The sequence below is a fragment of the Halomonas sp. A11-A genome (assembly GCF_003182195.1).
GTDB lineage: Bacteria > Pseudomonadota > Gammaproteobacteria > Pseudomonadales > Halomonadaceae > Halomonas > Halomonas alkalicola.
In genome coordinates this window covers 1-86,206 of the sequence record NZ_QGTM01000011.1, presented here as the reverse complement: position 1 = coordinate 86,206, position 86,206 = coordinate 1, and the positions used below count along the sequence as shown (strand labels likewise).

Sequence of the window (86,206 nt, the reverse complement as noted above, 5' to 3'; positions counted from 1 at the left end):
CCAGGTAGCTGCCATCGGAGAGCGTGGCGAACCGCGCCACGCCCATGTCGATGCCCACAGCCCCGCCAATCGGCGCCGGCACCGCGACCTCACGCTCAGTCTGGATCGAGACGAACCATCGCCCCGCCGACTGGCTGACGGTGACGTTCTTGACCGCTCCCAGTACCTCGCGGCTCTTGCGGAAACGTAGCCAACCCAACTTGGGTAGGTAGAGCCGCCGATTGCCCTGGTCGAGCCGGATCTGCTTGGGATCGGGGTAGCGGAAGCTGTCACGCTGACCCTTCCTCTTGAAGCGCGGGAAGTCCGCCCGCTTGGCGAAGAAGTTGGCATAGGCGCGATCGAGATCCTTCAACGACTGCTGGAGCGGGTGGGTCGGCCCATCCTTGAGCCATGGCGTGTCGTCGCTGTTACGCCAGCCGGTAAGTTGCTTGCACAAGGCCGCATACCCCAACTTCTTCTCACCGGCTGCATACCGCTCCTTTTGCAACGCCAGCCCTCGGTTGAACACGTACCGTGCCATGCCGGCAAACTGGCGCATTTTCCGCACCTGCTCGCCGTTGGGCATCAGTTCGTATTTGAAGGCTTGGAGGCGTTGCATAGTGACCCGAAGCTGTATTTATATCCAGTAGTATAGGGCGCCTGAGGCGCCCGCGCTATCCTTCCTCGGCCTGAAGTGCCGAGGCTTGTCGCGCTTTTTGGTCAAGGCCGAGCCGAATGGGGGGGGCTGCCCCCCGTTGCCTCAGCGCCGGGTCGCGTCGTAGCCCAGGTCGGCGCCGCGGCTCTCGTCGCTGCGGCGGCGCACGCTGCCACGCTTGCGGTTCTCCTCCTCACACACCTCGTCCTTGCCGCCGCACACCTCGCAGCCCTCCTTGAGGCCGAGCTGGTTGAGGCCGCCGCAGGAGCCGGCGATGGGCTTGCGGCCGAGGATCACCCCCACGGCCATGGCGGCCATGATCAGCAGCATGAAGGCAAAGGCAATAATCCAGACGGTCATGACATTCTCCTTTCTCAACGCCCGGGCTCAGCGGTCGAGCAGCGGCTCGAGGGCAGATCCGGTATGGATTTCGATTCCCTGTGGGGTGAGGACCACAAGGCGCGCCGGGTGTTCCAGGGTGTCGTCCTGGGCGGCGGCGAGCAGCTCCCACGCCAGGCGATGGGCGGCCTCGGCGCTGGGCGCCACCGCGCTGACCGCGAGCACGCGACCCGCGGCCGAGGCCTCGATGGCGGCGGGCTCCGGCACGGCGCGGTGCACCAGGGCGGCATCCTGCAGGCGCAGGACGTGCGTCTCCGCCTCGCCGGCCCCGCTGCGCGGCAGACGCACACGCCAGGGATGACGCCCGGCCATGCCGCGGGCCCGCAGCACGCCGCCAAGCTCCACCATGGCATTGGCGATGCCGAACTCGTCGAGCACCCGGAACAGGCGATCCACGGCCAGGACCCGAAGCTGCTCGCGCAGCGTCTCGCCCACGGCGTCGGGCACCTGCGCACCGGGAAGCGGCGGTAACGATGGTGTCACAACCCCTTGTAGAAACGCCAACTCACTGTCGAGGCTGACCAGTTCACCCTGGATGGCGGCCTCGACCAGGGCGGACTCGCCCTCGCCCAGGTCGCCATTCAGCGTGATGTGATAGCCGGTGCCGAGGGCCACCCCCTCGAGCTGAAACCACTCCCCCTGCTGACGACAGCCCACCAGCAGAGCCAGTGGCATCAGCAGGGCGAATAGAATGAGGGCTGGCCGCATGGCCAGCCCCGGGTATCGCCTCGCGGCGAGGGAGATCATCCGCCGAAGTCGTCCAGCAGGATGTTCTCCTCCTCCACCCCGAGATCGAGCAGCATCTTGATCACCGAGGCGTTCATCATGGGCGGCCCGCACATGTAGTACTCGCAGTCCTCCGGTGCCGGATGGTCCTTGAGGTACATGTCGTAGAGGACGTTGTGGATGAAGCCGGTGGGGCCATCCCAGTTGTCCTCGGGCTGCGGGTCGGAGAGCGCCAGGTGCCACTCGAAGTTGTCGTACTCCTCCGCCAGCTTGTCGAACTCCTCGTTGTAGAAGGTCTCGCGCCAGGAGCGCGCGCCGTACCAGAACGAGATCTTGCGCTTGGTCTTGAGGCGCTTGAGCTGGTCGAAGATGTGGCTGCGCATCGGCGCCATGCCCGCACCGCCGCCGATGAAGACCATCTCGGCATCGGTGTCCTTGGCGAAGAACTCGCCGAAGGGCCCCATCACGGTGACCTTGTCACCCGGCTTCAGGCTGAAGACGTAGGTGGACATCACGCCCGGCGGATGGTTGGTGTTGGGCGGCGGCGTGGCGATACGGATGTTGAACTTGAGGATGCCCTTCTCTTCCGGGTAGTTCGCCATAGAGTAGGCGCGGATGACTTCCTCGTTGTTCTTGTGGCGGATCTTGAAGAGGTCGAACTTCTCCCAGTCGCTCCGGTACTCCTCCTCGATGTCGAAGTCGGAGAAGGAGATATCGTAGGGGGGGGCCACCAGCTGCACGTAGCCGCCGGCGCGGAAGTCGACGTTCTCACCCTCGGGGAGCCTGAGGTTGAGCTCCTTGATGAAGGTGGCGACGTTGGGGTTGGAGATGACCTCGCACTCCCACTTCTTGACGCCGAAGACCTCCTCGGGCACCTCGATCTTCATGTCCTGCTTCACCGGCACCTGGCAGGAGAGGCGCCACCCCTCCTTCTTCTCGCGCATGGTGAAGTGGGACTCCTCGGTGGGCAGGATGGCGCCGCCACCCTCTATCACGCGGCACTTGCACTGGGCGCAGGAGCCGCCGCCGCCGCAGGCGGAGGAGAGGAAGATGCCGTTGGCCGCCAGGGTGTTGAGCAGCTTGCCGCCGGCCTGGGTGGTCAGGGTATGCTCGGGGTCGCCGTTGACCTCGATGGTCACGTCCCCGGTGCTGACGAGCTTGCTGCGAGCGGCCAGGATCACCAGTACCAGGCCGATGACGACCACGGTGAACATGACCACGCCGAGCAAGATGACGGATGTATCAACCATGTCGGTTTCCTATTGCTTCACGTTGTCTGGACCCCGGCGGCACAGCCGGCCGCCGGGAGAGCACGACCTGCCTCAGAGCTGGATGCCGGAGAAGGACATGAAGCCCAGCGACATCAGACCCACGGTGATGAAGGTGATGCCCAGGCCCTGCAGGGCGCCGGGAACGTCGCTGTACTTCAGCTTCTCGCGGATACCGGCCAGGGCGGTGATGGCCAGCGCCCAGCCAACGCCGGAGCCGAGGCCATAGACCACGGACTCGCCAAAGTTGTAGTTACGCTCGACCATGAACAGCACGCCACCGAGGATGGCGCAGTTCACGGTGATCAGCGGCAGGAACACGCCCAGCGCGTTGTAGAGCGCGGGCACGTACTTGTCGAGGAACATCTCGAGGATCTGCACCAGCGCGGCGATGACGCCGATGTAGCTGAGCAGGCCCAGGAAGGAGAGGTCGATGTTCTCGGCGCCGCTGATGCCGGTCCAGGTCAGGGCCCCTTCCGCCAGCAGCAGGTTGAAGACCAGGTTGTTGACCGGCACGGCGATGGTCAGCACCACGATCACGGCGATACCGAGGCCGAAGGCCGCGGAGATCTTCTTGGACACCGCCAGGAAGGTACACATGCCCAGGAAGAACGCCAGGGCCAGGTTCTCGACGAAGACCGAGGCAACGAACAGGCTCAGATAGTGTTCCATGTTACACCGCCTCCTTCGGTTCGGTGTTGTGCTTCATCTTGAACTCGTTCTCCTCGATCTGCTCCGGGTTCACGGCACGCAGCACCCAGATGATCAGACCGATGATGAAGAACGCGGAGGGCGGCAGCAGCAGCAGGCCATTGGGGACGTACCAGCCACCGTTCTGCACGGTCTCGAGCACGGTGAAGCCGAACACGCTGCCGGAGCCGAACAGCTCACGGAAGAAGCCCACGGTCATCAGGATGAAGCCGTAACCAATGCCATTGCCGATGCCGTCGAGGAACGACAGCCCCGGACTGTTCTGCATGGCGAAGCCTTCCGCACGCCCCATGACGATGCAGTTGGTGATGATCAGGCCGACGAACACCGAGAGCTGCTTGGACATCTCGTAGGCGTACGCCTTGAGCACCTGATCCACCACGATCACCAGCGAGGCGATGATGGTCATCTGCACGATGATGCGGATGGACGAGGGAATATGGTGACGGATCAGCGACACGAACAGGTTCGAGAAGGCCGTCACGAAGATCACTGCAAGGGTCATGACCAGCGACACGCTCATGCTGGTCGTTACCGCCAGCGCGGAGCAGATGCCGAGCACCTGCAGCGCGATGGGGTTGTTCTTGAAGACCGGCGCCGTGAGGACGCTCTTGGTTGATGCATCCGCCATGATCAGGCTCCTTCCGCTTCGAGTTCGACGTCGGCGTCCTGGGCGTCTTCCTGATCGACGCCGCTGCGGAACTTGGCCAGGTAGTTGCCGAAGCCTTCCGGACCCAGCCAGAACTGCAGCATGTTGTTGACGCCATTGGCGGTCAGGGTGGCACCGGAGAGGCCGTCGACCTCGTGGTCACCGCTGCCGCTGCCCTTGGCCACGCGGATGGCAGGGGTCAGGTCGCCTTCGCTGTCGAAGACCTGCTTGCCTTTCCACTGAGCCTGCCAGCGCGGGTTGTTGACCTCGGCGCCGAGACCGGGGGTCTCGCTGTGCTCGAAGTAGGTGATGCCGACGATGGTGTTGCCGTCACCTTCCACCGAGAGGAAGCCGCGCATCAGACCCCACAGGCCCTGGCCACGGATGGGCAGGATGATCTGCTCGGGCTGGTCGGGATCGCCCACCAGGTAGACGGTGGCGAAGTTCTCGACGCGGCCCAGGCCGGCCGGATCGCGCTCGCCGGACAGGGTCCGCGACGCCGCCGGATCACGCCGCGCCTCGAAGCCATCGAAGGTCTCCGGGTCGTGCTGGTCGGAGTACTCGCCGGTGCGCAGGTCGACGACCCGCGGGGTGATCTCGCGGAAGGCCGCTTCCACGTCCATGCCGGGCTCATAGAGATTGGCGACGCGCAGGATATTGGTCTTGCGGTCCAGCTCCTGGTTGAGCTGCTGCATGGGACGCAGCGCCACCGCGGCGGTGGAGACGATGACCGAACACACGATGCAAAGTGCGAACGCCACCGTCAGGATCTTCTTGATGGAGTTGTTGCTCTGTGCCATCAGGCAGTCTCCTCGGCCGGTGCACCGGTACGCAGCTTGCGGCGCTTGATGTTGGCCTGAACAAAGAAGTGATCGATGAGCGGCGCAAACAGGTTGGCGAACAGGATCGCCAGCATGATCCCCTCGGGGAACGCCGGGTTCACCACGCGGATCAGCACGGTCATCACACCGATCAGCACGCCGAACAGCAGGCGGCCCTGGTTGGTCATGGAGGCGGACACCGGGTCGGTGGCCATGAACACCATGCCGAAGGCGAAGCCGCCCACCACCAGGTGCCAGTACCAGGGCATGGCGAACATCGGGTTGGTGTCGGAGCCGATCAGGTTGAACAGCGCACTGGTCGCCACCATGCCGAGGAAGACCCCGAGCATGATTCGCCAGGAGGCGATCTTCGTCCACAGCAGCACCGCCGCGCCGATCAGGATCGCCAGGGTCGACACCTCACCCACGGAGCCGGGCATGAAGCCGAGGAAGGCGTCCCACCAGCTGTAGGTGCTGGTCAGGGCGGCCATGCCATCCTGGAAGGCGATGGAGAGCGCGGTCGCCCCGGTGAAGCCGTCGGCCGCCACCCATACCGCATCCCCGGAGATCTGCGCCGGGTAGGCGAAGTAGAGGAAGGCACGGCCGGTCAGCGCCGGGTTGAGGAAGTTCTTGCCGGTACCGCCGAAGATCTCCTTGCCGATCACCACGCCGAAGGTGATGCCGAGCGCCACCTGCCACAGCGGAATGGTGGCCGGCAGGATCAGGGCATAGAGCACGGAGGTGACGAAGAAGCCCTCGTTGACCTCGTGGCCGCGCTTGACCGCGAACAGCACCTCCCAGAAACCACCGACGGCGAAGGTCACCAGGTAGATCGGCAGGAAGTAGGTCGCGCCGAGCACGAAGTTGGCCCACAGGCTGTCCGGGTTGTGGCCGGAGGCCAGCACCATCATGATCGCCTCGCGCCAGCCGCCCATGGAGGCGTAGCCGTCGGCGATGGCCAGGTTGGCCTGCCAGCCCGCCGCCCACATGCCGAAGAACATCGCCGGGAAGGTGCACAGCCACACCGTGATCATGATGCGCTTCAGGTCGACGCCGTCACGCACGTGGGCGGTGGTCTTGGTCACGCTGGGGGGGGAGTAGAAGATGGTGTCCACCGCCTCGTAGAGGGGGTAGAACTTCTCGTACTTGCCACCCTTGTGGAAGTGCGGCTCGAGATTATCGAGTGTCTGTCGAATCGACATGATCAGGCCTCTTTCTCGATCAGGGTGAGGTTATCACGCAGGATGGGACCGTATTCGTACTTGCCCGGGCACACGTAGGTGCAAAGGGCGAGGTCCTCTTCATCCAGCTCCAGACACCCGAGCTGCATGGCAGTCTCGATGTCGCCGACGATCAGCGAGCGCAGCAGCTGCGTGGGCAGGATATCCAGCGGCATCACCTCCTCGTAGACGCCCACCGGCACCATGGCCCGCTCGGAGCCATTGGTGGAGGTGGTCGGCGCGTAATCCTTGAGGCCGGTGAACTTGGACAGGTAGATGCCCAGCACCGAGTGGCGGTTGACACCCGGCGACAACCAGCCCATGAAGACGCGCTTGTTGCCTTCCTCGAGCAAGCTGAACTGGTTATGGAAGCGGCCCAGGTAGCGCAGGCGGCCCTCGCAGGCGAAGCCAGAGAAGACCGAACCGGAGATCACGCGAGTATCATCCGGCTCGACCACCTCGCCGGCCAGCAGCTCCTCGGTGCTGGCCCCGATGCGGGTACGCAGCAGGCGCGGCTTCTCGGCGCGCGGGCCGCCCACACCAACGATGCGGCTGACATCCAGCTTGCCCTCGGCGAACAGCTTGCCGAACGCGATCACGTCCTGGTAGCCGATGTGCCACACGCGCTTGTGCAGGCCCACGGGCGAGAGGTAGTGGATATGGGTGCCGACGAGACCGGCCGGGTGCGGGCCACCGAACTCCTCGACCTGGACACCCTTGACGTCGCCACCGGGAATCCGGGCGCCCGGCGCCGTGCACAGGTAGACCTTGCCGTCGGTCAGGCGAGCCAGCACCTTGAGGCCATCCTCGAACGCCTGGGGCTGCTCATTGATGATCTTGGCGGGATCGGGGCACAGCGGGTGGGTATCGACGGCGGTGACGAAGATGTCGGACGGCTTGCTGTCGATGGCGGGGGTGCGCGAGTAGGGACGGGTGCGCAGCGCGGTCCACAGGCCAGACTCGACCAGCTGGTCGACCACCGCCTGACGCTCCAGGCCTTCCAGGCCATCACGCCCGTGGGCCTTGAATTCGACGGCCTCCTCGGTCTCATCGACCTTGATCACCACCGAGAGCAGGCGACGCTTCTCGCCCCGGTTGATGGCGATCACCTCGCCGCCAGCCGGCGCGGTGAAGCGCACACCATCAATCTTCTTGTCGGTAAAGAGAAGTTGGCCCAGCTTTACCTTGTCTCCCTCCCGGACCTCCATGGTCGGCTTCATGCCGACGTAGTCGGTGCCCAGGACCGCCACGTGACGCACCGGGCGCGCATCCTCGATGCGCTGCTCGGGCGCCCCCGCGATGGGGAGATCCAGGCCTTTCTTGACTTCGATCATAGTCTCGCCCAGTTGATGGATCGGATATACGAAGGAAAGGGGTTCGAATGGATTCGAATTCTTGTCGTGTCAGTACGTTACCAGTCGGGCCCGAGCCAGGCTCGGACCACCCCGAAAAATCCCCGGTATTATAAAGACAAGGCCGGGCGTTGACCACCTGAGCGAAGGTCGCAAGGCGTGACCCGAGGCAAGGGAAAAAATGCCGCAGCCTGGCAGGCCGCCACCCCCACCAGAAACAGACCCCCCCGCCGGAGCGTCTCCGGCGGGGGGGGTCGGTCGAGCGGTGGACTCGCCTCAGGCGCCGGCGCGCGGCAGCTTGAGGAAGTGCACGTTGGACATGTACTGCAGGATGCGCACCACCTGGCAGCTGTAGCCGAACTCGTTGTCGTACCAGACGTAGAGCACGACATTCTTGCCATTGGCGATGGTCGCCTTGGCGTCGACGATGCCGGCGTGACGGTTGCCGACGAAGTCGGTGGAGACCACCTCGGGGGAGTCGACGTAGTCGATCTGCTTCTGGAACGGGGAGTCCAGGGACATGCGACGCAGGAAGTCGTTCAGCGCCTCGGCGTCGGTCTCCTTCTCCAGGCGCAGGTTGAGGATCGCCATGGAGACGTTCGGGGTCGGCACGCGGATGGCGTTGCCGGTCAGCTTGCCGGCCAACTCCGGCAGCGCCTTGGCCACCGCCTTGGCAGCGCCGGTCTCGGTCAGCACCATGTTGAGCGGTGCGCTGCGGCCGCGACGGTCGCCCTTGTGGTAGTTATCGATCAGGTTCTGGTCGTTGGTGTAGGCGTGCACCGTCTCGACGTGGCCATGCTCGACGCCGAACTCGTCGTTGAGCACCTTGAGCACCGGCACGATAGCGTTGGTGGTGCACGACGCCGCGGAGATGATGCGGTCATCAGCGCTCAGGTCATCGTGGTTGATGCCGTAGACGATGTTCTTGATATCGCCCTTGCCCGGCGCGGTGAGCAGCGCCTTGGAGGCGCCCTTGCACGCCAGGTGCTGACCGAGGCCAGCCTCGTCGCGCCAGATGCCGGTGTTATCGACCACTACGGCGTTATCGATGCCGTAGGCGGTGTAGTCGACCTCCTGGGGCGAATCGGCGTAGATCACCTGGATGACGTTGCCGTTGGCGGTGATGGTGCGCGCCTCGGTGTCGACGCTGATGGTGCCGTCGAAGGGGCCGTGGACGGAGTCGCGGCGCAAGAGGCTGGCGCGCTTCTCGAGATCCTTGGCGATGTCGCCGCGACCGCGCACGACGATGGCGCGCAGGCGCAGCAGGTTGCCGCCACCGGCCTTCTCCACCAGCACCCGAGCCAGGATGCGACCGATGCGGCCGAAGCCGTAGAGCACGACATCCTTGGGCTCGCCGTTGTTGCCGGCGGGGTCGTGCTTGTCGACGATCTCGGCCAGCTCCTTGCGCAGGAAGGCCACGGCATCGCCGCCGCCCTGCTTCTTGAAGGCCACGCCCAGCTTGCCGACATCGACGTGGGCCGGGCCCAGGTTGAGCTCGCCCATGGCCTGGACCAGCGGGAAGGTGTCGCCTACGGAGAGCTCGGTACCCTCGACCTTACGCACGAAGCGGTGGTCCTTCAGGATGCGAATCACGCTGCGGTTGAAGAGCGACCGCCCGTAAAGGGTGGTGACCACGTTGTTGTGACGGTAGAGCCTACCGATCATCGGGATCATCTGCTCGGCAAGCGCCTGGTTGTCGTGCCATTCCTGAAAGACGGTATCGGAGGGTTGCTGACTCACGTGCGGCCTCACTGTGGAGTTAAAGGGTCGCCGCCATTATCCGGAGCCCGCTCCCGGGGTCAATCGCAGGATGGTCGCAGCCCCTGTAGCGGCATTACAGGAAGGCCCCGCTCGACTACAAACCGGCGGCCGGCCGGGATCTGCTATCATGCGCCTTTTCCAAGCCCGTCCATCAGCCGACCGACGTGACCATGCCCAACTTCTCGCCGCTGGACCCGCCGCGCCCTGAGGGTGTGCGCGACACCCTCTACTGGCAGGCCCCCCAGGGCAGCGCCGCCGCCCTGGCCCTGGCGCGCCTGGCCGAGGATGCCCCGCTGTTGGTGATCACCACCGACACGGCCCAGGCGCTACGCCTGGAGAACGAACTGGCCTTCTACAGCCGGGTGCCGGTACTGCCCTTCCCCGACTGGGAGACGCTGCCCTACGACAGCTTCTCGCCCCACCAGGACATCGTCTCGGCGCGGCTGCGCACCCTGCGTCGGCTGCAGGACGGCGAGCACGGCATCGTGCTGGTGCCGATCAATACGCTGATGCAGCGGCTGCCGCCGGTTGAGTACATTGCCGGGCGGGTGCTCACCCTGGAGGTGGGCCAGCGACTCGACCGCGAGCGCTTCCGGGAAGCGCTCTCCCGGGCCGGCTACCGGGCGGTGGAGACCGTCTTTGAACCCGGCGAGTACGCCCTGCGCGGCGCCATCATCGACCTCTTCCCCATGGGCACCGAGGCGCCGCTGCGCATCGATCTGTTCGATGATGAGATCGACACCCTGCGCCGCTTCGACCCGGACACCCAGCGCAGCCAGGACAAGGCCGAGCGGGTCGACCTGCTGCCGGCCCACGAATACTCGCTGTCGCGCTCCGCCATCGCCTGCTTCCGCGAGGGGTTCGAGACGCTGTTCGACGTCGATCCGCGCCAGTGTCCGCTCTACGTCGACGCCCTCAAAGGCATCCCCTCCCCGGGCCTCGAGCAGTACCTGCCGCTCTTCTTCGAACAGACCGCGACGCTCTTCGAGCACCTGGCCGAGGGTACCCGGGTCGCCCTGCTGCCGGGTGTGCACGCCGCCGCCGAGCGCCACTGGGCGGCCATCGAGAGCCGCTTCGAGAACCTCGGGGTCGACCCCACTCGTCCCCTGCTCCCCCCCCACCGCGCCTTCGTCCCGGTGGCCGAGGTGTTCGGCGCCATCAAGCGCCACCCTCGGGTGGCGCTCACCGAGGAGGCCGACCATCGCCACGCCCTGGTCCCGGCCAGCCAGGCCCCGCCCGAAGTGGGCATCAACGCCCGGGCCCGGGAGCCCCTGGCGGCGCTGTCGAGCTTCCTGGCCCAGCACGCCAGCAGCCGCGTGCTCTTCGTGGCGGAGTCCCGCGGGCGGCGTGAGGCGCTGGAGGAGGCCCTGGCACCGCTGCACCTCGCCCTGCCCCACGTCGACGACTTTGCCGACTTCCTCGCCGGCGAGGCGGCCATGGCGATCACCGAGGGCCAGCTCGAGGCGGGCCTGTGGCTCACTGAGCCCGATCTCGCGGTGATCAGCGAATCCGAGCTCTATGGCGAGGTGGTCCGCCAGAGCCGGCGCCGCGAGAAGGCCACCGACGCCGACGAGCTGGCCATTCGCCACCTCTCGGAGCTGCGCCCCGGCGCGCCGGTGGTGCACCAGTCCCACGGCGTGGGACGCTACAAGGGGCTCGAGACCCTGGAAGCCGGCGGCCAGGCCGCGGAGTTCGTGACCCTGGAGTACGCCGAGGGGGCGCGGCTCTACGTGCCGGTGGGGAGCCTGCACCTGATATCGCGCTATGCCGGCGCCGACGACGAGTTGGCCCCGCTGCATCGCCTCGGCTCCGACCAGTGGGAGAAGGCCAGGAAGAAGGCCGCCGAGAAGATCCGCGACACCGCCGCCGAGCTGCTCGACATCTACGCCCGCCGCGAGGCCCGGGAGGGCTTCGCCTGCGCTGCCCCCGACACCGAGTACGCCCGCTTCGCCGCCGCCTTCCCCTTCGAGGAGACCCCGGACCAGCGCGCCGCCATCGCCGCGGTGATCGACGACATGACCGCCCCACGCCCCATGGACCGCGTGGTGTGCGGCGACGTCGGCTTCGGCAAGACCGAGGTGGCCATGCGCGCCGCCTTCCTGGCGGTCCACTCCGGCCGCCAGGTGGTGGTGCTGGTACCCACCACCCTGCTCGCCCGCCAGCACTTCGAGAACTTCCGCGACCGCTTCGCCGATACCGCGGTCAACATCGAGCTGGTGTCGCGCTTCACCGCCGGCAAGGGGCAGTCGGCCTCCCTCAAGCGCATCGAGGAGGGCCAGGCGGACATCGTCATCGGCACCCACAAGCTGCTCTCGAAGTCCATGAAGCTGCCGAAGATGGGGCTTTTGATCATCGACGAGGAGCACCGCTTCGGGGTGGCCCAGAAGGAGCGCCTCAAGAGCCTGCGCGCCGAGGTGGACATCCTCACCATGACCGCCACGCCCATCCCGCGCACCCTGAACATGGCGATGAGCGGCATCCGCGACCTCTCCATCATCGCCACCCCGCCGGCGCGGAGGCTGTCGGTGAAGACCTTCGTGCAGCGCCGCGAGGAGCCGCTCATCAAGGAGGCGATCCTGCGCGAGATACTGCGCGGCGGGCAGGTCTACTTCCTGCACAACGAGGTCAAGACCATCGAGACCGCCGCCGAGAGGCTGCGGGAGCTGGTGCCCGAGGCGCGGGTCGGGGTGGCCCACGGCCAGCTGCCGGAGCGCGCCCTGGAACGGGTGATGTCGGACTTCTACCACAAGCGCTTCAACGTGCTGGTCTGCTCCACCATCATCGAGACCGGCATCGACGTGCCCAGCGCCAACACCATCCTGATCGAGCGGGCCGACAAGTTCGGCCTGGCCCAGCTGCATCAGCTGCGCGGCCGCGTCGGGCGCAGCCACCACCAGGCCTATGCCTACCTGCTCACGCCGCCGCCCAAGGCGATGACCAAAGACGCCATCAAGCGCCTCGAGGCGATCGGCGCCGCCGAGGACCTTGGCGCCGGCTTCACCCTGGCCAGCCACGACATGGAAATCCGCGGCGCCGGCGAGCTGCTCGGTGAGGAGCAGAGCGGGCAGATGGAGGCGATCGGCTACGGCCTCTACATGCAGATGCTCGACCGCGCCGTGGCCGCCATCCGCGCCGGCAAGACGCCCAACATCGAATCCCCGCTGGATGAAGGGGTCGAGGTCAGCCTCAACCTGCCGGCGCTGATCCCCGACGACTACCTGCACGATGTTCAGCAGCGCCTGGTGATGTACAAGCGCATCAGCAGCGCCACCGACGAGGCCGCGCTCAAGGAGCTGCAGGTGGAGATGATCGACCGCTTCGGCCTGCTGCCGGCGCCGGTCAAGACCCTGCTGCGCCAGACCCGGCTGCGCCAGCGCGCCGAGAGACTGGGCATCGTCAAGCTGGAGGCGGGCCCCGAGCGGGGCCGGGTGATCTTCGGCCCCCATACCGCGGTCGATCCGCTGACCCTGGTGGAGCTGATCCAGCGGGAACCGCAGCGCTACCGCCTCGATGGCGCCGACACCCTGCGCTTCGAGGCGGCCATGGAGCAGGAGGAGGCCCGCTTCCAGGCGGTGGAGCAGCTGCTCGAGACCCTCAACCGCAAGGTCGAGGTGGCCTGAACGCCGCCTCCCAAGCGGCCTCCAAAGCGGCCTCCAAAAGAGTGGCGAACCGCCGCGGCTCAGGGCAATCTATACTGTCGGCAAGGCATCTCATTGCGACCGATAACCGATGGCACCGGGCAGGGAGCGCCCGGCGCCCGTAAAGCGCCCGTAAAAACGGCTGGCCTCGACCCCAGGGTCGGCGCCTCACACGAGAAGAACGACGTTGATGAACACCACGACACTGGCAAGGCGTACCGCCCGCTGCGCCATCACCCTGGGCCTCTCCGCCCTGCTCGCCACCGGCGCCCTGGCCGAGGAGCGCGAGTGGCCGCGAGGCCATTTCCCGCTGCCGGAGGCCGGCAACGTGATCGGTGAGAACTATACGGTCACCGTGCAGGAGGGGGACACCCTGGTCGATCTGGCTCGCACCCACAACGTGGGCTACGAGGCCATCCGCATGGCCAACCCCGACGTCAGCATCTGGGCCCCCTTCGCAGGCACCGAGGTGACGATTCCCAACCAGCACATCCTGCCCGATGCCGAGCGCGAGGGCATCGTCATCAACCTCTCCGAGATGCGGCTCTACTACTACTCCGCCCCGGGGATCGTGGAGACCTACCCGATCAGCGTCGGCCGCGACGGCTTCTCCACCCCGGTGGGCGTGACCCGCACCACCGTCAAGGTGAAGGATCCCCACTGGTCGCCACCCCGCTCCATGCGCGAGGAAGCCGCCGCCCGCGGCGAGCCGCCGCCCGCCGTGGTGCCACCCGGCCCGGACAACCCGCTGGGCCGCCATGCCATCCTGCTGGGCATCCCCAGCTACCTGATCCATGGCACCAACCGTCCCGATGGCGTCGGCATGCGGGCCAGCCGCGGCTGCATCCGCATGTTCCCGGAGGACATCGAGTCGCTCTACGAGCGCGTGCCCAGTGGCACCCGGGTCAACATCATCGACCAGCCCTTCAAGGCCGGCTGGGCGCCGGACGGCACCCTCTACGCCCAGTCATTCCCGCCGCTTGAGGAGAACGAGGCCAGCTTCGAGCCCCTGCTCAACGCCATCGAGACCGTGGCCAGGGCCTTCGGCGACGAGCAGCCGCCGGTGGACTACGCTCGCCTGCGCGAGCTGGTCGAGCAGCCCGACGGCCTGATCGTGTCGCTGCTGCACACCGCGGACGAGGCCCCCACCCCCGCCGCCCCCCCGCTTGAGGTCGATGGCCTCTTCGGCGGCGAGCTCGAGCTCGGCGCGCGGTAATCGCCCGGGACAACCACCCCACCACGAGAAGACCCCGCCGAGGCGGGGTCTTCTCTTGTTGCAGAACCACCGCTGCCCGAGGGCAGCGCCGGCACTCCGGCAGAATTACTTCTGCATGGAGCGCTGGAACATGCGGTTCATTTCGTCGCGGTTCTGCTCGGACATCTGCAGGGCCGCCTGAGCGTCGCGCTGCGCCTGGTTGGCGGTGTTCTGGGCCTGGGTAGCGATGCTGCGAGCTTCGGCAGCGTCGGCCTGTGCGGATTCAGCGGTCTGGCGAACTTCTTCCAGGGCGCTGGTGGAGGCACAGCCAGCCAGAATGGCCAGGGAGGCAGCGGCGGCGGTCAGCTTCAGGGTGGTCTTCAGAGTCATGGTGTTCTCCTTGAGTCTTCCTTGGGTACTGCGTTGGTGATTGCCTGAGATCAGGCTTCCTGCACAAGCAGGCCATCTTGCAGCGACTTGTGCTACTTAGCACAGGAGTCAAACGCTGTTTTATTATAGACAACGGCGCTTGTCCATAGCTTTGATCTTCCCTTACGCAAGTAACAGCCTAGCGGATCACGACGCGGGTGCCAATGCCGATCAGCGAGGCGAGCCGTTCGATCTGCTCATCGGTCACCGCCACACACCCCTGGGTCCAGTGAAACTGCTGGTGAACGTCGGGGTCGCCCTTGCCGATGCCGTGGATGCCGATGAAGCCGCCGAGCGCCGTCTGCTGGGGTGGATAGCCGTGCTGCCGGTAGTAGTCGAAGTAGTGGTCGTAGTCCTGCTGGGTGAAGACCCCCTGCTCCAGCGCCATGCGCGCATGGGTCGGCGTGGGGTAGTCCAGCCCGATGAAGATGTGCCAGTCGCTCTCGTGGTTGAAGCGATTGACCCGGAACTCGCCCAGGGGGGTGACGTTGCTGCCGCGACGGCGCGCCGCGCTGGCACCGCTGCGGCCTAGCGAGATCGGGGCGTAGCGCTCCAGCTGGCGGTTGCCGCGGTAGACGGTCAGGGTCGCCTCACGGTCGTCCACCAGCACCCAGACCTCGTCGTCATGGCGAGGCACATGGGCACGGGAGAGCACGGTCTCGATCAGATTGGCGGAGGCCCCCTGGGTGCCGAGCAGCGCCACGGGCGCGCCCAGGGCCAGCAGGGTGAAGCGGCGACGGGATAGCGGATTCATCGGTAGGACGCTCGAGCCGGAACGGTGAAAGAAACTCTAGGAGTTATAGCGCACCCTCTCCCCTGCTGTCAGGTCCCGACCCTCAACGCGGCCGGCGCCGATCCAGGGCATGGCCACCCTTGCGGCGACACCGCCCCGCGGCCGGCAACACCCTCACCCGAGTCCAGCGTCGGCGAGGGGGCCAAGGCAGCCCTCAACGCCCCATGCCTCAGCCGAAGAGGCCCTGGCTTCTCAGGTAGTCGTCGTAGCTGCCGCTGAAGTCGGTGATGCCCTCCTCGCCCATGTCGAGGATGCGGGTGGCCAGGGAGGAGACGAACTCCCGGTCGTGGCTGACGAAGATCAGGGTGCCTGAGTAGTGCGCAAGGGCCAGGTTGAGCGCCTCGATGGACTCCATGTCCAGGTGGTTGGTGGGCTCGTCCATCAGCAGCACATTGGGGCGGGTCAGGGTCAGCTTGCCGAACAGCATGCGCCCCTGCTCGCCGCCGGAGATCACCTTGACCGACTTGCCGATGTCGTCGCTTCCGAAGAGCATGCGCCCCAACGCCCCGCGGATCACCTGCTCGCCGCCATCGGTCCACTGGGCCATCCACTCGAAGAGGGTGGCGTCATGGGCGAAGTCGTCGGCGTGATCCTGGGCGAAATGACCGAGCTCGGCGCTATCGGTCCACTTCACGCTGCCGGAGAGCGGTGACAGCTCCCCGGCCAGGGTCCTGAGCAGGGTGGTCTTGCCGATGCCGTTGGGACCGATGATGGCGATGCGCTCGCCGGCCTCGACGGTCATGCCGAAGCGCTCGAACAGCGGCGCCTCGCCGGGGTAGCCCTGGGTGACCCCCTCCACATTGACCGCGTTGCGGTGGATCTTGCGCGCCTGCTCGAAGCGGATAAAGGGCTGACCCGGCTCGACGGCTTGATCTCCTCGAGCTTGATCTTGTCGATCTGGCGCGCCCGGGAGGTGGCCTGCTTGGCCTTGGAGGCGTTGGCCGAGAAGCGACTGACGAACTGCTGCAGCTCGGCGATCTGCGCCTTCTTCTTGGCGTTGTCGGCGTGCTGGCGCTCGCGGGCGGCGGTGGCCGCGGTCATGTAGTCGTCGTAGTTGCCCGGGAACAGCTTGATCTCGCCGTAGTCCAGGTCCGCCATATGGGTGCAGACGCTGTTCAGGAAGTGGCGGTCGTGGGAAATGATGATCATGGTGCTGTTGCGCGCGGTCAGCACCCCTTCCAGCCAGCGGATGGTGTTGATGTCCAGGTGGTTGGTGGGCTCGTCGAGGAGCAGCACGTCGGGGTCGGCGAACAGCGCCTGGGCCAGCAGCACGCGCAGCTTCCAGCCCGGCGCCACCTCGCTCATGGGACCGCTGTGCTGCTCGAGCGGGATGCCGAGCCCCAGCAGCAGCTCCCCGGCGCGAGCCTCGGCGGTATAGCCGTCGAGCTCGGCGAAGCGCACCTCCAGGTCGGCCACCGCCATGCCATCTTCCTCGCTCATCTCGGGCAGCGCATAGATGCGCTCCCGCTCGGCGGCTACCTGGGCGAGCTCGGCGTTGCCCATGATCACGGTGTCGATGACCCGCTCGTTCTCGTAGGCGAACTGATCCTGGCGCAGCTTGCCGAGCCGAGCGCCGGATTCGACCATCACCTGGCCCGAGGAGGGCTCCAGGTCGCCACCGAGGATCTTCATGAAGGTGGACTTGCCGCAGCCGTTGGCGCCGATCAGGCCGTAGCGGTGGCCGTTGCCGAACTTGATGGAGACGTTCTCGAACAGGGGCTTGGCCCCGAACTGCATGGTGATGTTGGCGGTGGAGATCAAGGAGAGGGTCCGGTCGGTGCATGGAAGGGGCGCGATTGTACCGGTTCTGGCCGCCCTTCACACCGCCCGCTGAGCCAGGAAGACTATCGACCGCGACACCAAGCTGAGGCTGTTGTGACGGGTGGGAGCCCAGCTCCCACCAGAAAGCCCCAGAGGCAATAAGCCTCCGGGGCGCTGCCTCTCCTCCTCAGTCCTGACGCTCCACGTTGAAGATGCTCTGCAGCTTGTGCTTCTTGCCGTAGATATGCACCGTGGTGTCGTCGAAGGGGAAGCGGTCCAGGTAGGGGCTGTCCGAGTTGAAGCGCGGCTTGTGGGCGTTGATCATCGCCGCGGCCAGGCGCTCGCGGTTGGCGTGGCCGCACAGCCCCACCGCGTACCAGACCTCCTCGTCCGGCTGCGGGAAGGCGAGCCACTTGTCGCGATGGCCGTCATGCTGCAGGCCATGGCGGGCGCTTCTGTGCTCACCCACGTAGAGCAGCTCCTGAACGTCCATCTCCTCGGTCTCGGGGTCCTTCGCCGCCCGGAACACGCAGTAGATGCCGGATTCGTCCGGGACCTCCCGGAGGGTTGCCTCGGTCCAGTAGCCCAGCATCTTGGGGGAAAGCAGTTGTTCGCTCATGGTGGCCTCCTCAGTAGTCCTCGAGCCGCTGGATATCCCGGGCGATGCGCCGCACCTCGGCCTCGTGGCCGGCCGCCAGGGCCTCGAAGAAGGCCTTCTCGTCGCTGCCGCCGGCCCAGTCGACCAGCTCCTTCACCTGATGAAATCGCATGGCGCATCCTCCTCCTTGTTGTCGTCGCGACCGCTGTGCCGGCCTGCTCCTGTCCTCATCCTAGCCAAGGGCGGAGCGGCGTGCTTGACGTGTATCAACGTAAGGCGTTGACTGCTCCCCTCCCTGAAGGGAGGGGATTCCCAATTCACCGAGAACTGGACACGGAGACTTGCTCCATGCCGCTTACATTCTCTCCAGGGGCTAACACCGCCAGCCCGGCGGCTTTAATGTTGACCGCGGCGTTGATGTCGCGGTCGTGTTTCACTGTGCATTCCGGGCATTCCCACTCTCGCACCTTCAGGGGTAGCGAGTCCACGACGTGGCCGCAGCCGGAGCAGCGCTTGCTGGAGGGATACCACTGGTCGATAGCAACCAGTGAGCGCTCGGCCCACTCTGCCTTGTACGCCAGTTGGCGCACGAATTCGCCCCAACCGGCATCGCTGATCGACTTGGCCAGGGTAGGGTTGCGCAGCATGTTCTTCACCTTGAGGGACTCGACGCAGATCACTTGGTTCTCGTTAATCAATCTGCGGGACAATTTGTGCAAATTGTCCTGTCGGCAATCGGAGATTTTGGCGTGAATTTTCGCCACCTTCTGGCGGGCCTTGGCACGGTTCGCGGAGCCGAGCTTCTTCTTACTCAGTCGACGCTGTGCCCTGGCCAGTCTGGCGGCGTATCTCGCGGTATGGCGGGGATTGCCGATTCGATGTCCGTCGCTGGTGACGAACAGGTCTTTCAGGCCGAGGTCGATACCCACCATTTTCGGGGTGACGGGCAGCGTCTCGGGATCAAACTCACACAGGCAGCTCACAAAGTAGCGGCCTGCCGAGTCCTTGGACACGGTGACGGTGCTGGGTTCGCCGGGCAGTTCACGGCTCCAGCGAATGTCCAGCGGGGTTTTGCTCTTGGCCAGATACAGCTTGCCGTCCCGGTATTTGAAGGCCGAGCGGGTGAACTCCGCCGACTGGCGGTGTCGCTTGCTCTTGAAGGTCGGGTACTTGGCGCGGCCCTCGAAAAAGTTCTTGAACGCGGTCTGCTGGTGGCGAAGACACTGCTGAAGCGGGACCGAACTGACCTCATTGAGAAACCCCGTGTCCTCGGCTTTCTTCATTCTCGACAGCTCAGCGTTCGCCGCTACATAGCCAATCTTTTCTCGGCGCTCGTAGAACGCATCGGTTCGGTAGCGAAGTACCGCGTTATAGACGAAACGCACACAGCCGAACGTCCTGGTCAGGAGCTGCTCCTGTTCAGGCGTAGGGTAGAGGCGGTATTTGTAGGCGCGCTTCGTCATACCTCACATAACACACCGAAAACTGTAAGATAGCAACCACCTAACTACCTGAGAAGGAGGCAGCGAGAACAGGGTCGTCCTACGGACGACGCGCTATCCCTCCCCGCACTAGAAGTACGGGGTATCTCGCGCAAAATCTGATGAAGGGCGCCACCCCGACGACGGTCACCCAGATACCGAACCGCTGGCGCAGCCGGTCTATCAGGAGGTCGAAATCGCCGTCCCCGGAAACCAGCACCAGGTGGTCGACAGACACGCTCCATGGGGCTGGCCTCGATGGGGAAAGAGACCCTCAGCCTGACACAGTCGACGCCTCGCCGTCGCGGCGGCGCTCGAAGGGCACCCGCATCAGCAGCGAATAGAGCACCGGCACCACGCAGAGCGTGATCAGCGCCGCGGCCAGCAGGCCGAAGATGATGGTGATCGCCATGGGCGCCCAAAGCAGGCCCCCACCCAGCCACAGCGGCAGCAGGCCACCGCTGGTGGTCAGGGTCGACATCAGCACCGGGCGCAGTCGCCGCCGCCCCGCCTCGAGGATCGCCTCCTGGGGCGAGAGCTTGGCGCGCTCCAGGTCGATGCGATCGATCAGCACGATGGCGTTGTTGATAACGATGCCGGCCAGCGACACCACCCCGAGGAAGGTCATGATCCCGAAGTGGGAGCCGGTGATGGTCAGGCCGAAGATCACCCCGATCAGCGACAATGGGATGGTGGCCAGGATGATCAGCGGCCGGCGCAGGGAGTTGAACTGCACCACCAGCAGCAGCAGGATCGCCATGGCACCGATCGGCAGCTTCTCGGCGATGGAGTCGGTGGCGATGCGCGACGATTCCACCTCGCCGCCGAACTCGTAGAAGACCCCGCTCGGCCACTCGGCCTGGCGCTCCTCGAGCCAGGGGCGCAGCTCGGCCGCCACCCCGGCGGCGGTGACCCCGGGGGCCAGCTCCGCCTCCACCGAGATGGTGCGGAAACGGTCCCGGCGCAGGATGCGCGCCGGTCCCCAGTCGAGCTCGACCTCGGCCACCTGGGCCAGGGGCACCCCTACCCCGCCGCCGACGGGCAGCACGGTAACGCCCTCCAGGTCATCCGGGGTGCGCGCCTCGCCCCGCTCGTTGCGCAGCTGGATCGGCACCAGGGTGTCGCCGTCGCGAAAGGTGCCGACGGTCATCCCGGAGAGCGCCGTCTGCAGGCTCAGCGCCACGTCGCGCTCGGTGACGCCGGCACGCAGCGCCCGGGCCGGATCGACCTCGACGCGCAGCCGCTTGATCCACTCGCCCCAGTCATCGCGCACGTTGCGCGTACCCGACGCCTCGACCACCCGCTGGCGCACCTCCTCGGCGATACGCCTGAGGGTCGCCTCATCGTCGCCGGAGATCCGTACCGAAAGCGGCACCGTCACCGGCGGACCGAAGCTGGTGGCGGCCACGGTGGCCTGCAGATCGGGGAAGCGCTCGGCGAGCCAGCCATCGAGGCGCTCGATCACCCCGTCCACCGCCTGCCAGCGATTGGTCTGCAGCAGCAGGAAGGCGTACTCGGGGCTCGGCGGCTCCGGGGCGTGATTGATGATGTAGCGCTCGCCGCCGAAGCCGATGAAGCTGCCCCAGCGCTCCACCCCGTCACGTATCCACTCGCCCGCCTCGTCGCGCTCGGCGGCGAGCTCCTCGGCCAGGAAGGTCTCGATCTCCTCCACCACCGCCCGGGTGCGCTCGATCGGCGCCGAGAAGGGCAGGCGCAGCTCGGCGGTGACGATGGTGCGCTCCGCCTGGGGAAAGAATATCTTGGGCAGCGGCCCGAAGCCGAGCCAGGCCAGCCCCAGCAGGCCGGCCACCGCAGCCAGGGTCAGGGCGCGGTGGTGCAGCAGGGCCAGCAGCAGCCGACGGTAGCCGGCATAGACCCGCTCGGCGATGCGCGCCAAGAGCGGCGGTCGCGCCCGGTCCGCCGGATCGCTCTCCTCGTCGCGCGCCTCTCCCCCCGCCTGCCCCCGGGGCGAGGCGTCATCGTCCTTCGGCCTGACCTTGATAAAGGCCACGCAGAGCAGCGGGATCATGGTCAGCGAGAGCAGCCAGGAGGAGAGCAGCGTGATGGTGACCACCTGGAACAGCGAGCGGGTGTACTCCCCCACGTCCGAGACCGCCAGGAACTGGGGCAGAAAGGCCGCCGCCGTGGTCAGCGAGGCGGTGAGCAGCGGAAAACGCAGCTGGCGGGCGGAGTCCAGCGCCGCCTGGCGCACGCTCTTGCCCTCCCGGGTGGAGACCTGGATCGACTCCACCATGACGATGGCGTTGTCCACCAGCATGCCCAGCGCGATGATCAGCGCTCCCAGCGAGACCTGGTCGAGGCCGATGTCGAAGAGCCCCATGAAGGCGAGGCAGGCGAGTATCGCCGAGGGCACCAGGCTCGCCACGATCAGCCCGGTGCGCAGCCCCAGGAAGAGCAGCATCACCACGCAGACCAGCGCCACCGCCTGCAGCAGGTTGATCAGGAACTCGTTGATGCGCTCCTCGACCCGGTCGGGCTGGTTGGCCAGCACCTCGAACTCGAGGCCCACCGGCAGGTCGCGCTCGAGGCGCTCGATGGCGCCCTGGACCTGCTCGCCCAGGTCGAGGATATTGCCCCCCTCGCGCATGGCGATGGCAATCGCCAGCCCCTGCACGCCGCCTGCGTGATAGCGGCTCATGGGCGGATCGGCGTAACCGTGGCGCACCTCCATCAGCGAGCCCAGGGGCACCAGGGTGCCGTCGGGCAGCGGCAGCAGCGCCCGGCGGATGTCGTCGATATGCGTGAAGTTGCCGGTGGGCTCGAGGATCAGCCGCTCGTCGCCACTGCGGATCGCCCCACCGGGCAGCACGATGTTGCGCGCGGCCAAGAGCTGGGCGAGCCCTTGGGGGGAGACGCCGAGCTCGGCCAGGCGCGCCTCGCTGTACTCCAGGAAGATGCGCTCCTCGGCATAGCCGTGGATGTTCACCTTGGCCACGTCGTCGAGCATCAGCAGCCGGTCGCGGACGTCGTCGGCGACCTCCTTGAGCTCCGCCTGCTCGTACCCCTCGCCGGTGAGCGAGAGCATGATGCCGAAGACATCGCCGAACTCGTCGTTGATGATGGGCGCCTGGGCCTCGTCGGGCAGCCTGCCCCGGGCGTCGCCCACCTTGCGGCGCAGCTTGTCCCAGCCGGCCTGGACGTCCCGGACGTCGGGACGCAGCTCCACCCGGATGATGGAGACCCCGGCCCGGGAGGTGCTCTCGACGAAGTCGAGCTCCGGCATTTCCATGATGGCGGTCTCCAGCGGGTCGGTGACCAGCTGCTCGACCCGCTCCGGGGTGGCCCCAGGCAGGTAGGTGACCACCTGAGCTACCCGCACCGTCACCGCCGGATCCTCTGCCCGGGAGATGGAGAGGTAGCTGATCACCGCTCCCAGCAGCACCACCAGCAGTCCCGCGATGGTCACCCGGTTGTAGCGCAGCGCCGCCTCGGTCAGGGTCACGGCGAGGCCTCCGCGGCGCCACGCTCATCGAGCAGGCGCACCCGCATACCGTCGTGAAGCCGGCTCATCCCCGCCACGATCAGGTGCTGGCCCGGCTCGAGCCCTGCCAGCACCTCGAGGCGCTCGCCGTGGCGACCGCCCAGGGTCACGGTAAGGCGCACCACCGTCGCCTCGCGGTCCCCGGTGGCATCGCTGCCATCGCGGCTCCCGCTCTCCTCTTCTCTGTCATCCCCAGGCTCGGCCACGTAGACAAAGTGGCCGTCGATGTCCTGCTGCACCGCCACCATGGGCACCCAGATGCCGCTGCCGGGGCCGCCCAGGGGCAGCGTCAGCTCCGCCGCCATGCCCGGCTGGAGCCTCGCGCGCTGCTCCTCCGTCAGGCCCGGGAGCGCCACCCGCACCGGCCAGGTGGCCTGGCGCGGGTCCACCGGCAAGCCGATCTCGGCCACCTCGCCGGCCAGGGTGAGGTCGGCGAGCGGCAGGCGCACCCGCAGCGGCGCCCCGATGACCAGCTCGCCGAGCAGGTCCTCCGAGAGGGCCGCGCGCACCTCCAGGTCGTCGCCGCAGGCGAGCACCAGCACCGGCTGGCCGGCACCGACGTTCTCGCCAGCCTCCGCCAGGCGGCTCGCCACCCGGCAGGCGTCGGGCGCTGCGAGGCGCGTGAAGCCGAGCTGTCGCTCGGCCAGGGCCAGGGCGTCCCGGGCGCCGTCACGCTGGGCCAGGGCGGCGTCGCGCTGGGCCCGGGCGGCGTCGAGGTCTCGGGCCGGGGCGCTGCCCGCCTCATAGAGGCGCCGGGCGCGCTGCCATTCGGCTTCGGCATTGGCCGCCGCCGCCTCGGCACCGGCCAGGGCCGAACGGGCGCGGTCACGCTGCAGGCGCAGGTCGTCGGCCTCGAGCCGGGCCAGGGGCTGGCCGGCCGTCACCCGCTCCCCCACCGCCACCTCCAGGGCCTCGAGCTGGCCCGACACCCGGAAGCTCATCCGGCGGTTGGCGGCCGCCTCCAGGCGCGCCGGCAGCTCGCGCTCGCCGGTCGCCCCATCAGCCTCGAGGACCAGGGTGCGCACCGGGCGCAGCGGCGCCTCCTCCACCGGCTCCTCGGCGCAGCCGGCCAGCAGTACCAGTCCCGCCAGCAGGATTCCCCGCATGCTCATCGCCCCTCTCCTGTCGTGTGCCCTTCCCCCAGCGCGCCGCCGGCACCCGCCAGCAGCCGATCTCGAGCCTCGGCCGCCATGGGGCCCGGGGTGATCCCCAGGGCGCGCTGCAGGTGCACCAGCGCCTGCAGCGCCTGCCAGCGTCCCTCGGCGGCGGCGAGGCCCGCCTGGCGTGCGCTGGTACGGGCATCGAGCAGCGCCACCTGGGAGAGCGCCCCTTCGCGCCAGGCCTCCTCGGCCAGGGCCAGGGCCTCCTCGGCGTGCTCGCGTGCCTCGTCACGCAGGGCGATGCGCCGCCAGGCGGCGGCGAGCTCGACGCTGGCCGCGCGCAGCCGGGCCTCGAGTCCCAGGCGCGCCTCGGCGTCCTCGAGGGCCACCTGCTCCAGGCGCGCCGCACTGCGGTCACGCTCGATGCTGCGCCGCCCCCCGGCATAGAGCGGCAGCCGCGCCGAGACCCCGACGCTCCACTGGTCGCGACCGGTATCGGGCAGCCCCACGCCCGCCCCCTCGAGGGCCCCGACGCCGGCCTGAACGACCGGGTTCGACGACTCCCAGGGGGCCCGCTCGCCCTCACCGGCCCGGGAGAGTTCGCTGGTATAGCGCGCCTCGAGACCCACCTCGGGCAGCCAGAAGGCCCGGCGGCGCGAAGTCAGCTCCCGGTGTGCCGCCTGGCGCAGCTCGCCGATCGCCTCGAGCTCGGCAGAGTCGCGCAGCGCCGCGGTCACCAGCCGCCCCTGCCAGTCGGCGAGGCTCACCGGGGAATCGAGGACCGCCAGGAACTGGTCATCACCGCCCAGCCATTCGGGGCCATCCAGCTCCGGTTCGACCGGCGCGAGTGGGGCGGCCGGGGCCCGACCCAGCCGGCGATTGAGGGCGATCGCCAGCCGCTCGCGGTCCGCCACCGCCTGTTCCAGGCGCTCCCGGGCCTGGGTGAGCTCCGCCTCGAAGCGGGCCACCTCGCCGCGCCCTACGGCGCCGGCGGTCTCGCCGCGCACCGCCTGGTCACGCTGGGCACGGGCCAGCTCCAGGTCGGCCTCGAGCACCTTGCGGCTGGCGTCGAGGCGCAGCAGGTCGAGAAACTCCCGTGATACCGCCAGCGCCAGGTCGAGGCTCTCCACCTCGAGCTCGGCGCGCCGGGCGCGGTCGAGGCTGCCGGCGACGGCGATAGCGGCCAGGGCCGGTTCGGAGAAGAGCAGCTGCTCCAGCACCGCTCCGCCGCTGACCAGGCGCTCCGGCTCCTGGCCCAGGGCGGCTCGAGCGCGGGTCTCGTCAATCATCCGCCCGGTGGCCTCCAGGTAGAGGCTGGGACGGTAGCGGGAAGCGGCCAGGTCACGGTCGAAGGCCTCCACCTCGACGCCCTGACGGGCAGCGGCCAGGGCCGGGCTCGCGGAAAGTGCCAGGGCCACCGCCTGGGAAAGTGCCAGGGGTGCTACCTCCGGGGCGGCGGCCTCGCCCACCAGGCGCGCCTCGCCGAGCAGCGAAAAGCTCGGCGACCAGTCGAGCCGGGCGGCGGTCTCGAGGTTGAGCCAGGGGCGGCCCAGGCCGGGACGGGCGCCCAGGGGTTCGGGGGGACGACCGGCGGCAACGTCATCCAGGCGCAGCGCCAGCCGGCGGCGCCAGGCGTCAGGATCCAGGGCGCCGGGGGAGGAGAGCAGCGCACCGCGCTCGACCTGACGGGCATCGGTCAGCGCCACGCTCGGCACCCCTGCCTCGGCCAGCCGGTCGAAGAGCCGGCGCTGGGCGTCTCCGTCGAGGCCGGGCAGCGCCAGCACCAGGGCGCCATCGGCGCCCTGCAGGTCGGCCGCGGAGGGATAGCGTGAGGGGGCCACGGCCAGGGGCACCAGCGCGATGCCCCGAAGGCGAGCCTGGCCGGCCAGGGCCTCGCCGGCAGCATCCAGCGCCTCGGCAGGGCCGAGCAACAGCACCCGGGCGGCGCCGTCTAGGGGCTCGAGTGCCAGGAGGTCAGTGGTGGTGAGAAACTCGGGGGATTCCAGGACCTCCAACCCCGGCAGGCGAACGCCGGTGCCAGGTGCCGCCGCGGCCAGTTCGGGCGTGTGCCGCCCGGCGGAGAGGCGTTCGAGCTCCTGGCGCAGCGCGGGCAGGTCGCCCTCGCCGCCGGGCAGCAGCCGGGGGTCGAGGGTCAGGTCGGCCGCCGCTGCGGAGGCCACCGCCAGCGGCAGGGCCAGCAGCGGTGCGGCGAGGTACCGGAGAATGAACAGACGCGTCCTTGCGATGGCGTTCATGGGAGCTTGGCCGGTAGGTGGGCGATGGCACCGAGTATAAACGACTGTTTGAAAGTTACCAGGCGCCGCACCGACCTAAGGGCTCGGAGCTGGTCCGTCGACAGGCCTCTCCTCGCCTTGCTGGCTTACTATCGGGGGAGCGCTACCACTCCTGGCTGGTTTCGCGCAGGGCGGCGATCTCGGCCTTGGCGGCCTGCAGGCAGCCGTAGAGCTCGTCGCCCAGGGCGGCGGCGCTGCCCACGGCGATCAGGCCGGCGGCGGCGCCGGTGCGGCGGCGGGCGACACCTTCGCTTGCGTGCAGCGCCTCGAGCCTGCCGATCAGCCAGGCGAGCCAGCTGTCGGGCTGGGCGGCCAGCTCGCGCAGGCGGTGCAGCTCGGCGATCTCGGCCCCCTCGGGGCCGAGCAGCTCACGCCAGGCATGGCGCTCGAGACGCGCATGCTCGGTCACCTCGCGCAGCAGCGACTCGAGGGCCAGCTCGGCAAGCGCCAGGGCACCCTCCTCCGCCGCCATGCGCCGCGCCTCGGCGTGCTCGTCGTCGCCGGCCGGGGTCTCGAGCAGCAGCTCGGCCTGGTAGAGCAGCTGGTTGGTGCGGGCTCGCGGGGTCACTTGCGCTTGTCCTCCACCTGCCAGCGGTTGCCGTCGTAGGTGGCCTTCCAGCCGGTGGCCTTGCCCTCCTCTTCGGTCATCACGAACTGCTCCTTGGCCTTGCGCGAGAAGCGGATCTGGGCCGGGCGGCCATCCGGGTCCTCACTGGGGGCGTCGAGCAGGTAGCGGTACTTCTCCGGCAGCTCCTCGGCGTGTGCCTTGAGCTCACGGACCAGCGGCGGGCGGGTCTCGCGGTTACGGGGGAACTTGCTGGCCGCCAGGAACAGGCCGCTGGCGCCGTCGCGCAGCACGTAGTGGTCGTCGACCTTCTGGCAGGCCAGCTCGGGCATGTCGATGGGGTCCATCTTGGGCGGCGCCACCTCGCCGTTGCGCAGCAGCTTGCGGGTGTTCTTGCACTCGCTGTTGGTGCAGCCGAAGTACTTGCCGAAGCGCCCAGACTTGAGCTGCATCTCGCTGCCGCACTTGTCGCACTCGATGGTCGGGCCGTCGTAGCCCTTGATGCGGAACCTGCCCTGCTCGATCTCGTAGCCGTCGCAGTCCGGGCTGTTGCCGCAGATATGCAGCTTGCGGGTCTCGTCGATCAGGTAGCTGTCCATGGCGGTGCCGCACTTCGGGCAGCGGTGCTTGGCCCGCAGGGCATCGGTCTCGGCCTCCTCGTCGGCGTCGGCGGCCACCGCCTCCTCGCCGGGCAGCAGGTCGATGGTGGTCTTGCAGCGCTCCTTGGGCGGGAGGTTGTAGCCGGAGCAGCCCAGGAAGACCCCGGTAGAGGCGGTGCGGATCTGCATCTTGCGCCCGCAGCTGGGGCAGTCGATGTCGGTGGGCACCGGTTGGTTGGGACGCATCCCCTCCTCGCTCTCGGCCTCCGCGAGCTCCTTTCGGAACTCGGCGTAGAAGGCGTCGAGCAGCTCGCGCCAGTTGCGCTCGCCCTCGGCCACCTCGTCGAGGCTGTCCTCCATGCGCGCGGTGAAGGAGTAGTCCATCAGGTCGGGGAAGGACTCCTTGAGCCGCTCGGTGACGATGTCGCCAAGCTTCTCGGCATAGAAACGCCGGTTCTCCAGCTTGACGTAGCCGCGATCCTGGATGGTGGAGATGATCGAGGCGTAGGTGGAGGGCCGGCCGATGCCGCGCTTCTCTAGCTCCTTGACCAGGCTCGCTTCGGTGTAGCGCGCCGGCGGCTTGGTGAAGTGCTGGCGCGGGTCCAGGGAGGCCAGGGTCATGGGGGTGCCCTCGGCGAGGTCCGGCAGCGACTGATCCTCGTTCTTGCCGGCTGGCTTCATCACCCGGGTGTAACCGTCGAACTTGAGCACGCGCCCCTTGGCCTTGAGCTCGTAGCCGTCGGCGGCCACGGTGAGGGTGCTGGAGAGGTACTCGGCCGGGGTCATCTGACAGGCCACGAACTGGCGCCAGATCAGCTCATAGAGCCGCTCGGCGTCGCGCTCCATGCCGGCAAGGTCGGTGGCACGACGCCCCACGTCGGTGGGGCGGATCGCCTCGTGGGCCTCCTGGGCGCCCTCCTTGCTGGAGTAGCGGTTGGGGGACGCCGGCAGGTAGCGCGCGCCGTACTCGTCGCCGATGAACTCGCGCACGCTCTCCACGGCATCCTTCGAGAGGTTGGTGGAGTCGGTTCGCATGTAGGTGATATAGCCCGCCTCGTAGAGGCGCTGGGCCAGGGTCATGGTCTTCTTCACCGAGAAGCCCAGCCGGCCGCTGGCGGCCTGCTGCAGGGTCGAGGTAATGAAGGGCGCGTTGGGCTTCGACCGCGTGGGCTTGTCTTCCCGCGCGGTAATGGCAAGCGACGCCTTCCTGAGCGCGGCGATGCGCTCCAGGGTCTCGGCCTCGGAGGTGGGCCGGAAGGCCTTGCCGTCCTGGCGCACCAGCTCGAAGCGCACCGGCTCGCCGCCGCCCCCCTCGAGCTGCGGCACCAGATCGGCATGGACGTCCCAGAACTCCTCGGGCACGAAGGCGCGGATCTCGCGCTCGCGCTCGACGATCAGGCGCATAGCCACCGACTGCACCCGCCCGGCCGAGAGGCCGCGGGCGATCTTGGCCCACAGCAGCGGCGAGAGCATGAAGCCGACCACACGGTCCAGGAAGCGCCGCGCCTGCTGGGCCTCGACCCGCGGCATGTTGAGGGTGCCGGGGTCCTTGAACGCCTCCTGGATGGCGTTCTTGGTGATCTCGTTGAAGACCACGCGCTTGTAGCGCGCGTCATCGCCGCCGATGGTCTCGCGAAGGTGCCAGGCGATGGCCTCCCCCTCGCGGTCGAGATCGGTGGCGAGATAGACGGTGTCGGCCTTCTGGGCCAGCTTCTGGAGCTCGGCGACCACCTTCTCCTTGCCCGGGAGGATCTCGTAGTGGGCCTCCCAGCCGTGCTCGGGGTCGATGCCCATGCGCCGGATCAGCTGCTCCTGGGACTTGCGCTTCCGGTACTCGGCCTTCTCCTCCGGCGACATCTTGCGGGTCGCCGCGGCCTGCCGCGCGCGCTCCTTGGGATCCGAGGCCGCCTTGCCCGAGCCGCTGGTCGGCAGATCACGGATGTGACCCACACTCGACTTCACGATGAAGTCGCTGCCGAGATACTTGTTGATCGTCTTGGCCTTGGCCGGCGACTCGACGATGACCAGTGACTTTCCCATAGTGCTCCACTGAAAGTGCATGGCGTGGACGTCGAGTCCTCGCCTGACAATGCCATACCGCCCTGATTCGGCGGGCGAAAAATGCGCCTACCCTAACCCAGCGCCTGGCATCGCGCCAGTGGGCGCCCGCGGTTGGCGCCTTCTGACCCTAGACCGCACCCTCGGGCGAGGGCAAGCCTCCGTCAATGACAGCGCCCCTGCCACCGGGGTGGCAGGGGCGCTGCTGGGGTCGTGCCTGGCCTGGCTCAGCGCTTGTTGCCACCCGGCTTGCGACGGGGTGCCGGGGTCCGGCGACGCGAGGCGGCCGGCTTGGCATCGGGCTCCTCGGCCTTGGCGGCAGGCGCTTCGGCCTTGGCGGCAGGCGCTTCGGCCTTGGCGGCGGGCGCCTCGGCCTTGGCAGCTGGCGCCTCGGCCTTGGCGGCAGGCGCTTCGGCCTTGGCCTTCGCCGCCGGCTGGGACTCCATCAGGCCCTCGAGGTCGCTCAGGGCCAGGCGCTGGGCCTCGGCCTGGCTGCCGACCCACGCCTGGGCCTCGGCACGCGCCTCGGCCTCGAGGATGGGTGCCTGGTCGATGGCCTGCTCGAAGAGCCCCCTGATCCGGGCCAGGCGCTCGCTGGAGCGCTCGGAGAGCTCACCGCTGGCCGCCAGCACGTGCTCGATATGCTCCAGGTGGTCGGCGATCTGCTCCGCCGTCTGCCCCTTGAGCAGCTCGGGCAGCGCCTCGACGGCACTCTCACGATCGAGCTTGAGGATGAAGAACTGCTCGCGCATCAGCTGCTTGAAGTCCGCCACGGTGAGCTGGGGCTCCAGCTCGGCGTGGGAGGCACGCAGGCGCTTGAAGTTGCGCTCGTCGGTGGAGGGGGCGCCCCCCAGCACGTAGATCAGCGCACGGATCACCGCCTCGTGGCTGCCACCTTCCACGACACGCTCGGTGAGCTCTGCCTGGCGGCGCGCGATGAAGCGGCGGTGTTCCGGCTCCGACCCAGGGCGGCGGCGGTGCACATGGGCGTCACCGCCCAGGCCCACCAGCGACTGCAGCAGCGGCTGGCCATAGACATCCAGGAACAGGCGCTCGGTGGCGCCGTCGCGCAGGTCCCGCCAGGCGTTGAGGCTGCCGGTGATCTGGCTGGAGACGATCGACTCCAGCACCCGGAAGAGGTTCTCCTCGTCCACCGGATGGCGCTTGGCACGAATCTTGTCGGCCAGCACCGGCACCGCGTTCATCAGCGGGTTGCGATCGGAGAAGAGGCGGTAGCCCAGCCGGTTGGGGTGCATGCGGCGCATCCAGCGGGCCGATTCGGGCGTGGCCAGGGCACGCACCCAGGGCTGCACGAAGAGCCGGTAGAGCCCGAGGTTGATCTCCGAGATCCGCGCCACGGTGGCGAAGCGGGTATCGTCCTCGGTGGAGTGCTGCACCACCCGGTCGAGCTCCTCGACGCTGCGCGAGGTGAACTCCAGCAGGTAGTCCCGCTCGATCAGCTCGGCATCGTCGCGCTGGGCGGCCTCGGAGACGGTGGTCTCGTAGAGGCCCGGCGGCAGCACGTCGATGTAGTCCATGTTGGCCGTGAACTCGGTATGCTCCTTGCGGGAGACACTGCCGGAGACGAAGATCCCCAGGTGGCCGGTGCTGTCATGGACGCAGTAGACGATGGTCTGCTCGCTGGCCTCGATGTCATCGACTCCCGCGTAGAGGTCGCGGACCCAGCCCAGCGCCTGGGGCGGCGGTGTGATGTCGTCGCCCCAGGAGCAGAACACCACCACCGGCGAGCGCACGTTGCGCAGGTCGATGCGGCGCCCGTCGGAGGTAACCAGCTGAGCGGTGGAGAGGCGGTTCCCCACGAAGAGGTTGTCGACGATGTACTGGATCTCGTCGCCGCCGAGCACCACGTGGCCGCCCCACCAGCGCTCGAACTCCAGGTAGCGCTCGGCCTCGGTGTCGATGTTGGCATAGAGCCGATACTGCTTGGTCCAGTAGGTGTTGGCCGGATTGAGGTTCTCGAAGTTCTGCACCAGCCAGGCGCCATCGAACTGGCCGTCGCCCAGGTCGCTGAGCAGCGAGGTCATCCAGCTGCCGCCGGTCATGCCACCGGTATAGCGCATCGGCGCGTTGCCGCGGGTACCGGCCCAGTAGGAGAGCGGCGAGCCGGCGATCAGGATCGGTCCGAACAGGTCGGGCTCCAGCGACGCCGCCATCATGATCTGCCAGCCGGCCTGGCAGTTGCCGACCACCATGGGCTTCTCGGCACCGCGCTCGCTGTGGCGCTGGTTGACCAGGCGCAGGAAGGCGACCTCCGCCTCCACCACGTCCTCCACGGTCTGGCCGGGCTCCGGGTAGGGCAGAAAGCCGATGAAGTAGCAGGGGTGGCCAGCACGCAGCGCCACGCCGATCTCGCTGTCGGGCTTGAAGCCGCCGATGCCCGGGCCGTGACCGGCGCGGGGGTCGACCACCACGAAGGGACGCATCTGCGGGTCGGTGGGATAGCCCCCGGGGGGCTGGATACGCAGCAGTTCGTAGTTGACCGGCCGCGGCAGGTCACGACCGTCCATCAGCACCTCGGCCTCAAAGCCCAGCACGCTAGGGCGGGTCTGCTCGATGTGTTCGAGGTACTGGTTGCCACGCTGGCGCATCACGTCCATGAAGAGCACACTGCGCTCGAAGGCATCCAGCCAGTAGCGGCCCGCGGCGCGCCCGAACCCGAAGGGGTCGAGCAGCGTTACCACGGGGGCCGGGGGAGTCGGCATCGGAAGATTCATCGCGAGCTCCTGGCAATTCGGTCAGAGGGAGGAGAAACAGAGCGTGGAGATTCCACGCCGTTTGTTGCAGTGCAATATAACGCAATATCGACGCCCCGGCGAGTGAAAACTCCGTGACGGGCACGCCTAATCGACGCCCAGCGGGCGCATCAGCGCGGCGGCCTCCTCCACCCCCAGCAGCTCCTCCAGGCCCCGCCGCCCGCGGCGCAGAGCCTCCTCGGGCGTGCGCCCCCAGGCCGTGAGACGCCCCTCGCCCCCGGTCTCGGGGGCGCGGTCCAGGCGCAGGCCGGGCCCGCCGCTGATCCCGGTGGCCGCTGCGGGAACCAGGCGCCACTGCAGGGCATGGCCGCGGGGGGCCAGGGCCGCCTGGCGGTCCCGTAGCCGGTCGCCGGCTGCCAGGCGCAGCTGAACCACCACCGGATCCAGCCCGGTCAGGGCCTCGTCCATCGCCTCCCGGCCACAGAGCCCGGGGCGCATGTCGCAGAAGCCCAGCCGGTTCTCCTGCAGCGCAAAGCCCAGGGTCACGAGCCCCCGCAGCTCCAGGGCGGCGAGCCCCTGGAGAGCGAGCTGGCCAAGATAGGTGCGCTGCTCAGGCGTCAGCCAGGCCACCGGGGCGCGCACCAGGCCCGGCCCCAGCGCTTCCCGCACCGCCAGCCAGCGCACCCGGCCGAGGCGGTCGCCGAGCACCGCCAGCTCGACCCGGCGTCCCGGCGCGCCCGCCTCCGCCAGGGGGACTCCCGCCTCGCGCAGCAGGGTCCGCACCGCCGCGCCATCCTGCATCGCCTCGATCAGCGCGAGGCGAGGCCCCACGAAGGGGAGCCCGGCGGCCCGACAGGCCCTGGCCAGCGCCAGCTGACGGCGGGTGTCGGCCTCGCCGGGGTGAAGCGCCGTGCAGCCGGCACTCAGGGCGCGCGCCACCAGCGCCTCGGCGGGCTCGTCGGGGGTGATGGCCGCCAGGCAGGCCAGGCCCAGCTCGGCGGCGGCCTGGCGTACCCGCAGGCCGGCGAGCCCGACGGCGGCCAGGGCGAGGCGGGGCGGGCTCCCCGCGGAACCGGAAAGCGTGAAGCTGTTCACGTGGCACTTGCCTCCTTGGCGGTGGCCCCGGCGGGGGCGGCGGTGCTAGCATGGATCACGGACCGACAAGAGGCCGACGGCGTCCATCCGGCAGGCGATCATGACCACTCCCAAGCTGCTCAACAAGTTGACCTTCCGCCAGCTGCAGGTATTCCAGGCGGTTCACGATCAGCACTCCTACTCCCGAGCGGCGGAGCAGCTGGGACTGACGCAGCCCGCGGTCAGCGCCCAGATCCGCCAACTGGAGCAGGCGCTCGGGCAGCCGCTGTTCAAGTATGCCGGCAAGACCCTCCATGTGCTGCCGGCGGCCGACGCCCTGGCGGCCTCGGTGCGGGCCATCTTCGGCCAGGTCTCGCGGCTGCAGATGGCGCTCTCGGACATGTCCGGCACCATCCGCGGCGAGCTCAATCTGGCGGCGGTCTCCACCGCCCAGTACGTGGTGCCCCATCTGCTGGCGCGCTTTCGTGCCCACTACCCCAACATCCAGGTTCGCCTCAAGGTGTGCAACCGCAGCCAGGCCCTGGAGCGCCTGGCCGAGCAGCGCGACGACCTGGTGATTATGGCCCGGGTGCCCGACGACAGCGACCTGGTGATCATGCCGATCCTCGACAACGAGATGATCCCGCTGGTCTGGCCCGGCCATCCGCTGCTCCAGGCCAGCTCGCCCACCCTCGAGGACTTCGCCCGCCACTACGTGCTGATGCGCGAGCCCGGCTCCGGCGTGCGCAGCGCCTTCGAGGAGCTGGCCGCCGCCCAGGACGTGAGCCTGGCCCATCGCATCGAGCTCGGCACCAACGAGGCCGTCAAGCAGGGGGTGATGACCCAACTGGGGGTCGCCGTGCTGCCGCGCCTGGCAGTGCGCCTGGAGCTTGCGGCCGGCCTGCTCGAGGAGCTCGCCCTGCCCGGCTTCCCGCTGCGCCACTCCTGGTGCACCGTCTACCCCCGGGAGCGCTTTCCCACCCCGGTCACCGAGCTGTTCCTGCGCTTCGTGCGCGAGCACCTGGCGGCGTTCCACGCCCACTTCCAGGCGCCGCCCCGCCCGCTGCCCAATCACGACGTGGTCTGCCTGCCGCTGAGCTCCTGATCCACCTCTGATTCCCCCCCTGAGCCAGGTCAAGGCCAGGCGGGACGACGCGCCCGAACGATGCCTGGCTCCTGCGACTATGGTAGATTGTGGGCCCGACACCCAGTAACCATCAGCACGCCCGACGCGGCCTGCCGGCAGCCGATGCCGCCATCGCCCGCACGCCGGGCGGCCGCCGAGCGAAGGGGCTCACACCCGAATGAGCGACAAGACCTCGAAACACGTCCCCAGCGGCGAGAAGTTCCGCACCCAGCACGGCTTTGCCGCCATCAAGGACGGCATCAAGCAGCGCCGAGAGCCGGAAGAGCAGGCCGCCGACCCGGGGCGCAAGCCCAAGTGGCTGCGCGCCCAGATTCCCGGCGGCGAACGCTTCGAGGCCGTCAAGCGCAACGTCAGCGAGCACCGTCTGAGCACCGTGTGCGCCGAGTCCCACTGTCCCAACATGGGCGAGTGCTGGAGCAACGGCACCGCCACCATCATGTTGATGGGCTCGGTCTGCACTCGCGCCTGCCGCTTCTGCGCCGTGGATACCGGCAATCCCGGGGGCTGGCTGGACGCCGAGGAGCCGGCCAACACCGCCAAGTCGGTGGAGCTGATGGGGCTGCGCTACGTGGTGCTCACCTCGGTGGACCGCGACGACCTCGACGACGGCGGCGCCGCCCACTATGCGGCCTGCATCCGCGCCATCAAGGCCAACACCCCCGAGGTGGTGGTGGAGGCGCTGACCCCGGACTTCGACGGCGTCCACGCGGCCATCGAGCAGGTGGTCGACTCCGGCCTCGAGGTGTTCGCCCAGAACGTCGAGACCGTCGAGCGCCTGACCCACAAGGTGCGTGACCCCCGCGCCGGCTATCGCAAGACCCTGGACGTGCTGGCCCACGCCAAGCGCCACAACCCTGCGGTACTCACCAAGACCAGCCTGATGCTGGGCCTGGGCGAGACCGACGAGGAGATCCTGGCCACCTTCGACGACCTGCGCGAGATCGGCGTGGATATCGTCACGCTGGGTCAGTATCTGCGCCCCACCCGCAACCACCTGGCGGTGGAGCGCTGGGTCTCCCCCGAGGAGTTCGAGCGCTATCGCCAGATCGGCCTGGAGAAGGGCTTCATGGAGGTGGCGGCAGGGCCGCTGGTGCGCTCCAGCTACCGCGCCGACCGGGTCTTCGAGAAGAACAACCTGGGCCTCTCCGCGCCGGCCCCGGTGCCGGGCCAGGCGCCCGACCCCGACCGCATCGACGCCATCAACGTCGGCTGATCAGCTCCCTGCCCAGCTCGAGCGCCAGGCACCGGGCCAGGCGCTCGCCTATCTCCTCCACGCCGGGCGTCGCCACGCCGGGCGTCGCCACGCCGGCATCTTCGGCGACCAGATCCGCCAGGCGCGTCATCGCCATGCCGGCATAGCCGCAGGGGTTGATGCGCAGGAAGGGGGTGAGGTCGCCGTCGACGTTGAGCGCCACCCCGTGGAAGCTGCCGCCGCGCCGGATGCGCAGCCCCAGCGAGGCGATCTTGGCCTCGCCCATGCCCGTCGTCACGTAGACGCCCGGCGCATCGGGGCGCGCCCGGGCCGCGATGCCGTACTCCGCCAGCAGCGCGATCACGGCGTTCTCGAGCCCGCTCACCAGGTCACGCACGCCAAGGCGCGAGCGACGCACGTCGATCAGCGGATAGAGCACCACCTGGCCGGGGCCATGGTAGGTCACCTGGCCGCCGCGATCGGTCTGCACCACCGGGATATCCCCGGGCATCAGCAGGTGCTCGGGCTTGCCCGCCTGCCCCTGGGTGAAGACCGGCTCGTGCTCCACCAGCCAGAACTGATCCGGGGTGTCGGCGTCGCGGGTGTCGGTGAGCTCCCGCATCGCCTGCCACACCGGCAGGTAGGGGCGGCGCCCCAGGCGGTGCAGCTCGATGGGTGGCAGCGCCTGAGGCGCCGAGGCCAACTCGGAGGGAGGGGTGGCCATCACACCACCATGTGCACGCGGCCGGTGGCCTTGAGCTCCACGAACAGCGCCTGCAGCTGGGGCTCACCGGTGGCGCGGATGGTCAGGCGCACCGATTGGAAGCGGCCGTTGCGGCTATCCACCACTTCCAGGCGGGTCGCATCGAACTCCGGGTCGTGGCGGCTCACCACCTGGCAGACCATGGCGGCGAAGTCTTCGGCGGCATCACCCACCACCTTGAGGCTGTAGCGGCAGGGAAAGGTGATCGTGGGCGGCTTGCCGGAGGCCGGGCGGCTCGGCTGGCGCAGATCGCGCAGGGAGTTGTCGTTCATGGGAAGTCCAGCGGGTTACGTGTATGGCGTCATTTTACGCAACCCGCCGGAGAGAGACCACTCGAGGGCCTAGCCGAACCAGCCGCCGACCAGGTTGGAGAAGAAGCGCCGCACCTGGTCGAGCAGCTTCTTGACGAAGCCGCCCTCCTCCACCGACTCGAGTGCCACCAGGGGCTGCTCGCCGACCACCTCCTCGCCCAGGCGCACCTCGAGGGTGCCGACGCGCTGGCCTGCCTCGATGGGAGCGGCCAGATCGCCCTGGATATCCAGGCGCGCGGTCAGCTCCTGGTTGCGGGCCCGCGGCACCGTCATCATCACGTCGCGGTCGACGCCCACCGGCAGCTGGTTGCTCTCGCCGCCCCACACCCGCGGGGTGTTGAGCACCGAGCCGGCGTCGTACAGCTTGAGGGTCTCGAAGTAGCGGAAGCCGTAGCTCAGCAGCTTCTGGGTCTCCTGGGCGCGCGACTCCTCGGAGGTGGTGCCCATCACCACGGAGATCAGGCGCATGCCGTCACGTTTGGCGGAGGCCACCAGGCCATAGCCCGCCTCGGTGGTCCAGCCAGTCTTCAGGCCATCCACCGTGGGGTCGCGCCACAGCAGCCGGTTGCGGTTGGGCTGGCGGATATCGTTGTAGGTGAAGTACTTCTCGGCGTACATCGCATAGTGCTGGGGGTAGTCGTTGATGATGTACTGGGAGAGCAGCGCCATGTCACGAGCCGAGGAGTACTGCTCGGGGTGCGGCAGCCCGGTGGCGTTGGCGAAGTTGGTATTGTGCAGCCCCAGGCGGGTGGCGTGCTGGTTCATCAGGTCAGCGAAGGGCGCCTCGCCCCCGGCCAGGTGCTCGGCGACCGCCACGCTGGCATCGTTGCCGGAGGCGATGATGATCCCGTAGAGCAGGTCGCGGATCGACACCTGGGTGTCGACCTCGATAAACATCTTGGAACCCCCGGTGCGCCAGGCGTTCTCGCTCACCCGCACCATGTCGTCCATGGCGATGTTGCCGCGGTCCAGCTCGCGCTCCACCAGGTAGGCGGTCATCAGCTTGGTCAGGCTCGCCGGCGGCAGGCGCTCGTCGGCGTTGTGCTCCACCAGCACCCGGCCGCTGTCGGCATCCATCAGGAACCAGGAGTTGGCGGCCAGCTGGGGCGGCGAGGGAATCATGATCTGCGGCTGGGGCTGGGGGACCGGCACACTCTGGGCCGAAGCCAGCGTCGATACCATCAGCAGGCAGGCCAGCAGCGCCGGGATCAGCCTCAGGCGGCGAAGGAAGAACAACTCTCTCATGGGGACAGCTCTCATGGAACGCTCAGGGGAAAGGGACCCAGCGCCGCTCACTCGGCGCCGTTGACGACAAAGCTCTGCTCGAACCCGGCGCGACGAAGCTCGCCGCGCACGGGCTCCACCTGATCGGCGCTGGCCAGCGGGCCGACCTGCACCCGGTGCACGCCGGTCGAGGTGGCCACCCGCACCGGGCGGGAGAGCTCGGCCTGGAGCCTGGCCTGCAGCGCCTGGGCGCTCTCGGCGGAGCCCAGGGCGGCGATCTGGAGGTAGATGGGGCGGCCATCCGCGGGGCTGCCGGACGCGGCAGCGCCGTTGGCGGGCGCGGCGGCCGACGCCACGGGAGTGGTCTGCGGCGCAGGGGCCAAGGCCACCTGACTCGCCGCCTGCCGGGCCGGCGGGGCGACCGCGGCGGTCGCACTGCGGGAGCCGCCCCCGCCATTCTCGGCGAGCCACTGCTCCACGTCGATTGCCTCCACCTTCACGCGCCCGGTGCCGCGCTCCAGGATGCCCAGCCGCGCGGCGGCGGCATAGGAGAGGTCGATCTCGCGGTCGTTATGGAAGGGCCCCCGGTCGTTGACCCGCACGATTACCGAGCGGCCGTTGTCCAGGCTGGTGACGCGCACGAAGCTGGGCAGCGGCAGCGAGCGGTGGGCGGCGGTCATCTTGTACATGTCGTAGATTTCGCCGTTGGAGGTGGCGTAGCCGTGAAACTTCTCGCCGTACCAGGAGGCCGTGCCCTGGCGAGCGTAGCCGCGGGCATCGGGCAGCACCTGGTAGGTCTTGCCCCACACCTCGTAGGTCGGCCGGTTGCCGCCCCGGGACAGCGGCTCGAGCCGCGGCACCGCATCGGGAATCTGGCTGACGTCGGGGGGATCCATCGGATAGGCGTCCCCAGACATGGCGTAGCGCCCCCCGCTGGTCGGCGCAGCGGACGGCGCCGCCGAGCGCATCTCCGAGGAGCTCGATGGGGCCTGGCCCCCGCTGCCGGCGCAGCCTGCCAGCAGCACGGATGCTGCGACCGCCGCCAGCCACCCCAGCCGCGCGCTCATGGCCGCCCCTCCCCGTTGGCCTGCACCGCCTGCAGCCAGTGGGCATCCAGCGCCCGCGCCGCCTCGATGGCCTCGGCCAGCTCGGTGACCGCCATGGCATAGAGATGGCTGTGGTTGTAGCGGGTGATCACGTAGAAGTTGTGGTCGCCGAGCACGTAGCGCCAATTGTCCTCGCCATCCTCCAGAGAGACCGGCAGCAGCGGACGGTCGGCGTCGATGGCATCGGGCACCCTGATCCCGGCCTCGGCGACGTCGCTCGCCGCCACGGCTGGCGGGCGCGCGGCGCGGTTGAAATCGATCGCCTCCGGCGGGGTCGCGGGCCCCTCGGCATCGTGATAGATCGCCTCGCCGGCTCGCCAGCCATGCTCGGCAAAGTAGTTGCCCACGCTGCCGATGGCATCCACCGGGTTGGTCCAGAGATCGCGGATGCCATCGCCGTCGAAGTCCACCGCATAGGCGCGGTAGCTGGTCGGGATGAATTGCGGGTAGCCCATGGCGCCGGCGTAGGAGCCGGTGAGCTCGCCGGGGTCGACGCCCTGCTCGTGGGTGATCTCGAGGAAGGCGGCCAGCTCGCCGCGGAAGAAGCCGCCCCGGGTCGGGTGGTGGAAGGCCAGGGTGGCCAGGGAGTCGATCACCCGGTGGCGGCCGGTGAAGCGGCCGTAGCTGGTCTCGACGCCGATGATGGCGGCGATCACCTCGGCAGGCACGCCATACTCGGCCTCGGCGCGCTCGAAGGCATCGCGATGCACCTCGAGAAAGGTGACGCCGCGGTGGATGCGCTCGGGCTGCAGGAAGATCTCGCGGTACTCGTCCCAGCGCAGGCGACGCTCGGCGGCACCGGCCATGGCGTCCAGCACGCCCTGCTGGAAGTCGGCGGAGGCCATGGCGGCCTCGAGCCAGTCGCGCTCTATGCCCTTGGCGGCCAGCTCCTCGACCAGCTGACGCGTCTCGGTGTGGCTGCGCGGGTCGAAATCCGCCGCCAGAGGGCTCATCGACACGCCCAGGGCAACCATCGCGGCCAGCGCCCTCACGCCATGGTTTCGAATCCGTAACATGCAGCTCTCTCTCTGATTCGGCAGCCGGATACCCGCAGCGGCACTAGCGCGGAAGCAAGCGGCGGTGCGCGTGAATGGCCATGAGAATACCGAAACCCGCCATCAAGGTCACGCTGGAGGTTCCGCCGTAGCTGACCAGCGGCAGGGGCACGCCGACCACCGGCAGGATGCCGCTGACCATGCCCACGTTGACGAAGACGTAGATGAAAAAGGTAAGGGTGATGCTGCCCGCGACCAGACGCCCGAAGGTGTCCTGAGCGCCGGCGGCGAGCCACAGGCCACGGCTGATGATCAGTAGGTAGAGCAGCAGGATGGCGACGATGCCCACCAGGCCGAATTCCTCGCCGAGCACGGCGACGATGAAGTCGGTATGGCGCTCAGGCAGGAACTCCAGCTGGGACTGGGTGCCCTGCAGCCAGCCCTTACCGAATACCCCGCCGCTGCCGATGGCGGTGGTGGACTGGATGATGTTCCAGCCCGACCCCAGGGGGTCGCTGTTGGGATCAAGGAAGGTCAGCACCCGCTGACGCTGGTAGTTGTGCAGGTTCATCCACAGCAGCGGCAGCGCCGCCGCGGCGATCACCGTCAGGGCAGCGATGAAACGCCAGGAGAGCCCGGCCAGCAGCACCACGAAGACCGCCGCCGAGGTCACCAGCAGCGAGGTGCCGAGGTCGGGCTGCTTGGCGATCAGCACGACCGGCACGGCGATCAGCACGCCGCACACCGCGATGTCGCGCAGCCGCGGGGGAAGCTCCTGGCGGCTCAGGTAGGCGGCCACCATCAGCGGCACCGCCAGCTTCATCATCTCCGAAGGCTGGAAGCGGATGACGCCGGGGATCACCAGCCAGCGCTGGGCCCCCATGCCGACGTCACCGACGAGCTCCACCGCCACCAGCAGCAGCACCCCCAGCAGATAGACCGGCAGCGCCCAGCGCAGCAGGGTGGCCGGGGTGAGCTGGGCGATGGCGAACATCACCACCAGGGCCACCCCGAAGCGCAGGCCCTGGGCGATCACCGCGTCGAGGCGCTGGCCGCTGGCGCTGTAGAGCACCACCAGGCCCGCCGCCATCAGCACCAGCAGCATGCCCAGCAGCCAGGGGTCCAGGTGGAGCCGCTCCCACAGGCTGCGGCGCCGGGAGATCCCGCTGGCCGGCGCCCGCACCGGGTAGGGACGCAGCACCCGGGAGAGGTCGATCATGCCCATGACTCAGTTCCCCGCGATTCGGCCATCGTCTTCCTCGATCGCCTCGCGCAGCTCCTCCACGTCGAGCTCGCGATCCCTGAGCAGCCAGGCATCGGTCATGGCCCGGGCAAGGTGGGCGGCGTGGGTGCTGCCGCCCCCGGCGTTCTCGACGATTACCGACACCGCGATCTGGGGGTCCTCGGTGGGTGCGAAGGCCATGAACAGGGCGTGGTCGCGCAGCCGCTCGGCCAGCTCCTCGGCGTTGTAGCGCTGGTCCTGGCCCAGCGAGAAGACCTGGGCGGTGCCGGACTTGCCGGCCATGCGGTACTCGAGCCCGACCCCGGTGCGCCGCGCCGTGCCCTCGTGACCGGTGAGCACCTTCTCCATGCCGGAGAAGACCCGATCCCACCAGGCGTCGTTGGGGATCTCGATGTCCGCGGGCGTGTCGGCGACCCGGGCCGGCACCTCCCGGTCACCGATATGGCTTGCCAGGCGCGGCTTGACCCACTCGCCGCGGTTGGCCAGCACCGCGGTGGCGGTGGCCAACTGCAGCGGGGTGACCTGCCAGTAGCCCTGGCCGATGCCCACCGAGAGGGTCTCCCCCGGGTACCAGGGCTGGTTGAAGCGCCCGCGCTTCCAGTCCCGGGAGGGCATCAGCGCGGTGCTCTCGCCGAACACGTCGTGGCCCACCCGCTGCCCGAAGCCGAAGGCGCTCATGTTGTCATGGAGCCGGTCGATGCCCATATCGTGGGCCAGCGAGTAGTAGTAGGTGTTGTTGGAGACGGCGATGGAGCGCTCCATGTCGACCCAACCGTGCCCCCAGCGCAGCCAGTTGCGGTAGCGGCGGGAGTCGTTGGGCAGCTGGTAGAAGCCGGGGTCATGGATCGCCCGATCCGGCGTGATGATCCCCTCGGCCAGCCCGGCCAGGGCCAGGAAGGGCTTGATGGTGGAGCCCGGCGGATAATGGCCGCGGATGGCCCGGTTGTAGAGCGGCAGGTCGAGGTTCTCCTGCAGCGCCCGATAGGAGGCGACGTCGATGCCTGTGACGAACTGGTTGCTGTCGAACCCCGGCGCCGAGACCATCGCCAGGATCTCGCCGGTCTTCGGTGCGATGGCGACGATGGAGCCGCGGCGCCCGTCGAGCAGCTCATAGGCCAGCTTCTGCATCTTCTTGTCGAGGGTCAGGGTCAGGTGCTGGCCCGGCACCGGGTCGGTACGCCCCAGTTCGCGCAACACCCGTCCGCGGGCATTGGTCTCCACCTTGCGCAGCCCCGCCTGGCCGTGCAGCTCGTCCTCGTAAAAGCGCTCGACGCCGGTCTTGCCGATGAAGTAGGTGCCGGCGTAGCGACCAGTATCCAGGGTCGCCATCTCCTCGGCGTTGATGCGGCCCACATAGCCCAGGGCGTGGGCCATCACCTCGGCATCCGGGTAGTAGCGCAGCAGCTGCGCCTCCACCTCGACGCCGGGCAGCAGGTGGCGGTTGACCGACACCCGGGCGATCTGCTGTTCATCGAGATCGCTCATCAGCAGCGCCGGCTGGAAGGGCCGCTGGCGCTGGCGGGAGCGCAGCCGGAACGCCTCGGCCTCCTCGTCGGAGAGCTCGAGCAGCTCCACCAGCAGCGCCAGGGTCGCGTCCAGGTCATCGACCCGTTCACGCACCAGGGTGAGGTTGTAGGTGGGCCGGTTCTCGGCCAGCAGCACCCCGTTACGGTCGTAGATCAAGCCGCGGGTGGGGGGAAGCGGCTCCACCCGCACGCGGTTCTTCTCGGAGCGGGTGCTGTAGAGCTCGTGCTGGACCACCTGCAGGTAGGCCAGCCGCCCCATCAGCAGGCCGGTCATGGCGAACACCAGCACGGCGGCGAGCAGCGCACGCACCCGGAAGATGCGCAGCTCCTGCTCGGGGCTCTTGAGGTTGTCGCGATTCTTGCGCATCGCACTCTCGGCCAGGCGGTGGCTCGGTCAGCGGTGGTAGGGGTGACCCACCATCAGGGTCCAGGCACGGTAAAGCTGCTCGGCGAGCAGGATCCGTACCAGCGGGTGAGGCAGGGTCAGCGGCGACAGCGACCAGCGCTGATCGGCGGCGGCGGAGAGCCCCGGCTCGAGTCCGTCGGGGCCGCCCACCAGCAGCGCCACGTCGCGCCCGTCGAGGCGCCAGGCCTCGGCGTGGGTGGCGAGCTGCTCGGTGCTCCACGGCTTGCCCCCCACCTCCAGGGCCACGACATGCTCGTCACCGCGCAGGCGGGCCCGGATGCGTTCGGCCTCCTGGGCGATGGCACGGGGAATGTCGGCATTCTTGCCGCGCTGGCCGGGGGCGATCTCCTCCACCTCGAGGGCGAAGTCCCGGGGGAGTCGCTTGCGGTACTCCTCGACCCCCTCCGTGACCCAGGCGGGCATGCGGGTGCCCACCGCCAGCAGGCGGACCCTCATGCCCCGGAGGCCTCGCCCTCGCTGCGCTCGGCGTCGCTGTGCAGGTCGGCCCACAGGCGCTCGAGGTCGTAGAGCTGGCGAGTTTCCGGCAGCATCACGTGCACCACCACGTCACCCAGGTCGACCAGCACCCAGTCGGCGCCGTTCTCGCCCTCGACGCCCAGCGGCTGGAGGCCGGCCTCCTTGGCCTTCTGGACCACGTTGCCGGCCAGGGCCGCCACGTGACGGGTGGAGGTGCCGCTGGCGATGACCATCAGGTCGGTCACGCTGGTCAGGTGCGAGACATCCAGCAGGGCGATGTCCTTGGCCTTGAGGTCCTCCAGCGCGTCGATCACCAGAGTCTTGAGTGCGTCAGTTTGCATAGGGTCTTCTGTCTGAATGTCGTTGATCGGCCATTGTACCGGGTTGACCGCCCGCTGGCAGCGCCCGTTCCCGGCCTTTCTGCCATCACCACACGGCTCGGCCTGCCCCCGGCACTCCTCAGCGGAGTGCTTCAGGAAGTCAGCTGCGGTAGAGGCCATGCTCGAGCAGGTGGCGCTCCACCGCCTCGGGCAGCAGGTAGCGCACGCTTCTGCCCTGGGCCAGGCGGCGGCGCACCTCGGTGGCCGAGATCGCCATGCGCGAGGGGAGGCTGAGGCGCAGCAGGCTGCCGGCGGGGCTCGCCATCAGCGCCTCCACGCCGGCCACCTCGCGGCCGGCGATCAGCGCGTCCAGGGCCGCCGGCAGCGGCGCCTCGAAGTCGGGGCGGTCGATCACCACCAGGTGGGCCAGGGCAAATAGCCGCTCGGGCTCGTGCCAGTCGGCCAGGCGCAGAAAGGCGTCATGGCCCAGCGCCATCACCAGGCGCGCCCCGGGGCCGACCTCCTCGCGCAGCGAGGCCAGGGTGTCGGCGCTGAAGGAGGGACCCGCCCGGTGCAGCTCCCGGGGGTCGGCGATCAGCCCCGGGGTGTCGCCGATCCCCAGGCGCAGCAGCGCGAGGCGCTGCTCCGGGGAGACCCGAGGCTCGCCGCGCAGGGGCGGCACGCTGGCCGGCACCATGTGGACCCGGTCCAGGGCCAGCGCCTCGCGCAGCTCCACGGCGCTGCGCAGGTGGCCCAGGTGCACCGGGTCGAAGGTGCCGCCGAGCATGGCGATGCGCGGCGCGCGCGGCGGGTCGGCCTCCCCCGCCGGCAGCGGCAGGTGCACGCCCTGGCTCACTGGCGGATCTGGCCGTCGCCCAGCACCACGTACTTGCGGGTGGTCAGCCCCTCGAGGCCCACCGGCCCGCGGGCGTGGAGCTTGTCGGTGGAGATGCCGATCTCGGCGCCCAGGCCATACTCGAAGCCGTCGGCGAAGCGGGTGGAGGCGTTGACCATCACCGAGCTCGAGTCCACCTCGGCCAGGAAGCGCCGCGCCAGGCCGTAGTCGTCGGTGACGATGGCGTCGGTATGGTGGGAGCCGTGGCGCTCGATGTGCTCGATGGCGGCCTCGATGCCCTCCACCACGCGCACCGCCAGCACCGGCGCCAGGTACTCCGTGCCCCAGTCCGCTTCGCTGGCGGCGGCGGCCTCGGACAGGATCGCCCGGGTGCGCTCGCAGCCGCGCAGCTCTACGCCGTGCTCGGCGTAGGCCGCGGCCAGCCGGGGCAGCAGGTGCTCGGCCACCGGCGCGTCCACCAGCAGGGTCTCCATGGTGTTGCAGGTGCCGTAGCGGTGGGTCTTGGCGTTGACGGCGATGGCGAAGGCCTTGTCGAGATCCGCAGTGGCATCCACGTAGACGTGGCAGACGCCGTCCAGGTGCTTGATCACCGGCACCCGGGCCTCGCGGGAGATCCGCTCGATCAGCGACTTGCCGCCGCGGGGAATGATCACGTCGACATACTCGGGCATGGCGATCAGGCGACCCACGGCGGCGCGGTCGGTGGTGGCCACCACCTGCACGGCGCCCTCGGGGAGCCCGGCATCGGCCAGGCCATCGCGGATGCAGGCGGCGATGGCGGCATTGGAGGCGCGCGCCTCGCTGCCGCCGCGCAGGATCGCCGCATTGCCGGACTTGAGGCACAGGCTCGCCGCCTCGACGGTGACGTTGGGCCGCGACTCGTAGATGATGCCGATCACTCCCAGCGGCACGCGCATCTGCCCCACCTGGATCCCGCTCGGCCGGTAGCGCAGGCCGTCGATCTCGCCGACGGGGTCGGGCAGCGCCGCCACCTGGTGGAGCCCCTCGATCATGGCGTCGATGCGCGGCGCCGTGAGCTCCAGGCGGTCGAGCAGCGCGGCGTCGAGCCCGCCGTCCCGGCCGCGGGCCATGTCCTCGGCGTTGGCCGCGGCGATCGCCGTGCGCTGCGCCTCGAGGCGCGCCGCGATGGCCAGCAGGGCGGCGTTCTTGGCGCCGCTGGAGGCGCGACGCATGGCGGCCGCGGCCTGGCGGGCCGCCTGGCCGAGCCCGGCCATGTAGGTCTCGACGTCCCGGATCGCCTCGTCGGTGGAGATGACTTGTGCTGACATGCCGAAAGAGGTCTCCTGTGGGCGTGGCCAGAGGGAGCGGCCACGACGTTATACTGGCGCAGCCTGGCCGCGCGAATTCGGGAAAGGGAGCCATAGTAAGCCACCATGCAGAGCAAGTACAAAGTCGGCCTGCTGCGCCTCAACCTGCTGCTGGCGGCCCTGCTGCCGGCGCTGATGGCCCCGGCTTCGGCGAACCTCACCGAGGCCCTGCTGCTGTGGATGGCCGCCGGCTGGCTGGCCGTCTCGGCCGTGCTGGTGGAGTTCAGCCATCGCCGCCCCCCCCTGGTGCCCTGGCAGCTGCTGCCCAGCCTGCTGCTCACCGCCCTGCTGCTCACCGCCCCCGAACGCTTTCCGATCTGGCTGTGGGCCTGGGCGGCCCTGGTCATGCTGCCCCAGCCGGCCTGGATGTCCATCCTCAACCTGCTGCTGGCCGCACTCTCCTGGGGCTGGCTGGCCCACGCCATGCCGCCGGAGCAGGCGGCCTTCTCCGGCGCGGTGCTGGCGGCGCTGCTGCTGCTCGGGCTCTCCCGCTCCCGCGACCTGGCGCCGCTGCGCGGCATCGCCCGCCGCCGCGCCCACCTGGCGCCCGGCCTGCGCCTCTGGCCGCGCGCCCAGCTGGGCCGCGACCTGCCCCGGGAACGCGCCCGGATCCGCCGCGACGAGGTGCATGGCGAGCTCGTGCTGCTGCGCACGGGGCGCAGACGCTTCTGGCACCAGGCTCAGCGGCTGTGCACCCTGACCCGCAGCTTCGAGCACTGCTATCGGCTCGATGGCCGCGCCCTGGCCGCCCTGCTGCTCTCTCCGGATGCCGAGCAGGCCGAACACCGGCGCGCCGAACTGCTGGCCGCGCTGGGGCCCATCCAGCGGCTGCGCGCCACACCGCTCTCGCGGATCGTCTCGCTGGCCGACGAGTGCCGGGCGCTGGAGCGCCAGACGGAGGCAACGGGCCCGGCGCGCGAGGTGGATCATGGCTGAGCTGCAGCACACCCGGCTTCACGCCGGCCTCTATGCCCTCGCCGCCCTGCTGCTGGTCGTCCAGGCGGCCTGGTTCTACCTGGTCGGCGACTACGACCGCATCCTGCTACCCGCGCTGCTCGCCCCGCTGCTGATCACCGCCGCCCTGATGCGCCTGGGCCAGCCCGAGACCGCGCGGCTCTCGGCCTACCTGGTCCTGGTGGCCGGCTATCTGCTGGTGGCCATGGAGCTGCCGGGCCCCTCCTCGCTGACTCCCTTCTGGCTGGGCCTGCCCCCGGTGCTGACCCTGCTGCTGCTGCCGCTGGGGTCGGCCATGCTGCTCAACCTCACCCTGGCCCCGGTCTGGCTGCTGCTGGCCGATGCCTGGCTGACCCCCGACCTGGCGCTGGGCTACCTGGCCCTGGTGGTGGTCGCCGGCCTGGCGCCCTGGGAGATCCTGCACCAGCGCGCCCTGCTCCAGGCCACCGACCCCATGGATGAGGAGTGCGACGCCATGCGCCCCAGCGCCATGCATGACCGCCTGCACAGCGAGTGCGAGCGCGCCGCCCTGCTGGACCAGCGCCTGGCGGTGCTGCTGATTCACCTGCCCCAGCTGGAGATGGCCAGGGAGCAGTTCGGCAGCGGCGCGCACCGGGCCCTGCTCAAGGCGCTCTGCGACACCGTGGCCCGCTGCAGCCGGGACCACGACCTGCTGGGCCGCGAGGGCGATGCCGACTTCTGGCTGCTGCTCCCCGACACCAGCGAGAGCGGCGCCCTGCTCGTGCGCCAGCGCCTGGAGGAGGCGCTGGCGCGTCGAATCCTGCTGGATACCGGCCAGCTGGAGACGCGCCTGACCGTCTGCTGCCTGCGCCAGGGGGAGGAGGCCGATGCCTTTCTCCAGCGCCTCCAGGCCACGACCCAGCGCAACGCCACATCCTGACCGCCCCCGACACGGAGTCCCCCTTGAACCTTGCCGATGCCCTCTATCAGCTGACGCCCTCGCCTACGCTCCTGCTGCTGATCATCGCCGCCATCGCCCTGGTGGAGTCGCTGGCGCTGATCGGCCTGCTGGTGCCCGGCGTGGTGCTGATCACCGCGGCCGCCTCCCTGGCCGGCCACCAGGAGCTGGCGCTGCCGGCCATCATCCTGGCGGCCTTCGTTGGCGCCGTGGTCGGCGACTGGATCAGCTTCTGGCTCGGCTATACCCAGCACGCCCGAGTGACCCGGCTCTGGCCGCTGTCGCGCCACCCCGAATGGATCGCTCGGGGGGCACGCTTCTTCCAGCGCTACGGCACCCTGTCGGTGTTCTTCGGCCGCTTCGTCGGCCCTGTACGCCCGGTGGTGCCGCTGATCGCCGGCATGCTGCGGATGTCGCCCCGGGCCTTCTCCTGGGCCAACCTCGCCTCGGCGCTGCTCTGGGCGCCCGCCTATGTGCTCCCCGGCTACCTGCTGGGACGCACCTGGCAGCAGCTCTTCGACGTGCCGCCGGAAATGCAGGCGGCCCTGGTCGCCCTGGCCATCCTGCTGGTGGCCCTGGCGGTGGTGTTTTCCTGGCTGCGCCAGCAGGTCAGCCGCAGCGGGCGACTCTATCGGCTGCTGGCCCTGGGTGCCCGCCGCCACCCGGTGATGCGGCGCCTGTGGCTGGCCGGTAGCGCCACCGGGCGCGGCGAGCTGCCCCTGGCCAGCTGGCTGCTGCTGATCCTGTCGCTGGGAGGCGTCTCGGGCTGGACGCTGATGGTGATGCAGCACGGCGCCGATGGCCCGCTGGTGATGGATGCGCGCCTGCACGCCCTCTTCGGCTATCTGGCGACCCCGTGGCTGGAGACGGCAAGCCAGGCCTTGGCGCGGGTGGGCGACACCTATGGCGTGCTCGCCCTGGTGCTGCCCTGGGGGGGCTGGCTGCTGTGGCGGCGGCGCCTCGACGCCTTCGCCCATATCGGTGGCGGGCTCGGCCTGATCGCCCTGCTCAACACCTGGGGCAAGGCCTTCTTCGACCGCCCGCGCCCGGGCACGCCCGACTACCTGACCGGCTCCATGGCCTACCCCAGCGCCCACAGCTCCACGGCGGTGGTGCTGGCCGGGCTCGCCGCGGCCTTCATCGCCCGGGAGCTGCCCCACCGCCAGCGCCACTGGGTCTACTGGGGCGCCATCCTGTTCGCCGTGATCATGGCGCTGTCGCGACTGGTGATTGGCGTGCACTGGTTCAGCGACCTGGTGGGCGGCGCCCTGCTGGGTCTGGTCGTCTGCGCGCTGGTCCAGCTCGCCTGGCAGGCCAGGCCGCGGGCCCCGCTGGCCCCCTGCCCCTGGGCCTGGCTCGGCATCGGCTCGCTGGCGCTGGTGGCGGCACGCATCGCCTGGCTGCCGCCGGTCTAGGGCTCGCCCCAGCGGGGCATCAGGCGATGCTCGATGCCGAGCTGGTTGAGGATGCGGGCGACGATGAAATCGACCAGGTCATCGATGGTGGCGGGCTGGTGGTAGAAGCCCGGGGCCGCGGGCAGCACCACCGCCCCCAGCCGGGTGAGGTTCAGCATGTGCTCCAGATGGATGGCCGAGAGCGGCGTCTCGCGCAGCACCAGCACCAGCTGGCGACGCTCCTTGAGGGCCACATCGGCGGCGCGCTCGATCAGGTTGTTGCTGGCCCCCGTGGCCACCGCCGAGAGGGTGCCGGTGGAACAGGGGCAGATCACCATGGAGGATGGCGCCCCGGACCCCGAGGCCACCGGCGCCATCCAGTCCTCGCGCCCGAAGCAGCGGATCTGGCCCGCTCGCGCCCCGCTGCGCGCAACCAGCGCCTCGGCCAGACGCTCGGGGCGCGCCGGCAGCTCGACATCGGTCTCGGTGGCGATCACCAGATGCGCCGCCTTGGAGATCATCACCCACACCTCGCGCTCGGCGGCCACCAGGGCCTCGATCAGGCGCAGGCCGTACTGGGCCCCCGAGGCACCGGTGAGCGCCACCGTCACCGGCGGGCCGAAGGGGGACACCGGCCTCTCGCGACTCCGCTCAGCCATGGGCCTCCTCCAGGGCGACCTGCAGTCGCTCATGGATACCGCCGAAGCCACCGTTGGACATCACCACGATGCGGTCATAGGGGCGCGCCTCGGCCACCAGCGCCGCCACCAGGGCGTCGAGGTCCTGCTCCAGATGCCCAGGCACCGGGCTCGCCGCGATCACCGGGGCGAGCGACCAGTCGAGCCCCGCCGGCTGGAACCAGTAGGCGATGTCCGCGGCGGCCACACACTCGGCCAGGCGGTCGCGCAGGCTGCCCAGGCGCATGGTATTGGAGCGCGGCTCGATGACCGCCAGCAGCCGCCCGCGGGCGGTGGCGGCGCGCAGGCCGGCGAGGGTCGCGGCGATGGCGGTGGGGTGGTGGGCGAAGTCGTCAATCACCTGGATGCCGGCCACCTCGCCGCGCAGCTCCTGGCGCCGCCGCGGGGTCTCGAAGCGCGACAGCGCCGCCGCGCCCCGGGCCAGATCGACCCCGCAGGCGTGGGCGGCGGCCAGCGCCGCCAGGGCGTTGCGGGCGTTGTAGGCCCCGGTCAGCGGCCAGTCCACCACGGCATCCTCGTCGACCCTGTCATCGCCCTCCCCCTGCTGATGGATCACCCGGAAGCGCGAGGCGTCCTCCCGTTCGAGCTCGTAGCGCCAGGCGCTCGCGGCGTCCCGGCCGAAGCGAGCGACCGGCGTCCAGGCGCCCATGGCCAGCACGCGGTCGAGCGCCGGCTCGCCATCGGCCACTAGCAGCCGCCCGCGGCCCGGGACGGTGCGCACCAGATGGTGGAACTGCCGCTCGATGGCGGCGAGGTCCTCGAAGATATCCGCATGGTCGAACTCGAGGTTGCCCAGCACCGCGATCTCGGGGCGGTAGTGGACGAACTTGGAGCGCTTGTCGAAGAAGGCGGTGTCGTACTCGTCGGCCTCCACCACGAAGGGGGCGCCCGGGGCCCCGAGGCGCGCGGAGACGCCGAAGTTGCGCGGCACCCCGCCGATCAGGAAGCCGGGGGCCTGGCCCGCGGACTCCAGCAGCCAGGCGACGAGACTCGCCGTGGTGGTCTTGCCGTGGGTGCCGGCCACCGCGATCACCCGCCGCCCGGGCAGCACCTGCTGGGCCAGCCACTGGGGGCCGGAGACATAGGGCAGGCCGAGGTCGAGCACCGCTTCCACCTCGGGATTGCCCCGTGAGAGCGCGTTGCCGATCACCACCAGATCGGGGCACGGCTCGAGGTTGGCCGGGGCATAGCCCTCGCAAAGGGCGATGCCCGCCTCCTCGAGCTGGGTGCTCATGGGCGGATAGACCCCCGCATCCGAGCCGCTGACCGTATGGCCAAGCTCCCGGGCCAGCAGCGCCAGGCTGCCCATGAAGGTGCCGCAGATACCGAGGATATGGACGTGCATGCGCTCTCCTGACTACCGACGTGCGCCGCGGCATCCCACCGCGGCAGGGTGTGGCGAGACTAGCATGGCGCCGGGAGCCCCTCCAGCGCCCGGCCAGGGCTATCGCAGATGGCAGCACCGCTCAAGGCTGTTCCGGCGACCGGCCCCGGATGCAGCCTCGGCCGCTTTCGGCTAGAATCCTCCGACTTTTGTCCCCCATCCCCGACCAGCAGCGACCAGGAGCAGGATAGCCCCATGGCCCACAATGCCTTCTACGCCCAGTCCGGCGGCGTCACCGCCGTGATCAATGCCAGCGCCTGCGGCGTGATCGAGGCCTGCCGCCGCCACCCGGACCAGATCGGCAAGGTCTATGCCGGCCACAACGGCATCATCGGCGCCCTCACCGAAGACCTGATCGACGTGAGCCGGGAGTCCGACGAGACGATCGCCGCGCTGCGCCACACCCCGGGCGGCGCCTTCGGCTCCTGCCGCTACAAGCTCAAGGACATCGAGAGCCACCGCGCCCAGTACGAACGGCTGATCGAGGTGTTCCGCGCCCACGATATCCGCTACTTCTTCTACAACGGCGGCGGCGACAGCGCCGACACCTGCCTCAAGGTCTCCCAGCTCTCCGAGAAGCTCGGCTACCCGCTCACCGCCATCCACGTGCCCAAGACCGTGGACAACGATCTGCCGATCACCGACAACTCCCCGGGCTTCGGCAGCGTGGCCAAGTACATCGCCACCTCCACCCTGGAGGCCTCTCTGGATATCGCCTCCATGTGCGCCACCTCCACCAAGGTGTTCGTGCTCGAGGTGATGGGCCGCCACGCCGGCTGGATCGCCGCCGCCGGCGCGCTTGCCGGCAACGGCGAAGGCGAGCCGCCCCACCTGGTGATCTTCCCCGAGGTGGCCTTCGATCGCTCCGCGGTCATGGCCAGGGTCGACGAGGCGGTCAAGAAGTACGGCTACTGCGTAATCGTGGTCTCCGAGGGGGCCCGCTACGAGGACGGCACCTTCCTGGCCGACTCCGGCAACACTGACGCCTTCGGCCACCGCCAGCTCGGCGGCGTGGCCCCCACGCTTGCCGGCATGGTCAAGCAGGACCTGGGCTACAAGTACCACTGGGCAGTGGCCGACTACCTGCAGCGCGCCGCCCGCCACCTGGCCTCGAAGACCGACGTGGAGCAGGCCTACGCGGTGGGCGAGAAGGCAGTGGAGCTGGCGATCGCCGGCAAGAACGCCATGATGCCGGCCATCAAGCGCGTCTCCGACACCCCCTACCGCTGGACCATCGAGCCGGCCCCGCTGGCCGAGGTCGCCAACCGCGAGAAGTTCATGCCCCGCGAGTACATCCGCGAGGATGGCTTCGGCATCACCGAGGCGTGCCGCCAGTACCTGTTGCCGCTGATCCAAGGCGAGGACTTCCCGCCCTTTGAGAACGGCCTGCCCAAGGTGGCCAAGCTGGCGCTGCACCGAGTCGAGCGCAAGCTGCCGGAGTTTAAGCTCTAGCCTGAGCTCAAGCTCTAGCAAGAGCTCAAGCGCCAAAAGCGCCTATCGCAGCAGCCAGGAGAGAATCAGCAGCAGCAGCAGGATGCCGGCCACGCCCTGCCAGAAGTGGCCGGGGTCCCGAAACAGCCGCGGCCGGGCGCGGGGAGCGGCGCCATGCGGCTCGGTGGCGAGGGGCTGGCGCAGCGCGCGGCGGAACTCCGACATGCGCCGAAAGCGTAGTGAGCGCTGGGGGTCCAGGGCGCGGCGCAGCGCCTCGTCCAGGGCCGGCGGCACCTCGGGGTTGCGGGTGCGCGCGCTGCGGTAGGCCAGCTGTTCGAGGTCGGTGTGGCTGCGCAGCCGGTTAGGCGTGAGCGCGTAGGGCAGCTCGCCGGTCAGCAGCCAGTAGACGGTGGACGCATAGGAGTACTGGTCGCTGCGCCGGCCCACCGAATCATCCAGGGCGTACTCGGGGGCGCTGTGCTCGGTCAGACCTACCTGACGCAGCAGCTCCCGGGCATCGCGATGCCCCCCTCCCTCCCGGGCCCGACAGGCGCTGAAGTCGGTGAGCACCACCTGGCCGTGGGCGTCGATCAGCACGTTCCCCGGATAGATCTGCTGGTGCAGGATGTCGCGGTGATGCAGCGCCTGGATCGCCTTGCCGAGCTGATTGGCGATGTCCAGGCGCTGCACCAGGCTCGCCTGGGGGTGCCGCCTGGCCCACTCGGTGAGGGTCTCGCCCTCCACGTAGGCCATCAGGTAATAGAGGTAGCGGCGCGGCCGGGAGGACTCCATGATCCTCACCACGAAGGGTGACTTGACCCGCTCCACCACCCACTGCTGCAGCAGGAAGTGCTCCAGGTAGGCGTTGCGGTGGGAGAGCTCCGGGCTCGGCGCCTTCATCACCATCTCCCGCTCGGTGTGCACGTCCCGCACCCGATAGACCCGCGACTGGGCGGTGCGCGAGAGCACCGCCTCGACCTGCAGGCCGTCCAGGCGATCCCCCGGCGCGAGCTCCGGCGGAATCGGCAGCTCGCCATAGGCGCGACCGGGGTGGTCGGGCTGCTCGTCGGGCAGCTCGTCGATGCGGACCAGCTGGAAGCAGAACTGCTCGGCGCCATAGCCGCGGGCCTGGGCCCGCTGCACCGCTGCCTCGGCCAGCCGGTCGCAGGCGGCGTTGAGGTCGCTGACATCCTGGCGGATCAGCTGCACATACTCAGAGGGCATCAGGGTGCCCAGCACCGCCTGGGTGGTGAACAGGAAGATGTCGCCCTGCTTGATGGGAAACTGGGCGTAGTCGATATCGATGCTGTTATCCATGCCCAGCGCCCGGGAAGGGTAGCGATAGCCGCCGAGGTCGGTGACATGGTCGCGGCTGAGCTGTTCGAACTCGGCGCCGCGCAGGCGAAACACCAGGGTATCGCCCAGGTGGAACAGGTGGGCGGTGCGGCCACGATAGACCATGGCCGACAGCGAGGAGACATAGCTGCCCTCGGCCACGCACTGGCTCTGGCTGTAGCACCAGCCGTTGAGGGCGCGCAGCACCCGGGTCGCCGAGGTCTTGACGTCCCAGTGGTCGGGGGTGGAGTAGTAATCGGCCAGGAAGCCGCGCACGCTGAGGTCGCCGGCCTGCTTGGCCATGGAGTTGCGCCGGATGGAGTCGCTGATCACCGCGCAGGCGCCCTTGGCATTGAGCTGCCCGGGCTGCGGAAAGCACACCGACATGGAGCTGCGGTGATGGCGCCGATCCGGCGCCACGTAGGCCTGGCCGTAACTCAATGACAGCTGCGCAGATCCCAAGAGGCTTCTCCTTGAGCGCCGAGTCGATCTTCCCAAGGGACCCGCGCCGCCCGGATCGGCAGCCGGCGAACCCCGCCGGCGCCCATGATACACTCCCGGCGCCCCCGCGTGGTGTCAACCTAAGCAGCATCGACCCAGGCCGCTGCCTCCCCGGACAAGCTCGGCACCTATGTCGCATTGGTAATCCCGGTGCTCGCTCCGTATAATTTCGCGGATTTTTCGCTCAGCGATTGACCAGGCTGATCTCCAACCCAAGGAAGCGACGATGAACTTCGACAACATCCCTGCCGGCAAGGACCTCCCTAACGACGTCTACGTGGCGATCGAGATCCCGGCCAACCATGCGCCAATCAAGTACGAGATCGACAAGGACATGGGCGCCCTGCTGGTCGACCGCTTCATGGCCACCCCGATGTTCTACCCGGCCAACTACGGTTTCATCCCGCACACTCTCGCCGACGACGGCGATGCGCTGGACGCCCTGGTGGTCACCCCCTACCCGGTTCAGCCCGGCGCCATCATCCGCGCCCGCCCGGTGGGCGTGCTCAACATGACCGACGAGGCCGGCGAGGACGCCAAGCTGGTCTGCGTGCCCCACGCCAAGCTCTCCAGCCTCTACGATGAGGTCCAGGAAGTGACCGACCTGCCCGAGCTGCTGCGCCAGCAGATCGCCCACTTCTTCGAGAACTACAAGGATCTCGAGAAAGGCAAGTGGGTCAAGGTGGAGTCCTGGGAAGGCGCCGAGGCCGCCCGCAAGGCCATCGAGAAGGCCGTGGCCGCCTACGAGAAGGCCTGATCCTTCCAACTGGCACCCGGCCAGACCCAGCAGGGCCGCCCGATAGGGCGGCCCTGCTGCATTCAGGGGCGCGAGCGGCTCACTCTTCCGGCGCGGCCAGCCCCTCGCGGGGCGGCTCGACGACCTCCTCCTCGAAGCGCTCCACCTCCACCACCGGCGGCTCGACGGGCTCCGCCTCCTCGCTCTCCTCGGGCAGCGTCTCGGTGGGCGGCGTCTCGGCGACCTCTGCCGGCGCGGCCAGGGACGCCGGCGGCTCGGCCAGGCGCTCGGCCAGCTGGGCGGCGAGATCCCGCGCCCGCGTCATGTGCAGCGCCATCACCAGGGAGTGATTGGCGAAGAGCCCGAAACCTGAGCCGTTGAGCACCACCGGGCTCCACAGCCGCCGCTGGGTCATCTCCAGCTCGGCCAGCAGGCGCTCCCACTCGCCCCGGGCACCCGCCGTCTCCAGCACGTCAGCCTGATCCCGCTGCACGCCCTCCAGCAGCTGCGCCAGAGCCCAGCCGCTGCCCCGGGCCTCGAAGAAGATGTCGTCGACCCGATACCAGGGCGTGGGCGGCGGCAGCGACGCGGTATCCACGGCGAGCTCGGTCAGCGCCTCGTGCCCGCCGACGCTGGCCGCCAGCCGCAGGGCCAGGCCGTCGAGCCCCTCGGCCACCGCTGCCAGCCACTCTCCCAGGCCGGCGCCGGGCGAGAAGCCCGCCTCCGGGTCATCGAGGGTGGCGAGCTTGCGCTCCAGGGCGGCCACCGCCTCCTCCAGGCGGCGCTCGGTGGAGGGGTGGAGCCAGTCGCGATCATCGCCCAGCAGCGCCTCCCGGGCCTCGACGAGCGCCGCCGAGTCGCCGCCGGCCATCTGCGGCAGGGCCAGGGCAAGGCGCCGCGACTCCTCCAGCACGCCGAGCTCCCAGTTGGGCATATTGTCGAGCCAGACCCCCGGCGGGGCGATATCGTTGCGCAGGTAGCCGCCGGGCTTCTCCAGCAGGGTGGCAACGCTCTCGGCCAGGGTCGCCACGCTCACCGTCCCTCTGGCGCCGGGCGCATAGGCGGCCTCGCCGCGGCGCTCCAGGGTCGCCTGCTCCACGTCGAAGGCGGTTGGCGGCTGGCTCCACCAGATGCCCAGTGCCACGCTGACCAGCAGGTAGAGCCCCAGCAGGGCCACCAGCGGCTTCCAGATCCATCCGTAGCGGGGGCGCTCCAGCGCCTCCTCCTTCCTGCGGCGCCGTGCGGCGCGCCAGCTTTTCAAGCCCATCTCGGTAATTCCTGGCTAATGAACGAGAGCCCGCGACAATGCGACAATCAGGCGCAACGATAACGGACGCGACACGGTCAACGCACCGTGTCTACTGGGTTATCCTAGCACTCACAGCGGGGCTCCGGCGCAAGCCGCAGCCGACGGGGGAACCGCCCCGCCGCCCGCCGGTCTGATGGCCGAGCCCCGTCCCGACACCATCCGCCAGGAAAGGAACGCCCTCTTGATCGCTGCACGACGCCTCGCCCTGACGCTCCTCCTGATGCTGCTGCCCCTGGCGGCCCAGGCCCAGTGGTTCTCCTCCTCAAGCTCCCAGCCGTTCCTGCCGGTGCTGGAGGCATTCCAGCCCCAGGCCTGGCACGACGGCGAGACCCTCTACGTGGGGGTCGAGGTCACCCCCGAGCACTACCTCTATCGCCACCAGCTGGCGGTGACCTCCGACGCCGTGAGCCTGGGCGACCCCGAGATCCCCCAGGGCGAGTTCACCAGCGACGAGTTCATGGGCGACGTCTACGTCTTCCGCGAGACTATGCTGCTCGAGGTGCCCCTCGAGGAGGGGGTCAGCGGCCCCTTCCCGCTCACCTTTACCTTCCAGGGCTGTGCCGATGCCGGCCTCTGCTACCCCCCGGAGCGGGTCTCCCTGGAGGCGCCGGAGCGCGCCGCCCCGGCGGCCTTCGCCGCCCTGGTGGGCGGCAACGGCAGCGCCCCGGGCAGCGGCGGCGAAGGCTCCGGCTCGGGTGACAGCGCCACCGGCGCGGCCCCTGCCGCCCCCCAGAGCGATGACGGACGCTTCCAGCGCCTGATGGCGGATGCCAGCCTGCCGCTGGCCCTGGGGCTCTTCTTCCTGGCCGGCCTGGGGCTGACCTTCACCCCCTGCGTGCTGCCCATGGTGCCGATCCTCTCCTCGATCATCGTCGGCCAGAACCCCGGCCGCCCCCGGGCCTTCGTGCTCTCCGCCAGCTACGTGGCCGGCATGGCGCTCACCTACGCCGCCGTGGGGGTGCTGATGGGCCTGTTCGGCGCCGGCCTCAACCTCCAGGCCCGCCTGCAGTCCGCCCCGGTGCTGATCACCTTCGCGGTGCTCTTCGCCCTCTTCGCCCTGGCCATGTTCGGCGCCTTCGAGCTGCGCACCTCGCCTCGGCTCTCCGGGCGCATCGACGCCTGGCAGGCCCGCGCCCAGCAGAGCGGCCCCGCCGGGCTGGCCCTGGCCGGGGCGCTGTCGGTGCTGGTGGTCTCCCCCTGCGTCTCCGCCCCCCTGGCCGGCGCCCTGGTGTTCATCTCCACCACCGGCGACGCCATGATGGGCGGGCTGGCGCTGCTCGCCCTGGGGCTCGGCATGGGGGTGCCCCTGCTGCTGGTAGGCACCTTCGGCACCACCCTGCTGCCCCGCAGCGGCGCCTGGATGAACGGCGTCAAGATCGCCTTCGGCATCCTGCTGCTGGGCGTGGCCATCTGGCTGGTGGAGCGCCTGCTGCCCTCGGCGGTGGCACTGCTGCTGTGGGCGGGCCTGGCCATCGGCAGCGCCCTGGCGCTGGGTGCCATGTCGGTCAACCTGCCCCAGGGCTGGCCCCGGGTGCGCCAGGCCGCCGGCCTGCTGCTGATGGCCTGGGGCCTGGCCCTGGTGCTGGGCGCCGCCAGCGGCGCCCATGACCCGCTGCGCCCCCTGGCCACCCTGGGCGGTGGCGGCGGCGCGGCGGCGGTGGAGCCCGCCGAGGTCACCACCGTGACGGGCCTCGACGACCTGCAGCGGGCGCTCGCCTCGGTGAACGACGGCCGCCCGGCCTTCGTGCACTTCACCGCCGACTGGTGCATCTCCTGCAAGCAGATGGAGCGCCAGGTCTATCCCGACCCCCGGGTCGCCGAGCCGCTGTCGGCCTTCGCCCGCATCAACGTGGACGTAACCGACTCGGGCAGCGCCACCCGCGAGCTGCTCGACCACTTCGGCCTGTTCGGGCCGCCCAGCCTGCTCTTCTTCCACGGCGAGGAGGAGCTGCGCGAGGCGCGCATCCAGGGCGAGATGCGCGCCCCGGGGCTGGCCACCCATCTCGAGGGGGTGCTCGACTGGCTGAACGGCCAGACGAGCTGACCCGGCAGGCCGCGGCTCGGTCGCGAACGTCGTCAAACAGTCGTTTAAATCCGCGCTTCGAACGGCGTTCTCCCCGCGACTGGACATCCCCGTGGATTTTCGGCAAACTCCGGCGTCATTCCTTTTTCACGGCCATTAGAGCGGTAAGAGACGCCATCTTGCCGCGATCTATGGCAAGTTGGCCCAGGTTGACAGCGCCACCGGGCCAGCCCTCATTCACTGCACCCAAGCGATCGGGACAACGTCATGGATATCCGCAAGGTCAAGAAGCTGATCGAGCTGCTCGAAGAGTCCAACATCAGCGAAATCGAGATCCAGGAGGGTGAGGAGTCGGTGCGCATCAGCCGCCATCCCAATGGCGCGAGCTGGCAGCCCGTCATGCCCCAGAGCTATGCCGCGCCGGCGCAGCCCGCCCCCCAGGCCCAGGCGGCGGCCCCCGCCCCGGCCGAGGCCGAGGCCGATGAGGGCCCCGGCTACCGGGGCCAGGCCATCACCTCGCCCATGGTGGGCACCTTCTATCGCAGCCCGGCCCCGGGCAGCAAGCCCTTTATCGAGGTGGGCTCGAGCGTCAAGAAGGGCGACACCGTCTGCATCGTCGAGGCCATGAAGATGATGAACCAGATCGAGGCCGACCGCGACGGCGTGGTCGAGGCGATCCTGGTCGATGACGGCGAGCCGGTGGAGTTCGACCAGCCGCTGATCGTGCTCAGCTGACGTCGCCGCGCCTCTTCATTCACCTGACACTGGCGGATTCATCATGCTGGACAAGGTACTCATCGCCAATCGCGGCGAGATCGCCCTGCGCATCCTGCGCGCCTGCAAGGAGCTGGGCATCAAGACGGTGGCGGTCCACTCCAAGGCCGACCGCGAGCTGATGCACGTGCGCCTGGCCGACGAGGCCGTCTGCATCGGCCCGGCCGCCTCGGCCCTCTCCTATCTCAACATCCCGGCACTGATCAGTGCCGCGGAGGTCACCGATTCCAGCGCTATCCACCCCGGCTACGGCTTCCTCTCCGAGAACGCCAACTTCGCCGAGCAGGTCGAGCGCTCCGGCTTCGCCTTCATCGGCCCGCGGGCGGAGACCATCCGCCTGATGGGCGACAAGGTCAGCGCTATCGAATCGATGAAGAAGGCCGGCGTGCCCACGGTGCCGGGCTCCGACGGCCCGCTGCCGGAGGATGATGAGGGCGAGATCGTCGCCATCGCCCGGCGCATCGGCTACCCGGTGATCATCAAGGCGGCCGCCGGCGGCGGTGGTCGCGGCATGCGCGTGGTGCACACCGAGGCCCACCTGCTCTCCGCGGTGACCGTGACCCGCACCGAAGCCCACGCGGCCTTCGGCGACGGCACCGTCTACATGGAGAAGTTCCTCGAGAACCCTCGCCACGTGGAGGTGCAGGTGCTGGCCGACGGCCAGGGCAATGCCATTCACCTCTATGACCGCGACTGCTCCCTGCAGCGCCGCCACCAGAAGGTGATCGAGGAGGCCCCGGCCCCCATGCTCGACCCGAAGGCCCGCGCCGAGGTGCTCGAGGCGTGTCGCCAGGCGTGCATCACCATCGGCTACCGTGGCGCCGGCACCTTCGAGTTCCTCTACGAGGACGGCCAGTTCTTCTTCATCGAGATGAACACCCGGGTGCAGGTCGAACACCCCGTCACCGAGATGGTGACCGGTGTGGATATCGTCCGCGAGCAGCTGCGCATCGCCTCCGGCCTGCCGCTGTCGATCACCCAGGAGGAGGTCAAGCTCTCGGGCCACGCCTTCGAGTGCCGCATCAACGCCGAGGATGCCCGCACCTTCATGCCCTCCCCCGGCAAGGTGACCCTCTACCACCCGCCGGGTGGCCTCGGGGTGCGCATGGACTCCCACGTCTATACCGGCTACACGGTACCGCCCCACTACGACTCCCTGATCGGCAAGCTGATCACCTGGGGGGCCGACCGCGAGACCGCGCTGACCCGCATGCGGGTCGCCCTGGACGAGCTGCTGGTGGAGGGCATCAAGACCAACACCGACCTGCACAAGGAGCTGGTCCGCGACGGCTACTTCCAGCAGGGCGGGGTCAATATCCACTACCTGGAGAAGAAGCTGGGGCTGTGACGCTCCCCGGCGACTTCCGCGGGGCGGCCTCGGCCGCCCCGCTTGCGTTGCCCCTCTCCTTCACACATCACGGAACACCGCCATGCCCTGGCTGCAACTCAAGGCCCATATCCCCCCCGAGCAGGCCGAGACCCTCGAGGAGCTGCTGCTCAACGAGGGCGCTACCGCCATCACTCTGCAGGATGCCCACGACGACCCCGTCTTCGAGCCCGAGCGCGGCAGCACCCCGCTGTGGAACGAGACGGTGCTCACCGGCCTCTACGACGACCTGGAGGGCGTCGAGGCCATGCTCGATCGGGTGCGCCAGGCCTGGGCCGCCGAGCTCCCCGAGGAGCCCTGCCCCGAGATCGAGGTGGAACTGCTGGCCGACCGCGACTGGGAGCGGGAGTGGATGGACGACTTCCAGCCCATGCAGATGGGCGAGCGGCTGTGGATCGTACCGAGCTGGCACGAACCGCCGGAGCCCGGCGCCGTCAACCTGCACCTGGACCCGGGGCTCGCCTTCGGCACCGGCACCCACCCCACCACGGCGCTCTGCCTGGCCTGGCTCGACGGCCTGGCGGTGGCCGACGCCCTCCACGGCCAGGCGGTCCTGGACATCGGCACCGGCTCGGGGATACTGGCCATCGCCGCACTCAGGCTCGGCGCGGCCAGCGCCATCGGCACCGATATCGACCCCCAGGCGCTGCAGGCCAGCCGCGACAACGCCGAGCGCAACGCCATCGCCGAGGGCCGCTTCCGGCTCTGCTACCCCGAACAGCTCGACGACGCCGAGCGCTTCCCCATCGTGGTGGCCAATATCCTCGCCGGCCCGCTGGTGGCGCTGGCGCCGATGATCGCCGGCCACGTCGCCCCCGGGGGGCGCCTGGCGCTCTCCGGCATCCTCGCGGGCCAGGCCGAGGAGGTCCTCGAAGCCTATCGCGCCCAGGGCCTGGCCATGGACGAGCCGGTCACCAGCGACGGCTGGGTGCGGCTTACCGGGCGACGGGCGCGCTAGACGCGACCCTTCGCCACTTCACCCCATCCGACCGGGGGCGTATGATATGCCCCCTCATGCCATTACCGTCCGACACCATGCCCGACACCCGCTCGCCCCTGCCCCGCATCGGTGACCACGCCCTGCCCAACCGGCTGATCCTGGCGCCGATGGCCGGCGTCACCGATCGCCCCTTCCGCCAGCTCTGCCGGCGGCTGGGCGCGGGGCTGGTGGTGGGCGAGATGGTCACCTCGGATCCGAGCCTGTGGCACACCCGCAAATCGCGCCTGCGCATGAACCACCGCGGTGAGCCCGGCCCCCGCGCCGTGCAGATCGCCAGCGGTGATGCCGAGATGCTCGCCGAGGCGGCACGGCTGAATGCCGAGATGGGCGCCGAGATCATCGACATCAACATGGGCTGCCCGGCCAAGAAGGTGTGCAACAAGGCCGCCGGCTCCGCGCTGCTGCGCGACGAGGCGCTGGTGGCCGAGATCCTCGAGACGGTGGTGGCGGCGGTACGGGTGCCGGTGACCCTCAAGATCCGCACCGGCTGGTGCGCCGAGAGCAACAACGGGGTGCGCATCGCACGGCTGGCCGAGGCCGCCGGTATCCAGGCCCTCTCCGTGCATGGCCGCCACCGCCAGCAGCGCTTCACCGGCCAGGCCGAGTACGACACCATCGCCGAGATCAAGGCAGCGGTGGGCATTCCCGTCTTCGCCAACGGCGATATCGACTCGCCGGAGAAGGCCGCCGCCGTCCTCGACTATACTGGGGCGGATGCGGTGATGGTGGGTCGCGGCGCCCAAGGCAACCCCTGGATTTTTCGCGAGATCGACCACTACCTCCGCCACGGGGAGCGCCTGGCGCCCCCGACCGACGAGGAGCGCGCCGCGGTGCTGCGCGATCATCTCAAGGCCCTTCACGACTTTTACGGCGAGCACATGGGCGTGCGCATCGCGCGCAAACACGTCGGCTGGTACCTGGCCGGCGACACCCGCCTCACGGCGGAGAGACAGCGCGAGCACAAGGCCACCTTCAACGGCCTTCAGAGCGCCGCCGCCCAGCATCGCTTCATCGACGACTGCTTTCGTCACGCCCCCCTCGAGGCCGCCGCGCCCAAGCGGGAGGGCATGACGTCGAAAGGAACACGAGCCGCATGACCAGCCAAGCCTTTCCCCCGAACCCCGAGCTGTCTGGACATGGCCAGGAACTCAACGGGCTGGAGGGCCAACGCCCCCAGGCGCTCGACGAGTCCGTCGGCCAGCGCCCGCTGCGCGAGGCGGTGGACCTCGCCATGCGCCGCTACTTCGCCCACCTGGACGGTGGCGAGGTCACCGGGCTCTACGCCATGGTAATGGCCGAGGTGGAGGCCCCGCTGCTGGCCGCCGTGCTCGACCACACCCAGGGCAACCAGACCCGCGCCGCCGAGATGCTCGGCCTCAACCGCGGCACCCTGCGCAAGAAGCTCAAGCAGTACGACCTGATCTGACCCATTCACGAAGGGAGCCGCCGGCTCCCTTCGGCATGTCATGCCCATGCCCATGCCGCCCCGATTGTTCGTCCCACCCGTCAGCAGAGAGTGACCCCCATGGCCAAAGCCTCTCCCACTCCGGTTCGCCGCGCCCTGATCAGCGTCTCGGACAAGACCGGCATCGTCGACTTCGCCCGCGGCCTGTCCGAGCGCGGCGTCGAGCTGCTCTCCACCGGCGGCACCTTCCGCCTGCTCCAGGAGAACGGCATCGCCGTCACCGAGGTGTCCGAGCACACCGGCTTCCCCGAGATTATGGACGGTCGCGTCAAGACCCTGCACCCGAAGATCCACGGCGGCATCCTCGGCCGCCGCGGCCAGGACGATGCGGTGATGGCCGAGCACGACATCGCCCCCATCGACATGGTGGTGGTCAACCTCTACCCCTTCGCCCAGACCGTGGCGAAGCCGGACTGCACCCTTGAGGACGCCATCGAGAACATCGACATCGGCGGCCCCACCATGGTGCGCGCCTGCGCCAAGAACCACGCCCATACCACCATCGTGGTGGACGCCGGCGACTATGCCCGGGTGCTGGGCGAGATCGCCGCCCAGGACGGCGCGGTGAGTGACGCCACCCGCTTCGACCTGGCCGTGAAGGCCTTCGAGCACACCGCCGGCTACGACGCCGCCATCGCCAACTACCTCGGCCAGCGAGTGCCCGGCGGCGAGGATGGCTTCCCGCGCACCTACAACCTGCAGTTCGAGAAGAAGCAGGCCATGCGCTACGGCGAGAACCCCCACCAGAACGCCGCCTTCTACGTCGAGACCGGGGCCAGCGAGGCCAGCGTGGCCACCGCCACCCAGCTGCAGGGCAAGGCGCTCTCCTTCAACAACGTCGCCGATACCGATGCCGCCTTCGAGTGCGTCAAGGCCTTCACCGACACCGCCTGTGTGATCGTCAAGCACGCCAACCCCTGCGGCGTGGCGGTGGGCGCCACCGCGCTCGAGGCCTACGACAAGGCCTTCGCCACCGACCCCACCAGCGCCTTTGGCGGCATCATCGCCTTCAACGTGCCGCTTGACGCCGAGACAGCCCGGGCCATCATCGACCGCCAGTTCGTCGAGGTGATCATCGCCCCCGGGGTCGCCGAGGACGCCCTGCCCATCGTCGCCGAGAAGCAGAACGTGCGCCTGCTCGACGTCGGCGCCCACTGGCCCGGCGAGCGCGAGCACGCCCACGACTTCAAGCGCGTCACCGGCGGCCTGCTGGTCCAGGATCGCGACCTCGGCATGGTCGGCCGCGACGAGCTCACCGTGGTCACCGAGCGGGTGCCCACCGAGCAGGAGCTGCGCGACCTGGCCTTCGCCTGGAAGGTGGCCAAGTACGTCAAGTCCAACGCCATCGTCTACGCCAAGGACGGCCAGACCATCGGCGTGGGCGCCGGCCAGATGAGCCGCGTCTACTCGGCGAAGATCGCCGGCATCAAGGCCGCCGACGAGGGGCTCTCGGTGCCCGGCTCGGTGATGGCCAGTGATGCCTTCTTCCCCTTCCGGGACGGCATCGACGCCGCCGCCGCCGGCATCGCCGCGGTGATCCAGCCCGGCGGCTCCATGCGCGACCAGGAGGTGATCGACGCCGCCAACGAGGCGGGCATCGCCATGGTCTTCACCGGCATGCGGCATTTCCGCCACTGAGTCTCCAGCAATGAGTCACCCAGCGCACCGCCCCCGCCGGCGCGCTGGGTCCCGCACCGTTCTCCGTTGACCCCGTCACCCATGGCACGCAATACTCAACAGATCCGAGGAGATCATCATGCTGCCATCCTACGAACTGCTGATTGCCTTCTTCAGCGCGGCGATACTCTTCGCCTACATGCCCGGACCCGCCATGCTCTATACCGCGGCACAGACCATCGCCCGGGGACGGCACTCCGGATGGATGGCGGCACTCGGCATCCACATCGGTGGCTATGCCCACGTCGTCGCTGCAGCGCTCGGCCTGGCGGCCCTGTTCCAGGCCATCCCAACACTTTACGCCCTGGTGAAACTGCTCGGAGCCGGGTATCTGATCTGGCTCGGCATCAGGCTCTTGCTATCGCAAGAGCGCCTGACGACGTCAGTGGCCGATATCGACATGGCATCGACCCGCCGCCCCTTCTGGGAAAGCATCATTGTAGAGGTTCTCAATCCCAAGACGGCGCTGTTCTTTCTCGCCTTTCTGCCACAGTTCATCGATACCGCGGGCGCCCTGCCCATCTGGGCTCAGCTCCTCTTGCTGGGCACTATCGTCAACCTCATCTTCTCGAGTGCCGACATTCTCTGTGTTCTGCTTGCTGATAAGGTGGCTCGGGTACTCAAGAGCTCTCGTGCTGCCGGTAACCTCACACGACGCCTTGGAGGTGGCCTCCTGGTAACTCTCGGCATCAATCTTGCCGTCAGCCGACAGTAAAGCCCGGCAGCCGCCGACGACAAGCGGGGCTTTATTCACTCTTTACTTCAATATACCACTTGGGCCTGATGCGCCCGAAATCCCGGCGGATATTGGACTTCAATGCCTTTTTGGAATCTAGCACCCTTGCCTCGCCACCCTCTCGGACAAACACCACCCAGTGCCAGAAGGGCTGGCCTCTCACCATGCGCCATTTGATGGCCAGAAGCGCCCTATCCGGAAGACTCTCCCAAGACTCGAAAGGCGTCTCCCCGGCATCCACTGAAATACCGAATTCCCCCAGAAGCTTCCGGACATACCCGGTGTCCGACCACAGCGCTGTATCTTCGGCATGGATGCCGAGAATGTTGGCTTTCTCCCTGGCCTCGGCATAGGTAACGCCGGCAAGAGCAGCGCTCGCAGCAATACCGCAGCCGGAGATCTCTTCTTGAATGACCGATTCCATATCTTCACCAATTAATGTACCAGCACACCGATTGCTTTGACGCAGCGAAGCGGAGGCATGGCATCCTTATTCCGCCCGTGGTTAGCCGTTTTCCAACATGGAAATTCGAAGCTGCCGCTCCACCCTCATAACATAGAGGATAAGAACACGGCGTTCATCTTCACGGTAAAAAATGCGACAGGGCGGCACCACCACTTCCCTGTAGATGGAATTGGGGAGTTCGGGGGGAATCCGTCCGGACTGTGGAAACTCTTCCAAACGTTCAGTTTTGTTGAAAACCTCCTCGACCAGCTGACGTGCCGCCGCTGGATTATCCAACGCAATGTACTCAGCAATGGCATCCAGCTCCTGAAGGGCGGGCTCCGTCCAGGTTACTTCAGCCATTTGCCCATTTTCTCCCTGGCTTCACTCTGGCGATACGTTCTCTCTTCAAGAACAGCACGCTCCCCCCTTGAGAGCCCTTCAAGCAGCTCAAGCCGGCGCTGCATGAACTCGTAATCACCGACATCAACCAGATAGGCGGAGGGCTGACCATGCTCCGTGATCAGTACTGGCTCCTTTGACGCATGCAGATCCGCCAGAATTTTCGTGGCTTGGCGCTTGAGGTTCGTCACCAGCTCAACTTTCATGGTTTCCCCCTGAACCAGATTGACAGTGATACTATAGTATCACTTTTCGGATACAACAGGGCCGGCGAATGCCGGCCCTGTTGTGGATGCGATAGCTCGAGCGGGCTCAGCCCAGATCCATGCAGAGATACTTGGTCTCCAGGAACTCTTCGAGCCCCTGGTGGCCGCCCTCGCGGCCGAGGCCCGAGGCCTTGACCCCGCCGAAGGGGGCGGCGGCGTTGGAGATCAGCCCGGTATTGATGCCCACCATGCCGTACTCCAGGGCGTCGGCGACGCGCCAGACGCGGCCCAGGTCCCGGGAGTAGAAGTAGGCGGCGAGGCCATACTCGGTGTCGTTGGCCATCTCCACAGCGGTCTCCTCGTCGTCGAAGGGGAAGACCGCGGCCAGGGGCCCGAAGGTCTCCTCCTTGGCCACCTTCATGCGCTCGTTGGCGAAGCTGATCAGGGTCGGGGTGAAGAAGTTGCCCCCCAGCGGGTGGGGATGGCCGCCCATCAGCAGCTCGGCGCCCTTGTCCACGGCGTCCTGGATGTGCTCGCTCACCTTGGCCACCGCCTTGTCATCGATCAGCGGGCCGATATTGATCCCCGCCTCGGTGCCGTCCCCCACCCTGAGCTCGCTGTGCATGGCCACGGCCAGCTTCTCGCAGAAGGCGTTGACCACGCTGGACTGCACCAGGAAGCGGTTGGTGCAGACGCAGGTCTGGCCGGCGTTGCGGAACTTGGCGGCCATGGCCCCCTCCACGGCGGCATCCAGGTCGGCATCCTCGAAGACGATGAAGGGCGCATTGCCGCCCAGCTCCAGGGAGATCTTCTGGACATGCCGAGCCGCCTTGGCCATCAGCTCGCGGCCCACCTCGGTGGAGCCGGTGAAGGTGATCTTGCGCACCAGGGGCGACTCGGTCATGGCCGCGGCGATCTCGCCGGCGCGCCCCGGTACCACGTTGAAGACGCCGCGGGGAACGCCGGCGCGCTCGGCCAGCAGGGCCAGAGCGGTGGCCGAGAAGGGGGTCTGGCTGGCCGGCTTGATGACGATGGTGCAGCCGGCGGCCAGCGCCGCGCCCGCCTTGCGGGTGATCATCGCCGAGGGGAAGTTCCAGGGCGTGATGGCGCCCACCACGCCCACCGGCTGCTTGGTGACCAGGATGCGCTGGTTGGCCTTGGCGGCGGGAATGGTCTCGCCGTAGACGCGCCGCGCCTCCTCGGCGAACCAGCGCAGGAAGCTCGCCGCATAGGCGATCTCGCCGGCGGCCTCCTTGAGCGGCTTGCCCTGCTCGAAGGTCATGATCATGGCCAGGTCGTCCTGGTGCTCGAGCATCAGGTCGTGCCACTTCATCAGGATGTCGGCACGCTCCTGGGCGGTCAGCCCCTTCCAGGCCGGCAGGGCGGCATGGGCGGCGTCGATGGCGCGCTCGGTCTCGGCACGCCCCAGGCGCGGCACATCCCCCATGGGCTGGCCGGTGGCCGGATTGACCACCTGGATCTGTTCACCGCTGTCGGCGGCGACCCAGCTGCCGTCGATATAGGCAAAGGGGCAGTAGAGCTGCGTTTCCTTGAGGGCTTCCATGGAGATCTCCTGGGCACGGGGCAGTGTTGTAGTGGACGGGGCATGGCGGCCGGATTTGCCATCTAGGATAAGGGAGCCGGGCTCTCCGGCGCCACGCCCGTGAAAGGCTTGATGACGAGCTCGCTCAACGCTCGGTGGCGTTCTGCTCCGGGACCATGAACTCGGCGGGCGGCGCCGATGGCGTCGGCTCGACCAGGGCGGTCAGGACCGCCAGCACCAGCACCAGGGCGATGGCCAGCCAGCAGAAGGCGCGGCCGATATAGCGCTCCGGCTCGCGGCGGATCTGGCGCAGGCCCAGCAGCGCCAGCACGGCGGCGGCCAGGTTCAGCGGCACGAAACCGCCCTGCAGCAGCAGGGCCAGCAGCGCCGTGACGATGGCGCTCATGGCCAGGGGGGAGTAGCGCCTGCGGGCGGGGCGCGGGGAATCGCTGTCGGTGTTCAAGGTCACTCCTATTCGATCGACCGCCTCGGGGAGGTCCCATCCTAAGGGCAAAGGCCCCGGCGCTCAAAGCGACAGGGCCTTCAGGAGGGCTTTCGGCAAACGGACGGGACGCTAGCCGCGACGGGGCTCCCGGGTGGCGGAGAGCGTGATGGATACCGAATCGGCGAAGCGCAGGGCGTGGGGCTTGTCGATCTCGACCTGGGCGGTGAGCACCTGCTCGTGGGCCATCACCAGATCGAGCACCTCGCGGGTCATGCGCTCCAGCAGCAGGAAGCGGTTGCCCTCCACATGGGCGATCACCTGCTTGGTGATAGTGCGGTAGTTCAGCGCCTGCTCGATATGGTTGAAGGCCACCGCCTTGTCGGCGCGGTAGCGAATCACCGCATTGATCACCACGTCCTGGCGATTCTGGATCTCCTCCTCCTTGATCCCGATGTGGGTGCGCAGGCGAAGGTTCTTGATGCGGATCGTGGCCAGGTCATGATCGAAGTGCTGGTCATCGATGGCGTGCAGCGGCATGGCCGATCTCCTAGGCGGGCGGGCCTCAGCGTCCGTTGACCAGGGTCAGGAACTCCTGGCGGGTGGAGGGGTTGTCGCGGAAGGCGCCAAGCATTACCGAGGAGGTCATGCTGGAGTTCTGCTTCTCCACGCCGCGCATCATCATGCACAGATGCTTGGCCTCCACCACCACCGCCACGCCACGGGCATCGGTGACCTGCTGCACCGCCTCGGCGATCTGGCGGGTCAGGTTCTCCTGGATCTGCATGCGGCGGGCGAACATGTCGACGATGCGCGCGAACTTGGAGAGCCCGAGCACCTTGCCGTTGGGCAGGTAGGCGATGTGGCACTTGCCGATAAAGGGCAGCAGGTGGTGCTCACACATGGAGTAGAGCTCGATGTCCTTGACCAGCACCATCTCATCGGTCTCCGACTCGAACACGGCGCCGTTGACGATCTCCTCGAGGGACTGGACGTAGCCCCGGTTGAGGAACTGCATCGCCTTGGCGGCACGCTTGGGGGTATCGCGCAGGCCCTCGCGCTCCGGATCCTCACCCAGTGCGAGGAGGATCTGTCGGTAGTGGTTGGCGATTTCTTCGGTCATCGTCGAGCCCGTCCTGATCGGTTTTCATGCACAGAAGATATACAAGAAACATGGCCTGTACATTATGAATTGACGTGAATCCCGCATTCTAGCGCAAGCCCCCTCGCGGCGCAGGCCCGCCACGTGACAACCTACCGCACCCCTGCCCCGCCCCGCAGCGAATGGGAGGTCCCCCCTGTGCTAGAATCCTGGCTCTCATGCAGTGCACGACTTCTTCCGAGAGCTCGACATGACCAAGACCCCCACCCTTCTGCTGCTGGCCGCCCTCCTGAGCCCCTCTCTGGCGCTGGCCGCGACCTTGGAACTGCCCGCCGACGCGCGACTCGAGGTGCAGGTGATCGATTCCATCACCCTGGATCAGGACGAGCCGCGCCTGGATGACATCCTGCTGCGCCCGGTCGCCAACGATCAGGGCTCCTATGAGCTACCGAGCCACTGCATCATGGTGGGCGATGCCCGGCTCGAGGGCGAGCGGGTGCGCATCACCACCAAGGCCGTGACCTGCATCGCCACCGACGGCGACGACAGCGAGATCTACTCGGGCGAGATGTCGGCCGCCGCCTACGACGCGGACGGCAGCTTCGGCATCGCCGCCTGCGACAGCGGCCGCTGCGCGCTCACCCCGGAGCACGCCTTCGAGCTGCGGCTGGCCAGCGAGCTCGCCATCGAGGAGCAGGAGAACCCGTCCGAGAAGATCAACATCCAGCGCCGCCAGGCCGAGGGCGCCGGGGTCGCCAACCCGATTCCCGCCGAGCGTCCCGACCCGGACCAGTAGCCCGGCAACGCCCCTCGCGACAAGGCGCCCCTCTTCAGGGCGCCTTGCGTTGGGGCAGAGGCGCCTTGCGTCAGGCCACGACCCGATATCAGGCAAGCCAGCGGGGCTCGCGCTCGAGCACCTGGCGCTGCTGCTCCAGGGAGCGGATCTGGCCGTCCCAGTACCCCTCATCGGCCAGCCACGGGAAGGCCGCCGGGAAGGCCGGATCCTCCCAGCGCGCCACCAGCCAGGCGCTGTGGCGCAGCAGGCGCAGGGTGCGCAGCGGCTCCATCAGGGCCAGCTCGCGGCGGTCGAACCCGCGGTGTTCCTCGTACCCCTCCATCACCTCCGAGAGCTGCATGTGCCGCTCCTCGGCATGCTCAGCGGTAATCAGCATCCACAGGTCCTGAACCGCCGGCGCCATCAGGCAGTCGTCGAAATCCACCAGCGCGAAGTGCGCATCGTGACCCAGGATATTGCCGATATGGCAGTCGCCGTGGACGCGAATCGCCCGCTCGGCGGGCCAGGCGTGGTCAGCCAGCCGCTCGTGCAGGGCCGCGGTGACCCGGGCATAGGCCTCTCGCTGGCGGCTGCCGAGCCGGGCGCTGGCCAGCACCCGCTCCCGGGCCTCCAGCACCATCTCATCCAGGTCCATGGCACCGCGATGGACGAAGCGACCGCGTTCGCCCACCGCATGCACGGCACCGATCAGCTCCCCCAGGGCGAACAGGTGCGCCGGATTCTCCAGCTCCGGGGCCTGGCCCGGCAGGCCGGGAAAGAGCGCGAAGCGAAACCCCTCGGCGCGGTGAAGGCTCACGCCCTCGTCGTCGCGCCAGGGCGCGGCCACGGCCACCCCGGCCTCGTCGAGCTCGGCCAGGAAATCGTGCTCCTCCTGGATGCGCGCATCGCTCCAGCGCTCCGGACGGTAGAACTTCACCACCCAGCGCCGCCGCTCGTCGTCATGCACCAGGTAGACGCGGTTCTCGTAGCTGTTGAGGGTGAAGGGCTCGCCAGGCAGCCAGAAGCCCAGCGACTCCACCGCCGCCACCACCCGCGCGGGCGAGAGGCTGGCGAAAGGATGAGGGGAAGTTTCCATAGCGGCAGTCCCGGCAGTAAAACCCGCATGCTAGCAGAGCCGTCCTCTTTACTGGAGCGGCGTTCTCGCCACCGCCCACGCCTCGACCTCGCGGGCACCCGCCGCGCGGCAGGCCGACGCCAGGGCCTCCAGAGTCGCCCCGGTGGTCATCACATCATCCAGCAGCGCCACCCGCGGGGGCAGCGCGGCCTCGATCACGAAGGCGCGGTTCAGGTTGCGGCGGCGCTCCATGCGGTCCAGGCCGCGCTGGCTGGGGGTATCGCGACACCGCCGGGCGCGCACCAGGGGACGCTCGAGCCGACGTGCCAGGCGCCTGGCCAGCCACTCGCCCTGATCGAAGCCGCGTGCCCGGGCGCGGCGGGGGTGCAGCGGCACCGGCACCAGCGCCTGGGGCCAGGCCAGGACCGTCTCCGGCAAGCCGGCCTCGAACAGCGCCAGCAGCACCGCCCCGGCCCGGGGAGAGGCCTCGAACTTGAAGCGCCGCACCAGCCCGGCCACCTCCTGCTCATAGCGCAGCGGCACCCGGCTGCGCACGAAGGCGGGCGGAGAGCGCAGGCAGCGCCCACACGGCCTCTCCTCGGGGCGCCCGGGCAGGGGCTCGGCGCAGCACGGGCAGGCCGGCAGGTTCCAGGGCAGCTCGACGAAGCAGGCCGCACACCAGGGGTGCTCCCGCTCGGCCTCGCCCAGGCAGAAGGCGCAGCGGCCCGGCAGGTGGCGACGCAGCCGCCTGTCAACCTCGACACCCAACCGGGTTGACAACAGGCGCCACTGGGATAGGCTTTCCGTCAACTTACTCACCACTCCCAAGTTTACCATAAGCGAGCCCCCTCATGTTCGATACCCGCGATGCGATCGCGACCGCCGACTCCTTGACCCTAGCCCCCACGGCCCGGCCGCGCCACGACTGGACCCTCGACGAGATCGAGGCGCTCTTCGCCCTGCCCTTCAACGACCTGCTGTTCCACGCCCAGCGGGTGCATCGCGCCCACTTCGACCCCAACGCCGTGCAGGTCTCCACCCTGCTCTCCATCAAGACCGGTGCCTGCCCGGAGGACTGCAAGTACTGCCCGCAGTCGGGCCACTACAACACCGGGCTTTCCAGGGAGAAGCTGCTGGAGATCGAGAAGGTGGTCGAGCAGGCTGAGGCGGCGAAGGCGGCCGGCGCCAGCCGCTTCTGCATGGGCGCGGCCTGGAAGAGCCCGCGGGAGAAGGACCTCGAGGCGGTGCTGGAGATGGTGCGCCGGGTCAAGGCGCTGGGGCTCGAGACCTGCATGACCCTGGGCATGGTGGACGGCGACCAGGCCGGGCGCCTGGCCGAGGCGGGGCTCGACTACTACAACCACAACCTCGACACCTCGCCGGACTACTACGGCGAGATCATCACCACCCGCACCTACGCCGACCGCCTGGAGACCCTCGGCCACGTGCGCGACGCCGGCATGAAGGTGTGCTCCGGCGGGATCCTGGGCATGGGCGAGGCCCCCCGGGACCGCGCCGCCCTGCTCCAGCAGCTGGTGCGACTCGAGCCGCACCCCGAGTCGGTGCCCATCAATATGCTGGTCAAGGTGCCGGGCACCCCGCTCGAGCACGTGGAGGACCTGGACCCCATCGAGTTCATCCGCGCCATCGCCGTGGCCCGCATCCTGATGCCGACGAGCCACGTGCGCCTCTCCGCCGGCCGCGAGCAGATGGACGATGCCACCCAGGCGCTGGCCTTCTTGGCCGGCGCCAACTCCATCTTCTATGGCGAGCGGCTGCTGACCACCGCCAACCCCCAGGCCCAGCGCGACCGGGCGCTGTTCGCCCGGCTCGGCCTGCACCCCGAAAGCCGTCAGACCTGCGCCGACGACGCCCGGATGGAGGCGGGCGTCGAGGCCGCACTGGCCCGTCAGAGGGCAGCAGGGGCCGCCGCCCGGGCCAGCGAACTCGCCTACGACGCCGGCGCCTGAGCCATGGCCACCCGCGACTGGCCAAGCCGTCTCGCCGAACGCGGCGAGGCGCACCGGGCACGCGGCCTGTGGCGCCACCGCCGCACCGTGGCTTCCCAAGCCCCACGCCTCGACTTCGCCGGCAACGACTACCTGGGGCTGGCCGGCGATCCTCGCCTCACTGAGGCGATGGCCCAGGCCGCCCGCCGCCACGGTGCCGGTGGGCGCGCCTCGCACCTGGTCAGCGGCCACCTGGCGGTCCACGAGGCCCTCGAGTGCCGCTTGGCCGAACTTACCGGCCGGCCCCGCGCCCTGCTCTTCTCCACCGGCTACATGGCCAACCTGGGCACCCTCCAGGCGCTCTGCGATGGCGAGACCCGGGTGTTCCAGGATCGCCTCAACCACGCCTCGCTGCTCGACGGCGCGACCCTGGCCGGCGCCCCCTCGCGGCGCTTCCACCATGGCGACCTGACCGATCTCGCGCGGCTGCTCGAGCGCGCCCCCGCCGAGGCGCCGAAGCTGGTGGTCAGCGACGGGGTCTTCAGCATGGATGGAGACGTGGCCGACATCGCCGGCCTCGCCGCGCTGGCGCGTCGCCGCGGGGCCTGGCTGATGATCGATGACGCCCATGGCCTCGGCGTGCTCGGCGAGCACGGCGACGGCTGCGTGGGGCGTGCCCACGGCGTGGAGGACGTGCCGATCCTGGTCGGCACCCTGGGCAAGGCGCTGGGCAGCGGCGGTGCCTTCGTGGCGGGCAGCCAGGCGCTGATCGACCACCTGACCCAGTTCGCCCGCCCCTATGTCTACACCACCGCCCAGCCGCCCGGCGTCGCCGCGGCGACCCTCGCAGCCCTGGAGATCCTGGCCGAGGAGCCCGAGCGGCGCGCCCGCCTGGCCCGCCTGATCGGGCGCTTTCGCGCCGAGGCCGCAGGCCTAGGGCTGCCGCTGGCGCAGAGCCACACGCCCATCCAGCCGCTGGTGCTCGGCGAAAGCCGCCGCGTGATGGCCTGGGCCGAGCGGCTGGCCGAGCGGGGGCTTCTGGTCGGCGCCATCCGCGCGCCCACCGTTCCCCGGGGCCAGGCGCGGCTGCGCATCACGCTCTCCGCGGCCCATTCGGATACCGACCTGGAGGCGCTGCTCGAGGGGCTGGCCGCCTGCCGGGCCCACGAGCGTTCCAGCACGGCGGAGGCGACCCCATGACGCGGCTGGTGCTGCTCTCCGGCTGGGGCTGCGACGCGCGGATCTGGCAGCCGCTGGCCGAGCACTGGCCCGACGGCGTCAGCGTCGTCGCGCCGGACTGGCCCGGCTACGGGGGCCGTGCCCCGCTGGCGGCCCCAGACTGCCTGGACGCCCTGGCCGACGCCATGGCGGCGGCGCTGCCCGCCGACGCCATCTGGGTCGGCTGGTCCCTGGGCGGCCTGCTGGCCGGCGCCCTGCTCGCCCGGCTGCCGGCACCCCGTGGGCTGATCCTGCTCGGCATGGGCGCACGCTTCTGCGACCCCGCGGGCGTGACCCACACGGAGCTCACCGCCTTCCGCCGCGCCTTCGCCCGGGACCCGCAGGCCACCCTGGCCCACTTCCAGCGCTGGCAGCTCGGCGGCGAACCCAGCCCCCGAGACGCCCATCGGCGGCTGCGTACCCTGCTGGACGGCGGCCCCCCGGCCGATCCCGCCACCCTGGCCGCGGGCCTGGCCTGGCTGGAGACCCTGGAGCTCTCCTCCTCCCTGGCCGATGCCGGCTGCCCGGTGATTCGCCTGGTCGGCACCAATGACCCGCTGCAGGCGCCGGCCGCCATCGCCCGCGCCGATCATCGGCTCGAGCAGGCCGGCCACTGCCCGATGCTCTCCCGGCCCGCCGCCCTGGCCGAGGCCCTGGCAACGCTTGCCGCTGCATCTCATCGCGCGCCGGCGGCCCTCACCGAGGTGGCCTGCCCATGAGCGCATCCCCCGCCACGCACCACCCGGGCGATTCGTCCCCCTCGCCCCCCTCGCCCCCCTCACCACAATGGGGGCGCCGAGTCGCCCACGCCTTTTCTCGGGCCGCCGGCGACTATGCGCGTCTGGCCGCAGCCCAGCTCGCCATGGGCGAGGTGCTCTGGGAGCGCCTGCCCCCACCCGCGCCCGTCACGCCCCTTGGCACGCCCTGGCGGGTGCTGGACCTCGGCTGCGGCCCGGGGCACTGGAGCGAGCGCCTGGCCGAACGCTTCGGCGACGACGCCACGGTCATCGGCCTCGACCTGGCCCCGGGCATGCTGGCCGCGGCCCGACACGACCATGGCAGCGACCCGCGCCTGCGCTGGGTATGCGCCGACGCTGCCGCCCTGCCCCTGGCGGACGGCAGCCTGGACCTCGTGTTCTCCAACCTGGCCATCCAGTGGTGCCCGGACCTCTCCCGGGTACTGAGCGAGCTGCACCGGGTGCTGCGCCCGGGCGGGCGCGCGCTGATCAACACCCTCGCCCCCGGCACCCTGGCGGAGGTCGGCCATGCCTGGTCGCGGCCCGGCGCCCCCGCTGCCCTGCTGCCGCTGCTCGGCCGCGAGCAGCACCTGGCCGCAGCGCGCCTGGCCGGCTTTCGCCGCGTCAGCGTCGAGCGGCAGACCCGGCGCTTCCACTACCCCGACCTGGCCGCGGTGATGGCCTCCATCAAGGGAGTGGGCGCCCAGACCGCGCGCCCCGGCGCCCGGCTGACCCGCGCCGACCTGGCCCGGGCCCGGCGTCGCTTCGACGCCATGCGCGAGCCCGAGGGACTGCCGGTCAGCTACCGGCTGCTCACCCTCGACCTGACCCGAGACTGAGGAGACGCGATGCCCGCCTACTTTGTCACCGGCACCGACACCGACGCCGGCAAGACCCTGGCCAGCGCCGGCCTGCTGGCCCGCGCACGCCGCGAGGGCCTCACCACCCTGGGTCTAAAGCCCATCGCCTCGGGCAGCGAGGCCACACCGGACGGCCTGCGCAACGCCGATGCCCTGGCCCTGCAGGCCGAGAGCGTACCGGCAGTGGACTACACGACGATCAACCCCTACGCCTTCGCCCCCGCCATCGCGCCCCACCTGGCGGCCCGGCGCGCCGGGGTCGAGGTGCGCCTGGCCGACCTCACCGGCTGGCTGCGCCCGCTGCTGGCCCTCAAGCGCGACCTGACCCTGGTGGAGGGCGCCGGCGGCTGGCGGGTGCCGCTCAACGACGACGAGGACCTCGCCGAGCTCGCCCTCGCGATGGAGCTCCCGGTGATCCTGGTGGTGGGCCTGCGCCTGGGCTGCCTCAGCCACGCCCGCCTCACCGCCGAGGCCATCAAGGCCTCCGGCCTGCGCCTGGCCGGCTGGATCGGCAGCCAGGTGGATCCTGCCTTCGCCACGGACGACGCCCTCTACCGCGACAACCTGGCCACCCTGGCGCGCACTCTGCCCGCCCCCTGCCTCGGCGTGATCCCGCGACTGGCGGCCGACGCGGCCCCTGCCATGGCCGCGGCCGCCGCCGATCACCTGGAACTTCCCGATGCTCATTGACTTGCGAGGGGGCGTCCGTAGAATATGCTCGCCTGCATCACCGTGCGGATGTGGTGGAATTGGTAGACACGCCAGATTTAGGTTCTGGTGCCTTCGGGCGTGGGAGTTCAAGTCTCCCCATCCGCACCATCGTGGTTTCTCGCTGTTCCCTCCGCTATCGACGATCCTCCTCCGTCATCTCTTCCGGGATGCGCGGCGCCTTCGCGTGTCCGTCCGTTACCCCCACGTCCTGCTGGAGCCCTGAATGACCTCGAGCGACCGCTCTCCCGTCTGGCACCCCTATGCCCACCTCAAGACCCAGCGGCAGGCGCCGAAGGTCATCGGCGGCGAGGGGCCGCGCTTCACCCTGGAGGGCGGCGAGACGCTGCTCGACGCCACCTGCTCCTGGTGGTGCATGATCCACGGCTACCGCCACCCGCGCCTGGTGAGCGCCATCCAGCGGCAGGCCGACGCGCTCTGCCACGTGATGCTGGGCGGCCTGACCCACGAGCCGGCCGACCGCCTGGCCCGGGAGCTGGTGCGGGTCACCCCGGAGGGGCTCAACCACGTCTTCTATTCCGACAGCGGCTCCGTCGGCATGGAGGTGGCCATGAAGATGGCGGTGCAGTACCACCAGCTGCGGGGCCGCCCCGGCAAGCATCGCCTGCTCTCGCTGATGAAGGCCTACCACGGCGACACTGCCGGCTGCATGGCCGTCTGCGACCCCGAGGAGGGCATGCACTCGCTCTTCTCGGGCTACCTGCCCCGCCACCACTTCGCCCCGGCCCCCACCGCCCCCTTCGACGCCGCGCCCGAGGCGGTGGCGGCGGACCTCGCCGCCCTGCGCGCGGTGCTGGAGCGCCACCACGGCGAGATCGCCGCCCTGCTGATGGAACCGCTGCTGCAGGCCGCCGGGGGGCTCAACATGACCTCGCCCCACTACCTGGTCGGGGCCCGGGCGCTGTGCGATGAGTTCGACGTGCTGCTGGTGTTCGACGAGGTGGCCACCGGCTTCGGCCGCACCGGGCGGCTGTTCGCCGCCGACCACGCCGGGGTGACGCCGGACATCATGGTGCTCTCCAAGGGACTCACCGGGGGGTATCTCGGCCACGCGGCGACGCTTGCCACGGACCGGGTGCATGAGGCCTTCATCGGTGACTCGCCGATGCACGCCTTTATGCACGGGCCGACCTTTATGGGCAATCCGCTGGCCTGCGCCGTGGCGCTGGAAAGCCTGGCCGTGTTCGAGGAGGAGGCGTACCTGGGCCGGATCGCCGGGCTCAACCGGGTGCTGGAGGAGGAGCTGGTAAGGGACGAGGCGTTGGCCGCCCACCCCGCGGTGGTCGAGGTGCGCACCCTGGGCGCCACCGCGGTGATCGAGACCCGCGCCGCCGCAGACCTCGCCGGCGTGGCCGACTGGGCCCGCGAGCAGGGGGTCTGGCTGCGCCCCATCGGCCGCTGGCTTTACACCATGCCCGCCTACGTCACCTCCCCGGACGACATGCGCCGCATCACCGCGGTGATGAAGGGGTGGTTTTGGCGCTGAGGCCAGGTGCGGAGGTCGCCCTCAGCCGCGCAGCAGGGCGGCGAGCAGCGCCGCGATGACCAGCAGCACGGCGATCAGGGTGGCGGCATGGCGGGCGTAGCGATGCAACATGGTCTCTCTCCTTACACCATGTCGAAGCGGTCGGAGTGCAGGCGGGTCGGGGCGACCCCCAGTTCGATCAGCGCCCCCTCGGCGGCATCCATCAGCGGGTCCGGGCCGCAGATGAAGTAGTCGCGCCGGCCGTCGTCGGCGGGCAGGCAGCGCGAGAGCAGCTCGCGGTCGACCTTGCCACGCTCGCCCTGCCAGCCTTCCGGCGGCTCGTCGAGCACGTGGATCACCTCGAGGTCGAGGCGCTCGGCCAGGGCATCGAGCTCCTCGCGGAAGGTGGCCTCCTCCCAGGTCGGATTGGCATAGATCAGCCACAGCGGCAGGCGCTCGCCGCGGTCGGCGAAGGTGCGCAGGATGCTCATCACAGGCGTGACACCGATGCCCCCGGCGATCAGCACGGCGCCGGACGGGTTGTCGGCGTCCGGCAGGAAGGCGCCGTAGGGCCCCTCGACGAAGGCCCGGGTGCCGGCGGGTACCTCGGGCAGGGTCGTGGTGAAGTCCCCCAGCCGCTTGATGGTAAAGGCCAGCCGCTCGGGCCGCGCCGCCGAGGAGGCGATGGAGAAGGGATGCTGCTGAAGCCGGAAGGGCGTGTCGCCCAGGGTGATCCAGGCAAACTGCCCGGGGGCGAAGGCGAGCCGATGCTCACCCACCGGCGCCAGCACCAGGGTGGTGGCGTCGCCGCGCGCCGGCGACGCCTCGACCACCTGCCAGGGGCGGCGGCGCAGCCGCCAGGGCCTCAGCAGGCGGCTCTGGGCCACCAGCAGCAGTGACGCGCCCACCAGCCCGACCAGCAGCCATCCGGGCAGCCCCCGGGTGACATGCCCCACCATGAGCGCATGGCCGAAGCCGCCGCCCACCACCGCCACCGCGAGCAGGCCATGCAGGGCCCGCCAGCGCTCGTAGGAGAGCCCGCAGGCCTGGCGCCACAGCGAGGTGACCACCAGCAGCAGGGTGGCGAGCAGCAGCCCGATCAGGGCCAGGGCGCGCAGGGTGTCGTCGCGAGGGTCCAGGTAGTCGAGCCAGGCCGGCCGCGAGGCCAGCATGACCAGCGGATGGGCCACCACCAGAAGCAGCGCGAAGAGCCCCATTCGGCGGTGGAACTGCAGCAGGTTGTCGAAGCCCAGCGCCTCGCCGAACCAGCGGTGGCGGCCCGAGACCAGCGCCTGCAGCGCCATCACCGCAAGGGCCAGCAGCCCGAGCAGGGTGCCGAGCGCCACCCCGAAGCCGCGCCCCTCTGCCGGGGAAAGAGCCACCACCGCGGCCACCGGCAGCAGCGCCAGCACGAGATAGATGCCCCCCCACCCCAGGGCACGCCGCATCACGTTGCTCATCGTCTCCTCCCTGACCAGCTCATTCCTTCGCCCCCTAGGGTAGGCGAGTGACCGAAGGGGTGAAACCCGGCGCCGCCCCGGGGGTATGATCAAGGGACTCGGACCGGAGAGCCCCATGCCCGCACGCCCGCGCCTCGCGCTGAGCCTTTTTCTACCCCTTTCTCTGCGCCCGGCCCTGCGGCGAGTCCTGCTCGTGCTCGGCGCCCTGCTGCTGAGCGGCTGCGGCCAGGCGATGCTCCAGCAGCCCGGGCCCGGCCCGGATACCGTGCGCCTGGAGCCCGACTGGGCGATCGCCGAGGACGGCTACCGCCTGCCGCTGCGGCACTGGCCCGCCGAGGGCGAGCCTTCCCGGGAGCCCCGCGCCCTGGTGCTGGCCGTCCACGGCTTCAACGACCACGGCGGCAGCTTCGACGTCATGGCCGAGGCGCTCGCTCCCCACGGCATCGCCACCTACGCCTTCGATCAGCGCGGCTTCGGCCTCACCGCTCAGCGGCGGATCTGGCCCGGTCACCGGCGGCTGGTGGCCGATGTACACCACCTGGTCACGCTGCTGCAGGCGCGCCACCCCGACACGCCCCTCTACCTGGTGGGCAAGAGCATGGGCGCCGCGGTGGTGCTGCTGACCCTGGCGGACGACCCGCCGCCGGTGGCCGGCAGCGTGCTGATCGCCCCGGCGGTGTGGGGGCTCGAGGCCATGCCCTGGTACCAGCGCGCCAGCCTGTGGCTCGGCGTGCGGCTCATCCCCTCGGTCAGCTTCTCGGCCAGCAGCGTGCGCCGACTCGGCATCGAGCCCACCGACGACCCCGAGATCATGGCGCGCCTGGCCCGCGACCCGCTGATCCTGCGCAGCGCCCGGGTCGACACTCTGCATGGCGTCAGCGAGACCATGAGCCTGGCCCTGAACGCCGCCGAGCGGCTGCCGGGGCCCGCCCTGATCCTCTACGGCGATGCGGACGAGGTGATTCCCGCCGAGGCCGCCTGCGCCCTGCTCGAGCGCCTGCCCGCACAGGACACCGACGCCCCCGAGTGGCGCCTGGCGCTCTATCCGGAGGGCTACCACATGCTGACCCGCTACACCCGGCGCGAGCGCACCGAGGCCGACCTGGCCACCTGGCTGCTCGACCCCGCGGCGGCGCTGCCCTCCGGCCACGAGGTGAGCCAGGCCGAGGCCCGCGACGCCCTCTGCCGCTAGCGCCCACGGTTCGCGACTTCAACGGGGTTCATGGATAGACTGCTATCAGGAACTGAGGGGGAGCCCACGGATGAGAAAGGTCCTGATCGCGCTGGCGGCCTGCGCCGCCCTGGGCGCCCACGCCGACACCGCCCCGGCCCCCATGGGCGGTTGGCTCGACGATGAGCTCGGCGCCGTCGAGATGCCGGAAGGCGGCCACGGCGAGCCCGAGGCCGAGGACCTCCCGGAGGACGACAGCGACCTGCCCCCCCCTGGGCCAACGAACGGATAGAGCCGCTGCACGACAACGTCTCCCGCTGGGTCGAGACCACCTCGCGGCGCATCGACGGCTTCTTCGGCACCACCGACGCCCTGAGCATCGAGAACGACTCCTACCTCAGGATCAGCCAGGGCTGGCGCTGGAAGGAGGGGGAATCCTTCCAGCAGGACATCGGCGCCCGCTTCCGCCTCGACCTGCCCACCACCGAGGAGCGCCTGCGGCTGGTCATCGAGAGCGAGCCGGAGGAGACCCAGGGCACCCTGGCCGAGCAGGACAACCAGCTGGTGGATGACCGCATCAGCGGCGTGGAGAGCCTGCGCATCGGCCTGAACCGCCTGGGACGCCGCGACAAGAGCGAGCAGTGGAACACCCAGGTCGGCGCCGGCATTCGCGTGCGGCTGCCGCTGGACCCCTACGCCCGGGTGATCACCCAGCGCCTCTGGACCCTCAACGACGGGCCCTGGCAGCTGGAGAGCGACAACCGCCTCTCCTGGTTCAACAAGGACGGCTACTCCGCCCGCACCCGCTGGGACATCGGCCGCCCCGTGGACGAGAACCGCCACCTGCGCTTCATCACCAACGTGCAGTGGCGCGAGGTGGTCGATACCCTGGAGTTCAGCGAGGCGGTGGAGCTCAACCGCCGCATCGACCGCCGCCGGGCGATCCGCTACAGCGCCGTGGCGCTGGGCGAGAGCGGCTCGAGCCCGCGCATCGAGGACACCTACCTGCAGACCCGCTACCGCCGCGACCTGCACCGCGGCATCCTGTTCCTGGACGTGGCCCCCGCCCTGCACTTCCCCCGCGAGGCGGACCGCGAACCGCGCTGGGCGCTGGACCTGCGCCTGGAGATGTACTTCCGCCGCGAGTTCGACCGCGTACGAATGTGACCCGAGATACCACCCCCAAGACGCGAGGCCCCATGACACTCAGCAAGACCCGATCCAGCTTCTACCGCCGCCTCTACGTGGCCTACCTGGTGTCCCGGGGGATCGCCAGCATCCCGGCGGTGACGGCCGCCACCGGCATGCCGCGGCGCACCGCCCAGGACACCCTCTCCGCCCTGGGCGAGCTGGATATCGTCTGCGAGTTCAAGCACGAGGACGGGGCACGCCACAACATCGGCGCCTACGTGATTCGCGACTGGGGGCCCATCGACCCGAACTGGGTCGCCGCCCATGCCGAGGCGCTGCGTCAGGCGCTGGGCTACCCGCCGCTGGACCCGGCATTGACCCAATGATGAAAATGCATCACAGTTGATAGACATTCTCACTTGAATCGCATCACGGGCACCCCATGAGCACAGAACGCCCCAAGGCGTACTACACCGCCGTCTTCCTGCGGGGCTCCTTCCGCGCCATCAAGCAGTCCATGGCCGGCAAGGCCGACGATGGCCTGCCCTGCTGGCTCGACACCCGGATGCTCGGCATGCTCTGCCGCGAACTCAAGGCCTGCAGCGAGGAGCCGACGCTGCCCGCCGAGGCCCACGCGGCCCTCGAGAGCGCCCGGGAGGCCTGCGACCAGCTCCTCTCGCGCTGCCCCGGCGGCCTCGACAGCACCCTCTGCCACCGCCACCTGGACGCCATCCTCAAGGCCCTTCAGCGGGCCATCGACGCCCTGGCCAAGGCGCCGGTGCCCGCCGCCCCCTCTCGCTGGCAGAGCGCCACCCGCTACCTGCTCCACGGCTGGAAACGCCATTCGTGACGCCTCTTGTGAAAGCCACCGAGGCCGCGGCACCGTGATGCGGACCTAGGCCGATCAGCCCACATAGCCCGCCCGGCTGATGCCGGGTACCCTAGCGTAACCACCCGCTGCCTCCCTCCCCCGCCGGCTATGATCAAGGTGACCCACCCCATTTCTCTCGGCCCCTCGCCGCCCGGCGCAGGGGCCGAGGTCGTGACTTCCCGCGCCACGACATGACCCGGAGGAGACCCCGATGCGTAATATCCTGTGGAGTGGCATCGTCGTGCTGGGCTTCGCAGCCGCAGGCCTGCCTGCCGCCAGCGGCCAGGCCGATGACGTTGCCGAGACGATAGAGGCGATCCGTGCGGCGGTGGAACGCTTCACGGACGTGAACGTGGCGCTGGCCGAGGGCTACATCCCCGATCCCTCCGGCGAGTGCGTAAAGGCCGGCGAGCACGGCCTGCCGCCGGAACTCGGACACATGGGCATCCACTACATGCGCCCCGACCTGCTCGGCATCACCGCCACCGAACCGCGGGTGGACGGCACCGGCACCCATACCGACTTCATGGAGCCCGCCATCCTGCTCTACGAACCCCAGGCGGACGGCTCCATGGTGCTGGTGGGCGTCGAGAACCTGGTGTTCGCCCGGGCCTGGCAGGAGGCCGGCCACAGCGAGCCGCCGAGCTTCCTGGGCCGCACCTGGGACTACATGGCCGATGACCCGGCCATCCCCGGCGACCAGGCCCACGGCTTCGAGCCCCACTATGACCAGCACGTCTGGTTCCGTAACAACCCCAGCGGCAACCTCGAGCCCTTCAACCCGGCGGTCAGCTGCGACCTGCGCAGCGCCTGAGCCCACAGGGGAGGCACCGCCTCCCCTGTTACCTTCCCACCAGGAGCCGATAGCCCAGCGCCTCGAGGCGACGCTGCTGTGGTGCCGCCAGCGCCACGCCGGGCCCGTCGCTATCCTCCGGAAGCCCCGCCAGCACCGCCACGCCGGCCTCGTCATCGCCGTGCAGCAGGCGCTCGTCGCAGCGCCCGCAGCGCCAGGCCTCGCCACCGCGGTCCTCCAGCGAGAGCGTGAGCTCCTCGGCCCCCTGGCCGATCTGGATGGCCGTGAGCGGCCAGAAGGCCACCGCCTCGCCCTCGGCGTCTTCGCCGAGAGCCAGGGGGGCGCCGCATACCAGCAGCGATAGCGCACCGCAGCCGCAGGCGATTTGCCCGTAGGGTCCGTTGCTCATGGCGTACTCCTGATAGGAAAGGGTCGGTCCCAGTGTGGCATCCGGGAACGTCCCTGCCGACCCTGGACTGGCCATCGGGCCACAGCCACCTACTGGATGCCAGCGGCCAGCGCCTTGCACGAGATGACGGACGGGTTCGCCGATGGGGGCTAGGCTATATGGCAGCCCAACTCTCTCCCCACAAGATCACCCACCATGAGCCAGCGAATCCTGATCCTGCAGGGCCACCCGGACGCCAGCGAACCACACCTCTGCCATGCGCTGGCCGATCACTATCGCCAGGGGGCAGAGGCCCAGGGCCACGAGGTGTGCGTGATCGAGCTCGCGGCCCTCGACGTTCCGCTGCTGCGCAGCCAGAAGGCATGGAAAACGGACCCGCTGCCCGACGCGCTGGCAGACGCACAGGTGTCCATCGCCTGGTGCCAGCACCTGGTACTGTGCTTCCCGCTCTGGCTTGGCGACATGCCGGCGCTGGTGAAGGCGTTTCTGGAGCAGGTGCTGCGCCCCGGCTTCGCCTTCGAGTACGTGGAGGGCAATCCCCTCGGCAGGAAGGGGCTGACCGGCCGCTCGGCGAGGGTCGTGGTCACCATGGGCATGCCGGCGATGATCTACCGGCACCTCTACCGGGCCCACAGCATCAAGTCGCTGGAACGCAACATCCTCGGTTTCGTCGGCTTCTCTCCGGTGAATGAGACTCTGATCGGCAGCGTGGAAACCATGAGCGAGAAACAGCGAAACGCGTGGTTCCGCAAGCTGCATGAGTTCGGGGCCAATGCCAGGTGAGTACCGGGAGTTGATAATCCGGCTTCGCCAACACGGCGAGGCCGTTCCAGGATGGCTATGTCAGGTTTCGGCCAGGAGCGGACGTTCAGCGGGAGCTGATATAGCACCGCAATAAAAGGCTGTCGATGCAACGCGCAGGCAGTCCGGTGGAAGCCGCGCGTCTTTCGCAGCCATGACGAATTTTATGGCTTGGTTAGGCTGCTTCATTCAGTGAGTTCCTAAACTTTTTGAGCAAAAGCAACATGACAATTGCACTCATAAAGAAACCCACGCGCAAAGTCTTAGAAATATGAAAGAGCATAAAGACAATAGAGACACAGAACATCAAAACTGAAAGCTGAGTCAGTCTCTTAACCCACTTTCCTGACAATGCCGGCTCCATTTCTTTATCATGCCGCCGCTCTTCCAAAAACATGACGTGAACAAGCGTAAATGCCGTAAAGATTGGCAAACAAGTACCAAGACCAATTGATGATAGAAAAAGAGACATTGAAGATCCAATTGACTGATTAAGTGCCTAACCGAAAGTTTTCGTGCATAATGTATGTAGGATAACTGACACGGACGGAACCATGGCAAGGCGCTTCGTTGCACCTCTCACTGAGTCTGAGCAGCAGACGCTGTCCTCCGCCTATCACCATGGTGAGAAGCGCGCCCTACGTCGACGTGCGCATGCCATCT

The 86,206-nt window shown here is 69.2% G+C and carries 80 protein-coding genes, 1 tRNA gene and 2 pseudogenes; 33 read left to right on the top strand and 50 right to left on the bottom strand.

Features of this window, described 5'->3' with window-relative positions:
- The 10 genes from DER72_RS09535 to DER72_RS09490 form a co-directional block, all read right to left on the bottom strand.
- Positions 1 to 538: RNA-guided endonuclease TnpB family protein (locus DER72_RS09535; RefSeq protein ID WP_258306261.1), on the bottom strand; the 538-nt coding region annotated here is incomplete at its 3' end.
- Positions 539 to 739: 201 nt separating this feature from the next.
- A complete protein-coding gene (nqrM, locus tag DER72_RS09530) occupies positions 740 to 994 on the bottom strand; it encodes a (Na+)-NQR maturation NqrM (RefSeq protein WP_110069755.1) in 255 nt (84 codons plus the stop codon).
- Positions 995 to 1,021: 27 nt separating this feature from the next.
- Entirely contained in the window at positions 1,022 to 1,741 is a 720-nt protein-coding gene (locus DER72_RS09525; protein WP_181395643.1) for an FAD:protein FMN transferase, read from the bottom strand.
- Positions 1,742 to 1,776: 35 nt separating this feature from the next.
- Complete coding sequence (nqrF, locus tag DER72_RS09520) at positions 1,777 to 3,009, bottom strand: NADH:ubiquinone reductase (Na(+)-transporting) subunit F (protein WP_110069753.1); 1,233 nt, start codon at positions 3,007 to 3,009, stop codon at positions 1,777 to 1,779.
- A 72-nt stretch (positions 3,010 to 3,081) separates the two neighbouring features.
- The gene (gene nqrE / locus DER72_RS09515; protein WP_110069752.1) at positions 3,082 to 3,699 is read right to left on the bottom strand and encodes an NADH:ubiquinone reductase (Na(+)-transporting) subunit E; all 618 of its coding nucleotides are present in this window, start codon (positions 3,697 to 3,699) and stop codon (positions 3,082 to 3,084) included.
- A 1-nt stretch (position 3,700) separates the two neighbouring features.
- Complete coding sequence (locus DER72_RS09510; RefSeq protein WP_110069751.1) at positions 3,701 to 4,369, bottom strand: NADH:ubiquinone reductase (Na(+)-transporting) subunit D; 669 nt, start codon at positions 4,367 to 4,369, stop codon at positions 3,701 to 3,703.
- A gap of 2 nt (positions 4,370 to 4,371) precedes the next feature.
- Positions 4,372 to 5,187, bottom strand: coding sequence for a Na(+)-translocating NADH-quinone reductase subunit C (locus DER72_RS09505; protein WP_110069750.1), 816 nt, complete (start codon positions 5,185 to 5,187; stop codon positions 4,372 to 4,374).
- Positions 5,187 to 6,410 carry an NADH:ubiquinone reductase (Na(+)-transporting) subunit B gene (locus tag DER72_RS09500; protein WP_181395642.1) on the bottom strand — a complete coding sequence of 408 codons (1,224 nt, stop codon included), beginning with the start codon at positions 6,408 to 6,410 and terminating at the stop codon, positions 5,187 to 5,189. Before DER72_RS09500 ends, DER72_RS09505 begins: the two co-directional genes overlap by 1 nt.
- A gap of 2 nt (positions 6,411 to 6,412) precedes the next feature.
- Complete coding sequence (locus tag DER72_RS09495; RefSeq protein WP_110069748.1) at positions 6,413 to 7,762, bottom strand: Na(+)-translocating NADH-quinone reductase subunit A; 1,350 nt, start codon at positions 7,760 to 7,762, stop codon at positions 6,413 to 6,415.
- A 294-nt stretch (positions 7,763 to 8,056) separates the two neighbouring features.
- Positions 8,057 to 9,520, bottom strand: coding sequence for a glyceraldehyde-3-phosphate dehydrogenase (locus DER72_RS09490; protein WP_110069747.1), 1,464 nt, complete (start codon positions 9,518 to 9,520; stop codon positions 8,057 to 8,059).
- Positions 9,521 to 9,711: 191 nt separating this feature from the next.
- Between DER72_RS09490 and mfd the strand changes: the two genes are divergently transcribed.
- Together mfd and DER72_RS09480 are read left to right on the top strand one after the other, a co-directional pair.
- Positions 9,712 to 13,161, top strand: a complete 3,450-nt coding sequence (mfd, locus tag DER72_RS09485; protein WP_110069746.1) for a transcription-repair coupling factor — start codon at positions 9,712 to 9,714, stop codon at positions 13,159 to 13,161.
- A gap of 208 nt (positions 13,162 to 13,369) precedes the next feature.
- Complete coding sequence (locus DER72_RS09480; RefSeq protein ID WP_110069745.1) at positions 13,370 to 14,395, top strand: L,D-transpeptidase family protein; 1,026 nt, start codon at positions 13,370 to 13,372, stop codon at positions 14,393 to 14,395.
- Positions 14,396 to 14,500: 105 nt separating this feature from the next.
- Here the strand turns inward: DER72_RS09480 and DER72_RS09475 are convergent, their stop codons facing one another.
- From DER72_RS09475 to DER72_RS09415, 14 genes and pseudogenes are all read right to left on the bottom strand, one after another.
- Positions 14,501 to 14,764 carry an Lpp/OprI family alanine-zipper lipoprotein gene (locus DER72_RS09475; protein ID WP_110069744.1) on the bottom strand — a complete coding sequence of 88 codons (264 nt, stop codon included), beginning with the start codon at positions 14,762 to 14,764 and terminating at the stop codon, positions 14,501 to 14,503.
- A gap of 178 nt (positions 14,765 to 14,942) precedes the next feature.
- Positions 14,943 to 15,557 (bottom strand): murein L,D-transpeptidase family protein, encoded by a 615-nt coding sequence (locus DER72_RS09470; protein WP_110069743.1) that lies wholly within the window; start codon positions 15,555 to 15,557, stop codon positions 14,943 to 14,945.
- 208 nt (positions 15,558 to 15,765) lie between these two features.
- A pseudogene (locus tag DER72_RS09465) lies at positions 15,766 to 17,357 on the bottom strand (ABC-F family ATPase).
- 187 nt (positions 17,358 to 17,544) lie between these two features.
- Positions 17,545 to 17,976, bottom strand: coding sequence for a hypothetical protein (locus tag DER72_RS09460; RefSeq protein WP_110069742.1), 432 nt, complete (start codon positions 17,974 to 17,976; stop codon positions 17,545 to 17,547).
- 10 nt (positions 17,977 to 17,986) lie between these two features.
- Positions 17,987 to 18,127, bottom strand: coding sequence for a hypothetical protein (locus DER72_RS16025; RefSeq protein WP_181395641.1), 141 nt, complete (start codon positions 18,125 to 18,127; stop codon positions 17,987 to 17,989).
- 145 nt (positions 18,128 to 18,272) lie between these two features.
- The gene (locus tag DER72_RS09455) at positions 18,273 to 19,418 is read right to left on the bottom strand and encodes an RNA-guided endonuclease TnpB family protein (RefSeq protein WP_110069741.1); all 1,146 of its coding nucleotides are present in this window, start codon (positions 19,416 to 19,418) and stop codon (positions 18,273 to 18,275) included.
- A 79-nt stretch (positions 19,419 to 19,497) separates the two neighbouring features.
- Positions 19,498 to 19,674, bottom strand: a complete 177-nt coding sequence (locus tag DER72_RS16660; RefSeq protein WP_110069740.1) for an NYN domain-containing protein — start codon at positions 19,672 to 19,674, stop codon at positions 19,498 to 19,500.
- A 36-nt stretch (positions 19,675 to 19,710) separates the two neighbouring features.
- A complete protein-coding gene (locus tag DER72_RS09445; RefSeq protein WP_110069739.1) occupies positions 19,711 to 22,899 on the bottom strand; it encodes an efflux RND transporter permease subunit in 3,189 nt (1,062 codons plus the stop codon).
- Complete coding sequence (locus tag DER72_RS09440; RefSeq protein WP_110069738.1) at positions 22,896 to 24,050, bottom strand: efflux RND transporter periplasmic adaptor subunit; 1,155 nt, start codon at positions 24,048 to 24,050, stop codon at positions 22,896 to 22,898. The genes DER72_RS09445 and DER72_RS09440 overlap by 4 nt, the downstream gene beginning before the upstream one ends.
- On the bottom strand, positions 24,047 to 26,293 hold the full coding sequence (locus DER72_RS09435; protein ID WP_110069737.1) for a TolC family protein: 2,247 nt from the start codon (positions 26,291 to 26,293) through the stop codon (positions 24,047 to 24,049). Before DER72_RS09435 ends, DER72_RS09440 begins: the two co-directional genes overlap by 4 nt.
- A 142-nt stretch (positions 26,294 to 26,435) precedes the next feature.
- The gene (locus tag DER72_RS09430) at positions 26,436 to 26,900 is read right to left on the bottom strand and encodes a DUF6586 family protein (protein WP_110069736.1); all 465 of its coding nucleotides are present in this window, start codon (positions 26,898 to 26,900) and stop codon (positions 26,436 to 26,438) included.
- Positions 26,897 to 29,536, bottom strand: coding sequence for a type I DNA topoisomerase (gene topA, locus DER72_RS09425; protein ID WP_110069735.1), 2,640 nt, complete (start codon positions 29,534 to 29,536; stop codon positions 26,897 to 26,899). Before topA ends, DER72_RS09430 begins: the two co-directional genes overlap by 4 nt.
- Positions 29,537 to 29,781: 245 nt before the next feature.
- Positions 29,782 to 32,289 (bottom strand): DUF3141 domain-containing protein, encoded by a 2,508-nt coding sequence (locus tag DER72_RS09420; RefSeq protein WP_110069734.1) that lies wholly within the window; start codon positions 32,287 to 32,289, stop codon positions 29,782 to 29,784.
- A gap of 126 nt (positions 32,290 to 32,415) precedes the next feature.
- Complete coding sequence (locus tag DER72_RS09415) at positions 32,416 to 33,363, bottom strand: hypothetical protein (RefSeq protein WP_110069733.1); 948 nt, start codon at positions 33,361 to 33,363, stop codon at positions 32,416 to 32,418.
- Positions 33,364 to 33,463: 100 nt separating this feature from the next.
- Here DER72_RS09415 and DER72_RS09410 point away from each other — a divergent pair, with 100 nt between their 5' ends.
- The gene (locus DER72_RS09410) at positions 33,464 to 34,447 is read left to right on the top strand and encodes a LysR family transcriptional regulator (RefSeq protein ID WP_110069732.1); all 984 of its coding nucleotides are present in this window, start codon (positions 33,464 to 33,466) and stop codon (positions 34,445 to 34,447) included.
- A gap of 199 nt (positions 34,448 to 34,646) precedes the next feature.
- Positions 34,647 to 35,702, top strand: a complete 1,056-nt coding sequence (gene lipA / locus DER72_RS09405; RefSeq protein WP_110069731.1) for a lipoyl synthase — start codon at positions 34,647 to 34,649, stop codon at positions 35,700 to 35,702.
- Here the strand turns inward: lipA and lipB are convergent.
- The 11 genes from lipB to DER72_RS09350 form a co-directional block, all read right to left on the bottom strand.
- Positions 35,689 to 36,405 (bottom strand): lipoyl(octanoyl) transferase LipB, encoded by a 717-nt coding sequence (lipB, locus tag DER72_RS09400; RefSeq protein ID WP_110069730.1) that lies wholly within the window; start codon positions 36,403 to 36,405, stop codon positions 35,689 to 35,691. The genes lipA and lipB overlap by 14 nt on opposite strands.
- On the bottom strand, positions 36,405 to 36,716 hold the full coding sequence (locus DER72_RS09395; protein WP_110069729.1) for a YbeD family protein: 312 nt from the start codon (positions 36,714 to 36,716) through the stop codon (positions 36,405 to 36,407). Before DER72_RS09395 ends, lipB begins: the two co-directional genes overlap by 1 nt.
- Before the next feature lie 69 nt (positions 36,717 to 36,785).
- Complete coding sequence (locus tag DER72_RS09390) at positions 36,786 to 38,000, bottom strand: D-alanyl-D-alanine carboxypeptidase family protein (protein ID WP_181395640.1); 1,215 nt, start codon at positions 37,998 to 38,000, stop codon at positions 36,786 to 36,788.
- Positions 38,001 to 38,047: 47 nt separating this feature from the next.
- On the bottom strand, positions 38,048 to 39,046 hold the full coding sequence (locus DER72_RS09385) for a septal ring lytic transglycosylase RlpA family protein (protein ID WP_110069728.1): 999 nt from the start codon (positions 39,044 to 39,046) through the stop codon (positions 38,048 to 38,050).
- Positions 39,043 to 40,101 (bottom strand): lytic murein transglycosylase B, encoded by a 1,059-nt coding sequence (mltB, locus tag DER72_RS09380; RefSeq protein WP_110069727.1) that lies wholly within the window; start codon positions 40,099 to 40,101, stop codon positions 39,043 to 39,045. The genes DER72_RS09385 and mltB overlap by 4 nt, the downstream gene beginning before the upstream one ends.
- 43 nt (positions 40,102 to 40,144) lie before the next feature.
- On the bottom strand, positions 40,145 to 41,305 hold the full coding sequence (gene rodA / locus DER72_RS09375; RefSeq protein WP_110069726.1) for a rod shape-determining protein RodA: 1,161 nt from the start codon (positions 41,303 to 41,305) through the stop codon (positions 40,145 to 40,147).
- A gap of 3 nt (positions 41,306 to 41,308) precedes the next feature.
- Positions 41,309 to 43,216 carry a penicillin-binding protein 2 gene (gene mrdA / locus DER72_RS09370; protein WP_110069725.1) on the bottom strand — a complete coding sequence of 636 codons (1,908 nt, stop codon included), beginning with the start codon at positions 43,214 to 43,216 and terminating at the stop codon, positions 41,309 to 41,311.
- Between the two features lie 27 nt (positions 43,217 to 43,243).
- On the bottom strand, positions 43,244 to 43,711 hold the full coding sequence (gene rlmH / locus DER72_RS09365; protein WP_110069724.1) for a 23S rRNA (pseudouridine(1915)-N(3))-methyltransferase RlmH: 468 nt from the start codon (positions 43,709 to 43,711) through the stop codon (positions 43,244 to 43,246).
- Complete coding sequence (gene rsfS / locus DER72_RS09360) at positions 43,708 to 44,073, bottom strand: ribosome silencing factor (protein WP_110069723.1); 366 nt, start codon at positions 44,071 to 44,073, stop codon at positions 43,708 to 43,710. The genes rlmH and rsfS overlap by 4 nt, the downstream gene beginning before the upstream one ends.
- A gap of 139 nt (positions 44,074 to 44,212) precedes the next feature.
- Complete coding sequence (gene nadD, locus DER72_RS09355) at positions 44,213 to 44,839, bottom strand: nicotinate-nucleotide adenylyltransferase (protein ID WP_110069761.1); 627 nt, start codon at positions 44,837 to 44,839, stop codon at positions 44,213 to 44,215.
- A gap of 65 nt (positions 44,840 to 44,904) precedes the next feature.
- Positions 44,905 to 46,197, bottom strand: coding sequence for a glutamate-5-semialdehyde dehydrogenase (locus DER72_RS09350; RefSeq protein ID WP_110069722.1), 1,293 nt, complete (start codon positions 46,195 to 46,197; stop codon positions 44,905 to 44,907).
- A gap of 105 nt (positions 46,198 to 46,302) precedes the next feature.
- Between DER72_RS09350 and DER72_RS09345 the strand changes: the two genes are divergently transcribed.
- The 3 genes from DER72_RS09345 to DER72_RS09335 are packed head-to-tail and all read left to right on the top strand — an operon-like array spanning position 46,303 to position 49,524.
- Entirely contained in the window at positions 46,303 to 47,172 is an 870-nt protein-coding gene (locus tag DER72_RS09345) for a hypothetical protein (RefSeq protein ID WP_110069721.1), read from the top strand.
- The gene (locus DER72_RS09340; RefSeq protein WP_110069720.1) at positions 47,165 to 48,091 is read left to right on the top strand and encodes a diguanylate cyclase domain-containing protein; all 927 of its coding nucleotides are present in this window, start codon (positions 47,165 to 47,167) and stop codon (positions 48,089 to 48,091) included. Before DER72_RS09345 ends, DER72_RS09340 begins: the two co-directional genes overlap by 8 nt.
- A 23-nt stretch (positions 48,092 to 48,114) precedes the next feature.
- Positions 48,115 to 49,524: a bifunctional DedA family/phosphatase PAP2 family protein gene (locus tag DER72_RS09335; RefSeq protein WP_110069719.1), complete on the top strand. Its 1,410-nt coding sequence runs from the start codon at positions 48,115 to 48,117 to the stop codon at positions 49,522 to 49,524.
- On the opposite strand, the gene DER72_RS09330 is transcribed toward DER72_RS09335, so the two are convergent.
- Both DER72_RS09330 and mpl read right to left on the bottom strand, forming a co-directional pair.
- Positions 49,521 to 50,162 (bottom strand): flavin prenyltransferase UbiX, encoded by a 642-nt coding sequence (locus DER72_RS09330; RefSeq protein WP_110069718.1) that lies wholly within the window; start codon positions 50,160 to 50,162, stop codon positions 49,521 to 49,523. The two genes, DER72_RS09335 and DER72_RS09330, sit on opposite strands and share 4 nt — an antisense overlap.
- On the bottom strand, positions 50,155 to 51,546 hold the full coding sequence (gene mpl, locus DER72_RS09325) for a UDP-N-acetylmuramate:L-alanyl-gamma-D-glutamyl-meso-diaminopimelate ligase (protein ID WP_110069717.1): 1,392 nt from the start codon (positions 51,544 to 51,546) through the stop codon (positions 50,155 to 50,157). Before mpl ends, DER72_RS09330 begins: the two co-directional genes overlap by 8 nt.
- A gap of 234 nt (positions 51,547 to 51,780) precedes the next feature.
- Here mpl and DER72_RS09320 point away from each other — a divergent pair, with 234 nt between their 5' ends.
- The gene (locus DER72_RS09320) at positions 51,781 to 53,037 is read left to right on the top strand and encodes a 6-phosphofructokinase (protein ID WP_110069716.1); all 1,257 of its coding nucleotides are present in this window, start codon (positions 51,781 to 51,783) and stop codon (positions 53,035 to 53,037) included.
- Positions 53,038 to 53,079: 42 nt separating this feature from the next.
- Here DER72_RS09320 and DER72_RS09315 read toward each other — a convergent pair whose 3' ends face one another.
- Complete coding sequence (locus tag DER72_RS09315) at positions 53,080 to 54,813, bottom strand: bifunctional protein-serine/threonine kinase/phosphatase (protein WP_110069715.1); 1,734 nt, start codon at positions 54,811 to 54,813, stop codon at positions 53,080 to 53,082.
- 265 nt (positions 54,814 to 55,078) lie between these two features.
- On the opposite strand from DER72_RS09315, the gene ppa reads away from it, so the two are divergent.
- Entirely contained in the window at positions 55,079 to 55,609 is a 531-nt protein-coding gene (ppa, locus tag DER72_RS09310; protein ID WP_110069714.1) for an inorganic diphosphatase, read from the top strand.
- A 79-nt stretch (positions 55,610 to 55,688) separates the two neighbouring features.
- Here ppa and DER72_RS09300 read toward each other — a convergent pair whose 3' ends face one another.
- Entirely contained in the window at positions 55,689 to 56,855 is a 1,167-nt protein-coding gene (locus tag DER72_RS09300; RefSeq protein WP_146209043.1) for a DUF2333 family protein, read from the bottom strand.
- 223 nt (positions 56,856 to 57,078) lie between these two features.
- Here DER72_RS09300 and dsbD point away from each other — a divergent pair, with 223 nt between their 5' ends.
- From dsbD to DER72_RS09260, 8 genes are all read left to right on the top strand, one after another.
- On the top strand, positions 57,079 to 58,941 hold the full coding sequence (gene dsbD, locus DER72_RS09295) for a protein-disulfide reductase DsbD (RefSeq protein ID WP_110069713.1): 1,863 nt from the start codon (positions 57,079 to 57,081) through the stop codon (positions 58,939 to 58,941).
- A gap of 246 nt (positions 58,942 to 59,187) precedes the next feature.
- Positions 59,188 to 59,655 carry an acetyl-CoA carboxylase biotin carboxyl carrier protein gene (gene accB / locus DER72_RS09290; RefSeq protein ID WP_110069712.1) on the top strand — a complete coding sequence of 156 codons (468 nt, stop codon included), beginning with the start codon at positions 59,188 to 59,190 and terminating at the stop codon, positions 59,653 to 59,655.
- Between the two features lie 43 nt (positions 59,656 to 59,698).
- Positions 59,699 to 61,042, top strand: coding sequence for an acetyl-CoA carboxylase biotin carboxylase subunit (gene accC, locus DER72_RS09285; protein WP_110069711.1), 1,344 nt, complete (start codon positions 59,699 to 59,701; stop codon positions 61,040 to 61,042).
- Positions 61,043 to 61,124: 82 nt separating this feature from the next.
- Entirely contained in the window at positions 61,125 to 62,039 is a 915-nt protein-coding gene (prmA, locus tag DER72_RS09280; protein ID WP_110069710.1) for a 50S ribosomal protein L11 methyltransferase, read from the top strand.
- Between the two features lie 77 nt (positions 62,040 to 62,116).
- Positions 62,117 to 63,178 (top strand): tRNA dihydrouridine synthase DusB, encoded by a 1,062-nt coding sequence (gene dusB / locus DER72_RS09275; RefSeq protein ID WP_110069709.1) that lies wholly within the window; start codon positions 62,117 to 62,119, stop codon positions 63,176 to 63,178.
- Entirely contained in the window at positions 63,175 to 63,507 is a 333-nt protein-coding gene (fis, locus tag DER72_RS09270) for a DNA-binding transcriptional regulator Fis (protein WP_110069708.1), read from the top strand. Before dusB ends, fis begins: the two co-directional genes overlap by 4 nt.
- A 99-nt stretch (positions 63,508 to 63,606) precedes the next feature.
- The gene (gene purH / locus DER72_RS09265; protein WP_110069707.1) at positions 63,607 to 65,184 is read left to right on the top strand and encodes a bifunctional phosphoribosylaminoimidazolecarboxamide formyltransferase/IMP cyclohydrolase; all 1,578 of its coding nucleotides are present in this window, start codon (positions 63,607 to 63,609) and stop codon (positions 65,182 to 65,184) included.
- A 118-nt stretch (positions 65,185 to 65,302) separates the two neighbouring features.
- Positions 65,303 to 65,938: a LysE family translocator gene (locus DER72_RS09260; protein ID WP_219983256.1), complete on the top strand. Its 636-nt coding sequence runs from the start codon at positions 65,303 to 65,305 to the stop codon at positions 65,936 to 65,938.
- 31 nt (positions 65,939 to 65,969) lie between these two features.
- Here the strand turns inward: DER72_RS09260 and DER72_RS09255 are convergent, their stop codons facing one another.
- The 7 genes from DER72_RS09255 to folE all read right to left on the bottom strand — a co-directional run bounded on the left by DER72_RS09255 (position 65,970) and on the right by folE (position 70,120).
- The gene (locus DER72_RS09255) at positions 65,970 to 66,383 is read right to left on the bottom strand and encodes a hypothetical protein (protein ID WP_110069706.1); all 414 of its coding nucleotides are present in this window, start codon (positions 66,381 to 66,383) and stop codon (positions 65,970 to 65,972) included.
- An 81-nt stretch (positions 66,384 to 66,464) separates the two neighbouring features.
- Positions 66,465 to 66,767 (bottom strand): type II toxin-antitoxin system RelE/ParE family toxin, encoded by a 303-nt coding sequence (locus tag DER72_RS09250; RefSeq protein WP_110069759.1) that lies wholly within the window; start codon positions 66,765 to 66,767, stop codon positions 66,465 to 66,467.
- The gene (locus DER72_RS09245) at positions 66,755 to 67,012 is read right to left on the bottom strand and encodes a type II toxin-antitoxin system Phd/YefM family antitoxin (protein ID WP_110069705.1); all 258 of its coding nucleotides are present in this window, start codon (positions 67,010 to 67,012) and stop codon (positions 66,755 to 66,757) included. Before DER72_RS09245 ends, DER72_RS09250 begins: the two co-directional genes overlap by 13 nt.
- A 106-nt stretch (positions 67,013 to 67,118) precedes the next feature.
- Positions 67,119 to 68,576, bottom strand: a complete 1,458-nt coding sequence (locus tag DER72_RS09240; protein ID WP_110069704.1) for an NAD-dependent succinate-semialdehyde dehydrogenase — start codon at positions 68,574 to 68,576, stop codon at positions 67,119 to 67,121.
- A gap of 124 nt (positions 68,577 to 68,700) precedes the next feature.
- Positions 68,701 to 69,018 carry a hypothetical protein gene (locus tag DER72_RS09235; protein WP_110069703.1) on the bottom strand — a complete coding sequence of 106 codons (318 nt, stop codon included), beginning with the start codon at positions 69,016 to 69,018 and terminating at the stop codon, positions 68,701 to 68,703.
- A gap of 111 nt (positions 69,019 to 69,129) precedes the next feature.
- Positions 69,130 to 69,537 (bottom strand): dihydroneopterin triphosphate 2'-epimerase, encoded by a 408-nt coding sequence (folX, locus tag DER72_RS09230; protein ID WP_181395639.1) that lies wholly within the window; start codon positions 69,535 to 69,537, stop codon positions 69,130 to 69,132.
- 25 nt (positions 69,538 to 69,562) lie between these two features.
- Positions 69,563 to 70,120, bottom strand: coding sequence for a GTP cyclohydrolase I FolE (gene folE / locus DER72_RS09225; RefSeq protein WP_110069702.1), 558 nt, complete (start codon positions 70,118 to 70,120; stop codon positions 69,563 to 69,565).
- A gap of 229 nt (positions 70,121 to 70,349) precedes the next feature.
- Between folE and DER72_RS09220 the strand changes: the two genes are divergently transcribed.
- Complete coding sequence (locus DER72_RS09220; protein ID WP_110069701.1) at positions 70,350 to 70,895, top strand: hypothetical protein; 546 nt, start codon at positions 70,350 to 70,352, stop codon at positions 70,893 to 70,895.
- An 88-nt stretch (positions 70,896 to 70,983) separates the two neighbouring features.
- On the opposite strand, the gene DER72_RS09215 is transcribed toward DER72_RS09220, so the two are convergent.
- Positions 70,984 to 71,970, bottom strand: a complete 987-nt coding sequence (locus DER72_RS09215; protein WP_110069700.1) for a serine/threonine protein kinase — start codon at positions 71,968 to 71,970, stop codon at positions 70,984 to 70,986.
- A 48-nt stretch (positions 71,971 to 72,018) separates the two neighbouring features.
- Entirely contained in the window at positions 72,019 to 72,729 is a 711-nt protein-coding gene (locus DER72_RS09210; protein ID WP_258306260.1) for a ComF family protein, read from the bottom strand.
- Between the two features lie 71 nt (positions 72,730 to 72,800).
- Here DER72_RS09210 and bioB point away from each other — a divergent pair, with 71 nt between their 5' ends.
- The 7 genes from bioB (at position 72,801) to bioA (ending at position 78,928) form a co-directional block, all read left to right on the top strand.
- Positions 72,801 to 73,919, top strand: a complete 1,119-nt coding sequence (gene bioB, locus DER72_RS09205) for a biotin synthase BioB (protein ID WP_110069699.1) — start codon at positions 72,801 to 72,803, stop codon at positions 73,917 to 73,919.
- Positions 73,920 to 73,922: 3 nt separating this feature from the next.
- Positions 73,923 to 75,098 (top strand): 8-amino-7-oxononanoate synthase, encoded by a 1,176-nt coding sequence (gene bioF / locus DER72_RS09200; RefSeq protein ID WP_110069698.1) that lies wholly within the window; start codon positions 73,923 to 73,925, stop codon positions 75,096 to 75,098.
- Entirely contained in the window at positions 75,095 to 75,835 is a 741-nt protein-coding gene (locus DER72_RS09195; protein ID WP_110069697.1) for an alpha/beta fold hydrolase, read from the top strand. The genes bioF and DER72_RS09195 overlap by 4 nt, the downstream gene beginning before the upstream one ends.
- The gene (locus tag DER72_RS09190; RefSeq protein ID WP_110069696.1) at positions 75,832 to 76,692 is read left to right on the top strand and encodes a methyltransferase domain-containing protein; all 861 of its coding nucleotides are present in this window, start codon (positions 75,832 to 75,834) and stop codon (positions 76,690 to 76,692) included. Before DER72_RS09195 ends, DER72_RS09190 begins: the two co-directional genes overlap by 4 nt.
- Before the next feature lie 9 nt (positions 76,693 to 76,701).
- Positions 76,702 to 77,403, top strand: a complete 702-nt coding sequence (bioD, locus tag DER72_RS09185) for a dethiobiotin synthase (RefSeq protein WP_110069695.1) — start codon at positions 76,702 to 76,704, stop codon at positions 77,401 to 77,403.
- A gap of 44 nt (positions 77,404 to 77,447) precedes the next feature.
- Positions 77,448 to 77,532 (top strand) — tRNA-Leu (locus DER72_RS09180).
- 115 nt (positions 77,533 to 77,647) lie between these two features.
- Positions 77,648 to 78,928 carry an adenosylmethionine--8-amino-7-oxononanoate transaminase gene (gene bioA / locus DER72_RS09175; protein WP_110069694.1) on the top strand — a complete coding sequence of 427 codons (1,281 nt, stop codon included), beginning with the start codon at positions 77,648 to 77,650 and terminating at the stop codon, positions 78,926 to 78,928.
- 122 nt (positions 78,929 to 79,050) lie between these two features.
- Here bioA and DER72_RS09170 read toward each other — a convergent pair whose 3' ends face one another.
- The gene (locus DER72_RS09170; RefSeq protein ID WP_110069693.1) at positions 79,051 to 80,367 is read right to left on the bottom strand and encodes a ferric reductase-like transmembrane domain-containing protein; all 1,317 of its coding nucleotides are present in this window, start codon (positions 80,365 to 80,367) and stop codon (positions 79,051 to 79,053) included.
- Positions 80,368 to 80,482: 115 nt separating this feature from the next.
- On the opposite strand from DER72_RS09170, the gene DER72_RS09165 reads away from it, so the two are divergent.
- From DER72_RS09165 to DER72_RS09145, 6 genes are all read left to right on the top strand, one after another.
- Positions 80,483 to 81,559, top strand: coding sequence for an alpha/beta hydrolase (locus tag DER72_RS09165; protein ID WP_110069692.1), 1,077 nt, complete (start codon positions 80,483 to 80,485; stop codon positions 81,557 to 81,559).
- Between the two features lie 70 nt (positions 81,560 to 81,629).
- Positions 81,630 to 81,830, top strand: coding sequence for a hypothetical protein (locus tag DER72_RS16405; RefSeq protein ID WP_258306259.1), 201 nt, complete (start codon positions 81,630 to 81,632; stop codon positions 81,828 to 81,830).
- A 272-nt stretch (positions 81,831 to 82,102) separates the two neighbouring features.
- A complete protein-coding gene (locus DER72_RS16400; RefSeq protein ID WP_258306258.1) occupies positions 82,103 to 82,705 on the top strand; it encodes a hypothetical protein in 603 nt (200 codons plus the stop codon).
- Positions 82,706 to 82,737: 32 nt separating this feature from the next.
- Positions 82,738 to 83,055: a helix-turn-helix domain-containing protein gene (locus DER72_RS09155; protein WP_110069691.1), complete on the top strand. Its 318-nt coding sequence runs from the start codon at positions 82,738 to 82,740 to the stop codon at positions 83,053 to 83,055.
- Between the two features lie 56 nt (positions 83,056 to 83,111).
- Positions 83,112 to 83,519 carry a hypothetical protein gene (locus DER72_RS09150; RefSeq protein ID WP_110069690.1) on the top strand — a complete coding sequence of 136 codons (408 nt, stop codon included), beginning with the start codon at positions 83,112 to 83,114 and terminating at the stop codon, positions 83,517 to 83,519.
- A 232-nt stretch (positions 83,520 to 83,751) separates the two neighbouring features.
- A complete protein-coding gene (locus DER72_RS09145; RefSeq protein ID WP_219983251.1) occupies positions 83,752 to 84,354 on the top strand; it encodes a hypothetical protein in 603 nt (200 codons plus the stop codon).
- 28 nt (positions 84,355 to 84,382) lie between these two features.
- On the opposite strand, the gene DER72_RS09140 is transcribed toward DER72_RS09145, so the two are convergent.
- Positions 84,383 to 84,742, bottom strand: a complete 360-nt coding sequence (locus DER72_RS09140) for a hypothetical protein (protein WP_110069689.1) — start codon at positions 84,740 to 84,742, stop codon at positions 84,383 to 84,385.
- 195 nt (positions 84,743 to 84,937) lie between these two features.
- Here DER72_RS09140 and DER72_RS09135 point away from each other — a divergent pair, with 195 nt between their 5' ends.
- Together DER72_RS09135 and DER72_RS09130 are read left to right on the top strand one after the other, a co-directional pair.
- The gene (locus DER72_RS09135) at positions 84,938 to 85,525 is read left to right on the top strand and encodes an NAD(P)H-dependent oxidoreductase (protein ID WP_110069688.1); all 588 of its coding nucleotides are present in this window, start codon (positions 84,938 to 84,940) and stop codon (positions 85,523 to 85,525) included.
- Between the two features lie 572 nt (positions 85,526 to 86,097).
- Positions 86,098 to 86,206: pseudogene (locus DER72_RS09130) on the top strand (IS630 family transposase); the annotation flags it as partial.

Coding starts and splice junctions, on each gene's coding strand:
- DER72_RS09420 (WP_110069734.1), bottom strand. CDS start 32,289: ATGAATCTTCCGATGCCGACTCCCCCGGCCCCCGTGGTAACGCTGCTC.
- nqrM (WP_110069755.1), bottom strand. CDS start 994: ATGACCGTCTGGATTATTGCCTTTGCCTTCATGCTGCTGATCATGGCC.
- DER72_RS09390 (WP_181395640.1), bottom strand. CDS start 38,000: ATGAGAGAGTTGTTCTTCCTTCGCCGCCTGAGGCTGATCCCGGCGCTG.
- DER72_RS09500 (WP_181395642.1), bottom strand. CDS start 6,410: ATGTCGATTCGACAGACACTCGATAATCTCGAGCCGCACTTCCACAAG.
- DER72_RS09410 (WP_110069732.1), top strand. CDS start 33,464: ATGACCACTCCCAAGCTGCTCAACAAGTTGACCTTCCGCCAGCTGCAG.
- DER72_RS09505 (WP_110069750.1), bottom strand. CDS start 5,187: ATGGCACAGAGCAACAACTCCATCAAGAAGATCCTGACGGTGGCGTTC.
- DER72_RS09435 (WP_110069737.1), bottom strand. CDS start 26,293: ATGAACGCCATCGCAAGGACGCGTCTGTTCATTCTCCGGTACCTCGCC.
- DER72_RS09190 (WP_110069696.1), top strand. CDS start 75,832: ATGAGCGCATCCCCCGCCACGCACCACCCGGGCGATTCGTCCCCCTCG.
- bioF (WP_110069698.1), top strand. CDS start 73,923: ATGGCCACCCGCGACTGGCCAAGCCGTCTCGCCGAACGCGGCGAGGCG.
- DER72_RS09455 (WP_110069741.1), bottom strand. CDS start 19,418: ATGACGAAGCGCGCCTACAAATACCGCCTCTACCCTACGCCTGAACAG.
- DER72_RS09170 (WP_110069693.1), bottom strand. CDS start 80,367: ATGAGCAACGTGATGCGGCGTGCCCTGGGGTGGGGGGGCATCTATCTC.
- DER72_RS09340 (WP_110069720.1), top strand. CDS start 47,165: ATGGCTGAGCTGCAGCACACCCGGCTTCACGCCGGCCTCTATGCCCTC.
- lipA (WP_110069731.1), top strand. CDS start 34,647: ATGAGCGACAAGACCTCGAAACACGTCCCCAGCGGCGAGAAGTTCCGC.
- purH (WP_110069707.1), top strand. CDS start 63,607: ATGGCCAAAGCCTCTCCCACTCCGGTTCGCCGCGCCCTGATCAGCGTC.
- DER72_RS09460 (WP_110069742.1), bottom strand. CDS start 17,976: ATGAGCGAACAACTGCTTTCCCCCAAGATGCTGGGCTACTGGACCGAG.
- prmA (WP_110069710.1), top strand. CDS start 61,125: ATGCCCTGGCTGCAACTCAAGGCCCATATCCCCCCCGAGCAGGCCGAG.
- DER72_RS16025 (WP_181395641.1), bottom strand. CDS start 18,127: ATGCGATTTCATCAGGTGAAGGAGCTGGTCGACTGGGCCGGCGGCAGC.
- DER72_RS09215 (WP_110069700.1), bottom strand. CDS start 71,970: ATGGAAACTTCCCCTCATCCTTTCGCCAGCCTCTCGCCCGCGCGGGTG.
- rodA (WP_110069726.1), bottom strand. CDS start 41,305: ATGGGCATGATCGACCTCTCCCGGGTGCTGCGTCCCTACCCGGTGCGG.
- DER72_RS09475 (WP_110069744.1), bottom strand. CDS start 14,764: ATGACTCTGAAGACCACCCTGAAGCTGACCGCCGCCGCTGCCTCCCTG.
- DER72_RS09440 (WP_110069738.1), bottom strand. CDS start 24,050: ATGAGCATGCGGGGAATCCTGCTGGCGGGACTGGTACTGCTGGCCGGC.
- bioA (WP_110069694.1), top strand. CDS start 77,648: ATGACCTCGAGCGACCGCTCTCCCGTCTGGCACCCCTATGCCCACCTC.
- DER72_RS09155 (WP_110069691.1), top strand. CDS start 82,738: ATGACACTCAGCAAGACCCGATCCAGCTTCTACCGCCGCCTCTACGTG.
- DER72_RS09495 (WP_110069748.1), bottom strand. CDS start 7,762: ATGATCGAAGTCAAGAAAGGCCTGGATCTCCCCATCGCGGGGGCGCCC.
- rlmH (WP_110069724.1), bottom strand. CDS start 43,711: ATGAGGGTCCGCCTGCTGGCGGTGGGCACCCGCATGCCCGCCTGGGTC.
- folX (WP_181395639.1), bottom strand. CDS start 69,537: ATGCCGCTGCACGCCATCGATGACCAGCACTTCGATCATGACCTGGCC.
- DER72_RS09135 (WP_110069688.1), top strand. CDS start 84,938: ATGAGCCAGCGAATCCTGATCCTGCAGGGCCACCCGGACGCCAGCGAA.
- DER72_RS09395 (WP_110069729.1), bottom strand. CDS start 36,716: ATGAACGACAACTCCCTGCGCGATCTGCGCCAGCCGAGCCGCCCGGCC.
- dusB (WP_110069709.1), top strand. CDS start 62,117: ATGCCCGACACCCGCTCGCCCCTGCCCCGCATCGGTGACCACGCCCTG.
- DER72_RS09320 (WP_110069716.1), top strand. CDS start 51,781: ATGGCCCACAATGCCTTCTACGCCCAGTCCGGCGGCGTCACCGCCGTG.
- DER72_RS09220 (WP_110069701.1), top strand. CDS start 70,350: ATGACCAAGACCCCCACCCTTCTGCTGCTGGCCGCCCTCCTGAGCCCC.
- DER72_RS09150 (WP_110069690.1), top strand. CDS start 83,112: ATGAGCACAGAACGCCCCAAGGCGTACTACACCGCCGTCTTCCTGCGG.
- lipB (WP_110069730.1), bottom strand. CDS start 36,405: ATGGCCACCCCTCCCTCCGAGTTGGCCTCGGCGCCTCAGGCGCTGCCA.
- ppa (WP_110069714.1), top strand. CDS start 55,079: ATGAACTTCGACAACATCCCTGCCGGCAAGGACCTCCCTAACGACGTC.
- mrdA (WP_110069725.1), bottom strand. CDS start 43,216: ATGCGCAAGAATCGCGACAACCTCAAGAGCCCCGAGCAGGAGCTGCGC.
- DER72_RS09480 (WP_110069745.1), top strand. CDS start 13,370: ATGAACACCACGACACTGGCAAGGCGTACCGCCCGCTGCGCCATCACC.
- bioB (WP_110069699.1), top strand. CDS start 72,801: ATGTTCGATACCCGCGATGCGATCGCGACCGCCGACTCCTTGACCCTA.
- DER72_RS09255 (WP_110069706.1), bottom strand. CDS start 66,383: ATGGAATCGGTCATTCAAGAAGAGATCTCCGGCTGCGGTATTGCTGCG.
- DER72_RS09145 (WP_219983251.1), top strand. CDS start 83,752: ATGCGTAATATCCTGTGGAGTGGCATCGTCGTGCTGGGCTTCGCAGCC.
- DER72_RS09195 (WP_110069697.1), top strand. CDS start 75,095: ATGACGCGGCTGGTGCTGCTCTCCGGCTGGGGCTGCGACGCGCGGATC.
- DER72_RS09525 (WP_181395643.1), bottom strand. CDS start 1,741: ATGCGGCCAGCCCTCATTCTATTCGCCCTGCTGATGCCACTGGCTCTG.
- DER72_RS09250 (WP_110069759.1), bottom strand. CDS start 66,767: ATGGCTGAAGTAACCTGGACGGAGCCCGCCCTTCAGGAGCTGGATGCC.
- accB (WP_110069712.1), top strand. CDS start 59,188: ATGGATATCCGCAAGGTCAAGAAGCTGATCGAGCTGCTCGAAGAGTCC.
- DER72_RS09470 (WP_110069743.1), bottom strand. CDS start 15,557: ATGAATCCGCTATCCCGTCGCCGCTTCACCCTGCTGGCCCTGGGCGCG.
- DER72_RS09345 (WP_110069721.1), top strand. CDS start 46,303: ATGCAGAGCAAGTACAAAGTCGGCCTGCTGCGCCTCAACCTGCTGCTG.
- mpl (WP_110069717.1), bottom strand. CDS start 51,546: ATGCACGTCCATATCCTCGGTATCTGCGGCACCTTCATGGGCAGCCTG.
- DER72_RS09140 (WP_110069689.1), bottom strand. CDS start 84,742: ATGAGCAACGGACCCTACGGGCAAATCGCCTGCGGCTGCGGTGCGCTA.
- fis (WP_110069708.1), top strand. CDS start 63,175: ATGACCAGCCAAGCCTTTCCCCCGAACCCCGAGCTGTCTGGACATGGC.
- accC (WP_110069711.1), top strand. CDS start 59,699: ATGCTGGACAAGGTACTCATCGCCAATCGCGGCGAGATCGCCCTGCGC.
- DER72_RS09245 (WP_110069705.1), bottom strand. CDS start 67,012: ATGAAAGTTGAGCTGGTGACGAACCTCAAGCGCCAAGCCACGAAAATT.
- DER72_RS09300 (WP_146209043.1), bottom strand. CDS start 56,855: ATGGGCTTGAAAAGCTGGCGCGCCGCACGGCGCCGCAGGAAGGAGGAG.
- DER72_RS09510 (WP_110069751.1), bottom strand. CDS start 4,369: ATGGCGGATGCATCAACCAAGAGCGTCCTCACGGCGCCGGTCTTCAAG.
- DER72_RS09330 (WP_110069718.1), bottom strand. CDS start 50,162: ATGGCTGAGCGGAGTCGCGAGAGGCCGGTGTCCCCCTTCGGCCCGCCG.
- rsfS (WP_110069723.1), bottom strand. CDS start 44,073: ATGCAAACTGACGCACTCAAGACTCTGGTGATCGACGCGCTGGAGGAC.
- bioD (WP_110069695.1), top strand. CDS start 76,702: ATGCCCGCCTACTTTGTCACCGGCACCGACACCGACGCCGGCAAGACC.
- nadD (WP_110069761.1), bottom strand. CDS start 44,839: ATGCTCGGCGGCACCTTCGACCCGGTGCACCTGGGCCACCTGCGCAGC.
- folE (WP_110069702.1), bottom strand. CDS start 70,120: ATGACCGAAGAAATCGCCAACCACTACCGACAGATCCTCCTCGCACTG.
- DER72_RS09240 (WP_110069704.1), bottom strand. CDS start 68,576: ATGGAAGCCCTCAAGGAAACGCAGCTCTACTGCCCCTTTGCCTATATC.
- nqrE (WP_110069752.1), bottom strand. CDS start 3,699: ATGGAACACTATCTGAGCCTGTTCGTTGCCTCGGTCTTCGTCGAGAAC.
- DER72_RS16405 (WP_258306259.1), top strand. CDS start 81,630: ATGAGAAAGGTCCTGATCGCGCTGGCGGCCTGCGCCGCCCTGGGCGCC.
- mfd (WP_110069746.1), top strand. CDS start 9,712: ATGCCCAACTTCTCGCCGCTGGACCCGCCGCGCCCTGAGGGTGTGCGC.
- DER72_RS09385 (WP_110069728.1), bottom strand. CDS start 39,046: ATGAGCGCGCGGCTGGGGTGGCTGGCGGCGGTCGCAGCATCCGTGCTG.
- DER72_RS09260 (WP_219983256.1), top strand. CDS start 65,303: ATGCTGCCATCCTACGAACTGCTGATTGCCTTCTTCAGCGCGGCGATA.
- DER72_RS09165 (WP_110069692.1), top strand. CDS start 80,483: ATGCCCGCACGCCCGCGCCTCGCGCTGAGCCTTTTTCTACCCCTTTCT.
- mltB (WP_110069727.1), bottom strand. CDS start 40,101: ATGTTACGGATTCGAAACCATGGCGTGAGGGCGCTGGCCGCGATGGTT.
- nqrF (WP_110069753.1), bottom strand. CDS start 3,009: ATGGTTGATACATCCGTCATCTTGCTCGGCGTGGTCATGTTCACCGTG.
- DER72_RS09350 (WP_110069722.1), bottom strand. CDS start 46,197: ATGTCAGCACAAGTCATCTCCACCGACGAGGCGATCCGGGACGTCGAG.
- topA (WP_110069735.1), bottom strand. CDS start 29,536: ATGGGAAAGTCACTGGTCATCGTCGAGTCGCCGGCCAAGGCCAAGACG.